At 59.2% G+C, this 114,152-nt stretch carries 101 protein-coding genes, 1 tRNA gene and 7 pseudogenes (2 of these 109 cut by a window edge); 56 read left to right on the top strand and 53 right to left on the bottom strand.

Annotation, left to right across the window (positions count from 1 at the left end):
- Both ACA058_RS19185 and ACA058_RS19180 read left to right on the top strand, forming a co-directional pair.
- Positions 1-638 carry the 3' portion of an epoxide hydrolase family protein gene (locus tag ACA058_RS19185; protein ID WP_497635437.1) on the top strand. 565 nt of this gene lie to the left of the window's left edge, so 638 of the gene's 1,203 nt are visible here — the last part of the coding sequence; its start codon lies off the left edge, out of view; the stop codon is at positions 636-638.
- A gap of 590 nt (positions 639-1,228) precedes the next feature.
- Positions 1,229-1,633 (top strand): DUF488 domain-containing protein, encoded by a 405-nt coding sequence (locus ACA058_RS19180; RefSeq protein ID WP_497635436.1) that lies wholly within the window; start codon positions 1,229-1,231, stop codon positions 1,631-1,633.
- On the opposite strand, the gene ACA058_RS19175 is transcribed toward ACA058_RS19180, so the two are convergent.
- The 5 genes from ACA058_RS19175 to ACA058_RS19155 all read right to left on the bottom strand — a co-directional run bounded on the left by ACA058_RS19175 (position 1,590) and on the right by ACA058_RS19155 (position 8,738).
- Positions 1,590-4,010, bottom strand: coding sequence for an efflux RND transporter permease subunit (locus ACA058_RS19175; protein WP_497635435.1), 2,421 nt, complete (start codon positions 4,008-4,010; stop codon positions 1,590-1,592). The two genes, ACA058_RS19180 and ACA058_RS19175, sit on opposite strands and share 44 nt — an antisense overlap.
- Positions 4,007-5,116 (bottom strand): YCF48-related protein, encoded by a 1,110-nt coding sequence (locus ACA058_RS19170; RefSeq protein WP_497635434.1) that lies wholly within the window; start codon positions 5,114-5,116, stop codon positions 4,007-4,009. Before ACA058_RS19170 ends, ACA058_RS19175 begins: the two co-directional genes overlap by 4 nt.
- A 64-nt stretch (positions 5,117-5,180) precedes the next feature.
- Complete coding sequence (locus tag ACA058_RS19165) at positions 5,181-6,530, bottom strand: DUF1329 domain-containing protein (RefSeq protein WP_497635433.1); 1,350 nt, start codon at positions 6,528-6,530, stop codon at positions 5,181-5,183.
- Positions 6,531-6,545: 15 nt separating this feature from the next.
- Complete coding sequence (locus ACA058_RS19160) at positions 6,546-8,417, bottom strand: DUF1302 domain-containing protein (protein ID WP_497635432.1); 1,872 nt, start codon at positions 8,415-8,417, stop codon at positions 6,546-6,548.
- A 123-nt stretch (positions 8,418-8,540) separates the two neighbouring features.
- Positions 8,541-8,738, bottom strand: a complete 198-nt coding sequence (locus ACA058_RS19155) for a hypothetical protein (RefSeq protein WP_497635431.1) — start codon at positions 8,736-8,738, stop codon at positions 8,541-8,543.
- Positions 8,739-8,889: 151 nt separating this feature from the next.
- Here ACA058_RS19155 and ACA058_RS19150 point away from each other — a divergent pair, with 151 nt between their 5' ends.
- From ACA058_RS19150 to ACA058_RS19135, 4 genes are all read left to right on the top strand, one after another.
- Positions 8,890-9,801 carry a LysR family transcriptional regulator gene (locus tag ACA058_RS19150; RefSeq protein WP_497635430.1) on the top strand — a complete coding sequence of 304 codons (912 nt, stop codon included), beginning with the start codon at positions 8,890-8,892 and terminating at the stop codon, positions 9,799-9,801.
- A gap of 110 nt (positions 9,802-9,911) precedes the next feature.
- Positions 9,912-11,459, top strand: a complete 1,548-nt coding sequence (locus ACA058_RS19145; RefSeq protein WP_497635429.1) for an AMP-binding protein — start codon at positions 9,912-9,914, stop codon at positions 11,457-11,459.
- Positions 11,460-11,480: 21 nt separating this feature from the next.
- The gene (locus ACA058_RS19140; protein WP_497635428.1) at positions 11,481-12,644 is read left to right on the top strand and encodes an acyl-CoA dehydrogenase family protein; all 1,164 of its coding nucleotides are present in this window, start codon (positions 11,481-11,483) and stop codon (positions 12,642-12,644) included.
- 66 nt (positions 12,645-12,710) lie between these two features.
- Positions 12,711-14,012 carry an MFS transporter gene (locus ACA058_RS19135; protein ID WP_497635427.1) on the top strand — a complete coding sequence of 434 codons (1,302 nt, stop codon included), beginning with the start codon at positions 12,711-12,713 and terminating at the stop codon, positions 14,010-14,012.
- Between the two features lie 6 nt (positions 14,013-14,018).
- Here the strand turns inward: ACA058_RS19135 and ACA058_RS19130 are convergent, their stop codons facing one another.
- Positions 14,019-14,960, bottom strand: a complete 942-nt coding sequence (locus ACA058_RS19130; protein WP_497635426.1) for a LysR family transcriptional regulator — start codon at positions 14,958-14,960, stop codon at positions 14,019-14,021.
- Positions 14,961-15,140: 180 nt separating this feature from the next.
- Between ACA058_RS19130 and ACA058_RS19125 the strand changes: the two genes are divergently transcribed.
- From ACA058_RS19125 to ACA058_RS19115, 3 genes are read left to right on the top strand one after another with little or no spacing between them, the layout of a single operon-like run.
- Entirely contained in the window at positions 15,141-15,521 is a 381-nt protein-coding gene (locus tag ACA058_RS19125; RefSeq protein ID WP_497635425.1) for a YidH family protein, read from the top strand.
- Positions 15,518-15,820 carry a DUF202 domain-containing protein gene (locus ACA058_RS19120; RefSeq protein ID WP_497635424.1) on the top strand — a complete coding sequence of 101 codons (303 nt, stop codon included), beginning with the start codon at positions 15,518-15,520 and terminating at the stop codon, positions 15,818-15,820. Before ACA058_RS19125 ends, ACA058_RS19120 begins: the two co-directional genes overlap by 4 nt.
- A gap of 27 nt (positions 15,821-15,847) precedes the next feature.
- Complete coding sequence (locus ACA058_RS19115) at positions 15,848-16,966, top strand: CaiB/BaiF CoA transferase family protein (RefSeq protein ID WP_497635423.1); 1,119 nt, start codon at positions 15,848-15,850, stop codon at positions 16,964-16,966.
- Between the two features lie 10 nt (positions 16,967-16,976).
- Here the strand turns inward: ACA058_RS19115 and ACA058_RS19110 are convergent.
- From ACA058_RS19110 to ACA058_RS19090, 5 genes and pseudogenes are all read right to left on the bottom strand, one after another.
- Positions 16,977-17,387, bottom strand: a pseudogene (locus ACA058_RS19110) (hypothetical protein); the annotation flags it as partial.
- A 162-nt stretch (positions 17,388-17,549) separates the two neighbouring features.
- Positions 17,550-19,106: an amino acid permease gene (locus ACA058_RS19105; protein ID WP_497639964.1), complete on the bottom strand. Its 1,557-nt coding sequence runs from the start codon at positions 19,104-19,106 to the stop codon at positions 17,550-17,552.
- Between the two features lie 269 nt (positions 19,107-19,375).
- Positions 19,376-20,539, bottom strand: coding sequence for an iron-containing alcohol dehydrogenase (locus tag ACA058_RS19100; RefSeq protein ID WP_497635422.1), 1,164 nt, complete (start codon positions 20,537-20,539; stop codon positions 19,376-19,378).
- Between the two features lie 3 nt (positions 20,540-20,542).
- Positions 20,543-21,934 carry an aldehyde dehydrogenase family protein gene (locus tag ACA058_RS19095; protein ID WP_497635421.1) on the bottom strand — a complete coding sequence of 464 codons (1,392 nt, stop codon included), beginning with the start codon at positions 21,932-21,934 and terminating at the stop codon, positions 20,543-20,545.
- Between the two features lie 7 nt (positions 21,935-21,941).
- Positions 21,942-23,315 carry a glutamine synthetase family protein gene (locus ACA058_RS19090; protein ID WP_497635420.1) on the bottom strand — a complete coding sequence of 458 codons (1,374 nt, stop codon included), beginning with the start codon at positions 23,313-23,315 and terminating at the stop codon, positions 21,942-21,944.
- Between the two features lie 216 nt (positions 23,316-23,531).
- On the opposite strand from ACA058_RS19090, the gene ACA058_RS19085 reads away from it, so the two are divergent.
- From ACA058_RS19085 to ACA058_RS19055, 7 genes are all read left to right on the top strand, one after another.
- Positions 23,532-23,918, top strand: a complete 387-nt coding sequence (locus ACA058_RS19085) for a GFA family protein (RefSeq protein WP_497635419.1) — start codon at positions 23,532-23,534, stop codon at positions 23,916-23,918.
- A 212-nt stretch (positions 23,919-24,130) separates the two neighbouring features.
- Complete coding sequence (locus ACA058_RS19080; protein ID WP_497635418.1) at positions 24,131-25,129, top strand: bile acid:sodium symporter family protein; 999 nt, start codon at positions 24,131-24,133, stop codon at positions 25,127-25,129.
- 121 nt (positions 25,130-25,250) lie between these two features.
- A tRNA-Gln gene (locus ACA058_RS19075) sits at positions 25,251-25,325 on the top strand.
- 327 nt (positions 25,326-25,652) lie between these two features.
- Entirely contained in the window at positions 25,653-27,329 is a 1,677-nt protein-coding gene (locus ACA058_RS19070) for an MFS transporter (protein ID WP_497635417.1), read from the top strand.
- A 989-nt stretch (positions 27,330-28,318) separates the two neighbouring features.
- Entirely contained in the window at positions 28,319-28,528 is a 210-nt protein-coding gene (locus ACA058_RS19065; protein WP_497635416.1) for a hypothetical protein, read from the top strand.
- A 48-nt stretch (positions 28,529-28,576) separates the two neighbouring features.
- Positions 28,577-29,959 carry an iron-containing redox enzyme family protein gene (locus tag ACA058_RS19060; protein ID WP_497635415.1) on the top strand — a complete coding sequence of 461 codons (1,383 nt, stop codon included), beginning with the start codon at positions 28,577-28,579 and terminating at the stop codon, positions 29,957-29,959.
- A gap of 17 nt (positions 29,960-29,976) precedes the next feature.
- Complete coding sequence (locus tag ACA058_RS19055) at positions 29,977-30,921, top strand: methyltransferase (protein WP_497635414.1); 945 nt, start codon at positions 29,977-29,979, stop codon at positions 30,919-30,921.
- A 12-nt stretch (positions 30,922-30,933) separates the two neighbouring features.
- On the opposite strand, the gene ACA058_RS19050 is transcribed toward ACA058_RS19055, so the two are convergent.
- Both ACA058_RS19050 and ACA058_RS19045 read right to left on the bottom strand, forming a co-directional pair.
- The gene (locus ACA058_RS19050; protein WP_497635413.1) at positions 30,934-31,089 is read right to left on the bottom strand and encodes a hypothetical protein; all 156 of its coding nucleotides are present in this window, start codon (positions 31,087-31,089) and stop codon (positions 30,934-30,936) included.
- Between the two features lie 81 nt (positions 31,090-31,170).
- The gene (locus tag ACA058_RS19045; protein WP_497635412.1) at positions 31,171-31,701 is read right to left on the bottom strand and encodes a cupin; all 531 of its coding nucleotides are present in this window, start codon (positions 31,699-31,701) and stop codon (positions 31,171-31,173) included.
- A 193-nt stretch (positions 31,702-31,894) separates the two neighbouring features.
- Between ACA058_RS19045 and ACA058_RS19040 the strand changes: the two genes are divergently transcribed.
- From ACA058_RS19040 to ACA058_RS19030, 3 genes are read left to right on the top strand one after another with little or no spacing between them, the layout of a single operon-like run.
- Positions 31,895-32,923: an acyl-CoA dehydrogenase family protein gene (locus tag ACA058_RS19040; protein ID WP_497635411.1), complete on the top strand. Its 1,029-nt coding sequence runs from the start codon at positions 31,895-31,897 to the stop codon at positions 32,921-32,923.
- Positions 32,920-33,693, top strand: coding sequence for a PIG-L deacetylase family protein (locus tag ACA058_RS19035; RefSeq protein ID WP_497635410.1), 774 nt, complete (start codon positions 32,920-32,922; stop codon positions 33,691-33,693). The genes ACA058_RS19040 and ACA058_RS19035 overlap by 4 nt, the downstream gene beginning before the upstream one ends.
- Positions 33,690-34,289, top strand: a complete 600-nt coding sequence (locus tag ACA058_RS19030; RefSeq protein ID WP_497635409.1) for a class I SAM-dependent methyltransferase — start codon at positions 33,690-33,692, stop codon at positions 34,287-34,289. Before ACA058_RS19035 ends, ACA058_RS19030 begins: the two co-directional genes overlap by 4 nt.
- Here the strand turns inward: ACA058_RS19030 and ACA058_RS19025 are convergent, their stop codons facing one another.
- Complete coding sequence (locus ACA058_RS19025) at positions 34,290-34,940, bottom strand: glycosyltransferase family 2 protein (RefSeq protein ID WP_497635408.1); 651 nt, start codon at positions 34,938-34,940, stop codon at positions 34,290-34,292.
- 192 nt (positions 34,941-35,132) lie between these two features.
- Here ACA058_RS19025 and ACA058_RS19020 point away from each other — a divergent pair, with 192 nt between their 5' ends.
- Positions 35,133-35,912, top strand: a complete 780-nt coding sequence (locus ACA058_RS19020; protein WP_497635407.1) for a DUF72 domain-containing protein — start codon at positions 35,133-35,135, stop codon at positions 35,910-35,912.
- Here ACA058_RS19020 and ACA058_RS19015 read toward each other — a convergent pair.
- Entirely contained in the window at positions 35,896-37,125 is a 1,230-nt protein-coding gene (locus tag ACA058_RS19015; protein ID WP_497635406.1) for an MFS transporter, read from the bottom strand. The two genes, ACA058_RS19020 and ACA058_RS19015, sit on opposite strands and share 17 nt — an antisense overlap.
- 101 nt (positions 37,126-37,226) lie before the next feature.
- Between ACA058_RS19015 and ACA058_RS19010 the strand changes: the two genes are divergently transcribed.
- Complete coding sequence (locus ACA058_RS19010; protein ID WP_497635405.1) at positions 37,227-38,048, top strand: AraC family transcriptional regulator; 822 nt, start codon at positions 37,227-37,229, stop codon at positions 38,046-38,048.
- 289 nt (positions 38,049-38,337) lie between these two features.
- On the opposite strand, the gene ACA058_RS19005 is transcribed toward ACA058_RS19010, so the two are convergent.
- From ACA058_RS19005 to purU, 6 genes are read right to left on the bottom strand one after another with little or no spacing between them, the layout of a single operon-like run.
- The gene (locus ACA058_RS19005; protein ID WP_497635404.1) at positions 38,338-38,895 is read right to left on the bottom strand and encodes a sarcosine oxidase subunit gamma; all 558 of its coding nucleotides are present in this window, start codon (positions 38,893-38,895) and stop codon (positions 38,338-38,340) included.
- A gap of 3 nt (positions 38,896-38,898) precedes the next feature.
- A complete protein-coding gene (locus ACA058_RS19000; RefSeq protein WP_497635403.1) occupies positions 38,899-41,796 on the bottom strand; it encodes a 2Fe-2S iron-sulfur cluster-binding protein in 2,898 nt (965 codons plus the stop codon).
- Positions 41,793-42,092 carry a sarcosine oxidase subunit delta gene (locus tag ACA058_RS18995; RefSeq protein WP_497635402.1) on the bottom strand — a complete coding sequence of 100 codons (300 nt, stop codon included), beginning with the start codon at positions 42,090-42,092 and terminating at the stop codon, positions 41,793-41,795. Before ACA058_RS18995 ends, ACA058_RS19000 begins: the two co-directional genes overlap by 4 nt.
- Before the next feature lie 13 nt (positions 42,093-42,105).
- Entirely contained in the window at positions 42,106-43,347 is a 1,242-nt protein-coding gene (locus tag ACA058_RS18990; RefSeq protein ID WP_497635401.1) for an FAD-dependent oxidoreductase, read from the bottom strand.
- Positions 43,329-44,225 (bottom strand): bifunctional methylenetetrahydrofolate dehydrogenase/methenyltetrahydrofolate cyclohydrolase FolD, encoded by an 897-nt coding sequence (gene folD, locus ACA058_RS18985; RefSeq protein WP_497635400.1) that lies wholly within the window; start codon positions 44,223-44,225, stop codon positions 43,329-43,331. Before folD ends, ACA058_RS18990 begins: the two co-directional genes overlap by 19 nt.
- A complete protein-coding gene (purU, locus tag ACA058_RS18980; protein WP_497635399.1) occupies positions 44,222-45,088 on the bottom strand; it encodes a formyltetrahydrofolate deformylase in 867 nt (288 codons plus the stop codon). Before purU ends, folD begins: the two co-directional genes overlap by 4 nt.
- Before the next feature lie 502 nt (positions 45,089-45,590).
- On the opposite strand from purU, the gene ACA058_RS18975 reads away from it, so the two are divergent.
- The 4 genes from ACA058_RS18975 to ACA058_RS18960 all read left to right on the top strand — a co-directional run bounded on the left by ACA058_RS18975 (position 45,591) and on the right by ACA058_RS18960 (position 49,407).
- Entirely contained in the window at positions 45,591-46,880 is a 1,290-nt protein-coding gene (locus ACA058_RS18975; protein WP_497635398.1) for an NAD(P)/FAD-dependent oxidoreductase, read from the top strand.
- A gap of 25 nt (positions 46,881-46,905) precedes the next feature.
- A complete protein-coding gene (locus tag ACA058_RS18970; RefSeq protein ID WP_497635397.1) occupies positions 46,906-47,460 on the top strand; it encodes a helix-turn-helix domain-containing protein in 555 nt (184 codons plus the stop codon).
- A gap of 23 nt (positions 47,461-47,483) precedes the next feature.
- Positions 47,484-48,830, top strand: a complete 1,347-nt coding sequence (locus tag ACA058_RS18965; protein WP_497635396.1) for a glutamine synthetase family protein — start codon at positions 47,484-47,486, stop codon at positions 48,828-48,830.
- 361 nt (positions 48,831-49,191) lie between these two features.
- Positions 49,192-49,407, top strand: a complete 216-nt coding sequence (locus ACA058_RS18960; protein WP_007904463.1) for a TOBE domain-containing protein — start codon at positions 49,192-49,194, stop codon at positions 49,405-49,407.
- Between the two features lie 104 nt (positions 49,408-49,511).
- On the opposite strand, the gene ltrA is transcribed toward ACA058_RS18960, so the two are convergent.
- From ltrA to ACA058_RS18940, 4 genes are all read right to left on the bottom strand, one after another.
- Positions 49,512-50,933, bottom strand: a complete 1,422-nt coding sequence (ltrA, locus tag ACA058_RS18955; protein WP_497635123.1) for a group II intron reverse transcriptase/maturase — start codon at positions 50,931-50,933, stop codon at positions 49,512-49,514.
- Between the two features lie 484 nt (positions 50,934-51,417).
- Positions 51,418-51,819: a hypothetical protein gene (locus ACA058_RS18950; protein WP_497635395.1), complete on the bottom strand. Its 402-nt coding sequence runs from the start codon at positions 51,817-51,819 to the stop codon at positions 51,418-51,420.
- A 123-nt stretch (positions 51,820-51,942) separates the two neighbouring features.
- Positions 51,943-52,575, bottom strand: a complete 633-nt coding sequence (locus ACA058_RS18945; protein WP_497635394.1) for a response regulator — start codon at positions 52,573-52,575, stop codon at positions 51,943-51,945.
- A 30-nt stretch (positions 52,576-52,605) separates the two neighbouring features.
- On the bottom strand, positions 52,606-53,973 hold the full coding sequence (locus ACA058_RS18940) for a cache domain-containing protein (RefSeq protein WP_497635393.1): 1,368 nt from the start codon (positions 53,971-53,973) through the stop codon (positions 52,606-52,608).
- Positions 53,974-54,346: 373 nt separating this feature from the next.
- Here ACA058_RS18940 and ACA058_RS18935 point away from each other — a divergent pair, with 373 nt between their 5' ends.
- From ACA058_RS18935 to ACA058_RS18905, 7 genes and pseudogenes are all read left to right on the top strand, one after another.
- Positions 54,347-56,416 carry a carbon starvation CstA family protein gene (locus ACA058_RS18935; protein WP_497635392.1) on the top strand — a complete coding sequence of 690 codons (2,070 nt, stop codon included), beginning with the start codon at positions 54,347-54,349 and terminating at the stop codon, positions 56,414-56,416.
- Entirely contained in the window at positions 56,406-56,603 is a 198-nt protein-coding gene (locus tag ACA058_RS18930) for a YbdD/YjiX family protein (RefSeq protein WP_008051268.1), read from the top strand. The genes ACA058_RS18935 and ACA058_RS18930 overlap by 11 nt, the downstream gene beginning before the upstream one ends.
- 169 nt (positions 56,604-56,772) lie before the next feature.
- Positions 56,773-57,843 carry a GGDEF domain-containing protein gene (locus ACA058_RS18925; protein ID WP_497635391.1) on the top strand — a complete coding sequence of 357 codons (1,071 nt, stop codon included), beginning with the start codon at positions 56,773-56,775 and terminating at the stop codon, positions 57,841-57,843.
- Positions 57,844-58,310: 467 nt separating this feature from the next.
- A complete protein-coding gene (locus tag ACA058_RS18920) occupies positions 58,311-58,841 on the top strand; it encodes a hypothetical protein (protein ID WP_497635390.1) in 531 nt (176 codons plus the stop codon).
- 299 nt (positions 58,842-59,140) lie between these two features.
- Positions 59,141-59,479 (top strand): hypothetical protein, encoded by a 339-nt coding sequence (locus ACA058_RS18915; RefSeq protein ID WP_497635389.1) that lies wholly within the window; start codon positions 59,141-59,143, stop codon positions 59,477-59,479.
- A gap of 230 nt (positions 59,480-59,709) precedes the next feature.
- Positions 59,710-60,837: pseudogene (locus ACA058_RS18910) on the top strand (PDC sensor domain-containing protein); the annotation flags it as partial.
- A 324-nt stretch (positions 60,838-61,161) separates the two neighbouring features.
- Positions 61,162-61,698: pseudogene (locus ACA058_RS18905) on the top strand (methyl-accepting chemotaxis protein); the annotation flags it as partial.
- Positions 61,699-61,785: 87 nt separating this feature from the next.
- Here the strand turns inward: ACA058_RS18905 and ACA058_RS18900 are convergent.
- Positions 61,786-62,817 carry a LacI family DNA-binding transcriptional regulator gene (locus ACA058_RS18900; protein WP_497635388.1) on the bottom strand — a complete coding sequence of 344 codons (1,032 nt, stop codon included), beginning with the start codon at positions 62,815-62,817 and terminating at the stop codon, positions 61,786-61,788.
- A 190-nt stretch (positions 62,818-63,007) separates the two neighbouring features.
- Here ACA058_RS18900 and ACA058_RS18895 point away from each other — a divergent pair, with 190 nt between their 5' ends.
- Genes ACA058_RS18895 through ACA058_RS18885 form a run of 3 tightly spaced genes read left to right on the top strand, consistent with a single transcriptional unit; the run spans position 63,008 to position 66,542 of the window.
- Positions 63,008-64,174, top strand: a complete 1,167-nt coding sequence (locus tag ACA058_RS18895; RefSeq protein WP_497635387.1) for a Gfo/Idh/MocA family protein — start codon at positions 63,008-63,010, stop codon at positions 64,172-64,174.
- Positions 64,175-64,212: 38 nt separating this feature from the next.
- On the top strand, positions 64,213-65,265 hold the full coding sequence (locus ACA058_RS18890; RefSeq protein WP_497639963.1) for a sugar phosphate isomerase/epimerase family protein: 1,053 nt from the start codon (positions 64,213-64,215) through the stop codon (positions 65,263-65,265).
- Positions 65,266-65,309: 44 nt separating this feature from the next.
- On the top strand, positions 65,310-66,542 hold the full coding sequence (locus ACA058_RS18885; protein ID WP_497635386.1) for a nucleoside permease: 1,233 nt from the start codon (positions 65,310-65,312) through the stop codon (positions 66,540-66,542).
- A 211-nt stretch (positions 66,543-66,753) separates the two neighbouring features.
- On the opposite strand, the gene ACA058_RS18880 is transcribed toward ACA058_RS18885, so the two are convergent.
- From ACA058_RS18880 to ACA058_RS18845, 8 genes are all read right to left on the bottom strand, one after another.
- Positions 66,754-67,254 carry an outer membrane beta-barrel protein gene (locus tag ACA058_RS18880; RefSeq protein ID WP_497635385.1) on the bottom strand — a complete coding sequence of 167 codons (501 nt, stop codon included), beginning with the start codon at positions 67,252-67,254 and terminating at the stop codon, positions 66,754-66,756.
- A 189-nt stretch (positions 67,255-67,443) separates the two neighbouring features.
- Positions 67,444-68,340, bottom strand: a complete 897-nt coding sequence (locus ACA058_RS18875) for an AraC family transcriptional regulator (protein WP_497635384.1) — start codon at positions 68,338-68,340, stop codon at positions 67,444-67,446.
- Positions 68,340-68,675 (bottom strand): hypothetical protein, encoded by a 336-nt coding sequence (locus ACA058_RS18870; RefSeq protein ID WP_497635383.1) that lies wholly within the window; start codon positions 68,673-68,675, stop codon positions 68,340-68,342. Before ACA058_RS18870 ends, ACA058_RS18875 begins: the two co-directional genes overlap by 1 nt.
- Positions 68,676-68,798: 123 nt before the next feature.
- Entirely contained in the window at positions 68,799-69,062 is a 264-nt protein-coding gene (locus ACA058_RS18865) for a hypothetical protein (RefSeq protein ID WP_497635382.1), read from the bottom strand.
- Between the two features lie 108 nt (positions 69,063-69,170).
- Positions 69,171-69,653, bottom strand: coding sequence for a hypothetical protein (locus ACA058_RS18860; RefSeq protein WP_497635381.1), 483 nt, complete (start codon positions 69,651-69,653; stop codon positions 69,171-69,173).
- A complete protein-coding gene (locus ACA058_RS18855; RefSeq protein ID WP_497635380.1) occupies positions 69,650-70,465 on the bottom strand; it encodes a winged helix-turn-helix domain-containing protein in 816 nt (271 codons plus the stop codon). Before ACA058_RS18855 ends, ACA058_RS18860 begins: the two co-directional genes overlap by 4 nt.
- Before the next feature lie 291 nt (positions 70,466-70,756).
- Positions 70,757-71,437, bottom strand: a complete 681-nt coding sequence (locus ACA058_RS18850; RefSeq protein WP_497635379.1) for a DUF3313 domain-containing protein — start codon at positions 71,435-71,437, stop codon at positions 70,757-70,759.
- A gap of 136 nt (positions 71,438-71,573) precedes the next feature.
- Entirely contained in the window at positions 71,574-72,110 is a 537-nt protein-coding gene (locus tag ACA058_RS18845; RefSeq protein WP_497635378.1) for a glyoxalase superfamily protein, read from the bottom strand.
- 383 nt (positions 72,111-72,493) lie between these two features.
- Between ACA058_RS18845 and ACA058_RS18840 the strand changes: the two genes are divergently transcribed.
- The 7 genes and pseudogenes from ACA058_RS18840 to ACA058_RS18810 all read left to right on the top strand — a co-directional run bounded on the left by ACA058_RS18840 (position 72,494) and on the right by ACA058_RS18810 (position 77,201).
- Positions 72,494-72,970: an HvfA family oxazolone/thioamide-modified RiPP metallophore gene (locus ACA058_RS18840; RefSeq protein ID WP_497635377.1), complete on the top strand. Its 477-nt coding sequence runs from the start codon at positions 72,494-72,496 to the stop codon at positions 72,968-72,970.
- Between the two features lie 632 nt (positions 72,971-73,602).
- A pseudogene (locus ACA058_RS18835) lies at positions 73,603-73,898 on the top strand (DUF6124 family protein).
- Positions 73,899-74,115: 217 nt separating this feature from the next.
- Positions 74,116-74,202, top strand: a pseudogene (locus tag ACA058_RS18830) (outer membrane lipoprotein carrier protein LolA); the annotation flags it as partial.
- Positions 74,203-74,453: 251 nt separating this feature from the next.
- Complete coding sequence (locus ACA058_RS18825) at positions 74,454-74,543, top strand: aldehyde dehydrogenase family protein (protein WP_497635376.1); 90 nt, start codon at positions 74,454-74,456, stop codon at positions 74,541-74,543.
- A pseudogene (locus tag ACA058_RS18820) lies at positions 74,528-75,028 on the top strand (aldehyde dehydrogenase family protein); the annotation flags it as partial. The gene ACA058_RS18825 and the pseudogene ACA058_RS18820, both read left to right, overlap by 16 nt.
- Positions 75,029-75,136: 108 nt before the next feature.
- On the top strand, positions 75,137-75,691 hold the full coding sequence (locus ACA058_RS18815; protein WP_497635375.1) for a nucleotidyltransferase family protein: 555 nt from the start codon (positions 75,137-75,139) through the stop codon (positions 75,689-75,691).
- Positions 75,692-75,896: 205 nt separating this feature from the next.
- Complete coding sequence (locus ACA058_RS18810; RefSeq protein ID WP_497639904.1) at positions 75,897-77,201, top strand: IS4 family transposase; 1,305 nt, start codon at positions 75,897-75,899, stop codon at positions 77,199-77,201.
- 305 nt (positions 77,202-77,506) lie between these two features.
- On the opposite strand, the pseudogene ACA058_RS18805 reads toward ACA058_RS18810, so the two are convergent.
- Positions 77,507-77,602: pseudogene (locus ACA058_RS18805) on the bottom strand (transposase); the annotation flags it as partial.
- Positions 77,603-77,909: 307 nt separating this feature from the next.
- On the opposite strand from ACA058_RS18805, the gene ACA058_RS18800 reads away from it, so the two are divergent.
- Positions 77,910-78,905 carry an IS110 family RNA-guided transposase gene (locus tag ACA058_RS18800; RefSeq protein ID WP_497634894.1) on the top strand — a complete coding sequence of 332 codons (996 nt, stop codon included), beginning with the start codon at positions 77,910-77,912 and terminating at the stop codon, positions 78,903-78,905.
- A 395-nt stretch (positions 78,906-79,300) separates the two neighbouring features.
- On the opposite strand, the gene ACA058_RS18795 is transcribed toward ACA058_RS18800, so the two are convergent.
- Together ACA058_RS18795 and ACA058_RS18790 are read right to left on the bottom strand one after the other, a co-directional pair.
- Positions 79,301-79,507, bottom strand: a complete 207-nt coding sequence (locus tag ACA058_RS18795; protein WP_497635374.1) for a hypothetical protein — start codon at positions 79,505-79,507, stop codon at positions 79,301-79,303.
- Between the two features lie 191 nt (positions 79,508-79,698).
- Positions 79,699-80,445, bottom strand: coding sequence for a hypothetical protein (locus ACA058_RS18790; RefSeq protein WP_497635373.1), 747 nt, complete (start codon positions 80,443-80,445; stop codon positions 79,699-79,701).
- Positions 80,446-80,716: 271 nt separating this feature from the next.
- Between ACA058_RS18790 and nspC the strand changes: the two genes are divergently transcribed.
- Both nspC and ACA058_RS18780 read left to right on the top strand, forming a co-directional pair.
- A complete protein-coding gene (gene nspC, locus ACA058_RS18785) occupies positions 80,717-81,814 on the top strand; it encodes a carboxynorspermidine decarboxylase (protein WP_497635372.1) in 1,098 nt (365 codons plus the stop codon).
- Between the two features lie 27 nt (positions 81,815-81,841).
- Positions 81,842-83,086: a saccharopine dehydrogenase family protein gene (locus ACA058_RS18780; RefSeq protein WP_497635371.1), complete on the top strand. Its 1,245-nt coding sequence runs from the start codon at positions 81,842-81,844 to the stop codon at positions 83,084-83,086.
- A gap of 156 nt (positions 83,087-83,242) precedes the next feature.
- Here the strand turns inward: ACA058_RS18780 and ACA058_RS18775 are convergent, their stop codons facing one another.
- A complete protein-coding gene (locus ACA058_RS18775; protein WP_497635370.1) occupies positions 83,243-84,634 on the bottom strand; it encodes an aldehyde dehydrogenase family protein in 1,392 nt (463 codons plus the stop codon).
- A gap of 100 nt (positions 84,635-84,734) precedes the next feature.
- Between ACA058_RS18775 and ptrR the strand changes: the two genes are divergently transcribed.
- Positions 84,735-85,616, top strand: a complete 882-nt coding sequence (gene ptrR / locus ACA058_RS18770) for a putrescine utilization regulator PtrR (protein WP_497635369.1) — start codon at positions 84,735-84,737, stop codon at positions 85,614-85,616.
- Here ptrR and ACA058_RS18765 read toward each other — a convergent pair.
- The gene (locus ACA058_RS18765) at positions 85,613-87,076 is read right to left on the bottom strand and encodes a sensor histidine kinase (protein WP_497635368.1); all 1,464 of its coding nucleotides are present in this window, start codon (positions 87,074-87,076) and stop codon (positions 85,613-85,615) included. The two genes, ptrR and ACA058_RS18765, sit on opposite strands and share 4 nt — an antisense overlap.
- A 324-nt stretch (positions 87,077-87,400) precedes the next feature.
- On the bottom strand, positions 87,401-89,608 hold the full coding sequence (locus ACA058_RS18760; RefSeq protein ID WP_497635367.1) for an ELM1/GtrOC1 family putative glycosyltransferase: 2,208 nt from the start codon (positions 89,606-89,608) through the stop codon (positions 87,401-87,403).
- A gap of 359 nt (positions 89,609-89,967) precedes the next feature.
- Between ACA058_RS18760 and ACA058_RS18755 the strand changes: the two genes are divergently transcribed.
- Positions 89,968-90,777 carry a phosphocholine cytidylyltransferase family protein gene (locus ACA058_RS18755; RefSeq protein WP_497635366.1) on the top strand — a complete coding sequence of 270 codons (810 nt, stop codon included), beginning with the start codon at positions 89,968-89,970 and terminating at the stop codon, positions 90,775-90,777.
- Here ACA058_RS18755 and ACA058_RS18750 read toward each other — a convergent pair.
- The 8 genes from ACA058_RS18750 to ACA058_RS18715 form a co-directional block, all read right to left on the bottom strand.
- Positions 90,753-91,601: a metallophosphoesterase family protein gene (locus tag ACA058_RS18750; RefSeq protein ID WP_497635365.1), complete on the bottom strand. Its 849-nt coding sequence runs from the start codon at positions 91,599-91,601 to the stop codon at positions 90,753-90,755. The two genes, ACA058_RS18755 and ACA058_RS18750, sit on opposite strands and share 25 nt — an antisense overlap.
- Positions 91,602-91,750: 149 nt before the next feature.
- Positions 91,751-92,644, bottom strand: coding sequence for a hypothetical protein (locus tag ACA058_RS18745; protein ID WP_497635364.1), 894 nt, complete (start codon positions 92,642-92,644; stop codon positions 91,751-91,753).
- An 87-nt stretch (positions 92,645-92,731) separates the two neighbouring features.
- The gene (locus tag ACA058_RS18740; protein ID WP_497635363.1) at positions 92,732-93,703 is read right to left on the bottom strand and encodes a diacylglycerol/lipid kinase family protein; all 972 of its coding nucleotides are present in this window, start codon (positions 93,701-93,703) and stop codon (positions 92,732-92,734) included.
- A complete protein-coding gene (locus ACA058_RS18735; protein WP_497635362.1) occupies positions 93,693-94,799 on the bottom strand; it encodes a CDP-alcohol phosphatidyltransferase family protein in 1,107 nt (368 codons plus the stop codon). The genes ACA058_RS18740 and ACA058_RS18735 overlap by 11 nt, the downstream gene beginning before the upstream one ends.
- A gap of 154 nt (positions 94,800-94,953) precedes the next feature.
- On the bottom strand, positions 94,954-96,036 hold the full coding sequence (gene lptG / locus ACA058_RS18730) for an LPS export ABC transporter permease LptG (protein WP_497635361.1): 1,083 nt from the start codon (positions 96,034-96,036) through the stop codon (positions 94,954-94,956).
- Positions 96,033-97,106 carry an LPS export ABC transporter permease LptF gene (gene lptF, locus ACA058_RS18725; protein ID WP_497635360.1) on the bottom strand — a complete coding sequence of 358 codons (1,074 nt, stop codon included), beginning with the start codon at positions 97,104-97,106 and terminating at the stop codon, positions 96,033-96,035. Before lptF ends, lptG begins: the two co-directional genes overlap by 4 nt.
- Before the next feature lie 72 nt (positions 97,107-97,178).
- The gene (locus ACA058_RS18720; protein WP_497635359.1) at positions 97,179-98,009 is read right to left on the bottom strand and encodes an NTP transferase domain-containing protein; all 831 of its coding nucleotides are present in this window, start codon (positions 98,007-98,009) and stop codon (positions 97,179-97,181) included.
- A complete protein-coding gene (locus ACA058_RS18715; protein ID WP_497635358.1) occupies positions 97,993-99,147 on the bottom strand; it encodes an N-acetyltransferase in 1,155 nt (384 codons plus the stop codon). Before ACA058_RS18715 ends, ACA058_RS18720 begins: the two co-directional genes overlap by 17 nt.
- A 406-nt stretch (positions 99,148-99,553) precedes the next feature.
- Between ACA058_RS18715 and ACA058_RS18710 the strand changes: the two genes are divergently transcribed.
- The 6 genes from ACA058_RS18710 to ACA058_RS18685 all read left to right on the top strand — a co-directional run bounded on the left by ACA058_RS18710 (position 99,554) and on the right by ACA058_RS18685 (position 106,702).
- The gene (locus ACA058_RS18710) at positions 99,554-101,278 is read left to right on the top strand and encodes a fatty acyl-AMP ligase (RefSeq protein ID WP_497635357.1); all 1,725 of its coding nucleotides are present in this window, start codon (positions 99,554-99,556) and stop codon (positions 101,276-101,278) included.
- Entirely contained in the window at positions 101,275-102,192 is a 918-nt protein-coding gene (locus ACA058_RS18705; protein ID WP_497635356.1) for an NAD-dependent epimerase/dehydratase family protein, read from the top strand. The genes ACA058_RS18710 and ACA058_RS18705 overlap by 4 nt, the downstream gene beginning before the upstream one ends.
- Positions 102,193-102,228: 36 nt before the next feature.
- Positions 102,229-102,489, top strand: coding sequence for an acyl carrier protein (locus ACA058_RS18700; RefSeq protein ID WP_497635355.1), 261 nt, complete (start codon positions 102,229-102,231; stop codon positions 102,487-102,489).
- Complete coding sequence (gene spt, locus ACA058_RS18695; RefSeq protein WP_497635354.1) at positions 102,476-103,678, top strand: serine palmitoyltransferase; 1,203 nt, start codon at positions 102,476-102,478, stop codon at positions 103,676-103,678. Before ACA058_RS18700 ends, spt begins: the two co-directional genes overlap by 14 nt.
- A gap of 58 nt (positions 103,679-103,736) precedes the next feature.
- Positions 103,737-105,464, top strand: coding sequence for an ABC transporter ATP-binding protein (locus ACA058_RS18690; protein WP_497635353.1), 1,728 nt, complete (start codon positions 103,737-103,739; stop codon positions 105,462-105,464).
- A 479-nt stretch (positions 105,465-105,943) separates the two neighbouring features.
- Positions 105,944-106,702 (top strand): zeta toxin family protein, encoded by a 759-nt coding sequence (locus tag ACA058_RS18685; RefSeq protein WP_497635352.1) that lies wholly within the window; start codon positions 105,944-105,946, stop codon positions 106,700-106,702.
- A gap of 289 nt (positions 106,703-106,991) precedes the next feature.
- On the opposite strand, the gene ACA058_RS18680 is transcribed toward ACA058_RS18685, so the two are convergent.
- Positions 106,992-107,276, bottom strand: a complete 285-nt coding sequence (locus ACA058_RS18680) for a hypothetical protein (protein WP_497635351.1) — start codon at positions 107,274-107,276, stop codon at positions 106,992-106,994.
- Positions 107,273-109,132: an ABC transporter ATP-binding protein gene (locus ACA058_RS18675; protein WP_497635350.1), complete on the bottom strand. Its 1,860-nt coding sequence runs from the start codon at positions 109,130-109,132 to the stop codon at positions 107,273-107,275. Before ACA058_RS18675 ends, ACA058_RS18680 begins: the two co-directional genes overlap by 4 nt.
- Positions 109,133-110,162: 1,030 nt before the next feature.
- Here ACA058_RS18675 and ACA058_RS18670 point away from each other — a divergent pair.
- Entirely contained in the window at positions 110,163-111,029 is an 867-nt protein-coding gene (locus ACA058_RS18670) for a hypothetical protein (protein ID WP_497635349.1), read from the top strand.
- 912 nt (positions 111,030-111,941) lie between these two features.
- Positions 111,942-112,184 carry a hypothetical protein gene (locus ACA058_RS18665; RefSeq protein ID WP_497635348.1) on the top strand — a complete coding sequence of 81 codons (243 nt, stop codon included), beginning with the start codon at positions 111,942-111,944 and terminating at the stop codon, positions 112,182-112,184.
- A gap of 134 nt (positions 112,185-112,318) precedes the next feature.
- Here ACA058_RS18665 and ACA058_RS18660 read toward each other — a convergent pair whose 3' ends face one another.
- The 3 genes from ACA058_RS18660 to ACA058_RS18650 all read right to left on the bottom strand — a co-directional run bounded on the left by ACA058_RS18660 (position 112,319) and on the right by ACA058_RS18650 (position 113,516).
- Positions 112,319-112,750 (bottom strand): hypothetical protein, encoded by a 432-nt coding sequence (locus tag ACA058_RS18660; RefSeq protein ID WP_497635347.1) that lies wholly within the window; start codon positions 112,748-112,750, stop codon positions 112,319-112,321.
- Complete coding sequence (locus ACA058_RS18655) at positions 112,747-112,995, bottom strand: DUF6998 domain-containing protein (protein WP_497639962.1); 249 nt, start codon at positions 112,993-112,995, stop codon at positions 112,747-112,749. Before ACA058_RS18655 ends, ACA058_RS18660 begins: the two co-directional genes overlap by 4 nt.
- Positions 112,996-113,252: 257 nt before the next feature.
- Entirely contained in the window at positions 113,253-113,516 is a 264-nt protein-coding gene (locus ACA058_RS18650; protein WP_497635346.1) for a hypothetical protein, read from the bottom strand.
- Positions 113,517-113,924: 408 nt separating this feature from the next.
- Between ACA058_RS18650 and ACA058_RS18645 the strand changes: the two genes are divergently transcribed.
- On the top strand, positions 113,925-114,152 hold the 5' portion of the coding sequence (locus ACA058_RS18645) for an NACHT domain-containing protein (RefSeq protein WP_497635345.1). The gene runs 4,902 nt beyond the window's last position; the window shows 228 of its 5,130 coding nt (coding positions 1-228); the start codon lies at positions 113,925-113,927; the stop codon falls past the right edge of the window.

Here is a 114,152-nt window from a genome sequence, read left to right as displayed (position 1 = left end):
GGGGTTCGATTGTCGTCGATCTGATGGCTGTAAAGGCGCCAGCTGGTTTGATCGGCATTCACTCGAACATGCCTGGGGTCATCCCGCCTGAAATCGATGCGGCGTTGTTTCGCGGCGAACCGGTACCCAGTGGTCTTTCCGAAGAGGAAAAGCGCGCGGCCGATCAACTCGCCTACACCTACAAGCACATCGGCTACGCAATCATGATGGGTGACAGGCCTCAGTCGCTGACAGGCCTCACGGATTCACCCGTCGGTTTGGCGGCCTTCATGCTCGATCACGATCCTAAAAGCTACGAGATGATCGCGCGTTCGATTGACGGACAACCGGAAGGCCTGACACCCGATGACGTCCTCGACAACATCACGCTGTTCTGGCTGACCAACACGGCCATTTCCTCCGCTCGGTTGTATTGGGAGAACAAGTCAACCTTCTTCGCGGTCAAGGGCGTCAAGATCCCGGTTGCGGTGAGCGTGTTTCCTGATGAACTGTATGCGGCGCCGAAAAGTTGGTCGCAGCAGGCCTATCCCAAGCTCGTGCATTACAACGAAGTGCCCAAAGGCGGGCACTTTGCTGCATGGGAGCAGCCGGCGCTTTTCTCACGGGAAGTCCGGGCCGGGTTCAAGTCGCTGAGGTAAGCGACGAGCCTGTAGGAGCAAGCTTGCTCGCGATGGAGGCCAACGATAACGCAGGAAACCTGACGCCCCGCGGTGCCCTCAGGTTCTTCGCGAGCAGGCTCGCTCCTACAGTAATCGCGGCAAACGCATTAATCGCGATCTTGTCCAGAACCCTGTAGGAGCTTGCTCGCGATGGAGGCCAACGAAAACGCGGAAAACCTGACACCCCGCGGTGCTCTCAGGTTCTTCGCGAGCAGGCTCGCTCCTACAGTAATCGCGGCGAACGCATTCATCGCGATCTTGCCCAAAACCCTGAACTGACACCCCGTGGCGTGCTCAGGTTTTTCGCGAGCGAGCTCGCTCCTACAGTAATCGCGGCAAACGCATCATCGCGATCTGCCCAGAACCCTGTAGGAGCAAGCTTGCTCGCGATGGAGGCCAACGATAACGCGGGAAACCTGACACCCCGCGGTGCTCTCAGGTTTTTCGCGAGCAGGCTCGCTCCACATCCGGTACAGGCGACGGCATGGAGATCGTACCCAACCAAAAGATACTAGCCTTCTCTGAATCCAGGCATCACTGAGCGACCTGGCAGCAAGGAACATACCCCCATGATTCAGTGCAAGGGTGCCTATACAGACGCCACTCAAGGAGATGGATGCCGTGTGCTGGTTGACCGCCTGTGGCCGCGCAATTGTCCAAAGGACAGTCTTCAATTGGCGGCATGGCTCCCCGATGTCGCCCCCTCCACGGGATCCCGCAAAGCCTTCAACAGCAAAAAAATCAGCTTTGCGCAGTTCACCGTTGCCTATCGCCGGGAGCTGGCGGCCAATCCACAGAGCTGGTGGCAATTGTTGCTGCTCGCCGAAAGAGGCACGCTTACGCTGATTTTTGCGGCCAGGGATCTGCAGGCAAATAATGCCATTATCCTGGCTCAATGGCTGGAAGACGAGTTGGATCGGCACGCGGAACCTAGCTCGCCAGTGTGTTATTTGGGCGATTTTCCTGATTATTAGACGGCGTAAAGGGTCGGGTAGCGGGGGTGGGATGCCTGACCCTCAGCAACGATACAAGTGCCGGCATGAGCACTAGCGCCCCCACCATGTTCCATACAAACAGCAGTACCAATAACAGCCCCATGTCCGCCTGGAACTTCAACGACGAGAACGCCCAGGTACTCACCCCCAATGCCAGGGTGATGCCAGTAAAGGCCACTGATGTCCCTGTGGTCTTCAGGGTTTCGAAGTAGGCCTGACGCAGTTCCATACCTTGTCGCAGAAAGCTTTCCATGCGGCTGAAAAGGTAAATGCCGTAGTCGACGCCGATGCCGACCCCCAGGGCAATCACGGGCAGGGTGGCGATCTTCACCCCCAGGCCCATCTTCGCCATCACCGCTTCGCACAGCACGGTCGAGAGATACAGTGGCGCCATCAGGGCGAAGGTGACCTTCAGCGATTTGAACTCCCACAGCACCACCAGCGAGATGATCACGAACACCAGTACCAGCATCAACTTTTCGGAGTGCTTGATGACGCTGTTGGTCGCGGCCTCGATGCCGGCATTACCGGCTGCCTGAAGCACCTCGAACTGGCCGCCGGCATAGTCTTGACTGAACTGTTCGACAGCGTCGCCGACTCGGCTGAGCGTCTGGGCCTTGTGGTCTCGCAGGTAGAGACTGATGGGCACCATGCTGCAGTCGCTGTCGACCTGTTCGGCAGGTACGCCGGAGCGGGCGTTGTTCATCACATACGGATCGCGAGACAGCTCTGCCCATTTCGGGTTGCCTTCGTTACGGGCGACGATATTGAAGCGCATGGTGTCGTACAGCGATTGCACCGACTCCACACCTTCGACTTCACGCAGCAGTTGTTCGAGCTGATTAGCAAGGTCGGCGGCAGCAAAGCGTGAACATTGCTCGGCCGCCGTCTTGAACATCAGCACATAGACATCCGTGCTGGTGGTGTAGTGGGCGAGCAGGTAGGCGTTGTCCTGGTTGTAGCGGGCCTGGGGCCGAAACTCCGGCGCTCCGCCGTCGAGGTCTCCGATCTTCAGGTCCTGGCGCGCCTGGTAACCCATGGTCAGCAGCACCAGGCAGGCCAGTACCAGTGGTACAGCGAGACGCGGTTCGACGACCGCGGCAAGGCGCCGGAACAGCGGCCAGGAGGCCTGCGCCCGAGCGTGCTGGCGTGCCGTGGCGCGGGGGCTGACGCCGACATAGGACATGAGCAATGGCAGCAGGAACATCTTGGTGAAGATGGCGACAAACACGCCGATGCTCGCGGTGATCGCCAGTTGTCTGATCACGCCGATATCGATCACCAGCAGGGTGATGAAACCCACAGCGTCGGCCAGCAGCGCCGTGGTGCCGGGGATGAACAACGCGCGGAAAGTGCGCCGCGAGGCTTCTACCGGTCCGTGGCCCTGGGCCGTTTCACTGACCATCAGGTTGATGTTCTGCACCGCATGGCTGATGCCGATGGCGAAAATCAGGAAGGGCACCAGGATCGAGTAGGGGTCCAGGCCGTAGCCCAGCAGGCTGAGGATACCCAGTTGACACACCACGGTGAGCAGGCAGGTGAAGACGGTGATTGCGGTGCTGCGCCAGCACCGGCAATAGGCATAGAGCAGGGCACTGATCAGCAGCACGGTGAGCGCGAAGAACAGCGCAATATTCGCCGCTGCCGCCAGCAAATCACCGATGATCTGGGCAAAGCCGATGACCCGAATGGTCACGCCCTTGGCCGAGAATTGCTCGCGAACCTGCTGGTCCAGGGCCTGGCTGAAAGCGCCATAGTCCAGGGCCTGGCCGGTTTGTGGATCGGCATCCAGGAGCGGCACGCGAATGATGGTCGAGCGCAGGTCATTGGCCACCAGGTTGCCAGGCATGTTGGCGCGCAGGATGTTCTGCCGCACCTGGGCCAGGGCCTTTGGGCTGCCATCGTAGTCGTCGGGAATGACCCGGCCGCTGCGCACGCCCTCGGTGGTAACCTCGGACCACACGGCATTGGGGGTCCACAATGACTTGAGCTTGCCGCGGTCAACCCCGGGAATATAAAAGACCCTGTCGGTGACCTCGCGCAGGGTTTCCAGAAACGCCGGGGTGAGGATTTCACCCTCGGGGTTTTCAACGATGATGCGCAGTACATTGCTTTGCGGGCGCAGTACATCCTCGAAGCGCAGGTAGTTCTGAATGTACGGGTGACTGGTTGGAATCATTCGCGTGAAACTGGCGTCCGCTTTGAGCGACAGAGCCTTGTAGCCCAGCAACAGCGAGACCAGCAGGAACAGTAGCAGCACGACGACGCGGTTGTGGAACAGGACCCGCTCCAGTGCGTTCATCAAGCGTGACTCGGGGATGTCCAGTTGTAGGCGGTGATTGGCTTGGGCGGTCATTGCAGGTACTCCTTGAACTCTTCTCGCCCGAGCAGGCGCAAGCCGCGGGTGCCGACCAGCGCCAGGGTCCCGTCGGATAACGTCGCCGCGCTCAGCCATGGGGCCTTGTTGCGGGATTGCAGAACGCGGAAATGCACCAGATCCTTGCTGTGCAGCAGGCCCGCCTGGCCGGTGAGCAGCACGCTGTTGTCAGCCAGTTGTTCGGCGCCATACAAGTTGGTTGCGCTCGGCAGCGTGGCGGCCCGCCAGTGCTGACCGTCGTCCTGGCTGCTGAACAGCGCGCCACCGAAACCCATGGCCAGAACCTGGCCTTCGCGCAATTGAATCAGTTTGTACAGCGAGGCTGGGGTCAGTACTTGCGCCGGTTGCCACTGGCCAGCGGATTGGCGATACACGCGTCCGCCTTCTCCGGCGATCAGCAAATCGCCATTGGCCAGGCCTACTATGGTGTTCAGGTGCAGGCGATCGGGATTGTCGAGGCTGGCAACATAAGCCCAGGTGCTGCCGCCATCGGCGGTGTGCAGCACGGTCCCGTAGGCGCCGACTACCCAACCTTCGCGGGCGTTGCGAAACCACACATCCAGCAAGGGGCGAGAGGGTCCGGCTTCGGCGCCGGCGCTGATGTCATCGAGGGTGAAGCGGGCGATATCCAGTGCTTGCTCGTCAGTCGAGGGCGCGGCCTGCAGACGCTCGACTTCACGCTGCGCCCATTCGAGCATCAGCGCATTGATGGCTCTGCCATCCAGTTGCCGGGTCCAGGAGGCGCCGCCATCGTCGCTGTGCAGCACCACACCGTCATGACCCACTGCCCAACCGTTTTGGTCGTCGACGAAATGCACAGCGGTCAGCAGCAGGTCAACCGGAACCCTGGCTTGGTCGATCCGACCATCTGCCGTGCGCACAAGGATATGACCATCGGCGCCGACCATGACCAGGCGATCCGCCAGCGCCTGCGCATCCAGCAAGGGTGCCTGCTGCGCCTTGGCAGTCAGGCGTGAGGGACGTTCGAGGCGGTCGGCCAGTGGCGTCGCCCAGGCGACGGTCGACTGCAGGCAGATACTCAGGCTCAAGGCCAGGCCACAGCGGGCAAAGGTAGACATTTTCATCGCACAGATCTCAAAAACGAGGAGAGGATGGCCACAAGGCCATCCTCTGGGCGCAGTGGTGGGTTCAGCGACCCGAGCGGCGCAGTGCCGACGGGCTGAAGTCAGTCAGCTTGGCGGTGAGACCGAAAGTGGCGCTGCGCTCTTCATTTTCCAGTCCATAGACCACATATCGGCGCGCCTGCAGGTCGTAGATCACTTCGCTGATATGGATCGCCGAAAGCACGTCGTAGCGTTGCAGGCTGTGAGCTTCCTGAACCCGCCACAGTTCGCCACGACCGTCATAGAGATCGGCAGCGAGGATGCTCCAGCTGTCCTCGTCGACGTAGAACACCCGTTTGGCATAGATGTGCCGTTCGCTCGGCTTCAAGGTCGCCTCGACTACCCAGACCCGGTGCATTTCGTAGCGCAGCAAATCCTGGTCGAGATGGTTGGGCTGGATGATGTCCTTGTACTTGAGGCTGCGGCTGGCCAGCTTGTAGGTGTTGTAGGGCACGAGCATTTCCTTCTTGCCTACCAGCTTCCAGTCGTACTTGTCGGTCGCACCGTTGTACATATCGATGGTGTCGTAGGTGCGCAGGCCGTCCGAGGTGCCCAGCGGCGAGTCATAGGCCGCTTCCGGCGCGCGCAGGACACGACGTTGCCCCGGGTTGTAGGTCCAGGCCAGGCGCGCTTCGCGGGTCTGGTCGATGGGTTCGTGGATCAGGGTCTGGCCGCCGGCCACGCTTTCCGGCGAAGTCACCTTGCCCAGGTAGTAGTAGAGCCGGTTGGGCTCCGGGTTACCCATTGCCGACGCCATGACGGCTTTGACCTCGCGGCGGATCGGGGTGAAGTTGCCGTTGCTTTGCACCACCATTTCGGTTGGGTAGTACTGGTAGCCACCGGTGCGATAGCGCACGAAATGATTGAACAGTACTTCCACGCCGGTCTTGGGAGCGGGGAAGGGCACGCTGCTTTTTTCATAACCGGCCAGCCCGTTGTTGTCAGCGGCGAGGCTGACCCCGGCCGCCTCCTTGCGGATCAGCGCGTACTCGCTCTGCGGCAGGGCCGCGGTGCGGTGGCTTTGGTACACGGGCATCGAGAAGTCCGGGTACTTCGCCAGCATGGCCTGGTAGCCATGGCTGAGGTGCGCCGCATATTGTTTGAAGTTGCTGGCATTGATCGTGTATAGGGCTTTCTCGCCGGCAAACGGGTCCACATAGCCCTGGCCGGGGGTGGAACCAGCCGGGGCCTGAGTCAGGCCACCGGTCCAGGCTGGAATGCTACCGTCGGCGTTGCCGGCTTTTTCGGCGCCGGTGGGGGTCAGGTCCTGGCCCAGGCGTGCGACCTCGGCGCTGTCCGTTTTGGCCAAGGCGCCAACACTGATAAGGCTCAGGAAGCTGCCCAGGGCGGCAGCGCGAAGCAGAGTGGTATTCATGGTAGACCTCACGTTTCAGAAACCCATGCGCAGGCTGAGGGAGACAAAATCCTTGTCGGTGGCGGCGAAGGGGGTGTTGCCGCTGCCCGACCAGGAAAGCTCTGCAGAGTATTTCTGCAGGTAATCGAATTTGGCGCCGACCGAGCCCTGCAGGCGATCCTCGGAAAACACGCCGTCGTATGACCAGCCTTTGATGTCCTGGCCGAAGGCGACATAGGGCGAGACGTTGATCCCGGCCAGCAGGCCCGGGTAGTTAAGCTGTGCGCGCAGGCGGTAACCCCAGGAAAACTTGCTGGTGTAGCCATCGCTGGAACAGCCGAGCTTGTGGTACTTGGCTTCGGGCACGCCCAGTGCACAGCCTCTTGCGTTGCCATTGGCCAGGTCCGAACCGTAGGTGTCGGCCTTGGCGTAACGGCGCTCGTCGAGGCCGGGCAGGTCGTGCATGTACTTCATGCCCACTTCGCCGATCAGGTTGAGGCTGTCGGCCCCCAGCACCTGTGGGATGGATTGGATCGCGCCGAGCGACAACTGCGAGATCTTGCGCCGGTCGTAACCGTTGTAGGCCGAGCCCGGCGTGGCATTGAGGGCATCCTGCCCAAGGGTGATGTTCTGGCCGATCAACTGGCTGAGTTGAGCGGGATTGCCGGCGAAGGCCGGTATCAAGTCACCGGTAGCCAGTTGCACGGGCTGGTTGGGCCGAAAGCTGTATTCGCCAAACACCGAAGTGCCCCACAGGTTGGTCGAGAAGCTCAGGCCGTAGATGCGGATGTCTTCCGGAAAGTCCGCAAAGTAACGGCCATTGGTGGCCTGCTGTCCGGGCAACCAGCCGGCCCCGGGCCCAGGGCGCAGATCGGTGATCAGGCTGGAGTAGGGCGTGCGCGAGTGAATGTTCATGGCGTAGGCACCGAACTCGGTGTCGATGCTGTCGGCGAAGTAGCGCAACGCCAGGCCGAACTGACCGGCGTTGGAGGGTTCGTTGTCGCCGGCACGCTGGATGATCAGGTCGTTGGCAAAACTGGCGGGGTCGTTGGCGCCACCCCGTGGCACACCGAAGCAGCCTTCGGGCATGAAGTCGTTGGTCGAGAAGTAGGTGCCGCAACCTTCCAGCACGGTGCGGCGCCACTGCAACTGGTAGAAAGCTTCCAGATTGAGATTGTCCGTCAGGCCCAGGTTGCCGTAGAGCATCGGCACCGGTAGCAGTGCCTCCTTGACCTGGGAACCCGGGCGGCGCAAAGCGGCGACGTCGATAGGGTTGATGGCATTGATGCCGTTCTGGAAGTACAGCCCCTCGCCCCAGTTGATCACCTGGTTACCGACCCGCGCATTGAGCGGATGGTCGGCGATGGTGAAGTCACCGAACACGTAGGCGTCGAGCAGGGCCAGCCCTTGGAACTTGGCCAATTCATCGAAGTGACTGTCGTCCAGTTTGCTGTCGGCCTTGTAGCCGTTGGACGAATGGCCAAAGTCCACTTCGCGGTTGCTCAAGGTGTAGTCGTACCAGGCTTTGCCGCGAATGAAGGCGCCGAAGTTGCGCCAGTTGAGTTCCATCTCGCCAAGCAGAGTGACGGGTGATGACACCAGGTTGCGCTTGCGGAAGTTCAGGCGTCCGTCATCGCCGGTGCGTCCGCCGCTGGCATTGAAGTCGCCGGGTTTACCGTAGCCAATGACATTGGCGTTGCCCTGAAAGATGTTGTCGGCGCCGGGTTTCTCTGCGCTCCACAAGCCGCCGATACTCAGGCTGCCGTTGAAGCGACCGCTGACTTCGCCAAGGTTGAATTCGGCGGCGCTGGCATAGCTACACAGGGCACAGGCCAAGGGCGTCAGCAGAAAAGTTGCCAATGGATGGCGGTGGAGTAGTTTCTTCTGGCGGGTTCGTTGGGAGCTCATGGCGGCTGCCTCTTGATTATTGTTATAGGAAGACCGGCAGCACCGGGCCCAGCATCGGCCAGGTGCTGTTGAATCGACAGGGGTAGGGGCGGCCGACCCGGTGGGTCGGCTTCGGGCGCCGCGCTACAGCACGGCTGGAAGCAGGGCGCTGGCCATGCTGTTGGAAGCGGCAGTGGTATCCGCCGCCTGGCGAGGGCTTACCGGTGCTGCCCCGGCGCTGGTCTCGGCGGCTGCCAGGCTCTGGCCACTGACAAGGGCCAGCAGCAGCGCAGGCCACAGGCGTTTGCAAGTAGATGAAGGTTCAGGGGTTGTGCAGCTCATTGTTGTTATCTCCTGGCAGTACAACTTGAGGGGAGCGCCTATCCCCTGCATCGCAGCTCAATAGCGAGCTGACATTGAACTCAGTCTGAGAGCGCGATATATCTATGCGCAATGCATCAACGGTTATAGATCCATAGCCAAGAGGAATGTCATGGACGTGCGTGACCTGGAATACATCATCGCGGTCCAGCAATGCGGGACGGTGGGCAAGGCAGCGGAACAGCTGGGTATTACTCAACCTTCGTTGACCAAGGCAGTGCGTCGTGTCGAGACCCAGTTGGGGGTCATGTTGTTCGAACGCACCTCCACCGGCATGCGCCTGACCCAGGCTGGAGAGTTGTTCCTGGCCCGCGCCCGGCGTTTGACCCGCGATTTCGACGATGCATTGGCCGAGATGCGCAGCATCCGCAGCGGCGAACAGGGTGGAGTTCGCCTGGGGTACTCGCCGTCGCTACCCGACGCGTTGGTGGTTGCCAGTTGCCGTCGGCTGTTGCGCGAACGCCCGGCGGCACGCTTGCGCATGCGCAGGCGCCTGGCCAGCGAGTTGCTGGAACTGCTGCGTAATGGCGAGATCGACGTGGCGGTGATGCCGATTTCGGCGGCCACCGAGGGCTTCGACACCCAGGTGCTGTATGAGGATTGCCTGGCGGTGGTAGCCGATGCCCAGCACCCGCTGGTGACCAGCAAGCGAGTGCAACTCAGTGACCTGCACGATCAGCAATGGCTGTTGCCGGAAGGCCACATCAGCATTCGCCAGGCCTTGGACAACGCTTTCATCAAGCAAGGCCTAGCGCCGCCGACCTTGCGCATCGAAGCCGATTTCAGCAGCGAAGCCCTGTTCGAGCTGATCGTCGGCACGCCGACCCTGACCCTTTCGCGCTGCGGACGGATGACCCAGGCTGCCGGCCTTGCGCCCTTGAATCTGGACCTGGGTGGCCTCGACCTGCGTCGGCGCATCGGCCTGATCACCCGGCCCGGTGGTTACCTGTCACCGGTGTGCAACCGGCTGATCGAACTGTTCAAGGACGAAGCCTGCGAGCGCAATATCCAGGAGTGGTTGTAGGCACCCGCCATCCCATTTTGTTATGGGGGACCGCTCAAGAGTTGTATTGGCGGGCTTTTTTTCTCCACTTGTAAGATCGGCGCACCCCGTTCTACTTCGGAGAATAAAAAGTGAACCTTGGAAAAATACTGAGCCGAAGTGCGCGTTACTGGCCGCATAACGAAGCAGTCGTCGACAGCCGCCAGCGGCTGACCTACGCGCAACTTGAAGCACGCAGCAACCGCCTGGCTTCCGGCTTGTTGAAACTTGGGCTGGAGCCTGGCGCCCATGTGGCGATCCTGGCGATGAATCGCGTCGAACTGGTCGAGGCGGAGGTGGCGTTCTACAAGGCCGCCATGGTCAAGGTGCCGATCAACGCACGCTTGTCGCCAGAAGAAATCGTGCGCGTGCTTGACGATTCACGCAGCGTCGCGGTCATTACCGGCAGTGCAGCGGCCAAGGCCCTGGCGGCCAACCGCGCGGCACTGCCGCACCTGAAATGGATCATCGTGCTAGCCGATGAGGGCGGTGATATTCCCTATCGTGAAGTGCTCGACATGGGCGATGAGCGCGCGTTCAACAGTGACCCGGACGATAAGGCACTGGCGGTGCTGCACTACACCTCTGGCAGCTCCGGGGTACTGAAAGCGGCAATGCTGACCTATGGCAATCGCAAGGCGCTGGTGCGCAAGAGCCTGGCCAGCCCCGTGCGCGGCGCCGGCCCTGACGATGTCATGGCCCATGTCGGGCCGATCACCCATGCCAGCGGAATGCAGATCATGCCGCTGCTGGCGGTGGGCGCCTGTAACCTGCTGATCGAGCGCTACGACGACGAACTGCTGCTGCGCACCATCGAGCAGGAGCGGGTTACGCGCTTGTTCCTGGTGCCGGCAATGGTCAATCGCCTGGTCAATGTCGAGGGCGTCGAACGCTTCGACCTGAGCAGCCTGCGCCTGGTGATGTACGGCGCCGCCCCCATGGCCCCGGCTCTGGTGGAGCGCGCCATCGAGGTGTTCGGGCCAATCCTGGCCCAGGGTTATGGCGCAGGTGAAACCTGCTCGCTGGTGACCGTGCTGACCGAGCAGGATCACCTGGTCAAAGATGGAGACGCACGCCTGTTGTCCTCTTGTGGGCGCTGCTATTTCGAGACTGACCTGCGGGTGGTCAACGAAGCGTTCGAGGACATCCAGCCTGGCGAGATCGGCGAGATCGTGGTCAAGGGCGACGACATCATGCAGGGGTATTGGCAGGCGCCGGAACTCACCGCGGAGGTCATGAAGGATGGTTACTACCTCACCGGTGACCTGGCCACGATCGATGAGCTGGGCTACGTGTTCATCGTCGACCGCAAGAAGGAAATGATCATTTCCGGCGGCTTCAATATTTATCCCACCGAAGTCGAACAAGTGCTCTATCGCCTGCCGGAAGTATTCGAGGCCGCCGTTGTCGGTGTACCGGACGAACAGTGGGGTGAGGCGGTGAAAGCCGTGGTGGTGCTCAAGCCAGGTGCGCACCTGACTGAGGCGCAAGTCATCGACTTCTGCGCCCAGAACCTGGCCGGCTTCAAAAAGCCGCGAAGCGTCGACTTCATCGATGAACTGCCGAAGAACCCCAACGGTAAAGTCGTGCGCCGGGTGGTTCGCGATGGTTACTGGAAAAACACTCAGCGCAAGATCTGACGCCGCAGGAGCAGAACCGAAATGATCGAACCAAGCGAAAAAGCCCAACGCATCATCAGCGACATGCAAACCTTCATCCGCGATGAAATCATCCCGCTGGAGAAGAAAGAGAATCTGCAATGGGGCGAAGCGCACCCACGGGCGATTCTCGCCGATGTCTGGAAACGTTCCTGCGAACTGGGTTTCTACAACGTCATGCTGCCGGAAAACCTCGGCGGTGCCGGCCTGAGTGTGGTCGACCTGTGCGCGGTCAAGGAGGCGGCGATTCTAACCGGCTCTATGCTTGCGCCTCATGTATTGGGCGAGCTCAGCGGCCCGTCGCGGATTGGCCATCTGTTCAAAGTGGCCAGCGAAGTGCAGGTCGAAAAGTTCTTGCAACCGGTGTGCCGGGCCGAGAAGGCCGTGTGTTTCGCCCTGACCGAAGCCGAAGCCGGCTCCGATGCCAGCGCGATCAAGACCAGCGCTCGGCGTGACGGCGATCACTACGTGCTTAATGGTGCCAAGCGCTACATCTCCGGCGCCCCCTACGCCGACTTCGCGGTGCTGTTGGCGGTGACGGGACCTGGACAGGGCGCGGGCGGCATCTCGGCCTTCTTCATCGACCTCAAGGGGCCAGGTGTGCAGATCGACGCTGATTACCAGGTGATGTCCGGCGGCGGCAGCCACGGCAATATCGAGCTCAAGGACGTGCGGGTACCGGTGCAAAACCGTATCGGCGAGGAGGGGGCAGGTTTCAAGCTGGCCATGGGACGAATCACCCTCAACCGCCTGCTGCATTGCCCGACCATGCTGGGCATGGCCGGCCTGGCACTGAACCTGTCGATTGACCATGCCCGCACCCGAACCCAGTTCGGCAAGCCGATCGCCATGTTCCAGGCGGTCAATCACATGATTGCCGACATGGCCACCGAGTTGCTGGCAGCGCGCAGCATGATGTACGCCACGGCGGCGCTTAACGATGCCGGCGGCGACATCCGCACCCAGGCGCCGATGTGCAAGCTGTATGCCTCGGAGGCGGCATTTCGCATCGTCGATCGCGCCGTGCAAGTGCATGGAGGCGCCGGTCTGATTCGCGGCAATCCGGTGGAGTGGATGTTCCGTGCCACTCGCATGATGCGTATTCTCACCGGCACCAGCGAGATTCAACGCAATACCATCGCCAAAGGCATCCTGATGCCGGGCTGAGCCCATGAACCTGCGCCCGCCTATAGGCGGGCGACTTCTACCTATAAAAATAACCAGAGGTATCCAATGCTCGGCATCGAATCCAGCTACCGCCCGAAAGCCGCATGGACCATTGCGGTGCTGTTGGCAGTAATGATGTTGGTGAACTTTCTCGACAAGGTGGTCATCGGCCTGGTCGCCGTACCGATGATGGCTGAACTGCAACTGAGCCCGGCAGAATTCGGCCTGATCGGTGGCGCCTTGCACTGGTTGTTCTCCATTTCGGCAGTGCTCGGTGGCTTTCTGGCCAACCGCAAACCCACCCGTACCCTGTTGCTCGGCATGGGCCTGTTCTGGGCGCTGGTGCAACTGCCGATGCTGTTTGCCACCTCACTGTGGACTATCGTTGCCTGCCGGGTCCTGCTCGGAGTCGGCGAAGGCCCGGCCTCGCCAGTGGCCACCCACGCTCTCTACAAATGGTTCCCGGATAACAAGCGCAGTCTGCCGGTGGCCTTGCTGCATTCGGGCAGCGCCATGGGGCTGCTGGTGGCCGGCCTGCTGATCCCGTGGATGAGCGTGCATTACGGCTGGCGCAGCAACTTCGGCGTGCTGGCAGTCATCGGCCTGGTCTGGTGCATGGCCTGGTATCGCCTGGGCAAGGAAGGGCAGCTGGACGACATTGCCCCGGCCAATGCCGAAACCGCCGCGGCGCAGACGCGCATCCCTTATCGGCGACTGCTCGGTGATCCGACGGTCATCGGCAACTACGTCGGTCACTTTGCCGCCAATTGGTCCTTGGCGCTGACCCTGACCTGGGTCCCGGCCTATCTGGAGAAATTTCTGGGCATGCCGTCGCTGAGCGCCGGGAGGATGTTCGTGGTGTTCGTGCTGGTGACTACGCCGCTCAGCCTGATCATGGCCTGGTGGTCGCAGCGCCTGTTGCGTCGCGGTTTGCCGTCACGGCTGGCCCGGGGCGTGTTCGTCTCTGTGTGCCTGATCCTCAGCGGCATACTCGCCGCCTCGCTGATGTTGCCGGGGCTGTCGGTCGCCGAACGCATGGGCTGCCTGACCTTCAGCGGTGGCTTGGCCCTGGTCATGTATTCCATTGGCCCGGCGATGCTGGCCGAAGTGGTGCCCAGCGGCCAGCGCGGCAGCATGCTCGCCATCGGCAATGCCTGCGGTTCCCTGGCAGGTCTGGCGGCACCGATAGTCACCGGGTTTTTGCTGCAGAATGCCCAAGGCATCAACGGTGACGGTTATGCCCACGGCTTCATGGTCTGTGGCGCGATCCTGATCAGTGCCGGCCTGATCGGCCTGCTGACCATGAATCCGCAGCGTTCGCGCAACCAGCTCCAGGTGCCAGTGCCGGCCATCGTCCTGCGCGGCTGAACGTCTTCAAGCGTCCAGCGGTTCGCGCTGGCGTTCGATCAACTCACCTTTCCAGCGCCCCGACTGCACCACTTCGATCAGTAACGTGCGCACCAGATCGCGCATGCACGAGGCGGCGAAGGTCAGGGGCTTGTGGGTCGAGTAGGCGATCGACAAGGTGCGTCGTACGTTCGGCTCGACAATCCGGCGGGCCATCTGCTGCGGATTCTCTTCCACCGCCGGCCAGTTGCCGATGGTTGCCGCCAGGCCACTGCGCACCAGGCTGCTGATGCCCTGTGCGGTCTGTTGCTCGTATTGCACCTTGAGTTCCAACCCGGCTTCGATAGCCGCCTGTTCAACCCGTCGACGCAGGTGTGAACTGGCCCGGGGCGCCATGACCAACGGGCCGCTGATCGCCTGGGCCAGTGTGATGCTGTCGTCGCCGCGGGCCGGTGCCTGCAGGCTCAACCAATACAGTTCTTCGGTAAAGATCGGCTCGGCATGCACATGCTCGAGCTCTTCGGCATTGGGTACCACACCGAAATCCACTTTGCCCAACTCGATGGCTTCACCACCTTCCTGGCTCAGGCCGTCGCGCACGGTCAGCTCGATGCCGGGAAATTTTTCGCCGGCGCGAACGATGATCAGCGGCAGCAGCAACGCCGAGGCGGTGACCGGTATGGCGATGGCCACCCGTCCCTTGGGGTTGCCCTTGGTCGATTCCAACTCGTCCTTGACCGAGTCGATGGTCTGCACCACCGAACGGGCGATCTCGTACAGGCGTCGACCGGCATCGGTGAGGTTGATGCCATCGTGCAGACGCTCGAGCAACTGCATCTCCAGCTCGTTTTCCAGGAGGTTGATTTGCCGACTCAGCGCCGGTTGCGCGATGTAGGCCCGGCGCGCCGCCGAGGAGAAACTCCCGGCTTCGGCAATCGCAATCAGATAACGCAGTTGTTTGAGTGTCATCGGGGTTTCCGCGGCCATGCCGGCGCGTTATGGGCTGTATTGAAAGACGATATTGGTCCAGCACGCAGCGCCTCACTAGGATGGCGCCATTACTTTTATATGACCTGTTTATCGGTCTGGTTGCAACGCCAGTGTGTTGATTTTCAATACCTTGTGGCCAGGCACTATGGAGTGCGTTGCATGAAGCCGACTGCGTTTTCCTCTGCCCTGAATCGGCTATTGCTGGGACAGGGGCAGGAGCCTGATCCCCGTTTTACCCTGGCCAACGAGCGCACTTTCCTGGCCTGGATTCGCACGGCACTGGCGCTGCTCGCCAGTGGCATTGCCATCGAAGCGTTCACCCAGGGTGTGTTCAGCCTCGGCCTCAAACGCTTGCTGGTGGTCGGTTTGCTGAGCCTGAGCCTGATTGTCAGCCTCAGCGCCTTCTGGCGCTGGTTGGGTGTCGAGCGCGCGCTGCGCCAGCAAGCTGCGCTGCCGGTGTCGCTGCTGACGCCGCTGCTGTCACTGGGTTGCGCTGTTCTCGTCGCCGGTGTGCTGGCGGCGTTCTGGGGGCAGGGATGAGCGATGCGGGGCTGCAGCCGGAGCGCACCACCCTGGCCTGGAGGCGCACGCACATCCTGCTGATGCTGGTGGCTTGCCTGGCCCTGCGTGGCCTGCAGCACCATCCGCGATTGAGCGCCGTGGTCGTCGCCCTGACCACGCTGCTGGCGTTGCTGATCCTGATCGAGCAGGGCCGTTGCTACCAGCGTGCACGTCTCGGCATCGCCGGACATGGCACGACTTGCAACCCGTTGCCGCTACTGATCCTCACGCTGTGCACGGCGCTGTTGGCGGCACTGGCGTTGATCGCCCAAGCCTGAATTCCCCCAGCGATAAGGAGTCGTAACATGAAGCCGGACTGGTCCTGCCTCAAGGATGTCAAGATCATCGATGTCAGCCAACTGCTACCCGGGCCCCACGCCACCTCGCTGTTGTTGCAGCTGGGTGCGGATGTGATCAAGGTCGAGCAACCCGGCACCGGCGACAGCTCGCGGATGCTGGGCGATGCCGTATTTGCCCAGTTCAACCGTGGCAAACGCTCCATCGCGTTGAACCTCAAGGATCCGACCGACAAAGCAGCCTTTCTTGAGCTGGTGCGCCATTGCGACGCCGTGGTCGAGGGCTTTCGCCCCGGTGTCATGCAGCGCCTGGGCCTGGGTTATGAAGACCTGGCGAAGGTCAACCCGGCGATCGTCCTGTGCTCGATTTCCGGTTTCGGCCAGAGCGGTCCCTATGCCGCCCATGCCGGCCACGACCTCAATTACCTGGCCATGGCCGGCTACTGGTCGATCCCGGTGCAGGTCGAGGACAAGATCGCCCGGCCGAAGGTGCGCCTGTCCGATTATGCCGCCTCGAGCTACGCTGCGCTGTCGCTGTCGGTGGCAATCATGAGTGCCCGCCAGCAGGGTAGCGGCCAGCACCTGGATGTGTCAGTGCACGACGCCATCTTATCCTGGACTGCCCACATGGCCTGGCTGGCACGCGGTTTCGAGGACAACCCCGTGGCATCGCCGACCGTCATGCCGGAGAACGATATCTTCCAGACCCGCGACGGCCGTTACCTGGCGTTGGGCATTCTCGAAAACAAATTCTGGGTGACCTTGTGCGATGTGCTGGGGCAGGAGTTCCCGACGCTCAGGCTTGAGCGCTTTGCCAATCGCATGAGTCGGTTTGGACACAAGCAGGAGCTTAATGCCGTGCTCAAGGAGGTGTTTCTCACTCGCGCATTGGAACAGTGGACCGAGGCGTTCGCCGGGCATGACCTGCCATTTTCGCCGCTGCTCACCGCCAGTGAGCTGTTCGACGATCCTCATGTGCAGGCGCGGGGCACCGTTCGCGTGCTGCCGGAAGAACGAGCGATCAGCGTCGGTTTTCCGGTAAAATTCTCCCATGGTTTACCGGACAGCGATACAGCGGTTCCAGTGTTGGGTGAGTACAGTGTCGAGGCGTTCAAGGCCGGTTTCTGATCCTCGGAAATCATAGCGGTTCGTTGCTGACAAAGGTCTGATCGACCAGGCCAATACTGTCTCGCCCGCCACGCCTGGATTGGTAGAGCGCCGCATCGCCTTGCTCGATCAGTGTCGCCAGGCTGGCCGGCGGATGGTCGAACAGGTTGGCGCCGATGCTCAGGGTCACCGCTTCGGGTGTGGCGAACGTCTGTGCGGCAGCGGGGTGAAACTGCTCACGCAACCCGCTACGAGCAGACGCGTTGCTCGCACTTCGAGGGCACGGCGGTTGTACAGGGCGGTCAACGGATCGCGCGCGGCCAAACGGGCTATGTGTTCTCCCATGGACCAGCAGCACATAGCGCAGTTGCACCGCCCCCACGCTCAACGACTTGCCATGGGGGCGCAGGAGGAAACTGGCCCTGAGTGTCAGCAGGGCCATCGCCGCACGAGACCCTGAAGGCGCGCGCCATGCCGCGCTCAATCACATCAACAATGCGGTCGAGCGGCTCAAGAGGATCTTCACTCGCAGCAATGAATATGTATCCCCGCAAGAAACTGGCCGCTGTTGCGCGACCAGTCTCAAGACGGTATCTACAGGACTTCAGCGTTTGTTCAACGCCGCCTCAGCCGCCGCGATTTCAGCCTGGCGCTTGACAATCATGTCGCCCATCGGTGGTCCCTGGAAGCGTCGCGCTTCAAAACCGAACCAGACGATGGCTGTCAACACCAGGAAGCCGATGGTGATGTACAAGGCCCAGTCGTTCGGTGGCTGGATGCCGATGACGAAAATGATCACCATCGACAGGACCGAGAGCAGGGCGAACACGGTGTACCAGAAGCGCCCCATGTTCCACGGCCCCATGGTCGGCCACTTCGAGGTGCCGTAGGCAAACAGGCCCAGCACGATGGGAATGACGAAGGAGAAGAACAGGAAGATCACCGTGCAGGAGACCACGATGGTGTAGACCGGTGTCTCGCCAATCGATATCACCGACGATCCCCAGACGAACAGCACCGCGAGTGTGGCACCGGTCCAGATGGCTGCCACCGGACTGCGAAAGGTCGGCGAAACCGAGGCCAGCGCTTTCGAGCAAGGCAGGCCGCCGTCGCGGGAAAACGCGAAGATCATGCGTGAAACCGAGGTCACGGTGGCCAGGCCACAGAGCACCTGCGAGATGAAAATCGCCACGTACAACCCGTCCTTGAGCAGCGGGTTCACCTGGGTATTCATGGCCCAGAAGAACACGCTCCAGCCTTGCTTGGCCGCTTCGTCCATGCTCGGGAGCATCAGCACGAATGCACTGAGCATCACCCAGCCGAACAACAGCGACCAGACCACCGACATGACCATGCCCCGCGGCACCGACATGGCGGCATTGCGCGTCTCCTCGGAGGTATGCGCGGAGGCGTCGTAGCCGGTGATGGTGTAGATCGGCAACAGCAGGCCGAGCATGAAGATCCAGCCGTTGGACACCTGTGGCCAGACGCTGCCGCCGGCCTCGCCGGAATAGTTGCCGAAGGTCACCAGCCGAGAGAACTCAAACGTGGGAGCCGAGATCAGGCAAACAACAGTCAGCGCCAGTGCGGTGGCGAAAATCAGATAACCGGAGAAGTCGGTGAGCCTGGCGGTCAGCCCGATCCCCAGGTGGTTACACAAGGCCTGGAGCCCGGTGAGGATGGCCAGGAAAATCACCCGGGTCGTGGTGGTGTCCTCCATGCCCATTGCCGGGCCGAAGGCACCGAAGAAAAAGTAGTAGGTGCCGACGTTGATCGCACCGAGCACCGTGACCAGCCCCAGCAGGTTGAACCAGGCCGTGAGCCAACCGGTGAAACGGTTGCCGAGAATCGAGCCCCAGTGATACAGGCCGCCAGCGGTGGGGTAGGCCGAGGAAATCTGCGCCATGGCCAGGGCGAATACCCCGGAAATCAGGCAACCGATCGGCCAGCCGATGCCGATCGCTGCACCGCCGGCGCCGGAGGTGCCCTGGGCGAGTGAGTTGATCCCACCGGAGAGGATGCAGATGATCGAAAAGGAAATCGCGAAGTTGGAGAAAACCCCCATTCGTCGCGAAAGCTGCTGGGCATAGCCCATGCTGTGCAGCACCTTGACGTCATCGTCGTGCGGCGCGTCGGTGCCGGGCTGGCTTGCTGGGTTCATCGTCGTGTGCCCCTTCAGGTTTTGATACGCAGCCATCCGGGTCTCCGGATGGGGTGGCTTTCAACCCCTTGTCGTACTGCTCCTGTTTCCCACTTGCCTGCTTTCTGTAGGAGCCGAGCTTGCTCGCGATGGACGTTAACGATAACGCGGGGTGTCAGGTTCCCCGCGTAATCGTTAACGTCCATCGCGAGCAGGCTCGCTCCCACAGATGACGCGGGGTGTCAGGTTCCCAGCGTTATCGTTGCCGTCCATCGCGAGCAGGTTCGCTCCTACAGAAGGCGGCCGTGAAACGCCGCTTCGAAAATTTCCGCCACGCCGGCCCGGGTCAACGGCACTGGGTTGCCACCGGCCGAGGGGTCGACAATCGCCATGTCGGCGATCAGGTCGGCTTGCTTTTCATCCACCCCCAGCTCGAACAGCGTATGCGGCACGGCAATGTCCTTGCGCAGTTTGAGGACGAAGGCCAGGAAACTGTCGAAGCCGGGGGAGGGCAGGTGCAGGTACGCGGCCAGGCGCGTGATGCGTTCCTCGATGGCCGGGCGATTGAACTTCAGCACGTAGGGCATCAAGGTGGCGTTGGTCATGCCGTGGTGGGTGTCGTACAGCGCGCCGATCGGATGCGCGAGGGCGTGCATCCCGCCCAGGCCTTTCTGGAAGGCGGTGGCGCCCATCGCCGCCGCCGCCAGCATTTGCCCTCGTGCATCGAGGTCCGAAGGGGTGTGTACGGCACGCACCAGGGCATTGCTCACCAGGCGCATGCCTTCGACCGCGATGCCATCGGCCATGGGGTGGAATCCGGGGGCGCAGTACGACTCCAGGCAGTGCGCCAATGCGTCCATGCCCGTGCCGGCGGTGACTTTGGCCGGCATGCCGACGGTCAGGGCCGGGTCGCTGATGACCACGCTCGGCATCATTTTCGGGTGGAAGATGATGCGCTTGGTGTGGGTGCGATCGTCGATGATCACCGCCGCACGCCCCACTTCAGAGCCCGTACCCGCGGTGGTCGGCACCGCAATGACCGGGGCGATGCGGCTTTCATCGGCGCGGGTCCAGTAGTCGCCGATGTCTTCGAAATCCCAGACCGGGCGGGTCTGGCCACTCATGAAGGCGATGAGCTTGCCCATGTCCAGACCGCTGCCACCGCCAAAGGCGACCACACCATCGTGGTTTCCCGCACGCCAGGCGTCGAGCCCACCTGCCAGGTTGGCTTCGACCGGGTTGGGCTTGAGGTCGCAGAACAGCGCGGCGCCCAGCCCTGCATCGCGTAACGCGTCCAGCGCAGCGGTGGTGATCGACGCTCGCCCCAGGCCACTGTCGGTGACCAGCAGCGGGCGCTGGATACCCTGGCTGCGACAGGTCTTGGCCAGTTCCGCGATGCGGCCGACACCAAAGCGGATGCTCGTGGGGTAGTTCCAGTTTCCAGTCAGGCTCATGGCTCAGATCTCGTGGCGCAGATGGAAGGATTTGGCGCGGGTCAGCTGTTCATAACCCAGGGCCGACAGTGTGACGCCGCGCCCACTGTTCTTCACCCCGGTCCAGGCCAGGGCCGGGTCCAGGTAATCGCAGCGATTCATGAACAGGGTGCCGGTGTCGATCTCGTCGCCCAGGCGTTCGGCGGCGGCCAGGTCCTGGGTCCAGATGGACGCGCTTAGCCCGAACTCACTGTCGTTCATCAAGGCCACGGCTTCGTCGTCGCTGGCCACCGGCATGATGCCGACCACCGGCCCGAAACTTTCATCGCGCATGACCGACATTTGATGGTTGACGTCGATCAACACTTGCGGGGCGAGGTAGGCGCTGCCCGGCACGTCGGCGGCAAATGCCCGTGGGTCGATCAGCGTCTTCGCGCCCTGGGCCTGCGCATCGGCAATCTGCCCGCGGACGAAATCCGCCGCGCGCGGATTCACCAGCGGGCCGAGGGTGGTGGCTTCGTCCAGCGGGTTGCCCAGCACGTACTGACGGGTCAATTCGGCGAAGCGTTCGACAAACGCCGGGTAGATTTTTTGATCGACGTAGATACGTTCCACGGCGCAGCAGCTCTGTCCGGAATTGAAGAAACTGCCGTCCACCAGATTTTCCACTGCGTGTTCAAGGTTGGCGTCTGCCCGGACATAGGCCGGGTCTTTGCCGCCGAGCTCCAGGCCGACGCGCAGGAAACCCTCGACCGCAGAGCGTTGCATTTCCAGGCCGGCCGCCACCGAGCCGGTGAAGTTCACCTGCTGCACCTGTCCGGAGCCGATGACCACCCCGGTATGAATGTGACTGAGCAGCAGATTCTGGAACAGCCCTTCAGGCAGGTTGGCGCGGCGCATGGCTTCGGCAAAGCGCTCGCCCACCAGCAGCGTTTGCGAAGCGTGTTTGAGGATCACGCTGTTGCCGGCCATCAGTGCCGGAATAATCGTGTTGACCGCTGTCAGGTAGGGGTAATTCCACGGCGCGACAACCAGTACGGTACCCATTGGCTCACGTTTGACATGCCGGCGAAAACCCGCGACCGGATCGGCTTCGAGCGCCGCCAGGGCTTGCGGCGCAATGGCGATCATGTGCCGGGCACGCTCTTCGAAACCGCGCAACTCGCCGGCGCCATAGCGCACCGGCCGGCCCATTTGCCAGGCCAGTTCCGGGACAATCTCGGCCTTCATGGCCAGCAACGCGTCCACTGCGGCGCTGCAAAACGCCGCGCGTTCGTTTAATGGCCGGCGCTTCCATTGCGCCTGGGCGCAGGTGGCCGCCGCCAGTGCCTGCTCGATTTGCACGATATCGGCGTACTGACGCTCGGCGTAGAGACGGCCATCGACCGGCGAGATGAGTTGAACAGTGTTTGTCATAGTGCTCTCAGTAGCGCTCGAAGCCGCGCTGCAGTTCCCAGTCGGTGATTCGCCGGTCGTACTCTTTCTGTTCCCATTCTGCGGTGTGCACGTAGTGGTCGATCACCTCGTCGCCGAAGGCCTCGCGCAACATGCTCGACTTCTGCAATGCGGCAGTGGCTTCACGCAAGGTCTTGGAGACCTCAGGCAAATGCTCGTCTACGTAGGCATCGCCCTCGAAGGGCGCGGCGAGCTCGAGCTTTTCATCGATGCCCGCCAGCCCCGCAGCGATCAGGGCGGCGAAGGCCAGGTAAGGGTTGAGATCGGCGCCGCCGATGCGGCATTCGATACGGATCGATTTGCTGGCCTCGGCGCACAAGCGAAAGCCTGCGGTGCGATTGTCCCGGCTCCACACCGATCGGGTCGGGGCGAAGGTGCCTGACTGGAAGCGTTTGTAGGAGTTGATGTAGGGGGCGAGAAAACAGGTGATGTCGTTGGCGTACTTGAGCTGTCCGGCCACCCAGGCGCGCATCAGTTTCGACATGCCGAACTCGGCCTTGGCATCGAAGAACAGCGGCTTCTTGGCGTTCTTGTCCCACAGCGAATTGTGGATGTGGCTGCTGGAACCGGCGGCGTCATAGCGCCACTTGGCCATGAAGGTGATCGCCTTGCCCTGGAGTTGGGCGATCTCCTTGCACGCGTGCTTGATGATGACGTGATGGTCGGCCATGGTCATGGCGTCGGCGTAGCGGATGTTGATTTCTTCCTGGCCCGGGCCCCATTCACCCTTGGAGTTTTCCACTGGAATGCCGCTGGCCTGCAGATGCTTGCGAATCGCCCGCAGCACCGGCTCTTCGCGGGTGGTCTGCAGGATGTTGTAATCCTCGATGTAGTGCCCGGCGGTTTTCGGCTTGTGGTAGTTGCGCGTGTGGATGGCCTCGTAGCTCTCGTCGAACAGGTAGAACTCCAGTTCCGAGGCAAACATGCCGGTGTAGCCGCGTTCACGCAGGCGCTCGACCTGTTTTTTCAGGATCGCCCGCGGGCTGTGGGGCAGATCCTGTCGATGGTGATGGTCCAGCACATCGCACAGCACCAGCGCCGTGCACTCAAGCCAGGGCACCTTGCGCAAGGTGCGCATGTCGGGTTTGAGCACAAAGTCGCCGTAACCTTTGCTCCAACTGGCGGCGGCATAGCCCGGCACCGGCTCCATGTCGATGTCGTCGGCCAGCAGGTAATTGCAGCAGTGGGTTTCTTCATGGCCGCTGTCGATGAAAAACTCGACCTGGAATCGCTTGCCAACCAAGCGTCCCTGCATGTCGACCATGCACACCAGTACGGTATCGATCTCGCCTGAGGCGGCAGCACGCTTGAGTTGGTCAAAACTGAGTAACGGCTCGGTCATCACGGCAATCCTGCGCAAATTGTTTGGGCCTGTCTGAGATAGCTGTTGCAGACGCTCTCCAGATAAAACCAAACACTGCCGCCGCGAGCATCGTGGGCAATAAGCTGAACGTAAGCTTAGCCTACTGTCGCTTTTCGCAAGTTTTTGCTGTGAAGGGTGTGTGAGCCTCTACAGTCGTTGAGTGGCTACTTTCAAATCCTTGAAGAGGAGGGTGACATGCAACGATTTACTGGCGGTTGCCTGTGCGGCAATGTCCGTCTTGTGGCGGCAGGGCTGCCTTACCGGGTTGGCCTTTGTCATTGCCTCGACTGCCGCAAGCACCACGGGGCGCTCTTTCACGCCTCGGCGATATTTCCGGAGGACGCGGTGACGATCGAGGGCGAAACGCGGGATTACGCCGGCCGGTATTTCTGTCCTCGCTGTGGCTCGTCGGTGTTTGCCCGCAACGACGACGAAATTGAAGTGAACCTGGGCTCACTTGATGCCCCTGACCAGCTGATGCCAACCTACGAAAGCTGGACCCTGCGGCGCGAGTCCTGGTTGCCGGCATTTCCGCTTGCACGGCGCTATGAGCGTGATCGTGAGGGTAACGGTCGTCTGTAGGAGCGAGCATGCTCGCGAAAAACCTGAGCACGCCACGGGGTGTCAGGCTTACAGCGTTATCGTTAACGACCATCGCGAGCATGCTCGCTCCTACAGTAAATCAGCGAGTTGTCTTGTCCGTTAGGCGGTATCTCCTGGCTCACTAGCGTTAGCCGGCAATTAGCGAGCGCGCTAGAGTGGTCGCAACGTTCCCGGTAGCCTGGATGACCCTGATGACCCGCCCACGTTTCTTGCCCGACAACTTCACCCTGACCCTGATCGGCGTGGTCCTTCTCGCCAGCCTGTTGCCCGCCAGTGGCCAGGTGGCCGTGGGCTTCGGCTGGTTGACCAACACCGCCATTGCGCTGCTGTTTTTTCTGCACGGGGCAAAACTGTCACGCGAGTCGATCATTGCCGGTGCCGGTCACTGGCGCCTGCACTTGCTGGTGTTCGGCCTGACCTTCGTGCTGTTCCCGCTGCTCGGCCTGGCGCTCAAGCCGTTGCTGTCACCGATGATCGGCGCTGACTTGTACATGGGCATGCTCTACCTCTGCGCGCTGCCGGCCACGGTGCAGTCGGCGATTGCCTTTACCTCGTTGGCGCGAGGCAACATTCCGGCGGCGATTTGCAGTGCGGCAGCGTCCAGTCTGTTCGGGATCTTTCTCACACCGTTGCTGGTGACCTTGCTGTTGGACGTGCACGGCGATGGTGGCTCGACCCTCGACGCGATCGTGAAGATCAGCGTGCAGTTGTTGCTGCCATTCATTGCCGGGCAGATCGCTCGCCGCTGGATCGGCGCCTGGGTGGCGCGCAATAAGAGCTGGCTGAGATTTGTCGATCAGGGCTCGATCCTGCTGGTGGTATACGGTGCTTTCAGCGAAGCGGTGATCGAAGGCATCTGGCAGCAGATTCCGTTGCGCGACCTGGCCGGGCTGGTGGTCGCCTGCTGCGTGGTGCTGGGGCTGGTGTTGCTGGCCTCCACCGTGCTGGGCAAGGCCTTGGGTTTCAACCAGCAAGACCGCATCACGATCCTCTTCTGTGGCTCGAAGAAAAGCCTGGCCACCGGCGTACCGATGGCCCAGGTGCTATTCGCCGGCAGCACCATCGGCGTGTTGATTCTGCCGCTGATGCTGTTCCACCAGATTCAGCTGATGGTCTGCGCGGTGCTTGCCCAGCGGTTCGCCAATCGCCCGGAATCGGTGCCCGAACTGATGGGGCAGGTCGACCCTTAATGGTAAGTCGCTGTTTTAAAATAAAATAATGATGCGCGGGGGTTCCCAGGCGGCGAGAAAGTTGATAAATTGCCGCCCATTCCTGCAGAGGGCCTTCCCTGGCTCTCCAGGCAGCAGCTACAGGGGCGTCGCCAAGCGGTAAGGCAGCAGGTTTTGATCCTGCCATGCGTTGGTTCGAATCCAGCCGCCCCTGCCATTTTCTTCAAGTCATCTGCAATTACTCGATCGGCAGGCGTTGCGCGAGTGCAGGTGATTGTCTTCTGCTTCACCCCCCCTCTCAAAAAAACATCTTCTCAGGGCTCAATGTCCCTTTACCTGCGCGTGTCCCGTTTGCGCGTGATGGCGAGTGGATATCTGCAAGAAGCCGATTATGCTTGAGGATACCTTGCAGCGATGCGAGGCCGTCAGCCTGTGTGCATGCTTTGCGCAATCCGTAATCCGATGACATCACCCCAGGGCCTGGGTGCGGCAAGAAGAGAGTGGGGCACTCCGGCCTATAACAAGAGAAAGACGGAGAAGACTCATGGCCGCAATCGACAACACAATCACGGGCAGCGCGCCCAACCACGGGGTCACCAAGGAGGAGCGCAAGGTCATTTTCGCCTCGTCCCTGGGCACCGTGTTCGAATGGTACGACTTCTACCTTTACGGCTCCCTCGCCGCGATTATCGCCAAGCACTTCTTCGCCGGCGTCAATGAGACAACGTCCTTCATCTTTGCATTGCTCGCGTTCGCCGCAGGCTTCGCCGTTCGCCCCTTCGGCGCGATCGTGTTCGGCCGACTGGGTGACATGATCGGGCGCAAGCACACCTTCCTGATCACCATTGTGATCATGGGTATCTCAACGGCCATCGTCGGCTTTCTGCCCGGTTACGCGACCATCGGCGTGGCCGCGCCGATCATCCTGATAACCCTGCGCCTGTTGCAAGGCCTGGCCCTGGGTGGCGAGTACGGCGGTGCGGCGACTTACGTGGCCGAACATGCACCCAAAGGCAAGCGCGGTTACTTCACCTCGTGGATCCAGACCACCGCCACCCTCGGCCTGTTCCTTTCGCTGCTGGTGATCCTCGCCTGCCGCACCATCCTCGGCACCGAAGCATTCGAAGCCTGGGGCTGGCGGATTCCCTTCCTGCTGTCGATCCTGCTGCTGATCATCTCGGTCTACATCCGCCTGCAGCTCAGCGAGTCGCCGGTGTTCTTGAAGATGAAGGCCGAAGGCAAGTCCTCCAAGGCGCCGCTGACCGAGTCCTTCGCCCGCTGGGACAACCTCAAGATAGTGATCATGGCGCTGCTCGGCGGTACCGCCGGCCAGGCCGTTGTTTGGTACACCGGGCAGTTCTACGCGTTGTTCTTCCTGCTGCAGACGCTCAAGATCGACCCGCAGACGGCCAACCTGCTGATTGCCGGTTCGCTGCTGATCGGCACGCCGTTCTTCGTCATCTTCGGCAGCCTGTCTGATCGCATCGGCCGCAAGGGCATCATCATGGCCGGCTGCATCCTCGCGGCGCTGACCTACTTCCCGATCTTCCATGCGTTGACCCAGTACGGTAATCCCGACGTGTTCATCGCGCAGGAGAAGAACCCGGTCACGGTGATCGCCGATCCCGACCAGTGTTCGTTCCAGTTCGACCCGGTGGGCAAGGCCAAATTCACCAGCTCCTGCGACCTGGCCAAGACCGTGTTGGCGAAAAGGGCCATCCCCTACAAGAACGAGAAGGTCGCCCCGGGCACTGTCGCGCAGGTGCGCATCGGCGACAAAGTGATCCCCAGCTTCGAAGGCACCGGCATGCCGGCCGCCGACTTCAAGACCCGCAACGACGCCTTCGTCGCTACCCTCGGCACCGCCCTCAGGGACGCCGGCTACCCCGAGAAGGCCGACCCGGCCAAGACCAACTACCCGATGGTGCTACTGCTGCTGACCATTCTGGTGATCTACGTGACCATGGTCTACGGTCCGATCGCCGCCTGGCTGGTGGAACTCTTCCCGGCGCGCATTCGCTACACCTCGATGTCACTGCCTTACCACATCGGCAACGGCTGGTTCGGCGGATTCCTGCCAACCGTGGCCTTCGCCATGGTCGCGGCCACCGGCGATATCTACTATGGGCTGTGGTACCCCATCGTCATCGCGGTGATGACGGCGATACTGGGCACCTTCTTCCTGCCGGAAACCAAGGACCGGGAGATTCATCACACCTGAAACCTGCACTCGCCCTTTCCCGCACGGGAAAGGGCGATCCCCGCCATTTCCAATCCGCGATGAACCTTCCTTCCTGACCCTATACTGTTCACTTAAGCATGGGGTTGTATAGGGTACATATCCATTGCTGCGGTAACGGCCGCCTATGGTTTCACCCTTACGGCGAGTCCCTTTTTCAAAGCCTGTACGGACCGGACACAAAGCCTAAAAGGAACCAAAAGGCTTTGCCCCTCCACTCGGTGCCTCGCTGTGGCTCGGCATGCCCTCTCTCCGGCATTGCTCCGTGGGTCGCCGCGATGGGCCATCCTTGGCCCAGCGCGGCTAAACCGGCGTCCTGCCGGTTTACCCACTACGCAATGCCTGCGTTCGGCCATCGTGGTTTAACGGGGCGCTCGCGATCAAAAGCAAAGCGAGGCGGCCTGACAGCCGACCTGATTTCAAGTGAACACGTTCCCCTGTAGGAGCGATGCTTGCTCGCGATGGACGTCAACGATAACGTTGGCTGTCTGGATGAACGCGTTGTCCGGACATTTTTCGCGAGCAAGCTCGCTCCTACAATGGGATCGCGGACAAGCCTGCAATCAGGTCGGCTGTCAGGCCGCCTCGCCTTGCTTTGGCTTTTGATTTTCTTGCCCCATCGAGAGGCCGAGTGGAGGTTCTGCGCAGTGGGCAACCCGGCATGGATGCCGGGTTAGTCGCGCTGGGCCAAGGATGGCCCATCGCGGCGGGCCCACGGAGCAGGACCGGAGCGAGGGCATGCCGAGCCACAGCGAGGCACCGAACGCCAGGGGCAAGAGCGTTTGGTTACTTTGCGCTTCTCAAAGTGACCCGCTGTAAGAGCGGAACCATAAGCCGCCGTTACCGCAGCAACGGATATACACCCAATCCAAACCGCGCATGCCACTCGTCAATTCGAATGCACGCTATCCCCTGGACACCTTCAAACCTGTACGGCCCGGAAATCCCGGCCCCAAGTTGTGAGGTGAGGTATGTCCAGCGAGTCGATTTCTCAGGACAACAGTCAAGACCCGGACAAGTCGCGGGGCTCTGTCAAACCCGCGCCGGACGATCCGGGTAAATACGATCCCCTGACTCAGCCCGACCTCGAAGAAGACGAGGACGCGCAGGATTGGAATGAGCGTGACAGGAAGCTTCCCGAGGCCGATGAACAAACACCTTTGTCCGACGACAGGCGATAAGTGCCGGCACCCGCTGATAGCCCGCTGCACTGCCCAGGAGAACAGCCAATGACACTCTTCACGCCCTTGTCGGGTTCGCCTTCGACGCTCACGGATGCCGAAGCGGATGGCCAGTACCGCGAACTCTACGCTTTGCTGTACAGCAACGACCCGCAAGCAGCAACGCGGGGCGAACAGTTCCTGCGCGAGCAACTGGCCGAGGCCGCCGAACTCCCCTGTGATCTGCCCGAAGCGCCAGGACAGTTGTCGTCATGGACGGAAGCACATTGCGCCGATGTGGCGCGCGACTATGCCCTTTATCTCGAAGCGCGCAAGCAGGGCGGGGCACGTCGATATTTCTCGAACAAGGCCCATGCCCTGTATTTCCTGCAACGGGTGGCACCGACCAAGGAAGTCGACGGCGCATGGCTGGCCGGTGTGCTCGAGCACTGGCAGGACCTGCGTTTTGACGGGTTGCTGAGCACCTATCTGGAAGAGTTGGGCAGCGGCGATCCCCGGCAGAATCACGTGGTGATCTACCGCAAGCTGCTGGCCGCGCACGATTGTGGCGATAGACAGGGACTGCTCGACGAACATTTTCGCCAAGGCGCGATTCAACTGGCATTGGGGCAGTGCAGCGCGATGTTCATGCCAGAGGTGATTGGCTACAACCTCGGCTACGAGCAACTGCCGCTGCACCTGCTGATCAGCGCCTACGAACTGCGTGAACTGGGGATCGATCCGTACTATTTCACCCTGCACGTCACCATCGATAACGTCAGCAGCGGTCACGGGCGCAAGGCGATTGAGTCGCTGCTCGAGCTGATGCCAATTGAGCAGGGGCGGGAAGAGTTCTATCGGCGTGTCGCCGTCGGCTATCGACTCAATGACCTGGGCCCGGGCTCGACGGCGGTGATTGCAGGCTTCGATCTGCAGCAGGAAGTGGTCGCCATGCTCGAGCGCAAACGTTGCTTTGGCCAGCACATGCATTCCGATTACTGCCAGGTCGAAGGCAAGACCGTCAATCAGTGGCTGGCGACGCCTGGCCGTATCGAAGAGTTTCTCGGCGCGCTGCAACGCAAGGGCTGGATCAAACGGCATGGCCCGCCCCGGGAGAGCCGCTTCTGGCAATTGATCGAGGGCAATACCGCGGCCATGTTCGGCGTGTTCAGTGGCTACGAAAAACAACTGCTGCACGACTGGATCGCCGGTGACTGGCAAGAGCCGCAACGGCGGGCAGCGATACGCCGGGCGCCAGCCGACGATGCCTTCGCCGATGAGGTCGGGGCCAACGACACCGAGCTCGTGGCGTTGCAAGACTCCCTGCATGACCAGTCACCGCGACAACAGCTGCAATTGCTGATCCCGTGGCTCTCGGCACAGCGCCATTGTCGTCCCGCCGGACTCTTCGCCACCCGGCGCTTTATCGAATGCGTGGCCCGCTTGCGCTGATTTCAGGAGTGTCATCGATGTCAGTACAACAGATCGCTGATCGGACTTTGTTGGAGCTGGGCAGGCGCCTGGCTGCCGAGGGCTACCGTTTCATCACCCCGACGCCCTTGACCCATGAACGGGTGTGCCAGCGCTTTACGCCGGCCTTGGCCAAGGATCTGCGTGATGTGTTCGGTTGGTCGATGCCCTTCGAACACACGCTGTTTTCACAGGAAGAACTGGCTGATCTGCAACAAGCGGCCATCGTCGAAAAGGAGGGCTCGCTGTGGCGTAGCACGGTGCGCTGGTCAAGCCTTGGACGATTGCTGATTGCACATTCAGCGTACCCGACCACGCAGACCGACGCGGTGTTTTTCGGGCCCGACAGCTACCGCTTTGCGCAATTGATTGAAGCTCACCTGCAGCATTGCTCCGACCCTGTTCGGCGGGTGGTGGACATTGGCTGCGGGGCCGGCATCGGTGCGTTGGTCGTCGCCCGTGCCCGCCCGGAGGCCAACGTGCTGGCGGTGGATATCAATCCACGGGCGTTGCGGTTGTCGGCGGTGAATGCCGAGCTGGCTGACGCCAGCAATGTCAGCGCTTACCACAGCGATGTGCTGGGCAGTGTCGAAGGGTTGTTCGACCTGCTCATCGCCAACCCGCCTTACATGAACGACAGCCAGCAACGCGCGTATCGCCATGGCGGTGGCGCGCTGGGCGAAGCCTTGTCACTGCGCATCGTCCGCGAATCGCTGCCGCGCCTGCAGAAGGCCGGTAGCTTGTTGCTGTACACCGGGGTGGCGATGGTGGCCGGGACGGACCCCTTTCTCGAATCCATCCAGCCACTGCTTGGCGACGACAGGTTCAGCTGGACCTATAAAGAGCTGGACCCTGACGTGTTCGGCGAGGAGCTGCTCAAGCCCGGTTATGAACGGGTAGAGCGCATCGCCGTGGTGGCGTTGACCGTGACCCGTCGACATTGATGCGACGCCGGTTCAATTGCCGTCCGCCACTTTGCGTTCTATCTCGGCAACTTTTTGTCTGAGGTCCTCGGCTTCCTCCTCGGTGGTTTCGGGGGGAGAGGGCGCAAGGGCCTCATCCTCCTCGGTGGGTGTGTTGTTGGCAGGGGTGATGCGGTCGTCGTTGTTCATGGCGCTTGCCTCCGGTGTGTTCACATTGGATCGGGGCCAGGGCTACGAGTTCTAAATACCTCGTGCAGACCGCACGCCTTTTCAAGACTGGCCTATGGACCAATAATCGCTCACCGCGCCGTGCGAACCTTGTACCGGGTCCTGATCGGGGAACGGCAGCGTGTCGATGTCCTGCAGTTGCGCCGCGCTCGGCGCATCACGGCAAATGTCGGCATGCTGGCCCGGCGGGTAGGCGCCGACCACCAGAAAGTCGTCGCTCGAGTCCAGGTTGCAATGACCGGTGCCGGCCGGCAACAGCAGCACATCCCCGGCACGGACTTCCAGCACATGGCCATCGGGGCCGCCCAGCATCAGGCGTGCATTCCCGCTGGCCACCCCAAGCACTTCATGGCCTTCGGTGTGGTAGTGGTGAAAATCATAAATGCCATAACGCCATTGCGGCGGCCAGCCGTTGGCACTGAAGGTTTGCTCGAACAGGGCCGCTGGATCGTCGTCCTGGACAGCGATGGCCTTGGGATAGATCAGCACCGGCAGGCGAGGGTTGTTCGGCACCCAGCCATTGCGTTCGAATAGCAGTTTTTGCGCGGGAGCACCCGCTTGCGACCTGGTCATCTGAGATCTCCGCCGTTGCCCATCGCTTTCAAGGTGAACTTTTGTAGTGACTATTGAAGAGAGACATTGCCTGGGCATGGGTGGTTCTAAAAACTCGCACCTGCAGGTGCACTGAACTCCTGCAGACTGCCTGCCTCTCAACTTCAAGCTCTGTACATCAAGAGCACTCAGTCGCGACCCGGGAGAATGGGCCATGAGCAACGCGGCAACCCTCGAAAGTCTGCTGCAACCGTTTGCCTGCCGGCCTGCGATACGCACCGCGGACGCTGCGCTGCAAGCGGTGATGCAGCAAATCATCAGGGCCGGGTTTACCGATCTGCCAATGCCCGGGCAAGGCCGTACGCTGGATCGTTGGCGCACCCTGGCCGCCGTCTCCGCCAGCGATCTGGCGCTGGCCAAGCTGTTCGAAGGTCATACCGATGCGCTGGCAATCATGGCCGAGCTCGAACCCGACGAGCCACCAGCCGCGGGCAGCTGGGGAACCTGGGCGGCCGAGCCGGCCTTTGCCCGGCTCGACATTGTCGACCGCCAGGCAGGAAACGTTTACTTGCAGGGTCGCAAGGCCTGGTGTTCCGGCGCAGCCGTGCTCGATCGGGCACTCGTGACGGCGTGGGATGAACAGCAGCGACCGCAGTTGGTGGCGGTCTCGTTGCAGCAACCCACGATCAGGCTACTCGACGATGGCTGGCAGGCGGTTGGCATGGGCAGTACGGCCAGCCTCGACGTGTTGTTCGAGGGTGCGCTTGGCCGTTGTGTCGGGTCCCCCGGGCAGTATGTCGACAGACCGGGCTTCTGGCACGGTGGCGCGGGGATTGGCGCGTGCTGGTACGGCGCCGCTTGCGCGATCGCCGGTTACCTTCGCCAACACTGTACACAGCCGTACCGCGACGTCCACGCCGAGGCGCATCTGGGGGCCGTCGATGCGGCGCTGTGCGCAACCCGGGCTGCGCTTCGGGAAACGGCCCTGTGGATCGATGACAACCCCCGACGCTCAGCGCAACTTCCGGTCCGGCGCTTGCGTGCCCAGGTAGAAGTTGCGGTCGACAGCGTGCTTGCACATGTCGGACGCGGGTTGGGTGCCACACCGTTCTGTCGTGACAGTCACTTCGCCAGGCTCGCTGCCGACCTGCCGGTATTCGTGCGCCAGAGCCATGCTGAAAAGGACCTGGCGCAGCTTGGGCAGCAGGTTGCCGCGCAGCCGCTTGAGGGGTGGCTGCTGTGATCGCCGAGCCGGCTTCTCAAGGGCAAAATCTCATCCAGAGCCCAGGGACAACGCTGGCCGAATGGCAGGCCAGTGACTGGTGGGCGCACGTGCCAGCCATCACCCACCGCCACTTGGTGCCTGCGGGACACCGCCTGGTGGTTGTCGCCCCGCATCCCGACGATGAAGTCCTCGGTTGCGCCGGCATCCTGGCAGGGATGAAGGGCAAAGAGGCCGACGTCTTGATGATCGCGGTCACCGATGGCGAAGCCAGCCATCCGCGGTCACGGCACTGGACACCGAGACGACTGCGACGGCAGCGCCCGGTGGAAAGCATTCGCGCGCTCGCCCGCATGGGGCTCGATGTCGATGCACTGGACTGGCAGCGCCTGGGTTTGCCCGACAGCGCTGTAGCGGGGCAGGAGGCCTTGTTGATCGAGCGGCTGGGGGCATTGATTCGCCCGGGAGATCGTGTGATCACCACCTGGCGCCTGGACGGACACTGCGATCACGAGGCGACCGGCCGGGCGACCGCCTGCGCCGTAGCGCAGCATCAGGCCTGCTTGATCGAAGTGCCGGTGTGGGCGTGGCATTGGGCGCGACCGCACGATGCCCGAGTCCCCTGGGCACGGGCGCACAAATACCTGCTGGACCCGCAGGTGTTGGCGCGCAAGCGCCAAGCCATCGCCGCCCACGCCTCGCAAGTCAGCCCTGAGGGACTGATACCCGCAGTGTTGAGTCGGGAAACCCTCGAACGATTGCTGCAGCCCTTTGAACTGGTATTTTTATGAGCCTGCCGCCCGACTACTTCGAGCAACTGTTCAGAGCCAGCGATGACCCTTGGTCCTTTCGTACGCGCTGGTACGAAAAGCGCAAGCGCGAGCTGACGCTGGCAAGCCTGCCGCGCCAGCGTTACCAACGTGTTTTCGAGCCAGCCTGCGCCAACGGTGAACTCAGTGCGCGGTTGGCCGAGCGCAGCGATGCGTTGCTGTGCCAGGACATGAACGCGAAGGCGGTGGGGCTGGCGCGCCAGCGCTTGAGTGCCCTGCACCATGTCCGCGTCGAGCAGGCCCGTATTCCGCAAGACTGGCCAGACGGTGACTTTGATCTCATCGTGCTCAGCGAAGTGGGCTACTTCCTCGATGCAGGCCAATGGCACCAGGTCATCGAGCACACCTTGCGCAGCCTGGGCCCGGCGGGCGGCGTGCTGGCCTGTCACTGGTTGCATCCGATCGAAGGCTGTTCGCAGGACGGTCGCGACGTCCACGCGGCGCTTGCCGAGGGCCTGCACCTGCATCGTCTGGTGCGCCATGAAGAAGCGGATTTCCTGCTCGAATACTGGAGCCGTACAGCGGCCTCGATCGATCTTGCCGAGACCTGCCAGTAGTTACCGGGCAAGTGACTTCAGGTAGTCACCAAAGCCTTCCCGGCACCGGCAGTGCTGGCGGGCGCTGGTCGTGACCCGGTTGCTGGCCGTCCACATGATGCGCGCGCCGCTGCGCTCAAGGTCGGCGATCAGCTGCACATCTTCGTGAGCGGGCAAGGCCTGGAATCCACCCGCCTTGCGGTAAGCCGCAGAAGAGACACCGAGGTTGGCGCCATGGATATGCCGATGACCCTCAACGGGGTGGTAACTGGCGTGGTAGCGCTCGCGCACCCGGTCCGAATGTTCGGACCAGTCGCTGACTTCGACCAGGCCGCAGACCGCATCCGCGTTGAACCTGATCTGCTCGACCAGCCATGAATCGGGAACGACGCTGTCGGCATCGGTGAAGGCCAGCCATCGAGCATCCACCGCCAGCAGGTGTTCGGCACCCTGCGCCCGGGTTTTTCCAACGTTGCGGTGGGTGCAGCTCAGCGTCCACACGTCGTAGGCCTCGGCGATGTCCAGGGAAGTGTCCGTGCAGTCGTCCAGGACGATCAGGATCCTGACTTCTTCACGGTCCAGATCCTGGTGAAAAGCCGCCGCCAGCAGCGACTCAATGCATTCTTCAAGGCGCTGCTCCTCGTTATGCACCGGGACAATCACTCCTATCATGGGCAGATCCCCTTGGTGCGTTCACCGTTACCTGGCTTTTCGATGTCGACCGGGGTTCATGACCATTGGTTGCAACTGTTTGTGCGCAAGGGCGATCACCCACGGCGGACAACCATTGATCAGGTGTCGTAGATGAAAAAGGAACCGCTGCTTCCGCACTACGCCCTTAGTCATAAGAAGTGGTAGAGGCAAATGGACGTGAACGATCAGGCGATTTTCACAGGGTGTGCCGGATGGAGCCTGGGCAGGGAATATTCGGCCGCCTTTACGGCTGAGGGTACCCACTTGCAGCGCTATGCGGCGCGACTGAACTGCGTTGAGATCAACAGCTCGTTTTATCGCCCGCATCGTCAGCAAACCTACCAGCGATGGGCAGCCTGCGTGCCGTCCGGCTTTCGTTTCAGCGTCAAGGTGCCCAAGCTGATCACGCACGTGCAGCGCCTGCAAGGCTGTGACCAGGCGCTTGATGAGTTTGTGCTGCAATGCTCCGGGTTGGGCGATCACCTGGGCTGCCTGCTGGTGCAGCTTCCGCCATCGTTGGCATTTGTCGAGCCGGATGCCGAGGCGTTTTTCATCAGCCTCAGGCGGCGTTTTCCCGGGCATGTGGTGCTTGAGCCCCGGCACGAGTCCTGGACGGTTGCCGAGAAGCTGCTAGTGCACTATCACATCGCGCAGGCCGCGGTGGATCCTTCGCGTATCAGCACCGACTCAACGCCACGGGGATGGCCGGGGCTCAAATACTGGCGGCTGCATGGGTCGCCACGCATCTACTACAGCCCCTACGACCTACTTCGCCTGGAACGGCTGGCGGCCGAGCTGCAGGCAACCACGGCCGAGGGGCTGGTAAGCTGGTGCATCTTCGACAACTCCGCCAGCGGCGCGGCACTGGGCAATGCCTTGACGCTGGGGCGATGCCTGGCCGAACGTCTCGAAAATACCGACGCCAAGACCTGCACTAAACCCCTTTGGTAGAGGGCAACAGGATCGTCAGGATGCCCAGCAGCGGCAGGAACGAGCACAGCGTGTACACGTATTCGATGCCGTGGACATCCGCCAGGTGCCCGAGCAGCGCCGCGCCGATGCCGCCAAAGCCGAACATCAGGCCGAAGAACACCCCGGCGATCATGCCGACGTTGCCGGGCACCAGTTCCTGGGCAAAGACCACGATGGCAGAGAAGGCCGAGGCGAGGATGAAGCCGATGATCATGCTCAACACGCCCGTCCAGAACAGGTCGACATAGGGCAGGGCGAGGGTGAAGGGCGAAGCCCCGAGGATCGAGAACCAGATCACCTGCTTGCGCCCGATCCGGTCACCAATCGGCCCACCGAAGAAGGTGCCGGCCGCCACGGCGCCGAGAAACAGGAACAGGTACAGCTGCGAGCTGGCCACCGACAGGTCGAACTTCTCGATCAGGTAGAAGGTGAAGTAGCTGGTGAAGCTGGCCATGTAGAAATACTTGGAGAACACCAGCAATGCCAGGACCACCAGGGCAAAACTCACCCGTTTCCTGGACAGGCCATGGGTGGCCTTGGTGCCTTGCTTGAGCTTGAACAGGTTCAGATGGTTGCGGTACCAGCGGCACAGACCGTATTGCACGAGGATGGCGAATACCGCGAACAGGCCGAACCAGGCGACGTTACCCTGGCCGTAGGGGATGACGATGGCCGCTGCCAGCAGCGGACCGAAGGCGCTGCCGGCGTTACCCCCTACCTGAAAGGTCGACTGGGCCAGGCCGTAGCGCCCGCCCGAGGCCAGGCGCGCGACGCGGGAAGTCTCCGGGTGGAAGGTCGACGAGCCAATGCCCACCAGTGCCGAGGCCACGAGAATCGCCCCGAAGCTGCCGACCATTGCCAGCATCAGGATGCCAATCAGGGTGCAGACCATACCGGCCGGCAACAGCCACGGCTTGGGGTGGCGGTCGGTGTAGTAACCGACCCAGGGTTGCAGTAGCGATGCGGTCAGTTGAAAGGTCAGGGTAATCAGGCCGACCTGGGTGAAGGTCAGGCCATACGTGGCCTTGAGCATCGGGTAGATCGACGGCAGCACGGCCTGGATCAGGTCGTTGATCAGGTGCGCCAGGGCACATGCACCAATGACGCGCATCACCAGCGGGCTGGCTTGGTTGGCCACCGAGGCGGTGGCCTTGGTAGAGGTGTTGGTGGAGGCGGTAGTACTGATGGACATGGGATCCTTCCAGAGAAAAAAATCGCAGGGCGGGGCGCTCGGTGCGAGGCTCAAAAGAACTAGCCATTTCAGGGTTCAGAGGTATCCTAAATACCGTCCGATTGCCTGTCTCGCGCAATTCGGGAATCGACTATCGCAAAAAGGGCGTCATGATCAAGTCGCTGGATGAATTCCTCAGAGAGATCGACGGGCGAGCTTGCGCCGTGAGCAGCAGCGCGACCGACTACCCGGAAAACTGGGTGATCGAACCACATTCCCATGAAGCCCACCAACTGATCTACGCCATCGAAGGCGTGATGGTGGTGCACTCGGGATTGAGCCAGTGGACGGTACCGCCCAGCCGTGGGATATGGATGCCGAGCAGGCACATTCACTCGATTCGCTGCGTCGGTCCGTTGAAAATGCGCAGCCTGTTCGTGCGTCCTGACCCGTTTGCGGACATGCCGCGCGAACCCAGGGCGGTCAGTATTTCGGCGTTGCTCAGTGAGCTGATCAAGGTCTCCGTGGATATCAGCGCCCCCTACGACGCGGACTCACGTGAAGGCCGGGTCATGCGCCTGATCCTCGATGAACTGAGGATCTTGCCCACCTTGCCGCTGCACCTGCCTCAGCCCTCGGATCCACGGATCAAGGTGGTGTGTTCAGCGTTGCAACGCGATCCCGGCGATGTCTCGACCCTGGCGCACTGGAGCGCACGCCTGGACCTCGATGAGAAAACCATCCAGCGCCTGTTCCGCAAGGAAACCGGGATGACCTTCGGCCAATGGCGCCAGCAAGCGCGTTTGCTGCTGGCCCTGGAGCGCATCGCCGTCGGCGAGAAGATCATCGACATTGCCGGGGAGCTGGGATACGACAGCCCCAGTGCGTTCACCAGCATGTTCAAGAAGCAGTTCGGCAAGACCCCCAGTCATTTCTTCAGGTAGGAGCGAGCCCGCTCTCGATAAAGGCCAACGATAACGCGGGCTACCTGACACCCTGCAGTCTTGTAGGAGCGAGCCTGCTCGCGATGGAGGCCAACGATAACGTGGGCTACCTGACACCCCGCAGTCTTGTAGGAGCAAGCTTGCTCGCGATGGAGGTCAACGATAACGCGGGCTACCTGACACCCCGCAGTACTTGTAGGAGCGAGCCTGCTCGCGATGGAGGCCAACGATAACGCGGGGTACCTGACACCCCGCGGTGCTCTCAGGTTTTTCGCGAGCAGGCTCGCTCCTACAGGGCATCCAGCAACGCCTCTTGAAAGTAAACCTTCGATGCCCGGTCGCAGAGGATGAACAACCTCGGCTGTTGCGCGGAGGTGGCGTTGATCACGATCACGTTGATGCGCGCTGCCGAGGTTTGCGCCACGGCACCGGGGCCGAACACCTGGGGGCTCAAGTCGACGCCGCAAAGTTTGGCCATGACCTCGGGCAGGTGCTGGCCACTGAGCTGGAACCAGGCATGGCTGTCCTGGCGAGGCAGCAGGTAATTGGCTTGATGGTCCAACGCCCAACGGGCCTCTTCTTCGGCAATGCGTTCGCCCTGATCCTGCGCACTGCCCAGCAGCAGGTATTCGGTCTGGGACAGACGCACTGCGCAGCTGCCGTCAACCTGGGTGACGGCGCGGTTGGGCGCGTCCGGCAGCACAAAGTGTCGACTCTGCAAGTAGTCTGCGCTGTCGGCACCGCGAAACCCGACCCGGGGCAGATCGGTCAGGTCGGTCAGCACACAGGTGGACAGGAGGGCAAGGGCCGGCTGCCCGGCGCTGTGTTGTTGTCTCAGGCTGGTCATGGCTCAAAGCTCCTGGCGCAGGTTGCTGGGGTCGAAAAAGGGTAACGGCACCACATCGGCATGAACCATGCGGCCACCTTCGACGCGGATCGCAATCCGTTGCCCGGGTGTGCTCTGGTCGATGCCGGCGTACGCCAGGCCGATGATTTTGCCCAGGCTCGCCGAGTACTCGCAGGACGTGACGTTGCCGCTGATGTCCGGGCCGTTGAGCACCAGATGACCTTCCAGCGGTTGCGGGCTGGCCTTGGGCAAGGTGAAGCCCACCAGTTTGCGTGTTTGCGGCTGGGCTTCGAGGATGTCCACCGAGCGTCGTCCGACGAAGAACGGCTTGTTGCGACTGACGGCCCAGCCCATGTCGACTTCCAGGGGATGGGTCATGCCATCGGTGTCCTGGCTGATGATCACATGGCCTTTTTCCAGGCGCAGCAAACGCTGGGTTTCCACGCCGAAAGGGCGGATGTCATGGGCCTTGCCGGCGTCCATCAGCGCGTCCCACAGCTTGAGACCATGGCGCGCCGGTACGTGGATTTCGTAACCCAGCTCGCCGACAAAACCGACTCGCAACAGCCGGGCCTTGATCCCGGCCACGGTGCCTTGACGCACGCCCAGGTAGGGGAACGCTTCAGCGCTCAGGTCGAGGTCGGTACAAACCTTCTCCAGCACTTTGCGCGAGTCGGGACCGGCGACATTGACCGCGCAGATCGCCGCCGTGACGTTGGCGACGTCCACGTCCAGGCGCCATTGTGCGTTCCACTTGAGCATCTGCTGGTAGATGCGATCCACGCCGCTGGTGGTGGCGGTGACGTAGAAGTGATTTTCGGCGAAACGCGCGCAGACGCCGTCGTCGATTACCACCCCGTGTTCATTGGTCATCAGCGCATACCGGGAGCGACCGACCGGCTGCTTGAGGAAGGCAAAGGTGTACATCCGGTTGAGCAGTTCGGCGGCGTCCGGGCCGCGCACATCCAGGCCGCCCAACGTCGAGACGTCGATGATCCCGACCTTGTTGCGCACATGCAGGGCTTCGGCTTGCATGCACGCCTCGCGGTCCCTGGCATTGCCGTAGTAGGCCGGACGCTGCCAGATGCCCGCCGGCATCATCTTCGCGCCGGCTTGCAGGTGCCGGGCATGCATGGGTGTTTGTCGATACGGATCGAACGCTCTCCCTGCGACGTGGGCCAGTTTCTCCGCGACAAAGGGCGGGCGCGCCGTGGTCACGCCGGTTTCGCTGATGTTGCGTTGGGTGGCCCAGGCGACCAGGCGCGCGGTCGGCAGCGCCGAGTGACGCCCTTGCGACGGGCCCATGCCCACGGTGGAATAGCGCTTGACCAGTTGCACGTCGCGATAGCCGATGCGCGTCGCATTGACGATGTCCGCCACTTGCAGGTCCTCGTCGAAATCGACGAAGTCCTTGCCCTTGGGGTGGGGGAAGATCGGCCAGTTGAAGTTGACACACACCTCGCTGCCCAGGGGTGCCCGTTGCCCGCTGACCGCAAGGCCCAGCGCAGAGGCCGCGTCGGCACCGGCATTGACGCCGTCGGCGATCACGTTGTCGAGGCGGTGACGGCCATTCACGTCGCCTGCGACCGCGAGGTTTTGCGGCAGCCCGCTGAGGGTGAATTCGGCGCGCTGATCGTCGTAGGCCAGCTTGCCGCCTGCCTGACAGAGCAGTTGATAGACCGGCATGTAACCGGCGGACATGCACAACAAGTCGCAGTCCAGGCGCTGCCCGCTCTCGGCGACCTGGCCCTGGGCGGTGATCTTGCGCACGTCCACACCGTTGACATGGCGCAGGCCTTTTTCGTGCAGGGCTTCATACACGGTGCTATTGCGCTGGCAGGGGATCTTGCGTTGCGCCAGCGCTCCGAGCAGGGCTTCATCGCCCGGACCATGGCGAAGGTCCACCACCGCGGCGACTTCCACGCCCTGATCAAACAAGTCCATGGCGGCGAGGTAACCGTCATCGTTGCCTGTCAGCACCACCGCGCGCTTGCCCGGCTTGACCGCGTACAACTTCATCAGGCGCTGCGCGGCGCTGGTCAGCATCACGCCGGGCAAGTCGTTGTTGCGAAACACCACTGGCTGGTCGAACGCACCGCTGCACACCAGGCACTGTCGGGCGCGCACCTTGTACATTCGGTTACCCTGGATCACCGGCAGGTAATTGTCGGTGAACCAGGCGTTGCAGGTCGCCTCGGTGAGGATGCGGATATTCGCGTGCTGCTGCACCGCCGCGAGCAATTCGCGGCGCAATGCGTCGGCGCGTTTGCCTGGGATATCGAAGCGGGCATAGGTCAGCGAGCCGCCGAGGACCGGCTGTTGCTCGATAAGCAACACCTTGGCCCCGGCATTGGCCGCGGTCAGTGCCGCGTGCAGGCCGGCGGGACCGGCGCCGATCACAGCCAGGTCGGTGAACAGGTAGGCCTTGTCGTAATATTCGGGCTGAAATTTCAGGTCCAGTACGCCCAGGCCGGCCTTCTTGCGAATGATCGGTTCCCAGACTTTCCACATGCCCTTGGGCTTGTAGAACGAGCGGTAGTAGAAGCCCACCGGCATGAACCTGGAGAACTTGCCCAGATAAGCGTCGCGGTCGTTGTCCAGCGAGCCGTTGACGTTCTGCGCCGTCACCTGCAAACCGGCTGCCAGCGCGTGTGCATCGGCCAGTACGTTGGGCTCCTGGGGCAATTGCACCAGGCTGTTGGCGTCCTGCCCGGCCATGGTCAACGGGCCACGCGGGCGATGGTATTTGAACGAGCGGGAAATCAGGAAACGGCCGTTGGCGAGCAGGGCGCTGGCGATGCTGTCGCCTTGCAAACCCTGGTAGGGTTGGCCATCGAAACTGAAATCGAGCGGCTGGTCACGGTCGATCAGCAGGCCCATCGGTGCGGGTAGGCGGTTCATCCGGCGATCTCCTTTGCGGCGTTGAAGTCGACGCGGGCGGTGAAAAGTTCTTTGGGGTCGAAAGTGCGCAGGATTTCGTCGGTCACGGTGTGTCGTTCCGCGAGAAACCAGTAGCTCGATGGCGTGTGCATCCACCATTCGCGCACCACACCGGTGAGGTTGTCGGTGTTGAACACGTAGTCGGCCCACTCGGCATCGGTACACGTCACCGGATCGGGCATGGGTTTGAATTCGCCGCCGTAGGTGAATTCGCTGATATTGCGTGGCCCGTTGAGCGGGCAATTGATGATTTTCATGGTCCGCTCTCCCTCAGTGACTGGCCGCCGTGGCGCCCATTTCGTTGACTTGCCGGAAGGTCGAGAAGCGCTCCAGGCTGAAGGGCTTGATCAGCTGCGGCACCTTGCCGCCGCTGGCCACCAGTTCGGCCATGGTCTTGCCGCAGATAGGTGTTGCCTTGAAGCCCCAGGTACCCCAGCCGGCGTCCAGGTAGTAATTCTTTACCGGCGACAGGCCCATGATCGGGCTGTAGTCCGGGGTCATGTCGGTGATCCCGGCCCACTGGCGCATCAGCTTGGCGTTGGCCAGGAACGGGAACATCTCGATGGCGTGGGCCAACAGGCTTTCCTTCAGATCGAGCGTGGAGCGGGTGTTGAACAGCGGGTAGGGGTCGGAGCCGCCGCCGAACACCACTTCGCCGCGGCTGGTCTGTTGCACGTAGCAATGCAGCGCCGACGAGCTCACCAGCGGATCGAGAAAGGGCTTGAATGGCTGGGTGACCATGGCTTGCAGCGGGAAGGTCTGGATCGGCGAACGAATCCCGGCCTTGGCCATCAGCAGCGAACTGTGCCCGGCAATCGCCTGCACCGCGCAGCCGCACTTGATGGTGCCGCGGTTGGTCTTCACGGCGGTGATTGCACCGTTCTCGATGATCAGGTCCTGCACTTCAGTGAGCTGATGGATTTCCACGCCGCGCTTGGCTGCCTGCTTGGCGTAGCCCCAGGCGACGGCGTCGTGGCGTGCGGTGGCGCCGTCGATGTGCCAGAGGCCGGCGATCACCGGCAGGTGGCCGGGGTCGAGGTTGAGGCTGGGCACCAGTTCGCGAATCTGCTGGCGGTCGATCATTTCGGTGCGACCGCCGAAGTGTTTGTTGACCTCGGCCCGCTGGCGGAACGAACGCACGGTGGCATCGGTGTGGGCCAGGGTCAGTTGGCCGCGCTCGGAGTACATGATGTTGAAGTCGAATTCGTTGGACAGACCCTGGAACATCCGCACCGATTCGGCATAGAAACGCACGCCTTCGCAGGTCAAGTAGTTGGAGCGGATCACCGCGGTGTTGCGCGCGGTATTGCCACCGCCCAGATAGGACTTCTCCAGCACCGCGATGTTAGTGATGCCGTGGTACCTGGCGAGGTAGTAAGCGGTGGCCAGGCCATGACCACCGGCACCGATGATCACCACGTCATAGCTTGATTTCAAATCACGCGGTGGCGGCAGATCCACTTCGACCGGGTACTCGGAACTCAGCCCGTACTTCAAGAGATTGAACGGCATACGGCCTCCGATTGGCTGTGGTGTTGCATAAGGGCCGCGGTCACGGTGTTTTTCATCAGGAAGGCAATGGTCATCGGTCCGACACCACCGGGTACCGGGGTGATCGCCGCGACTTGGGGCAGGGCGCTGTCGAAGTCGACATCGCCGACCAGGCGGCTGCGACCGGCGTCGTCGATGCGATTGATGCCGACGTCAATCACCACCGCACCGGCCTTGAGCCAACTGGCGTCGATCAAGCGGGGACGACCCACGGCGGCAATCACGATGTCTGCCTGACGGCACAGAGCCTGTGGATTCGGGCTGCGCGAATGCAACACCGTCACCGAGCAGTCGGCCTTGAGCAGCAGCGCCGCCATGGGTTTGCCGACGATGTTCGAGCGGCCGATCACCACCGCGTGCTTGCCGCGCAGATCGCCGCAGGTTTGCTCCAGCAAATACAGGCAGCCGCTGGGCGTGCAGGGCGCGAGCACAGTGCGCCCCTGACTGAGGCCACCGACGTTTTCACTGTGGAAACCGTCGACGTCTTTGCCTGGATTGATCGCTTGCAGTGCCCGCAGCTCATCGACATGAGCGGGTAACGGCAGTTGCAAGAGAATGCCGTGGATCGAGTGATCTGCATTCAGCCTGGCGATCAGATCGAGCAGCTGTTCGGTGCTGGTGTCTGTGGTCAGCCGATGTTCCAGGGAGCGGATGCCGACCTCTTCTGCGCGCAGAAACTTGTTGCGCACATAAACCTGGCTGGCCGGGTCGCTGCCGACCAGGATCACCGCCAGGGCCGGCTGGATGTCTCGCGCGCGCAGGCTGTCGACGTCCTTGCGGACCTCGATCAACACCCGGGCGGCGGCGGCTTTGCCGTCAATCAGTCGGGGTGTGTTCACCGGAAGATCACCGTTCTGTCCTGGTTGAGGAAAACCCGGTGTTCCAGGTGGTACTTGACCGCCTTGGACAGAGCCACGGTCTCGGTGTCACGGCCGGTGGCCACGAGGTCGTCCGGCAGATAGACGTGATCGACCCGCTGCACCTCCTGCTCGATGATCGGACCCTCATCGAGATCGCTGGTGACGTAGTGGGCGGTGGCACCGATCAGCTTCACGCCGCGCTGGTACGCCTGGTGATACGGCTTGGCGCCCTTGAAACCGGGCAGGAACGAATGGTGAATGTTGATCGCCCGACCAGAGAGTTGCCTGCACAGGTCGTCGGAGAGGATTTGCATGTAGCGCGCCAGTACCACCAGTTCGGTGCCGGTGTCGTCGACCACCTTCATCAGCTCGGCTTCCTGGCGGGCCTTGGTGTCCTTGGTGACCGGCAAGTAGATGAAGCGAATACCCTCGCGCTCGGCCATGGGCCGCAGGTCGAGGTGGTTGGAGACGATGGCGGTGATGGTCATGTCCATCTCGCCCTTGTGGTAGCGGTAGAGCAGGTCGGTCAGGCAGTGGTCGAACTTGCTCACCATCAGCAACACGCGCATGGGCTCACGGGTGTCATGCAGTTCCCAGTGCATGTCGAAAGCCTGGGCGACGTCGCTGAAACCGTCCTTGATCTGCTGGATATCCCCCGCGTGGCCCTCGTTGAAACGGAACACTGCGCGCATGAAAAAACGCCCGCTGAAATCGTCGTCGAATTGCGCCATCTCCCCGATGTAGCAAGCGTTGTCCGCCAGATAGGTGGTGACGGCAGCGACAATGCCGGACACCGCGGGACAGGTGATCTTGATGATGAAATGGTTCTTTTCGTGTTGCATGACACGTCCTCGGGATGATGGCGGCAGCTCATCGCATAGCGAAAAAATGTCAGCGGACAGCGATGCTCATTTCTTGAGCGTATTTTCTTGTTAGGAATAAAATATTCCTGTTTGTGGCTTTATAGGGGAATGCCAGCAGCGCGTCCAGGGGTTTTTGTGAAACTTTTTTAACTGGTGGGAATTTTATTGGGCGATCAACGCCCTGTAGGAGCCAGGCTTGCCGTCGAACGGCCATGGATGGTCGATCGCGGCCCTGTAGGAGCGAGCTTGCTCGCGATGGTCCTCAACCATGACGCTGGGCACCAGACACCCCACGGTGCTCTCAGGTGCATCGCGAGCAGGCTCGCTCCCACAGTAGATCGGGTACAGCCGTGGGAGATTGTTCGGCTGTCAGGCCGTCATCGCTGGCAAGTCAGCTCAACAAGGTCACCAACCTTGCGCACATGAAATTAAACATGTATTTTTTCATGAAATTACAACTATAAAATTTCATGGAGCCGGTATGTTTCAGCAATCCACCCAGCATGTCGCCAGCTACTACGCCCACACCTGCGCCAATCGCCTGGTCAATCGAGCGGCATTGGAGGGCGAGCAGGACACCGACGTGCTAATCATCGGTGCCGGCTTCAGCGGATTGCACACGGCGCTGCGCCTGGCCCTGGCCGGCAAACGCGTGACCTTGCTGGAGGCCAGCCGGGTAGCCTGGGCCGCGTCGGGACGTAATGGCGGCCAGGCCATTCTCGGTTGGTCCTGTGACATGCCGCCGCTGGAAGCCGCACTGGGTCATGAGCGCGCTCGGCGGTTATGGGACGGCATGCGCTGGGCAGCAAAAGAGTTGCGCGAATTGCCCTTGCGCCATGGTTTCGATTGCGACTACCGGCCCGGCCACCTCTGGACTTCGGTGATGCCACGGCGGGTCAGCCTGTTGACCGAATGGCAGCACGAGGCCAGCCACAAATGGGGTCATGACGGCTTGCGCTTCATCGAGCGCGCCCAGTTGCCCGAGTGGGTGGCCAGCGAGCGTTATCAGGCCGGCCTGTTCGACCCCGAAGGCGGGCATTTGAACCCGCTGAAGCTGGCGCTGGGACTGGCCTCCGCGATTGAGCAGGCCGGTGGCGTGATTCATGAACAAAGCAAAGCGTTGAATTATCGCGAGGACGCAAACGGCTACGTGGTAACCACTGAACGCGGACGCATCCGCGCCGATGTCCTGGTACTGGCCTGCAATGCCTACCTTGACCGGCTCGACCCGCAGCTATCGAGTTGCGTATTGCCCGTTGGCACGTATCAGGTGGCCACGGCACCGATGTCCGAGGCGCAAGCTACCGCGCTGCTGCCCAGCAATACATGCGTCACGGACAACCAGTTCGTGCTCGATTATTTCCGCCGCACGCCGGACAACCGGCTGCTGTTCGGCGGCGGCTGCACCTATCTGGGTGGCATGCCCAAAGACATTGTCGGCGCCACCCGGCCGTGCCTGGAAAGGGTGTTTCCCCAATTGAAAGGCATAGAATTGGAGTTCGCCTGGGGCGGTCACATCGACCTGACGCTCAAACGCACCCCCGACATCGGTCGACGCGGCGACCTGTACTGGTTGCAGGGCTATTCCGGGCATGGCGTGCTGCCGACCCTGGCCGGGGCACGGGCGGTGTCCGACGCCATTCTCGGCCTGCCGGAAGAGCTGGCGTTGTATCAGGGTTTGACCAACGCCAGCTTTCCCGGCGGCAAATACATGGCAGCGCCGCTGGAAGCCATCGGCAAAGCCTGGTACCGGCTGCGCGACAGCATTTGAATCGGCCATTTCTGGAAGCCTTTAGATGGACATGCAAGAAGAGATTTCGGCGCTGGCGATCCTGATCCAGGACCTGCGTAAACACAAGAAGTACACCTTGAAGGATCTGGCCGACAAGATCGGCCGCTCCGTGGGTTTTCTTTCCCAGGTCGAGCGCGGCCTGTCCCGCCCCACGGTGGCGGACTTGACCGCCATCAGCGAGACCCTCGGTGTGCCGACCACCTATTTCTACAGCCTGCCCAAACCCATGGCTTTGCCCTGGGTGACCCGACCGGATGAGCGCCGCACGTTGTATTACGCCGATGGCATCACCGACATCATGGTCTCGCCAAAAATGCGCGCGTCCTTTTCCATGCTCGAAAGCCAGCTGGAGCCCGGTGCCAGCAGCGGCGACCGGCACATGAAGGACAGCTCGGAGCAGGGCGGCTATGTCCTGGAAGGGGAGCTGACCCTGTGGCTGGATCACGACCAACCGGTGACCCTGCGCGCCGGCGACAGCTTTCAACTGGCCAGCCATGCCCACTGCCGCTACGGCAACCTCTCGAACCAACTGACCCGCGTGCTTTGGGTTTACACCTGATGAAAACAACAAGGAACAAAACGATGGATGCTGTGTGCTCTGATCTGTTGGCCGAAGTGCGTGGGTTTCGTCAGCGCTACCCCGATGTGCGCTACGTCGACCTGATTTCCCTGGACATACCGGGGCATTTCTACGGCAAGCGCTACCCGATCGAAATGCTCGAAAAAGTCGCCGCTGGCAGCGCCCTCAAGTTGCCGCAAAACTGCGTGTTGCTCGGCACCCAGGGCGGGCTGTTCAAGATCGGCGACTACTGCTTCAACGATGGCGATCCGGATGCGCTGCGGCGCCTGGTGCCGGGCACGCTCAAGTTGGTGAGTTGGGAGAAGCAACCGCTGGGGCAAATGCTGATTACCTCCGACGGCACGGAAAAACCGATCGTTTTCGAACCGCGTGAAGTCCTGGCGCAGGTGTTGGCGCGGCTTGGCCGCAAAGGCATTTTTCCGGTGGTGGCGTTCGAGCTGGAGTTCTATCTGTTCGATAGCCAGTTGCGCGATGGATTACCGCAGTTTGCCCGCGACCCGCTGACCGGCGATGCGGATGATCAGCCGAACATGCACATCGAACGACTCTCGCGATTTGCCCCGGTACTCGACGAAATGGTCGAGACCGCGCGTGCGCAAGGCATCGATGCCACGGTGATCACCGCCGAATTGGGTCCCGGTCAGTTCGAGATCAATTTCGGTCATCTGGACGATGGCCTGCGCGCCGCCGACTGGGCCGCCTTGTTCTGCCGCAGCACGCGAGGCGTGGCACTCAAGCACGACTACCGCGCCAGCTTCATGGCCAAGCCTTACTTGCAGCACCCCGGCAGCGGCATGCATGTGCACGTGAGCCTTTACGACGAGGCGGGCAACAACCTGCTGGCGGCGAACGGGCAACGAGCGTTGCGCCATGCGGTGGCCGGTTGCCTGGATGTGTTGCCGCACTGCATGCCGATCTTCGCGCCGAACCACAACGCGTTGCGTCGCTTGAGCGCCACGGTCAACGTCGCCTCGCGCGCCAGTTGGGGTTTTGAGGATCGAGATGCCTGCCTGCGGGTGCCGGAGTCGGACGCCAGGAACCTGCGGGTCGAACATCGCCTCGCCGGTGCCGATGCCAACCCGTATCTGGTGCTCGCCGCGATCCTGGTGGGGCTGGAGCAAGGCATTGAACAGGAGCGCGAACCGATCGCCCCGCTCAACGAAGACCGCAACAGTGGCATCGACTTCCCGCTGGAAATGCTCGAGGCCGTGCAAGCCATGCAAGGCAATCAAAAACTGCGTGAAGGTTTGGGCGCGGAATTCGTCGATGTTTATTGCGAGAACAAGCGTCAGGACCACTTGGCATTCCTGAATGACATCAGTGCGCGGGAGTACCGCTGGTTCCTGTAGTTAAGGTGGTTTCGAGATTAACCGCAAAAAAAGTCTGGATATATAACAAGTTAGAGATTTTAGTAACTGAACGGTTAACTAAATTATCTTGTTACAGGGCGAAACATTGCGTAATATTCGCCCCGCGTTCACCACCACGGTTTATGCATTTTTAAGTCCCGGGCGTCCATCAGCTGCCCGGGATTTTTTTTGCCTGAAATTCAGTGTCAATTCCTGAAGCGAACCTTGGCAGGCGGGCTGTATATTCAAAAATGATATAAATAGATGATTATATATTCCTTTTAATGTAGCCAAACGCAGTGCACCTTGGAGGCCTGCCCCTTCATTCGCAAGGGCAAGACATCAGACAGGAAGCCTCATCATGACCATCAAAGCGATCAACGTCCGCAACCAGTTCAAGGGCGTCATCAAGGAAATACTGGAAGGCGAAGTGGTTTCCGAAATCGACGTGCAAACGGCGTCCGGCATTGTCACCTCGGTGATTACCACCCGTTCGGTGCGCGACCTTGAATTGAAGGTCGGGAGCGAAGTGATTGCCTTCGTGAAATCCACCGAAGTCTCGATTGCCAAACTTTGAGTCCAGGTTCAACGCCTGACGAATTATCGCGGGATCGAGTAGGAGGCGGTTTCACAACCGCCGTCCTCTCACGCCACCGTACGTACGGTTCCGTATACGGCGGCTCAAGTTATGCGGCTAAGCCGGTTTATCGTATCCAGTATCGAGACCAGCCCTAGCTGATCCCACAGCTTCTTCGGTAACGCCTGATTCATATGTGACGCCCCCGAGTTCCACCATGGTCCGCGACCATTGAAGGCTGATTTGCAGGCGCGCGCTTCGCTAAGCCCCAAGCGCATCAAGTTGCGCGCCCTCGTAGAGGGCTGCTTCCATTGGCGCCAGATGACGCAGCGAAGTTTATGCCGCACCCACCCGTCCAGCTCCTCAAGGGGGCGCTTGCTCTGACTGAGCTTGAAGTAGCCCGCCCAACCGCGCAGTACGGGGTTAATCCGCTCGATGACGTTCGCCATCTTGTGGCCCCGTGCGCCGCGCAGCAGGTTTCTGAGTCGGTCGCGTAAGCGACCCAGACTCATCGTCGCTACTCTTAACCTCGGTTGTTGATGCCAGCTCATCCCGTAGCCCAAGTAATCACACATCCACGACCCGGCTACTCGGCTCTTTTCCCGATTCAGCGTCAGTTTCAGACGCTGATTCAGGAAACGCTCAACACCAGCCATCACTCGCGCGCCAGCACGAGGACTGCGCACATAAATGTTCGCATCGTCGGCATAGCGCACGAAGCGATGGCCCCGCCGTGTCAGCTCTTGGTCGAGTTCGTTGAGCAGGATGTTCGACAGCAACGGCGAGAGCGGGCCGCCTTGCGGCGTCCCTTCCTGCCGTCGGCTGGCGATCCCGCCCGACATCACGCCGGCCTCTAGATAACGACGGATCAGCCTGAGCACCCGCTTGTCTTCAACCTGACGCTGCACATGGGCCATCAATACATCGTGGTTGACCCGATCGAAGAACTTCTCCAGATCGAGTTCCACACACCAGCGGTGGCCCGCCGCCACATGGGCACGGGCTGTTTCGATGGCTTGGTGGGCGCTTCTGCCCGGACGGAAGCCGTAGCTATAGTCCGAGAACAGCGGGTCAAAGATCGGCGTGAGCTGTTGCAGCAGTGCCTGTTGGATCAGGCGATCCACGACGCTGGGGATACCCAGCTGTCTTGTCCCGCCTTTGGGTTTGGGGATTTCGACGGCGCGTACACCTTGCGGGTGATACTCACCGGCCAGCAACCTGGCCTTGAGGGTTGGCCAATACTGTTCCACGTAGCCCGCCAATTCGTCGACCGTCATGCCATCGGCACCCGGCGCCCCCTCGTTGCTGACCACGCGGTGATACGCACGCTTGAGGTTGGCCGATGCAAGCACCCGCGCCATCAGCGTGTCCGGCTCCGCGTTCGTCCACATCACAGACGTCGCCGATGCCTGCGCACTGCCAGCCGTCGCCCGCGGATTCTGTCCGGAACTAGGGGTCACAGTTCTCCCTCGGAGAAATTTCTGCTTTTCGACATTCGACGAGACTCTGACGCCTACTGGCGGCATAACCTGTTCGGCCCTTGGTGGCAGGGTTATTTGCCACTTACTACGGCCTCGGCTGACTTCTGCACGTTCATCCCGTCGCCTCTCGACGCTCGGTAGCACAGTGGCAAACGTGCAGATCTCCCAGGGTAATTCGCGCGACCTTCCTGCTTATGCCTGTCGGATCTACGTCACAGCGTTCCGTGCAAGTATTGGGCTTTGGCAATTATGGCTACCTTACCCCGCTGCACCGCCTAATCCGCTTCCTGTTCGTCAGGCCAGCATTTTGCCCCGGGCTTCCTTCAGATTCGCAGTCGCCTGCGACACCCTTGCCTTCGGCTAACACTTCCCCTTGCCGGGTGTGTAGAGGACTTTCACCTCCAAGTCACCAGCGTGACCACCACAGCCAAACTGGTTGCGCTTGCGCGCAACGCGCCATGCCTGGCGCACCACAAAAAAGCCCGGCTGATCAGGCCGGGCTTGTTTTTGGCACGGTGAAGCGATGGGTTCAGGCGATGCTGTTGCCTTGCAGGCGGTCGGAGCCATCGGCGGCGACGGTGTTGCCTTGCAGGCGGTCAGAGCCATCGGCGGCGACGGTGTTGCCTTGCAGGCGGTCGGAGCCATCGGCGGCGACGGTGTTGCCTTGCAGGCGGTCGGAACCATCGGCAGCCACGGTGTTGCCTTGCAAACGATCCGAACCATCGGCAGCAACGCGATTTTCAATCAGGCGATCAGAACCGCCTTCAGCTACACGATTCTCGATCAGACGATCCGAACCACCTTCAGCCACTCGGCTTTCAATCAGACGATCCGAGCCGCCTTCAGCGACTACAGGTTGAGCAGCAGTAGCGGCGAAAGCGTTAACTGCGAAAACCGAGAAAGCGATGCTGAGGAGGGTTTGGCGTTTCATGATCATGTGCTCCGGGTGTTGTTGGTTGGTATGGAGCTGATGTTACGCCGTGGAATTTTTAAGAGAACTTCATTGAGTTAATGGTGACTATTGACGCAGTCAATGGTTGGATGGGAGCGGGCGCTAGCGCGAAATGAGCCCGTGATCGATCGCATACTTGACCAGCGCCGCAGGCTTGTCGATGTTGAGCTTGCGCCTGATGCTCAAGCGGTGTGTCTCCACCGTGCGCACGCTGATATCCAGTTCCCGCGCCATTTCCTTGTTGTTCAGCCCTTGGGCCATCTTCGACAGCACCTGGCTTTCACGGGGGGTCAGCTCGTTGTCGGTGTTTTTGTCGGCGATGAGCCGCTGGGCGATTTCGGCGCTGTAAAAGGTCCCGCCACTGGAGATGGCTTCGATGGCGGCGATGATTTCCCGTGACGGGGCATTCTTCAGCACATAGCCGCTGGCGCCCGAGCGCAGCGATTCACTCACGTACTCATAGTTATCGTACATGCTCAGCACCAACACCTTGAGCGACGGGTACTGGCTGCGCAACACGCGGGTCAGTTCCAGGCCGTTCATGTCCCGCAGGCTGATGTCGACCAGCAGCAGGTCCGGCTGGCAGCGCCCGACCATTTCGATCGCCTCGGTGCCGCTTTCTGCTTCGCCCACCACTTCCAGGGGCGCCATGACGGACAGCAGCGCCTTTATTCCGTCGCGGACCAGGGAGTGATCGTCGACCAGGGCGACGCGGATCGGGGAGGGCAGGATCATTGAGCTTCTCTCTCTTGTTTTTTGCGGACATCAGCGTTTGCTGGCGGGCAGTGTCATCGGCAGCAGAACATCCAGCTCACTGCGCCCGGGTGTCGAGATCAGTTCGAAGCGGCCACCAAAATGTTCGACTCGTTCACGAATGTTACGCAAGCCAATGCCGACGTGACGACGTTCGACCTGGGCGACGTTGAAACCGACACCGTCGTCGACCACGGTCAGCCGCACCGATTGCTCGCAGCCGCGCAGGGTAATGGATACATGCCTGGCCTGGGCGTGGCGTTCGATATTGGTCAGGCCTTCCTGGACGATGCGAAACAACGAAACAGCTGCACCGTCGACCAGTTGGCAGTCGAATTCATTGTCGTCATAGGTCACGGTGAGGCCGCTGCGTTGTTGGAACTCAGCGGCCAGTTGACCGATTGCCGCCGAAAGGCCGAGGGTGTCGAGCAACGATGAGCGCAAGTCGTGGGAAAGGCTGCGCACTTCGCCAATGGCATCACCCAGGCGCGCGGTGGCATCTCTCAACGTGCCCAGGCCCTTGTCGTGGTTTTGTCCGCTTTCCAGCAAGTGGCTGGCCAGTTCGAACTGAAACTTGATCGAGACCAGCACCTGGCTGATGCCATCGTGCAGCTCACGGGACACCCGCGAGCGCTCTTCCTCCTGCAGGCTGACAATACGCTGGGTCAGGCGCTGCAGTTTCTTGTCGGCCAGGCGATGCTCGCTGACGTTGAGGGTCATGCCGGTGGCGAACACGAACAGCACCGCGACGAGGGCGACCACGGCGATGGCCATCATGGTCTTGCGGATGCCCATGGCCACTTCGGCACGAGCCTGCTGGGTGGCGCGTTCGACATCCTCAAGGTAGATACCGGTACCGAGCATCCAGCCCCAGCGATCGAGCATCACCACGTAGGCCAGTTTGTCGGTCACCTGGCCGGAGGAGGGTTTGTTCCAGGCGTAGCGTTGAAAACCTTCGCCCGATTGCGCACTTTTGAGCAGCGCCTGGATCACCGGCAGGCCGTGCGGGTCTTTCATGTCCCAGAGGTACTTGCCCACCAGTTCCGACTGGCGCGCGTGCATCAGGCTGCGGCCTTCATGGTCGTAGACGAAGAAATAGCCGTTGATGCCAAAGCTGAGCTTGCGCAGTTCTTCCAGCACTTGTTGCTGGGCGCGTGCGTCTCCCTGACCGTTGTCGTACAGCGGCTCGATCAGGCTTTTCGCCATTTCGACGTAGTTTTTCAGTTCCGCGCGCTTGCTCATCAGGATGCTGTCTTCGATCAGCTGTGCCTGTTGATCACCCAGTTGGCGGTTGAGGGAAATCACCAGGGCGCAAATGACGGCAATGGCCAACACCAGCGGCAAAATGCCGAGCGCGACGATCTTGTGTTTGAGCTGCATGTTTACTCCTGCCCGCGCGAACGGTCGGCATCATATGCCAAAGATACGCCTTGCTTGTAGCGCAGCGGGACGGAATGTCAGGCGGCTGGAATGCGAAACCCCTGTGGGAGCGAGCCTGCTCGCGAAGGCGATCTGTCATTCAACAGGGATGTCGTCTGATGCACCGCCTTCGCGAGCAGGCTCGCTCCCACAGGGTTATGTGTTTCGACAGACAGATCAGCGCTATCTACGTAGAACTACGTAGACGCTGCGTACGTAGTAACGCGGATTTATTTGTGGACGACATGCGCGGATATTGGGCCAGCTCCGCACAGCGGACACAATTATAAAAATTACCGCCGCAGTCCACTGGCTGTCGGCAGGAGACCCCACTATGCCCCGTCTGGCTAAACACCTCGCCTGGTTTGCCGTGGCTGTCCTGGGAGCGATTGCGCTGAGTGTCGTGGCCCTGCGCCGCGGCGAAGCGATCAACGCCCTGTGGATCGTCGTCGCAGCCGTCGCCATCTACCTCGTTGCCTACCGCTACTACAGCCTGTTCATCGCCAACAAAGTGATGCAGCTGGACCCCAATCGAGCCACTCCCGCAGTGCTCAACAACGATGGTCTGGACTTCGTGCCGACCAACAAACACGTACTCTTCGGTCACCACTTCGCAGCCATCGCCGGCGCGGGGCCGCTGGTCGGTCCGGTACTGGCGGCGCAAATGGGCTACCTGCCCGGCACGCTGTGGCTGATTGCCGGCGTGGTACTGGCCGGTGCCGTGCAGGACTTCATGGTCCTGTTCATGTCCACCCGCCGCAACGGCCGCTCCCTGGGCGACATGGTCCGTGAAGAAATGGGCCGCATCCCCGGCACCATCGCGCTGTTCGGCTGCTTCCTGATCATGATCATCATCCTCGCGGTGCTGGCGCTGATCGTGGTCAAGGCCCTGGCCGAGAGCCCGTGGGGCATGTTCACGGTCATGGCGACGATCCCGATCGCGATGTTCATGGGCATCTACATGCGCTACATCCGCCCGGGTCGCATCGGTGAGATCTCGATCATCGGCGTGTTCCTGCTGCTGGGGTCGATCTGGCTGGGTGGGCAGATTGCCGCTGACCCGGTGTGGGCCAAGGCGTTCACCTTCACTGGTGTGCAGATCACCTGGATGCTGATCGGTTACGGTTTCGTGGCTGCCGTTCTTCCGGTGTGGCTGATTCTGGCACCGCGTGACTACCTCTCTACCTTCCTCAAGATCGGAACCATCGTCGCCTTGGCGATCGGCATTCTGGTGACCATGCCCGAGCTGAAAATGCCGGCACTGACCCAGTTCATCGATGGTACTGGCCCGGTGTGGAAGGGCGGAATGTTCCCGTTCCTGTTCATCACCATTGCCTGTGGCGCGGTATCGGGTTTCCACTCGCTGATCGCTTCTGGCACCACGCCGAAATTGCTGGCCAGCGAAGGTCATGCCCGTTACATCGGTTACGGTGGCATGCTGATGGAATCGTTCGTGGCGATCATGGCCATGGTCGCTGCCTCGGTGATCGATCCGGGCGTGTACTTCGCCATGAACAGTCCTGCGGCCATTGTGGGTTCCGATGCTGTTTCGGTTGCTCAGACTGTCAGCAGCTGGGGCTTTGCGATTACCCCGGAGGCGCTGCAAGCAGTGGCCAAGGACATCGGTGAAACCACCATCCTGGCCCGTGCCGGCGGTGCGCCGACCCTGGCTGTCGGCATCGCGCAGATCCTGCACCAGCTGCTGCCAGGTGAAAACACCATGGCGTTCTGGTACCACTTCGCGATCCTGTTCGAAGCGCTGTTCATCCTGACGGCGGTGGATGCCGGTACCCGTGCCGGACGTTTCATGCTGCAAGACCTGCTCGGCTCCTTCGTGCCGGCGCTGAAGCGTACCGAGTCCTGGACCGCCAACCTGATTGCAACCGCCGGTTGCGTGGCCATGTGGGGTTATCTGCTGTACCAGGGCGTAATCGATCCGCTGGGTGGCATCAATACCTTGTGGCCATTGTTCGGCATCTCCAACCAGATGCTGGCCGGTATCGCGCTGATGCTCGGCACCGTGGTGCTGATCAAGATGAAACGCCAACGCTACGTCTGGGTTACCTTGCTGCCCGCCGTGTGGTTGCTGATCTGCACTACCACTGCCGGCTTCATCAAGCTGTTCGACGCCAACCCGGCCATTGGCTTCCTGGCGCTGGCGAAGAAGTACAGCGATGCGTTGGCCAATGGTCAGGTGCTGGCGCCGGCCAAGAGCATTGACCAGATGCAGCACGTGATCTTCAACGCCTACACCAACGCCACGTTGACCGCGCTGTTCCTGTTCGTGGTGTTCAGCATTCTGTTCTTTGCGCTCAAGGTCGGTATCGCCGCCTGGGGCATCAAGGAACGTACGGACAAGGAAGCGCCGTTCCACGCGCTGCCGATGCCTGATCATGTTCAATGACCTGAGTCGCCTCGGCAAATACCTCGGTCAGGCCGCGCGCCTGATGGTGGGGATGCCCGATTACGACAACTACGTCGAGCACATGCAAAGCAAGCACCCGGACAAACCGGTGATGGACTACGAGGCGTTCTTTCGCGAGCGCCAGGAGGCCCGTTACGGCAGCAAGGCCGGGCCGAAGTGTTGTTGATCTTGTAGGAGCGAGCTTGCTCGCGATGGACGTTAACGATAACGCGGGCTTCCTGAATGCCCGCGTTATCGTTAACGTCCATCGCGAGCAGGGGATAGCCGTTTGTCAGGCGTATCGGTATGCTCAGCGCACAGTCCGAATGCCAATGATAAAAAACCACAGTGACGCTATGAGCCCATCAGAAACGCGTGCGAATATCCTAGCGCTGTATCCGGAAGACTCCCGCGAAGCGGCGGCCCTGCTCAAGCAAGCCGTGCCGCTGATGGTTCGCCATAACATCCCGCCCAATCCCGTGCACTATGCACTCTGGTACACCTACAGCAAGGGCCAGGACCCGGAGCTCAATCGCCACCTCGACCGGGTGGTCAGAGACTTCGATGGTTGCCCGCCAGAGTCTGCGACCCGGCTGTTTCGCCAGTACATCATTCGTGAAGAACTGGAGGATGCCCGCGCAGAGCAGCATCAGGTCATCAGCCTGGTCGATGGCATGGAGCGCGACGTCTCGATCAGTGTTAAGGGCAGTCTCAATTTCCAGAACCGTCTCGGGCAGTGCCTGGAAATGCTCGACGAACCGGCCAGTGATCGCCTGCCGGGCATCTTGAGCGAGCTGCAGCAGAGCACCCGGTTGATGCAGAGCCAGCAGGAGCACTTCCTCGCGCAGCTGCACTCGGCACAGGACGAAATCAAGACCCTGCGCGACAAACTGCAGCGCGCCCAACTGGCCGCGACCCTCGATGGCTTGACCGAACTGCTCAACCGCACGGCGTTCACCCGCCTGCTGGAACAGGCGCTGGGCAAGGCTTCCCGCGGGGTGGCCCTGTTGATCCTGGATATCGACCACTTCAAGCAATTCAATGATCAGTACGGTCACCCGCTGGGCGACAGGGTCTTGCAACATGTCGCGCAGGTGCTGCGTGGCGCGTTGCCAGCCAATGCTTTCGCGGCGCGTTACGGCGGCGAAGAGTTCTGTGTGGTCTTGCCCGATTGCGCCGACCTGGGCAGTGCCTGCGCCTTCGCCGAGCATCTGCGCCTGAAGGTCCAGTCCTTGCGAATCAAGGCGCGCGGCACCGACACCGTGCTGGACACCGTTACCGCGTCTTTCGGTGTCGCCCTCGCACAGCCCGCTGACAACCTGGAAAGTCTGCTGACGCGCGCCGATGACGGACTGTACCAGGCCAAGCGCAACGGGCGTAACCAGGTGCACGCCCTGCAAAAAGGGGCGGCGACCACCTTATCCTGACCTGACCCTGATTACCTGTGGGGGCGGGCTTGCTCGGGTAAAATTCGGGGGCATGAGGGTAGGGGCGTGAGTGCCGTATTTCGGGCTTTGTGACAAGCCAGCAATCGAACTGAAGGTGGCAGTTTTATAGCGACACGCAAGGCGCAAGAAGATGTTCAGATTCGTTGCCCGTCCTCAGACCAAAATTACTGTGTCCTAGTCCATATCCTACAATTTTGTGGGATCTCGCCGACTTGTCGTAGTTGTCTTGCTCCTGTAATTTTATAGCTCATTAAATGGGTCCATTCTTCATGGCTGGCTTAGCTATTAGTGACTTTTGAATAAGCCTTTGTGTTGAACAATGGGGTCTAAATATCAGATTGGAAAGTGGCTATTTTAGTGAGTTTATCTGCTTTCTGATTTGAGGCGATATTTACTACGCAAGCAGCAACCATAACCGTGTATTGATAATAAAAATAAGGAGCGTTATGTATCTCGTCGAGAAACAGGTTTTTATGCTCGACATTTTGCGTGGTACACCACTCTGGGTTTACGCAGTTTTTTTTATCGTGACATATTACGGCGTCATTGCCTGCTTCAAGAATCATGAAACGAAAAAGTCGTTACTACTGACACCGACAATATTCGTCGCTATTTCCGTGGCCTCGCTGAAAATCTCCCAAGGATTCGTGGTTCCGCTTTCGGTTTATGCGCTTGGGGTGCTGGTTGGGTGGTTGCTGGCCTTGCGCTTTTACTCGTATCACAACGTGCAACATGAGGGTGAGAGACTTGTGCTGGATGGCACGATCAGAGTGTTGATTGTGTATTGGTGCTTCTTCGCCTGGCGTTACTACAGCGGTTACCAGGAGGCGGTGCATCCGGAACTGACCAATGAAGTTTCGTTAGTGGCCTGGTCGTCACTAGGGGCTGGGGTTATCAATGGTTTGATCGTTGGACGGAGTCTCAGGTTATTGCGTTTTTTCAAGTCCGATAATGTGCCAGCGGTATCTTCCAAATGACAGCTTATCTGCAAATGTGCCCCCGCTAAGTGAGTTGGAACTCCGCCCGGACCAAGCTCGCTCCCACAGGGATTGCGGTGTTCACAGATCTTATGTGCACCATCGAACCATGTGGAGCGGACTTGCCCGAAGGTGCGGCCCGGGTGGCAAGCGGTTGGGCGACGGCATCGAGATTGTCGGCGATGCGCGTCTTTTACTATTCGTTGCACTGATAGTGATCATCATCCATCACAAGTTCTGTTGCTGCCGGCAAACAAGGAACATGGCGTGAATTGAAAAAGCCTTTGCGGAACCCTGTGATGAAGATGTTGACTCGACTGGCGCTGGTCGCCCCCTTGCTGCTGTCGGGGTGTGCCTCTGCACCCAATGACCCGACGCTGACACTGCAAACGAAAAAGGCACCGGCGGACTACGCTCAGTGTGTCTTGCCGAAACTGCAGGAAGACGCGCTGAGCGCAACGATCTCGCAAACCCAGCGCAGCTATCGAATCGTCGTTTCGAGCAAAGTCGCCGCCGACGATGTGCTCGAAGCGTACAAGGCCTCGAACGGCGGCAAGGTGTTCCTGTACGAACGCACGTTGCTGGCCTCGACGTTCGGGCCATCGCGCCTCGAACGTGCGGCCCAGGATTGCCTTTAAACAAGCCCCTGCACCCGGCCTGTTTCCCCCCGCATCGGTGCGCTGCAACAGCGCGCCGGGGCTGTCTGGCATCGCGTTTTCCCCGCGCTTTTTTTCCAACTGATCGAACGTTCAATTGTGTTGCATCTGGCACGTTCGCCTCGATATAGTGGCTAAATAATATCAACTATAAATAACCCGCCAGCAGAGCTGTGGCACGTTGTGCTGGCTGACGTATCGCTCATTCGAGAATGCTCATGCCTAATCGCTCCCTGCACTTCAAGCTGTTCTGGACCGCGTTGATCGGCACCGTCGTCGTCATGGCGCTGCTCCTGGGTTCCATCGCCTATATCGCCTATGGCTCCTCCGTCAAGGAAACCGCAGCCCTGGTCGAGACCATCGTCAAGGCCAATGCCAAGGAAGTGGAAGTCGAACTCGGTGCCGGGTTTACCGTGGCCGAGTCGCTGGCCAGTGTCGCCACGGCGATGCAGCAGCAACAGGTCGACCGCAAGACCGCCGATGCCCTGACCCGGCAACTGTTCGAAGCCAACCCCAGGCTGGCAGGACTTGGCCAGTACTGGGAAGCCAATGCCTTCGACGGCAGGGACAGTGAGTTTGCCAACCAGCCGCACCACGACGCCACGGGCCGTTACCTGATCTATTGGAACCGTGTCGGTGGCTCGGTAAAAGCCGAGGCATTGAGCGGTTACGCCCCGGAAAACGCCGACAACCAGTATTACTACCGGCCGCTGCACACGCGTCAGCCCTGGGCCTCCGAACCCTTTGCCTACAGCAGCGGCAGCGGTCAATCGGTGATGATGGTGTCGATCATGGTGCCGCTGTTGCAGGGCGGCAAAGCGCTGGGTGTGGCAGGGGTGGATATCCCGTTGGAAAGCATCAACCGCCAGCTCTCGACCATCGATGCCTTCAAGGGCTATGGCGCCATGGTTTCCAGCGATGGCCTGTATGCCAGTCATCCCGACGCCAAGCGACTGAGCCGGCCGGCCGACGACCTGCCAAGCGCCGCCAAGGAGGCGATCAAGGCGGGCCGCTCCTACAGTTTCCAGCGCGATGGCTGGGGCTATGTGCTGCAACCGGTGCGTATCGGCAAGGCGCCGAACAACTGGGGGTTGATGGTTGCCTATCCGCTGGCCGAAGCCATGGCGGGCATCAATCACTTCCTCTACACCGCGGTGGTCATCGGTCTTGTGGCGTTGCTGGTGCTGGCCATTGTGCTGTGGCATTTACTGGCGTGGCAGATTCGTCCGTTATCGGGCCTGACGGTCGGCATCCAGGCCTGGGGCGGCGAGCTGGGCTTGCGTTTCGAACAGCGTAGCGGCGATGAAACCGGCAAGCTGGCGGGGGCGTTCAACCAGTTCATCCAGCGCCTGGGGGACCTGGTGGGATCGATCCGCCACAGCAGCACCACGTTGATGCAGATTTCCAATCACCTGGGCGATACCACCCAGGCCGTTGCCGAACGGGCGACCTCGCAACACACCGCCACCGAGGAGATGGCCAGCGGCGTCACGGCGTTGGCGCACTCGGTGACCGAGATGTCCCAGCAAGCCGAAGACGTGGAGCAACTGGCACGCAACACCGAAGTACTGACCACCAACATTTCCGGGGAGATGAGCCAGACCCTGGCCGGCATTACCCACATCGACCAGACCATGGACGTGGTGGCCGGCGCGGTGGGCGACCTGGAAAAACGCTCGCAACAGATTGCCGGGATCATCGCGGTGATTCGCAGCATCGCCGACCAGACCAACCTGCTGGCCCTGAACGCGGCGATTGAAGCGGCGCGGGCAGGGGAGCAGGGGCGTGGGTTCGCCGTGGTGGCCGACGAAGTGCGGCAACTGGCGGAGCGTACCAGCCGCTCGACCGGTGAAATCGGCGAGATGATCGGCGCCATCGGTTCGGACGTGCGCAACACCGTGGCCAATGTGCAGCAGGTCGGCGAAGCGGTGCGCCAGGGCGTGGTGCAACTGACCACCTCGGCCCAGGGTGTCGACCAGATCCGCCAGCATGCCCAGGACATTCTCACGCGCATCAGCGAAGTGGCGCGCCAGACCCAAAGCCAGGCGGCGACGGGTGAGCAACTGTCCGTGGCGATCCAGGGCGTCAGCCGGATCTCCGAGCAAAACGACCACGCGATCCGCAGCCTGCTCGAACAATCGGTGCAACTGCGCGATCAGGCCGGGTCCTTGAGCCAGCAACTGACGCAATTCAGGGACTGAAACACAGACCTGTAACCTGACGCCCTGTAGGAGCAATGCTTGCTCGCGATGGAGGTCCGAACGACGCGATCATTCAGACAGGGCGCGTTATCGTTCACGACCATCGCGAGCAGGCACGCTCCCACAGGGGACCGCCGTGCTGCTGCGCAGCGTCAGCTCGAACGGCAACACCACATGCCGCTGTACCAGCGGTTTTTTCTCGATCAGCGCAATCAACATCTCGACGGCTTTCTGGCCGAAGACTTCGGCGGGTTGCGCGATGGTTGTCAGCGGTGGGTCGCAGTACGCCGCGAAGGGAATGTCGTCAAAACCTACCAGCGAAATGTCCTCGGGTACCCGCAAACCCTGTTGCTTGATACGTTTCAACGCGCCGATGGCCATTTCATCGTTTTCGCAAAACAGTGCACTGGGACGCTCGGGCAGGTCCAGCATCGCGGCTGCGCCGTCATCACCGGCCTTCAGACTGAAATCACCGTGACAGATGAGCGCCGGGTCGCAATCAATGCCGGCCTGCAGCAAGGCATCCTGATAACCGGCCACGCGATCGCGGGTCAGCGGGCTGCTTTTCGGGCCTTTGATCAGGCCGATCCGGCGGTGGCCCAGTTCGATCAGGTGTTCGGTCATGGCCTTGGCGGCCGCGCGATTGTCCAGGCTGATGGTCGGATGGCGGCCGCCATGAATCACCTCGCACGCGTTGACGATGGGCGGCAACTCGGCGTTGGGGAAGGGTGCCTCGAACGGGTCGTAGGCGCGCAATTGAATCACGCCGTCGGCCTGATGGTTGTACACCAGTTCGGCGAACTCCCGTTCGATCTCTTCGCGGCCCTGGGTGTCGCACAGCAGCAGCCGATAGTTGGCAGCCTGAGCCGCCTGTTGCGCGCCGCTGATGACCCGGGCGAAAAAAGTGTTGGCGATGGCCGGCACCAGAATCACCAGGTTACCGGTGCGGCGCGAGCGAAACTGCACCGCCATCAGGTTCGGCCTGTAGCCGGCCTGCTCCACGGCCGCATTGACCTTGTCCCGCGTCTCGGGGAGCACACGTTCAGGCGATTTCAGGGTTCTGGACACCGTGGCCACCGAGACGCCGGCCAGCCTGGCTACTTCACGGATATTGGACAAAATCACCTCGTTATCGAACCGCGCGGCCGGCGAGCTTAACGCAGTTGGCCATGGGCTGAAATATTCATGGATTCTAATTCCTGGTTTGACAGGCACCAAAACTGAGCCTAAATTTCTGCAACGATGTAACCGGTTACATCATAGCCGGGATTCAAGTCTGAAAAGCCCGCTTCAAGCAGAGAAAATTACGATGAACGCTGCAGTGCCAAAAATAAGAATGGGCTTTGTCGGGGGCGGCGAGGGCGCATTCATCGCTCAAGCTCACCGTCAGGCCGCCGGGCTCGATGGCCGTTTTGAGCTGGTGTGCGGCGCTTTCAGCCGCGACCCGCAGAACAACCAGACCACCGGCGCGGCATTGGGCTTGCCGGCCTCGCGCTGCTACAGCGATTGGCAGCAGATGATCGAGGCCGAGCGTGCGTTGCCCGCCGAGCAGCGCATGGAGTTGCTGGTGATCGTCACTCCCAACCACTTGCACGCTCCGGTTGCCAGCCAAGCGCTGAGCGCGGGCTTTCACGTGTTCAGCGAAAAACCCGCAGCGCTGAACCTGGCCGAATTGCTCGCACTGAAGGACGTGGTCGAGGGCAGCGGCCGCCTCTACGGCCTGGCCCATACTTACCTGGGTTACCCCATGGTCTGGCAAGCACGGGAAATGGTGCGCACCGGCGTGATCGGTGCGGTGCGCAAGGTCATTGTCGAGTACCCCCAGGGCTGGCTCAGCCAGGATGTGGCCGGGCAGGGCAACAAGCAGGCGCAATGGCGTGATCGACCTGAGCAGTCCGGTTTGGGCGGCTGCATCGGTGACATCGGCACCCATGCCTTTTCCCTGGCCGAGTTTGTCGCGGATCAACCGATCCAGCACCTGTGCGCGATGTTGGGCGTGCACATCGCGGGCCGTCAGCTGGACGATGACGCCTCGATGCTGTTCAGAATGGCTGACGGCGCCAGCGGCGTGTTGATCGCCAGCCAGGTCTGCGCAGGCGAGGAAAACCCGCTGAAAATCCGCGTCTATGGCGACAAGGGTGGACTGGAATGGCGTCAGGAGGAGCCCGCGAGCCTGATCCACCGCTCCCTCGATCAACCCATGCGCATCTTGCGGTCCGGTGTCGGCCAGCCATGGCTGTGCGCAGCCGCCAGCCGGCGCATGCGTTTGCCGGCCGGGCATCCCGAAGGCTATCTCGAGGCCATGGCCAATCTCTACGGCGATTTTGCCCGCGCCATCCGTGGCGAGGTGGCGGGCCACGATGCTCCTGGCGTACCCGGGATCGACATCGGCCTGCGCGGCATGGCGTTCATCGAAACTGTGATCGCCAACCATCGTGGCGAGGCCAAGTGGACCGAACTGGTCTGCACCCCATGACTGTGGAGACTGCCGTGACTGACACTACCCCAACCGGCATGCGTGGCCCGGGGATTTTCCTCGCGCAATTCATGTCCGCCGAAGCGCCCTTCGACACCCTGGCCAACATCGCCCAATGGGCGGCATCCCAGGGTTACAAAGCCATTCAATTGCCGACGCTGGGCACACAATTCATTGACCTTGCGCGCGCCGCCGAAGACCAGGACTACTGCGACGAATTGAAAGCGGTCTGCGCCCAGGCAGGCATCGAAATCAGTGAGCTCTCGACGCATCTGCAAGGCCAACTGGTGGCGGTGCATCCGGCGTTCGACACCCTGTTCGATGACTTCGCACCGGCACATTTGCGCGGCCAACCCCAGGCACGCACCGACTGGGCCATCGAGCAATTGAAGCTGGCGGCACGCGCCAGTCAGCGTCTGGGCCTGAAAGCCCACGCGACCTTTTCCGGTGCGCTGCTCTGGCCCTACATCTACCCATGGCCGCAGCGGCCGAGTGGTCTGGTCGAGCAAGGTTTTGCCGAACTGGCCAAGCGCTGGTTGCCAATTCTCGATTGTTTCGAAGAGGCCGGCGTCGACCTTTGCTACGAGATTCACCCCGGCGAAGACCTGCACGACGGCGCTTCATTCGAGCGCTTCCTGGAGGCGGTCGATCACCATCCCCGTGCGGCGATTCTGTATGACCCGAGCCACCTGTTGCTGCAGCAAATGGATTACCTGGGCTTCATCGACCGCTACCACGAGCGCATTCGCATGTTCCACGTCAAGGACGCCGAGTTCCGGCCCGACGCCCGTTCGGGTGTCTACGGCGGTTATCAGGGCTGGGTCGAGCGGCCGGGGCGTTTCCGTTCATTGGGCGATGGGCAGATCGACTTCAAATCGATCTTCAGCAAACTGACCCAATACGACTTCGCCGGGTGGGCGGTGCTGGAGTGGGAATGCTGCCTGAAGGATTCCGCCCAGGGCGCCGCAGAAGGGGCGGCGTTCATCGAGCGACACATGATCAGCAAGACCCGGAAGGCCTTCGATGATTTCGCCAGCGTGTCGTCCGACGAGGCTTTCAATCGACGACTGTTGGGGCTGCCTGACGCCTGAACCCATTTCTCTCGCACAAAAACAACAATAAGACGGTGACTGTCATGACCACGATGACCGCGCGGCTAAGCGCAATGATGTTCCTGCAGTTCTTTATCTGGGGTGGCTGGTTCGTCACCCTCGGGACTTTTCTCGCCAGCAATCTGGGCGCCACAGGCGGGCAGATCGGCATGGCATTTTCGACCCAGTCATGGGGGGCGATCATCGCGCCGTTCGTGATCGGTTTGATCGCCGACCGCTTCTTCAACGCCGAGCGCATTCTTGCAGTGTTGCATCTGCTGGGCGCGGTGTTGCTGTATCAACTGTATCGAGCGCCGGATTTCAGCACGTTCTATCCGTTCGTGCTGGCCTACATGATGATCTACATGCCGACCCTGGCCTTGGTCAATTCCGTCGCGTTCCGCCAGATGAGCGATCCGGCGCTGGAGTTTTCGCGCATCCGCGTGTGGGGCACCATCGGCTGGATCGTGGCCGGCGTGGTGATCAGTTTTGTATTTGCCTGGGACTCACAAGCGGCGATTTCGTCAGGCGGGTTGCGCAACACCTTTCTGATGTCGGCGATTGCGTCACTGCTGCTGGGTCTCTACAGCTTCACCTTGCCGCGCACCGCACCGCTCAAAGGTGAAACCACCGGCGGCCTCAAGCAGATGCTCGGGCTGGATGCCCTGGGTTTGCTCAAGGATCGCAGCTATCTGGTATTTTTCATCGCCTCCATCCTGATCTGCATTCCGCTGGCGTTTTACTACCAGAATGCCAACCCGTTCCTGGCGGAGATCGGCGTGACCAACCCCACGGCGAAAATGGCCATCGGTCAGGTCTCCGAAGTCCTGTTCATGCTGCTTCTGCCGCTGTTCATTCATCGCTTCGGCATCAAGATTGCGCTGCTGGTGGGGATGCTGGCGTGGGCCTTGCGCTATCTGTTGTTCGCCTACGGCAACAACGGCGACCTGGCTTTCATGCTGTTCACCGGCATCGCCTTGCACGGCATCTGCTATGACTTCTTCTTCGTTTCCGGACAGATCTACACCGACGCCAAGGCATCGGAACGCTTCAGGAGTTCTGCCCAAGGGTTGATTACCCTGGCGACCTACGGCCTGGGCATGCTGATCGGTTTCTGGGTGGCGGGGCAGGTGACCGACCACTACGCCGCGACGGCGGGCGGCCATGACTGGAAAAACATCTGGCTGTTCCCGGCCGGGTTTGCCCTGGCGATCTTTTTCTGTTTTGCCCTGGCGTTCAAGGGACGACAGGCGGGGGCGGTGCAAACCACGGTCTGACCCTTGTAGGAGCGAGTTTGCTCCTACGACAAACAAACGCCGAGCCGTCTTTAGCGGTTACTCCGGCAACCCGGCCAGCCGGTACCCGGACCCCTGTCGTCGTGGCGTGGCGTGGCGTGGCGCAGCAAGCGCAAGACCCCTCAACGCCATGTCATGGCCCTAGCTGGTTTCAGGTTGAGCGACCAACATGGTCGCTCAATTCAAGTGGCTGTTACCAGAGAACAAAAGCAGATGCCGTTGTTTGATTCAGGTTGATGTTGCCAACTTCCAGTACTTCATATTCAGCGCGGATACCGATGTTGCGAAATACATCAAGTTCAACGCCGGCGCCGTAGGTCAGGTTGACTCCCGTATCATCATCGGCGGCATTGCCGTCCGCATCCCAGGCATGAGCACCGACACTACCGAAGATTCGCACCCGGTCACCCAGCGGAAAACCTACATGGGCACTGGCCTGAACAGATTTACCGTCGAAATCCAGATCCTTGTCCTTGAACTGGCCGAGATCCACGAAGGCGCCCTCAAAGGCCAGATAGCCGTTGAGACGATAACCTGCAAACACCTTATAACTGGAGTCTTCATCGCTCAAATGGGTTTTGTCGGTTTCAATGTTGCTGACGCCAGCGCCAATGTATAAACCTTTGTCATCAGCGAAGGCCTGAAAAGACAGCAACGAAAGCAGCGAAACGAAGCCAATGTTTCGAAGTAGCATGTGAGGTGGGTCCTTGTACAGTTTGTTGATTGTGAGGTGTAGGGCGTTAATAAGCGTCAATAATCCAGGCTAACGCGACACCACATAAGTAGGCGGCAAGGCACAGGATGATTTTCTGTTTGAGTGGCAGCGTACTTAATCGATAGCGCATGCTTATCCCCTTGAGTAGACATAAACAATCCTGGCAATTCAGCGGGTGGGCTGAAAATCATTGATTGTTATTTTTTTGGCCGCTGCCAGTTTTGTACGGTTGCGCCTGGACGTTTCCGAGGGCGTCTCACCATAAGCTTCCTGATACGCCTTGGAGAATCGGCTCAGATGGTGAAAATGCCAATACATTGCGGTTTCGGTGACCGTAGGCCAGGTGTTGCGGATCAAGTCTCGGCGGACATGGGCGAGTCTGAGGTTTCTAATGTAGGCGATCGGCGAAGTCCCGAATGTTTCAACGAAACCATGATGCAAGCTGCGAGTTGTGGTTTTCAGTTGTTTTACCAGCACCTTCACGTTGAGTGGCTTGTTGGTATTTTGATGAATGTACTCTATTGCCTCTGTGGCGATTTTCCTTCTTGTCGGGGGCTTGAACGCGGAGCGGCCAACGGGAGTCAGGGCCCGTAATAGAAAAATCAGTAATGCACTTTCAGCGGCTGACTGTTCATGGCCGTTGCGCTGTTTCAAAGGAGGCTCATTGACGTCGATCAAATAAGTGTTGAGGACTGCAATGGCAGATTGCACCAGTTTGAAATTTGCTACCTGAAAGCGATGCGCCTTTCGATTTGCCAGTACGTCGATCAATGAATGATTTTCGACGCATTGTGCGTAATGCTCTAACGTTGTGGTCAGTGTAAAAAGAGTTTCATTCGGCTCGCAGGTATAGCGCACGGGCTCGCCGCTATACAGCACGATGATTTCGTTAGGTCGCAATTCATGGTTATTGACGGTAGGTCGAGCAACGGTAGTCTGGGAAATGGCCAAGGTTACACAGCCATGAGGAGCAAAGCCGATCAGAGTGACGGCTGAATCAAATTCCAGCCGACTGCATTGGCGCGTATAAATGCTTGCTTCGTGCTTTGAGGGGGCGAGGCTCATCACGTCGATGGCTCCGGCATGATCTCCAATGACACTGCAAAAACGTACGCATCGCTATTGGTTAACTCCACCAGGCTCTGAAGTTTGCACGGCGCTATTTTCGAGCCAAAGATGGCCGTCTGGTTTACCGGGCCGAGGGCTGCAGCATCAAAAACAAAAAAATCATCAACGCGATAGTCTGTGCAAATCTTGTAACTGGATTGTTCATCACTCAGCGTGTTTTTGTTGCTTTCAATGCGCGTCAGGTCGGCGCTGTAAAGTTCCTTGTCATCCGCCAAGGCCTTGAGAGAAAGCAATACACCAAAGGATACGCTTGCGAGGTTTTTAAGCAGCATTGAGGTGCTTTCCTTGTTGATGATTTTTCAGGCAGTGCAGTGTGTCTGCCGTATCACTGTCACGGCGTGGCCTTCGGATAGTCCTGTGCTCACGAGGCTTGTTAAAGTCAAAAATTCATATTTTCAAACTGCAGTCAGCGAAAGTTCATTGCTCTCACCATTAATGTTTTGTGATGGGGGAGGCAAGGCGTTATCAAGCGTCCCTTCACCTTCATTGCGTTCATTCTCGGAATAGATTTTCAGGTGTTTCAGTTTGATTTTTTCGTTCGGGCTCAGTTCTATTTCGTAGAACTCGATTTCCGTGCTGCCGATGGCGTATTCATTGTGCGCCATTGAATGAAAAGGTATTGCGGCCAGGAATAGAACTGCCAGGATCTTGGTCATCATGATTTGACGGCTCGCGAACACTATAAAGGCGGAATCTTGATGTGGGAGGGTGCTTGATTCAAATCAGTAATTATTATTTTTATTGTTACGTGATTTGCTGTAGATTTCTCAGTGATTCATGCAGCGCAAACGGTCAACATCGTGCACATAAAAACATACGGTGTTCTTGTCGGCGGTAGGGAGTAATTCGTAGTTTAGAATGGTCCCTTCCTGTAGAACGAATTGACGTCTGAAAAACAGATCCGGAGTCTTTTCGATGGCGAATAATTCGTTATCCTGGCTCAGTTTGACGCTGTTGATTTTTATCTGGACATGATGATTGCTTTCCCGGGTAATTTGCGCCGAAATGGTAGCGTTACGGATTTTTCCGTTCAGGCTTTCCAGGGTGGTTTGTGTCAGTCGACCGTGCCCAATGGTCAGATACTCTTCAGTGTTGAGCTGGTTCGAGTCCTCCAGCCATTGTCGGGTAATAGTTTGATAACTGATATTTTCCATATAGTAAGATGGCGAATACATCAAGGAAAAGATACAGGCGGCGTTGATGATTGCAAGCGCAACCCAGTGGGCAGTTGAAGATGTCATTGGCTTCATAGGGTGGCTTCCAGACATTGCCGGATCATCAGTGCGAGGTCTTTTTGCTCGCTGTTCAATTGCAGGTTTGCAGTACTGAGATCCGGACGAATGCACGAAACCGAGTAGTTTGTTTTAAACAGGTTCAGCCAAACATCGCCTTTTAAATTGGGCGGAAGTTGTTGAGCCTGTGTAACCGAAAGATCCCTCAGCGCTTCGGCCTCAGCGACGCTGTGACCTACGGCATGGATGACCAGTTCATTGTGTTTCACGCTGGAAACTTCTATTTTCGGTGTGTCGAAGCCAGAGCGGAAACCGGTGAAGGCGCACACTCCCAAGGTCAATACATAGCCGATCAACTGGGCTTTTGTAATGTAAGTTGATGTTCTGGTTTTTTCTGCAGGCACTGGCAGAACATCGTTGCCCTGTAACGCCACCTCTTCAATGGCGGGGACAGGTACGGGTTCATCTGAGGGCGTCGGCAAGTCTGCCTGTACATCCACTACATATTGACGGTTGAAGCAATAGCCTCTTCGCGGAACCGTCATCACTATTTCGTGATCACGACTGTCGTTGAGCAGGTTTCTAAGAGAGAAAACGGCCTGGTTCAAACTGCCGGAGGCAACGACGCGATCGTTCCAGGTGTAGTCGATGATTTCCTCGCGGCTTTTAGTCTGGCCGGGCTCCATGAGCAGCAGGTCCAGTAGACGCGATTCGGCTCTACCTATCGTAGTGCTTTGAACTTCTCCATGGGTTGTGGTGATGGTAAGCAAGGCGGTATCTGCATCGAAAAGGGCCATGGCATTATTTTTCAATTTGAAGGCGTAGCGCATGGGTATCCTCCGTTCAGGGGGTTCTGGCTGAGTATAGAGACGGTTTTGACCGGCCGGATTTGACCTGGTGCATGCTTGTCGGGAGTGAACGGCTAAAAGCGGGGGCGGTGATGATGCTCGGATCGAGCGGTCTGCGCTATCCGAAAACTGCAAGGCAGGGTTGTGGAGGCCGGTTACTGCTCGTTAAATGGCATTGCGTTCTGTAACCCCACGCTCATGTGCATTGCGATGCAAGTCCATGACAGTGGCTGGCAGGCAATTCGACGTTTGCAATGGGGTATTGCTCGGTGGTTACTGGCTGGACAGCAGTGCTTGCACGTCGTTCGTCATGTCTTTGAAGGCGGCCTTGAAGTCATTGGCGACAATAGGCTGGCTGGCGTTTTTTACTGTCTCGCCAAACACCTTGCGTACCACCTTGGCGACCGGCAAACCGGTTTTGGCATCGACCAGGTCGGCCTCCAGATACAGTTCGGCCGTCTGATCGCGATGGCCGGTGGCTGCTTGTGTCGCCCCGACAATGGCGGCGATCGGTACGGCCTCATACCAATGCATGCCTTCGTTGTTGGCGCTGACGTGGGTGATCGCCGTTTGCAGGATCAACGTCCTTGAATCGGCCGGTGCCTGCGGCACCTTGGAGGCGATAGTGTAGTAGCGGGCCAAGGCAGTACTGACACTGTTGCTGGCCATGGCCTGTATGTCTTGCAGGGTTTGCAGGTTGACGCGCTCGGTCGGTTCAGGCGCGGGATACAGCTCTACCTGCTTGAATACAACAGTGGAGTAGGCGTGTGGATCAAACCCTGGCGCCATCCAGCGCAGTACCTTCTGTTCACTCGGCGTAGTCTGCTCCTGCAGCCCCTGGTAATTGGCGAGAAAACCCGAATATTGATCTTGCTGCGCCACCTTCGAGACACAACCGACCTGGAATACGCAGCTCAAGGCAATACCCGCAATCCATCCATTCGACATGCTCATGTGTTCTGTTCTCAAGTGATGAAAGTTATTGATCAGGTTGCCCGCCGTGGCCGGATAATCCGAATCAATAACTCTCAACAACTATTAAACTCGACCGCCAATGGCTATCCGCTCGCCGGTCTCAGGACTGAGCCGATCAGCTCTGGCAGAAGCGGATCCGGTTGCCGAACGGATCATGGACTTCCAGGACTTGCCCCCAGCCCTGCTGGACAATATCCGGACGTCCGTAGCCGTAGCGCTTGGCAAGTAACTCATCGCGCAGCCGTTCGATATTGTTCATCGGGACGAAAACCGTCGAACCCGGGCTGGCGTCGCCATGATGTTCGGAAAGGTGCAGTTGCAGACCGTTGCGGCAGATGCCCAGGTACAACGGCAGGTCGGCTTCGAACCGGTGCTCGAATTCAACGCTGAAGCCCAGGAAATCGAGATAGAACTCACGCGCCTTGGCTTCGTCGAACATCCGCAGTATGGGAATGGGCTTGTCGAATGTAACTGTGGATACGGGCTGGGGGGCTGTCGGGGGAAGCATCGCAGACGCGGTGTTCCAGTCCTTGTAGCCCAGTTGCTGCGCGACCAATTCCAGCGCGGTGGAGTGAGACAGGCTCTGATTGCGTTCCTCCAGCGAGGCGCGCAACGTTTTGGCCATCTGCTTGGCTTGCTCGATTGAAATCATCGTTGCTCCTGTAGCCGAGATGCTTTGGTGCTCGCGTTGCCAAACCTCGACCGTCAAGAGATACGACAGGGTTCGTATGAGGAAGCGATGCTTTCACCTTTCCCATCGGGAGCGAGCGGCAGGCAGCATCGGCCCGATGCCGATATTACATAGCCGCTACTGTGTCGGGAAGACCTGCGGGGCATATGTATCGCTGTGTATCCAGGCCCGTCGTACGCAGACTGGCTTACAAATGCGCCTCCAACCGGATACATCCGGGATACACGGTTGCAGTCAAATAGCCCTGCCTTAGCGAGAAAGCAAACGCTCCTCGCACCACGGCTTTTCGCCCTTGTGGCAAAGACCCACGCGGCTTGGCCGCACACAGTTTCCGGAGAATCACCATGTCCCGTATGTCGAACAAATCCCGTATTGGCCTGATCGCTGTTGCACTGGCCGGCAGCCTCAACCTCGCTTCGACCGCCTTTGCCGCAGACGCACTGCCTCAGGGCTACCAACTGGCCTCGGCGGAAAAAACCAGTGAAGGCAAGTGCGGCGAAGGCAAGTGTGGCGAAGGCAAGTGTGGCGCTGGAGAAACCGGCGCCAAAGTGACCAAGGCCGGCGAAGGCAAGTGCGGTGAAGGCAAGTGCGGCGATGCTTCGTTCGCCCGTACCGACACCGACCACGACGGCAGCGTTTCGCTCAAGGAACTGCTGACCGTGGCACCGCAGGGCGGTGAAGAGTTCAAGGCGATGGACACCAACAACGACGGTTTCCTCTCCGAAGGCGAGGTCTACAAGTTCCGCACCAACCAGTTCACCTCCAATGGCAAGAAAGTGCCTACCGAGTTGTTTACTCAGATGAGCAAGGCGAAGAGCTGATTACGCGATGCAGCGGTAAATAACCTCCCTGGGATTTTCTTGGGGAGGTTATTTTTGTGTACATATCCATTGCTGCGGTAACGGCCACCTACGGTTTCGCCCATCCGGTGAGTGAAACCTTGTGAGCGAGCCTGTTCGCGAAAAACGTCCAGACAACGCGATCATCCAGACAGGGCGCGTTATCGTTGACGTCCATCGCGAGCAAGCATCGCTCCTACAGTGAAACGTGTTCATTTGAAATCAGGTCGGCTGTCAGGCCGGCCTGATCGGAAGTTCGTACGCACTGATCGTTCCCACGCGGGAGCGTGGGAACGATCAATAACCGGGGGAGGTCATCGGGCTGTTTGTGGCGGGTTTTCTGGCCGCTTCGTAGGGGAACTTGCGTTAAAGACCTCGCCTCGTTAACCTTCCTCCGTCGCTGCCAATTCAGCGAACGGGTGTGGTAGCCCGGTTAATTCATAGACCCAGAACGCCTCAGGGCGTTTTTTTATTCTGGCTGCTTTGTGGCGGCTGTGCATGGGAGGCTTCGGCCTGCCGGGTTTCTATGACCGGTCTACCACCCTGTGTACAGCCGTCTCCCTATTTTGCGTGGTAGCGGATGGGGAGGTGCTCACTTTCATAGGAGCTTCGCAATGTTCAAACCAACGCCAAATCCCCCGGATGCAGATTGCCAGATAGAAACCGATCCCGAGTCGTCGTCCCGCAACCGCCGCCCCAATCCCATCTTCACCATCCGACCAACGTAAACAATGAAACCCTCCTGGTCCACGCCTGTGAAACTCTTGCCTCGGCCAGTGTCATGGCCAGCGAGCTGGCGTTTATTCTCAATGGCCCGAAATGCAATTTGGCCTTGGGGATTCAGCAGATGATTGCTTTGGCGGAGTTGTCGGTGAACCGGGTGTTGGATCATGTAGATCCGCAGGAGTAGGTCAGGACGGCGGGGTTGTTGCAGATGCGTACGGCTCCCGATCAGGCCGGCCGGTAGGCCGCCTCGCTTTAGCTTTTGCTCTGCTTTAGCTTTTGATTTTCTTGCCCCATCGAGAGGCTTCGTTCCGGTTCTGCGCAGTGGGTAAACCGGCATGGATGCCGGTTTAGCCGCGCTGGGCCAAGGATGGCCCATCGCGGCGGGCCCTGTAGGAGCGAGCATGCTCGCGATGGTCGTCAACGATGACGCTGGGCGCCAGACACCCCGCGGTGCTCTCAGGTTCATCGCGAGCAGGCTCGCTCCTACAGGGCTTTTCCAAGTGACCCGCTGTAAGAGCGGAACCTTAAGTGGCCGTTACCGCAGGCGCGAACCTCGGTCGAAGGCGCTACGGGGCAGGCCGGCGAAGGCCTTGCCGCCACGGGATCGGTGAGCAAGCCTTGCTGGGACGCGAGCAGGCGCACCGCTTCGAGCATCGCTTCGGTCGGCGCGCCATAGGCATCGCCGCGTTGGCTGCCATCCACGCGAATCGAGGCGTCGGCAAGCGTGGTGGACCGGTCAATGCTGATCGCCGAACTGTTCAAGGAAGCCGGGTTGCCGGACGGTGTGTTCAATGTGGTGCAAGGCGATAGGCCGCCGAAATGGGCCTGATCGTTTCGCAAGTGGCGCACCAACGCATCACCGGCTACATCGAACAAGGCATCGCTGAAGGCGCCGAGATGCTGGTCGACGGCCGTGACTTTGATGGCTCACAGGCCGGTGCCGATTGCGCCGGGGGCTTCTGGCTCGGTGGCACGGTGTTCGACAATGTCACCCCCGAGATGAAGATCTGCAAGGAGGAAATCTTCGGTCCGGTGCTGGTATGCATGCGGGTCAAGGATTTTGCCGAGGCGGTGGATCTGGTCAATGCCCATGAATTCGGCAACGGCACCGCGTGCTACACCCGGGACGGGTACATCGCCCGTGAGTTCGCGACCCGCATCCAGGTGGGCATGGTCGGCATCAATGTGCCGATTCCGGTGCCGATGGCGTGGCACGATTTCGGTGGCTGGAAGCGCTCGCTGTTCGGTGACATGCACGCCTATGGCGAAGAGGGCGTGCGTTGGTTCGGGAGCTGCCGGCCGCGGCGTTGGTAAAGCTGCTCGTGGCCGAGATGAAATCCTGAGTGGATGCCGAGTGCAGTCTTGGCATGGTTTTGTTGTAACGTAGGTGACAGGACTGAACCGGTTTCCAAGGGATGAACCATGACATTGACGGCCGAAAGGTTGGTTGGCATCGCAATGACCAACCCCATCAACGCTGAATTGACCTCACGCTTGCCTGCGCTCGGCCTGGATCAATGCATGCTCACGGCAGGTTGCCTCTTCCAGACGGTATGGAATCAAAAAGCGCAACGGGATCCTGGCTGGGGCATCAAGGATTACGACGTTTTTTACTTTGACACCGACCTGTCCTGGGAGGCCGAGAACGAGGTCATCCATCGGGCTCAACGTCTCTTCCAGGACCTTGGGGTCAACGTCGAGCTCAAGAATCAGGCACGCGTGCACCTTTGGTACAGTCAACGCTTTGGCGGGACTTACCCCATGCTTGAATCGGCCAGGGACGGGATTGATCGCTACCTGGTGGCGGGCACTTGTATCGGCCTGGATGTCGCCACCGGCGAGGTCTATGCCCCCTACGGCCTGGCGGATGTAGAGCAGGGCGTGCTGCGTATCAATCCGCAAAACCCCAGGCCTGACCTGTTTGAGCAGAAAGCGAAAAGCTATCAGGTTCGCTGGCCTTGGTTGAGGATTGTGTAAGGCGAGTCCTCTGACCCATGGGGCGGTGGGATTTTGTTGACCGAGTACATATCCATTGCTGCGGTAACGGCCACCTATGGTTTCGCCCTTACGGCCATCCCTTTCAAGGTCTTTGTTAAAATCCTCCAAAAACTCCGGTCAGGAAGACGAGACGATGTGGGCAGAGGTTTTAGCGCGGTTCGAGAAAAAAGCACCGGCCAGTGTCATGGCCAAATTGGTGTTGGAGCAGGCCATTGCAGCTGAGTGGGTCGATCAGGTGTTCGAAGAACACCGTCAACGCCAGTACCCGCGTGAGCTTTTGTTTTCGACCATCGTTGAGCTGATGTCCCTTGTTTCACTGGGGTTGCGGCCTTCGCTGCATGCCGCTGCACGGCAGATGGATGATCTGCCCGTCAGCTTGGCGGCGCTTTACGACAAGGTCAGCCGCACAGAGCCCGCGCTGCTGCGCGCCTTGGTGAGCGGCAGTGCGCAGCGCCTGACTCCGACGATTGAGGAGTTGGGCTGTTCTGCCATTTTGCCCGGCTGGCAACTGCGGGTCGTTGACGGCAACCACCTGCCTTCCAGTGAAAAACGTCTGGGTGCTTTGCGCCGTGAACGAGGTGCCGCCCGGCCTGGTTTTTCGGTCGTGGTTTACGACCCTGATCTGGACCAGGTCGTCGATCTCCAACCCTGTGAAGATGCTTATGCCAGTGAGCGCGTCGGTGTGCTGCCGTTGCTGGAAAACGCCAGTGCGGGCCAGTTGTGGATGGCGGATCGACTCTACTGCACGCTCCCGGTCATGGAGGCCTGTGAAGACGCCGGGGCTGCATTCATTGTTCGTGAGCCGAGTAAGCATCCGCGCCTGCTTCAGGAAGGCGACTGGCAGGAACCTGTCGCGGTCGCGACGGGAAGCGTGCGTGAGCAAATCATCGAAGTGAAAGGTGGACGTCAGTGGCGGCGTGTCGAGCTGAACCTGCAAAAAGCTACCGAATCAGGCGACACCACGTTGTTGTTCTGGAGCAACTTGCCTGAGACCATCAGCGCTGAGCAAATAGCCGACTTGTACCGTCGTCGCTGGAGTATCGAAGGGATGTTCCAACGCCTGGAATCGGTGCTGGACAGTGAAATCGCAACCTTGAGCAACCCCAAGGCGGCCCTGCTCGGGTTTGCTTCGGCGGTGTTGGCCTACAACGTGTTGTCAGTGCTTAAGCGCAGCGTTGAGCAGGCTCATCGCCAAACGCAGCCAGAGGGATGGGAGGCTTCGATCTTCCACCTGACCGTGCAAGTGCGTAGCGGTTATGAGGGCATGCAGATCGCGTTGCCTTCAGATTACTTATCACTTCAATCGACCTCAGAAACTCCGGCACAGCGCCTGTTGGCGCTGGCCAGGAATATCAAACCCAAACAGGTCGCCAAAAGCATACGTGGCCCAAAGGTGCCCAAGCCCAAGGAGTGGCTTGAAGGTAAGGCAGTGCATGCCCATGTGTCGACGGATCGGGTGCTCAAGGCCGCAAAAGTCAAAAGACCTTGAAAGGGATGGCCCTTACGGCGAGTCACTTGGAAGAGCCTGTAGGAGCGAGCATGCTCGCGATGGAGGTCAACGATGACGCGGGGAGCCTGACACCCCGCGGTGCTCTCAGGTTTTTCGCGAGCATGCTCGCTCCTACAGAGCCCGCCGCGATGGGCCATCCTTGGCCCAGAGTGTGTAAAAACAGATGAAAACATCGTCGGCACGTAGTGCCGACCGGTGTTGGCCAGCTTATTAAAACCTGAAGCGCTCTTGTAGCTCCAAGCGAACTGCAGGGTGGTAAGCCGGTCGGCCCGTTTCAGCGGGGACAGCGCTTCGTTGCGCTGCGCCTCGCGCTCAAGGCGCCGGCTCGACTGGATGCGGTTGAGATAGCCGTAGATGTAGATCTTCAGCATCCAGACAGGGCGCGTTATCGTTGACGTCCATCGCGAGCAAGCTCGCTCCTTGTATGTTGACCTTGATTCCATGAGAGAGGTTACGCTCAAGGATTCATTCAACAGCAAGTACGTTTCTGGGGGAGGCCGATCGCTCCTGAAGGCAGGATTTGCTCCTGACCTTGTCTGTAGAGAGGCCCCCCCGCCTCATTGCCCACCACGAAGAGTATCGAGAAGCCGACAAGTCGGACTTCGCATTACAAGGTTGCAGTGGCATGAAGTTCGAGGTCGGGGGAACCAGGTGCAATCTTACCTAAAGCCAAGGAAGTGAAAAGCAATGAATGCGCATGTCGGCATAGATATCAGTGCTCGCAGTTCAGCCATGGGATGGCGGCAGAACGGCAAAGCAGCAGGCAATGGAGACATTCTGCACACGCCCAAAGGTCGCAAGGCCGCTGTGGAAAAGCTGCTACGTCTCAAGCCGCTGAGCGTTGTCATGGAGGCTACCGGTATTTACTACCTGGATCTTGCGATGGAATTGCACGCCGCCGGCTTGCCGGTCTCGGTGATCAACCCCAAAAGCTTCCACAACTTTGCCAAGCTGATGTTGCAAAACAGCAAGACTGACCAGATCGATGCCCAACTGCTGGCCGAATACGGCGAGCGTATGGGGCCTAGGCTGTGGGTCCCGCCCACTGCGGAACAGATGATGCTGCGTGCGATTGGTCGCCACATCAACCGACTGATTGGCCATCGGACGCGAGCCAAGAACGAGCTGCATGCGCTACAAGCGACAGAAACGAGCATCGCACTGCTGATCGAGGATGAGAAAGACGCGATAAGCGCGTTGGACGCTCGAATCGATCGATTAAAACAGGCTGCGCGCGACGCCATCGCCAAATGCCCTGATCTGAGCCTGCAATTTCGCTGCATGATGGCGGCGCCCGGCGTTGGAGAGGCCTCGGCCATCGCCGCACTGGCTGAGCTGACGACCCTTCCAGTGACGCTTAAATCGGCACAGGTAAGCCGCTATGCAGGCCTGGATGTCAGACTGACCCAGTCAGGCACCAGCGTGAACCGGCCAGGACGAATGTCCAAGTGCGGTAATGCTTACTTGCGTGCAGCGATGTTCATGCCGGCGATGACGGCAATCCGTTGTGATGAGAATGTGAAGGCCTTCTACGAGGCACTGGTAGCGCGCGGCAAGAAGAAAATGCAGGCCATCGGCGCGGTCATGCGCAAATACCTAACCGGGTTATGGGCATGCATGCGCTCTGGAGAAGAATTTAATACGGCCAAGCTTTTTAGCAAAAAACATCTCGCGAAAGCTTGACCGTGAACAGAGTATCTACAGGGGAACGTGCTCACTTGAAATCAGGTCGGCTGTCAGGCCGCCTCGCTTTGGCTTTAGATTTGGGCGCCCCGTTGAACCACGATGGCCGAACGCAGGCATTGCGCAGTGGCTAAACCGGCAGGACGCCGGTTTAGCCGCGATGGGCCAAGGATGGCCCATCGCGGCGACCCACGGAGCAATGCCTTCGTTACGGCATGCCGAGCCTAGGCGAGGCACCGAGTGGTGGGGCAAAGCCTTTTGCTTACTTTTCGGCGTTTGGAAAAGTGAGTCGCCGTAAGGGCGAAACCATAGGTGGCCGTTACCGCAGCAATGGATATGTACGCCAAAAGAATCCAGCAAAAATGGCCGTGGGTGGTTTCTGCCGTCGAGTGCACTCAGGCGACGAAGGCCGATACCTGAGCGAGGTTGTTGTCCTGGGCTGCGGCAACCAGATGCAGAGGGACATGCGGTTGCTCGACGGGGGTGGGAATTTCGAAGCTTCCTACAATATGCAGTTGTCGCTCGCTCAGTCCGGTCGACTCTTGTTCCTTTGCCTTAGCCATTCTCGCGTGGTTCGCTGCGATTTCGTTGAGAGTTGACACGTTACATCTCCGGTGACTGACCAAGCGTATTGCTGGAGTCCTTTAGTGTTGATTGGATGGCCGTCGCGTCAGTTTTATGTCGTTCGCGACGGCTAACGCGGGCCGGTGCAATCCCCACGCCAGAGAAGGTCGGGATTTACCCGAAGCGATTTCATTTGCGACGAAAGGTAATGGGCAAGACCTGGGTCGGCTTAAAACACGATGCCAAGCTTTACGCCGTACTCGTCTCTGGTCTGTTTGTCGAATCCGGTAAACTGAAACTGACCGTCCAGCTCATACTCGTAACGGTTGAAATAAAGGCTGGCAATCAAGGGAATCGACCCTTGCTGGTTGAACAGCCAGCTCAGTTCGACGTAAGGATTGGTGGTGTCCTTAAGGTCCAGCTCCTGGCTGCCCAAGTCGTGGATTTCCAACTGCGAGTCGCCGTCGATAACCTGGCGAACCCCTGCTTCCAGGCGCAAGGTTGAACTGCTGAATGCGTGGTTGTAGCCGGCTGCCACTTTTGCGAAGGGAGTGCGATTGGTGAGATTGATGTCGTACCGGTTAAAATCCGGGTCATAACGGTTCCACTTGTAGCCTGCTCCGATCAAAACGTCTAAAAAATTATCGGCATCCAGGGCCATCCTCCAGCCAAGGTCGAGGTCGGCCTGGCCATCGGTGACGCGCTGATGTTTTTCTTCGGAGTACTGCCCGGTGATCTCTGCCTGATACACGAGGCCGGCCCGGGCAGTCATCTTGTTGCCGAAGTTCAGGAACACGCCCGCTTCGGGGATATGCTCTGTGCTGGTGGGGCTACGGCCTGTGAACTCCAGCTCGCTATAACTTCCCAACAAGCCGACGGCAAAAACAGGGTCTTCGGAAGGCGCTGCGCAAGTGATTGGGGGGGCGACGCCCGCGAGGAGGGAAGTGACAACAGCAGCAAGACTGGTCCTATTCATGAGAACTCCATCAGCGCACTGACGGTCCGTGACGGACCTGTCACTAACAACAATAGTCGGTTTTGGTACGGTGTTAGACCGGTCGTCGGCAAGAACGCAAAAAAGATGGCATTTGGCCTTGGCGTCATCTTTTTGTCGCCTGTCAGTGCGACTTTTCGGGGTTGCCGCGCGGATCCCTGTCCGACGAACTGCACTTCTGCTCTTTCGATATGTGGCCAGTGCGGGCACAATGCGCATCCTTTTTTTGGCTGGCCTTGCCGGAGGCCTCGAAATGATCAAAACGCCGTACTACCTCATCGATAAGCAAAAGCTGCTGGGCAACATGGAAAAGATTGCCTACGTGCGTGAGCAGTCCGGGGCCAAGGCCCTGCTGGCACTCAAGTGCTTCGCCACCTGGTCGGTGTTCGACCTGATGCAGCAGTACATGGATGGCACCACGTCATCGTCGCTCTACGAGCTCAAGCTTGGTCGGCAGAAGTTCGCTGGCGAGACTCACGCCTATAGCGTTGCATGGGCCGATGACGAAATCGAGGAGATGCTCGACAACTGCGACAAGATCATCTTCAACTCCATCGGCCAATTGCAGCGCTACACTGAAGCTTCTGCAGGCAAGGTCTGTGGTCTGCGCGTCAACCCGCAGGTGAGCAGCTCCGATTACCTGCTGGCCGACCCGGCACGGCCGTTCAGCCGCCTGGGCGAGTGGGACCCGGTGAAGATCGAGCAGGTCATCGAGCAGATCACAGGCTTCATGTTCCACAACAACTGCGAGAACGGCGACTTCGGCCTGTTCGACGAAATGCTATGCACCATCGAAGAGCGTTTCGGCCATCTGCTGCACAAGGTCAAGTGGGTCAGCCTCGGTGGCGGCATTCACTTCACCGGTGAAGGCTACGCGCTGGATGAGTTCTGCGCGCGCCTCAAGGCCTTCTCGCAGAAGTACGGTGTGCAGGTTTACCTGGAACCAGGCGAAGCGGCCATCACCCAGAGTGCGTCGCTGGAAGTCACCGTGCTTGACACCCTCTATAACGGCAAGCACCTGGCGGTCGTGGACAGCTCCATCGAAGCCCACATGCTCGACCTGCTGATCTACCGCCTGAACGCCAAGCTGGCCCCGAGCGAGGGTGAGCACACCTACATGGTGTGCGGAAAATCCTGCCTGGCCGGAGACATTTTCGGTGAGTACCAGTTCGATCGTCCGCTGGCCATCGGCGACCGCCTGTCGTTCGTCGACGCAGCGGGCTACACCATGGTCAAGAAGAACTGGTTCAACGGCCTTAAAATGCCGTCCATCGTAGTGAAACAACTCGACGGTAGTGTCGAGGTGGTTCGTGAGTTCGGTTACAACGACTATATGTCCAGCCTCTCGTAAGCTGGCTGAGAAGGAGAGAGAGAAAAATTGAAGAAGAACGTACTTATCATTGGTGCAGGAGGTGTCGCCAAGGTGGTGGCCCACAAGTGCGCGCAGCACAACGACGAACTCGGTCGTATTGCTATCGCGTCGCGCAACATCTCCAAATGCCAGGCCATCATCGACAGCGTCAAGGCCAAGGGCAGCCTCAAACAGCCCGCTGAAATCAAGGCATTCACCCTCAATGCCCTGGACGTCGAGGCGACCAAGACGCTGATTCGCGAAACCGAATCGCAGATCGTCATCAACGTCGGTTCCGCCTTCCTCAACATGTCGGTGCTGCGTGCCTGCATCGATACTGGCGCGGCCTACCTGGATACCGCCATTCACGAAGAGCCGGGCAAGATCTGCGAAACGCCGCCCTGGTATGGCAACTACGAGTGGAAGCACCTCGAGGAATGCCAGCAGAAGAACGTCACCGCCATCCTCGGCGTGGGCTTCGACCCGGGTGTGGTCAATGCCTATGCGGCACTGGCCAAACAACAGTATTTCGACAACATTGATTCGATCGACATTCTCGACGTCAATGCCGGTTCCCATGGCAAATATTTCGCCACCAATTTCGATCCGGAAATCAATTTCCGCGAGTTCACCGGGCAGGTGTGGAGCTGGCAGGACAGCCAGTGGACCAGCAATACAATGTTCGAAGTCAAGCGTACGGACGACCTGCCGGTAGTCGGTTCGCAGAACCTGTACCTGACCGGTCACGATGAAGTGCACTCGCTGTCGAAGAACCTCGGCGTGCCCAACGTACGTTTCTGGATGAGCTTCGGCGAGCACTACATCAATGTGTTCACCGTCCTCAAGAACCTCGGCCTGCTCTCCGAGCAACCGGTCAAGACCGCCGAAGGCCTGGAAGTCGTGCCGCTCAAAGTGGTCAAGGCGGTGCTGCCCGATCCGAGCTCGCTGGCCCCTGGCTACACCGGCAAGACCTGCATCGGTGACCTGGTCAAGGGCACCAAGGATGGCCAGCCGCGGGAAGTGTTCATCTACAACGTTGCGGACCACGAGGAAGCCTTTGCCGAAACCGACAGCCAGGGCATTTCCTATACCGCCGGTGTACCACCGGTGGCTGCAGCCCTGCTGGTAGCCCGCGGCGAGTGGGACGTGCAGCGTATGGTCAACGTCGAGGAGCTGCCAGCAGAGCCGTTCCTCAAGGCGCTGGACGTGATGGGCCTGCCAACCCGCGTCAAGGACGAGCACGGCGACCGTGCCTGGGACTGCAACGCCTGAGGCTAGTACTTAGTAGGAGCGAGCCTTGTGGCGAGGGGATTTATCCCCGTTGGACTGCGCAGCAGTCCCATTTTCTGGGTCGCTTCGCGACCCAACGGGGATAAATCCCCTCACCACAAGGCTCGCTCCCACATTGGATTAATTGCGCAGATTCGATCAGTGGCGATCCAGCCACACCGTCTGTGCATTGCAGAATTCGCGAACACCGAAATGCGACAGCTCACGACCGAATCCGCTTTTCTTCACGCCGCCGAACGTCACGCGCGGGTCGCTTGCGCAGTAGCCATTGATGAAGACCCCGCCGGTTTCCAGTTCACTGGCCATCTGCTGGGCCTGCTCGACATTGCCGGTGTAGACGGTGGCAGCCAGACCGAATTCACTGTCGTTCGCCAGTTCCAGCGCATGCTCTGCATCGCGAGCGGTAATGATCGAAGCGACTGGGCCAAACAGCTCCTGTTTGAATGAAGTCATCTGGTCAGTGACACCGGCCAGGACCGTAGGCTCATAGAAGTTGCCCGAGCCTTGGGCTTTCTTGCCGCCGAGCAACAAGGTCGCGCCTTCCTCCAGGGTGTCGCGCACCTGTTGATCCAGTTCATCGCGCAGATCAAAGCGGGCCATCGGGCCGATGTACGTCTCGACGGACAGTGGATCGCCGACCACCAGTTTGCGCGTGGCGTCGACAAACCGCCGAGTGAATTCCAGGGCAATGCCTTGCTCGACGATCAACCGCTTGGCCGCCGCACAGACTTGCCCGGTGTTCTGATAACGACCGATCACGGCCGCTTTGACGGCGTCGTCGAGGTTGGCATCATTGAGCACAATGAACGGATCGGAACCGCCCAGTTCCAGGACGCACTTCTTCAGCGCCGCGCCGGCCTGAGCGCCGATGGCCATGCCGGCTCGCACACTGCCGGTCAGGGTGACAGCGGCGATGCGTGGGTCGGCGATCGCCGTGGAAACACCGTCCGGCGTGACGTTGATGACCTCGAAGACGCCTTCGGCAAAGCCCGCCTGCTTGAAGGTATCCAGCAGCAGGTAGGCGCTACCCATTACATTTGGCGCGTGCTTGAGCACGAAGGTATTGCCGGCAAGCAGCGTCGGGACCGCACCGCGCAGTACTTGCCAGATCGGGAAGTTCCACGGCATGACCGCGAGAATCGGGCCCAGCGGGCGATATTCGATGCGCGCCTTGCCGCCTTCGACCAGAGTGGGTTCAGCGCTCAACATGGCCGGACCGTGGTCGGCATACCACGCGCAGAGCTGCGCACATTTTTCAATTTCACCGTGGGCCTGAGCGATCGGCTTGCCCATTTCAAGGGTGATCATGGTAGCCATGGCTTCTGCGTTGTCGCGCAATGCCTGGCCAAGGGCAATCAAGCGCTGCGCGCGTCGTGCGACCGGTTCGCGGCGCCAGGCACGGAACCCGCTGGCGGAACGCGACAGGGCAGCCTGCAATGCCGCTGCGGATTCGAAAGGGTAGTGGCCGATCTGTTCACCGGTCGCCGGGTTGATCGAAATGGCGTGGGTAAGGCTGGAAACGTTGGTCATGGCACCGTCCTGCGGGGTAGGAATGCGCTCAGGTTACGGTGCTGTATGTTTTCTTGAAACTGAATAATAATGAGCGTCTTGTTCACGTTTGGAAAATGAATTGGACTTGGTACAGCTCGAGATTTTCAAGGCTGTCGCCGAGCACGGCAGCATCAGCGTGGCCGCGCAGCACATCCATCGGGTGCCCTCGAACCTGACCACGCGGATCAAGCAACTGGAGCAGGATCTGGGCGTCGACCTGTTCATCCGAGAAAAAAGCCGCCTGCGCTTGTCGCCGGCCGGCTGGAGTTTCCTCGACTACGCCCGACGGATTCTCGACCTTGTCCAGGAGGCCCGCGCCACGGTGGCGGGTGAAGAACCCCAGGGCACATTTCCCTTGGGGTCGCTGGAGAGCACCGCAGCGGTGCGGATTCCCCAGCTGTTGGCGGCCTATAACCAGCAGTACGCCAAGGTCGAGCTGGACCTGTCCACCGGACCTTCCGGGACCATGATCGACGGGGTTTTGGCAGGCCGCCTGACCGCCGCTTTTGTCGATGGCACGGTGCTGCACCCGGCGCTGGAGGGCGTACCGGCATTCGAAGAAGAAATGGTGCTTATTGCACCGCTCAACCACAGCCCGATCCATCGCGCGCAGGACGTGAACGGCGAAAACATCTATGCCTTCCGCTCCAATTGCTCCTACCGCCACCACTTCGAAAGCTGGTTCGCCAAGGACTCGGCAGTGCCGGGCAAGATCTTCGAAATGGAGTCCTATCACGGCATGCTCGCCTGCGTCAGCGCCGGCGCCGGCCTGGCCCTGATGCCGCGCAGCATGCTGCAGAGCATGCCCGGATGCAGCACGGTCAGCGTCTGGCCGTTGTCGGAGTCCTTCCGCTATCTGCGCACCTGGCTGGTATGGCGCAGGGGGACGGTGTCGCAGAGTTTGACCATGTTTGTGCGATTGCTGGAGGAGCGGTGTGCAGTGACAAGAGCAACCGTCTAGGGCAGTGCGTTGGCTCTCCTGTCCTGAACCCTGAATCTCAAGTGCATGGAGGTTCCCTGTTTTTCATGAATTGTCAGACTCGCTTCGCCGCCGAAGCTTTCCATGATCTGCTTCACCATGATAAATCCAATCCCCAGCCTGCCTTGTCTGGTGGTGTAGAAAGATTTGCAGGCCATCATTTCCTGTTGCCGTGAAGATCCACCGCCGGTGTCGCCAATGGTGAGATTCAGCCACTGATGGGCTTCATCCACGCTAGCCTGGATGTTCAGTTTTCCTGCGGTCGGCATCGCCTCTATGGCATTGGCAATGACGCTTCTTAAAATCTGCGAGAGCAAAAGCGGATTGCTGATTATCCGAGGCGTGGGTTCATTTTTGAACTCGACCTGGATTTTTGATTGACTCAGTTGCGCGCTGAAGCTGTTGAGGGTGGCCTGTACTATCTCCATCGGATCCACCCGTTCTGCCTCTCCGCGGATCGGGCCCAGACACAGGAGCAATTCCTGCACCCATCGCGACATCCGATCCACCTGACCGACAATATCGTCGATCTGCTTCTTTGCAGGCTGGCCCTCCATGTCATTTGCCAATTCTGCGCTTGAACGGATACAGGCAAGTGGGTTGCGAAGGCTATGGGCGACGGCAGTGGATATTTCGCCCAAGCCAACGTAGGTCTTGTTGGCAACGACTTGAGCCTCTCGTGACGCCAACTGAATCGATGTTCGTCGAGCAATCCAGTAAATCCCGAAATAAACAAGCAGACCGCCCATGGTGGACAGCCAGATTATCCAGTGCCCGTGGTCGAGGCGTTCAATCAGGTCGACTGGCTCCCTGTAGATTTCAACCACCGCCAGAATGTTTCCCTGGTCATCGACAAGAGGGATGTAACTTTCGATGAAGAACTTTTTCGGCGGGTGCAAGAATTTCTGCTCGCTGCGGTCTGCATCGACATTGCTGTACTTAGTGGATATCCGTTCTTTGGAACTGAATGCCTCTTCAAGCTCGTCATTGAAAAAAAATTGACCAACCAACTTCCCATTGGTTGACCAGACCACTGTTCCAAGTGGGGAATAGATGTTGATCAAGAGCGAGTTTGGGAGATGCGCAAGATAGTCCAGGAATCCCGAGCCGACAGGCTGTCCGCCCTGCTTTTTGTCTTCTGGCATCGTCTCATGTTGAGCGAATGCCAGTACCTCCCCGATCTGCTTTCCTGCCAGTCCGTGATGACGTATCTCACTTTTTGCTATGGTCTGGATGAACTGTGCTGACATCAGTGCATCGCGTTCAAGGCTTTCCGCGACTAAAAATCTTGTCGACCAAGAGCCCACCCCGAAAGCTATCACACTGATAAGAAGGAAGCTGACGATCGAAAACCACCGCAGGAGATTGAATTGTTTAGTGGGTGCAATCGAATCAACCCTTCCAGGGTGAAAGCGTTTATACAACACGTCGATTGCAAGCATAGGAAATACTCCTGGGTATGCTGCGTATCCAAGTTCCAGTAGTTTCAACTACTCAACTAAGCCCTGGATGAAGAGCATCATCCATGCCAAAAATCTGATGTCTGGGCGACGTGTCCAATAGCTACGCAATGCCGCGCTTGGGCGGTGCACCTTGCAACCATTTCGTCAGGAAAACGCTAAGCACGAAGCGGGTATTACAGCCCATATATGGGGGTTTTCCCCTGAGTGTGGGATAGCAAGCCGGCTTGCGGCATTACAGTCTCAGCGTTTTTTGGGCATGACGGGCAACAGGGATGTGAGGGACACACCTTTCAGTGTGACCAGCTACAGCGGGTGGTCGCCGATTATCAAGCCGCGAATGGCGTTAATGGCTCGTTCGCGGGCGCTTTTCAGCAATTGTGGAGAAAGCATTGGCGGCTGCATAAGCCCTTGTGATAAAGGCATGACGCCAAGTGCGATATGCGCCTGCTCGAATTGTCGTTCCCGCCTTATCAATCCGCCCGACACGAGTTTGAAATAGAGTCTGCTGAAGCGCTCCTGCTGCTTGGGCGTGCCACGTACCCCCGTTGTCCGGTCAATTACCCCCAGTCGTTGCTCCAGTGCGTGGCGAAGCCGGGCTTTGCCCTTGCGTTGGATGGGCAACGGAAATACCGCAACCGGACGCCCGGTCATGCAGGCCTCTGTCAGCATTGAAAGGCTGTCGCCGGTGACGATAAATCCATCCGCCAGCGCGAGAAATGCAGGATAAGGATTGTCTTGCGTCTCACCGAATCGATACGACCAGCATGGAATGTCAATGGCAGACAGCAACGCATCGGTGGTCGTTGCAGATGAGCGCGGACTGGTCGATAACAGAATAGAGCCACCCAGGGCTTTGACCGCAGCATTGGCTTCACGGCCGAGTCGAACCTCTGCATCCGAGTCCATACAATAGGGTGAAGCGCTTGCTCCCACGAGGACGGCAATCCAGGGGCGAGGCAGTGAAGTGAAGCGCTGTCGCCATAGCTCCAGTTGCGCCTGATCCAGCGTGCGCGGGTTCATATACGGGGCAGGGAGGTCCACTACGTTGTCCGCCAGGGCAAGCCCATATTGCGGCGTCGACAAGACCAGGTCGAAGCGCCACAACGGGACCTGGGCACGTCCCACATGCGCCAGTTGCGTCGTGCCCTTGGAGCGATGCTTGATCCATTGGGCAACCTGGGCGCAACGCCGTCCCGCACTCAAGACCATGTCTGGCCAGGGCGCGCTCAGGCCCGGTACTGGCCGTCTGGGCAACCTGGTGCCCAGCAGGGCGTCGAGCAGATAAGGACGGGGGGGTGTGGTTATAGGTTTGCATTCGTAAGGCCAGCCCAACGCGTCGGCCATGGCAATCAGCTGTGCATTGTCGCCTGCATGATTGCTCAGCAGCACCCAGACCCTGGGGCTATCGACCGTCTTGAGCCGCAACGCATAGTCAGCGACGAAGCGCTGCGTGCGACCCTTTTCATCCTCGCAATCGAGCTGCCAACAACGATCCGGATAGCGCCGCGCGATGCGCCGCAGGAGTCGGCGCCAGCCGCTGACAGAGCTGATCATCGAACCATCGCCGTTGAGCCTTGCCTGAATATAAAGCAATCGGGTGGCCAGACTGAACAGGCGATCCATGACCCAGGGCAGGTCTTCCGGAGCCAGCTTTTCAAGGCCATGGGCCGCGATGAAATCCTGAGGGGGTAAATCGACTTGGCGAAGCTGGTCAATATCGAACTGCCTGACCGCCGGGCCGTGTGCTTCCGTTTGTTGCCATGGTCCGATCAGCCCGAGCTTCGCACTCTGTAGCTTACGACTGAGCAGCTTGACATCTTCCGGGATGAGCGCCGGTTTCGTGGTGACTTCCCGACTGGAGTGGACGAATCGAGGACTGGGCTGAGCTGCCGAGTAGAGCTCATACCCGGCAGCGTCTGCCGCCTCCTCAAGGCTGAGAAAAATTTCGGCGTAGGGATGGATCTGATAGCTGTAGTGCGCGGGCAGCGGTCTCCAGGGCTGTAGATGTAGCGTCGTGTAATGCAACAACCGGGACTCGCCGTGTTTGTATTCCAGATCCCGGGCGTGCCAGATGGCATCCAGTATCCCGAAGCAACCGGGTATTTCGGCTGCAAGCGCATGCAGCTTTTTTTTGCTGGTCGTGGTGGCTGCTTTCATATTCCAGCAGCGGTGCATCCGCTCGCAGTCGATGAGCATGACGGCCGTCTCTCTGGGAGAGAGCGCCAAATAGCCGTGCTCGCCCATCGGTTGGTCAAACAGCGCGGCCGGGTCGGCGGTGTAGAGTTGATCGACGTCGTTATATATCGCGCGACCGTGGCGCCCCGCCAGGTCCGGGATAGCGAAGCGATAATTGGTGAAGCCGGTACGCCAGCCCGCCTGGGCGAATCCGGGCAGGCCTGTCATCCGGTAAATCTCATAACGGCGATCCGGGTTTCGCACCTGCTCCAGCGCAAAGACAAACATACGCTCGGCGCGGTGTTGCGCAGGTTCGGTACCCAGAAATATGCGCACGGCGGGTGCCTGCGGTGCCCCGGCTCGGGCTACCAAAACTATCGGCTCGATGCGGGGTATCGCGATTTGTTCCCCTATGTCCCCTGAGGCGACGGAGTCGCAGGTATCGATGCTTGAGGATGACTGTGCTGAACCCTCCAAGCGCATGAGCGTTTCCTCGGAAAATCAATCTCCAAAGCATAGAGCGAAATACGAGGAGTCGAGGATAAAGTTTGCGTGGGGTGCTTTTTTGAATCGAGGCGATGGGCGGGTGTCGAAAGGTTTAACTGAGCGAATGGATTGTTCTAGTCTACCAAGCAAGTCTTTAAATGATCGCAGGGTCTTGCTAGTTCAAATCCTTAAATAGGAGCCCGGGAGAAATGGGTCTATTCGAACAACGCACCCGTACAGCTGCAATCTTATTGAGCGCCGGGCAAGGACGACGGCTTCTTCCCTATACGACGAACACCCCCAAGTGCCTGATCGAGGTGGGTGGGCAGCGGGTCATAGAATGGCAGATTGATGCTCTAATGGCCGCCGGGATAAACCGGATCACCGCGGTGATCGGCTATGGTGCAGAGCAGGTCGAACGGGTGTTGAACGACCGTTACGGGCCAGGCGTCATTTCTACGATTTACAACCCGTTCTTTGAGGTTGCCGATAATCTGGCCAGTTGCTGGATGGCTCGCCAAATCATGCATGACGATTTCATCCTGCTAAATGGCGATACGTTATTCGACCAGCCAGTTCTGGAGCGACTACTTGATGCTCCTGCCAGGGCGATTACACTCGCGGTCGACAGGAAACTGGCTTACGACAGCGACGATATGAAAGTCCAACTCATCGGTGATCGAATTAGCGCCATCAGTAAACTGATTCCGCTCGATTATGTCGACGGGGAGTCTATTGGCATGATGCATTTTCAAACAGGAGGAGGACCGCTGTTTCGAAGTGCGCTGGAAGAAAGCATGCGCCGCCCTGAAGCCTTGCAAATGTGGTACTTGAGCATCATCGATTACCTTGCAGGGACTACTGGACAGGTTTTCGCACAGTCAATTGAAGGGTTGGGCTGGGTTGAGTTGGACTTTCCTGCCGACCTTAGGGCAGCGCAGGCACTGGTCAGGCCTTGGGCAGGTCGCAAGCATGCCACGCAAATCTCCCTTGCTCAGGGCGAGAAGCCGCAGTCCTGACGTGGTAACGCAGCCAGCGAACAGTCACAATGAGATTCGACGCTGCGCTCAAAGGCGCTGCGGGAGAAAGAATACTCCCAGCGTTCGATGGTGACTTGCCTTGTTCGTTTGTCCAGATAGATCCGATTGAACGAATTGGGGGCATTGCCGCGTATACGTGACGAGAAGGTCGTTCCCGCCTGCACACCCCAGATTTCCTTGGACAATCCGGCATATTGCGTGCTGAGTGCCTGCACATAGGGAAGATGTATGTGTCCCCCCATTACCAGATCGAGCCCTGACGAGGCCCAGCGCTCCAGTGCAGTCCTTGCACCGATCTGCAGATTGCGTCGGTCGGAAGCGACAATTGAACCGAACGGTTGATGAGCGACGACGATGCGCAGCTTTTGCGGATCGCACTTCTGTAACCGCTCAGCCACTTCCTCGACTTGCCGGGCAGTGACCTTGCCTGCTTTGTGGCGTGTAGGGTGTGTTGTGTTCAAGCCGATGATCAATGCATCGTCATTCTCGAAAATGGGTGCAAGATTGCTGTCGATGTACCTGTGGTAATTGCCGTAGGGTGAAAATACGCGCGCGAACAGGTTGTACAGGGGGATATCGTGATTGCCGGGTATCGTCAGGACTTGCGGCACTCCGTAGCCCTTGATGCGGTTGATGAATGCCTGCGCCGAGGCGAACTGTTCACGTCTGGCGCGCTGCGTGATGTCCCCTGAAAAAAGTACCAGATCGGCGCCATGAGCCTTGACGTGCGTTTCGAAGGCTTGCATGACGGGGGGCTGTTCTGTGCCGAAATGCGTATCGGAAATATGCAGAAGACTGGTCATCGTTGCTGGAAATCCTCTATACGCTTGATGTTCCACAAACCTGGCGCCACGCTGGGGCGATGCTTACGCTTTGGTGGTCGGGGCGGACGCGTTCTTTGCCACTTTTCATGGGTTTCCTCTGTTGTTCGCGTTGGCGAGGAGCAACTTCTTCAGCGCAGCCGGCGGCTTTTTAGCAGACGCCAGAGTAATGGCCAGCCGAAGACCAGTGGAAAACGACGCAAGCGATGGGTCACGACGATAGGCTCACCCAAGTGGCGTTCCAGCTTCCAGATGAGGTAGTCGACACCGTTTTCGAAGGTGAAAAAAGATTTGACCAACCGTGCCACGTTCAAGGTTCTTCCCTGAACCCGCCTCAATTTCCACAGTAGTTCATTACGTCGGCGCGTTGCCGTCGGGCAAAGGTTGCGATAACTATCTTCTTCGGCCGCACAGGCCACCATTTGCTTCACCGCAGGCGAGGCTGCCTGGGTGATGCGCGAATAATAGTTCATGTCATGCCTGACGAGCTGACTGGGCCGATCGGCTGATTCGGGGCGCAGCTCGGCCCGGTATGTCAGCGACAGTGATCTCTCCCATAGGGTAAAGCTGTCGAATCGATCCGGTAGATTGGCGACGCAGCGACCCATCAGCGTCATGACGGCTTGAGCCAGTGCGCAATGGATACGCTTGCGCGTATCCTCGTCCTTGAAGTAAACGAGCCGGCAGGGCTGGGCGAAACGGGCCCAGAGGTAGCTTTGAAACCACGAACCGGTACCCGCCTCGAAGTCTTGCAGCGACAGGATGGCGCATTTGGCATGGAGTATTTGTCCATCGGGCGCAGGCGTCCTGACGAGGATTACTGTGGGTGGAAGCCATGCATTGGCGAGCTGCTGCAAGCGCGTGTGATGAGCGTGAGCGTAGCTATCGACTAACGCATACAAGTCGACCATGCCATCGGTGAGATCGCCATTGCGCAGGCATGAACCGTAGGCCAGCAGCGCCACCAATGCATCGCCCAGGCGTGTGTGCAATGCCTGGACAATGCCCTCCAGCTCGCCGGGCATCGGCTGCGTGCATTGCTCCCTGACCTGTTCAAGCAGGTCCGCGGGGGGCGGCATGGAATCAGAGGCTCGCATCGGATCTCAATTGTCCTAAAAGGTCATGAAGCGGATCGGATCGGTGGCGGTTAGCGTGATCGTGCCCTGTGCTGCAAAAATTTCACCGTCCAGCACGTACTCGTCAGCACCACCGAGATCCATCCGGGTGAAATTGTGGCTGAAGTAACCATCCTGCTCTTTGATCATCGAGAAGGCCCGCCCCCAGAGCAGGAACGGCAGGATGAGGGCCAGTCGCCTGGGCCGATGCGCGATGGCGGTTAAATGAATGGGCTGTTGTTCGGTGCCCCAATAAGGTCTGCTCCCGGCCAGGAGCCTGTTCAGGGTCGTGGCAAACACCACCAGCCAGTCGCCTTCCCAGACTCCGCGATGGGTGCCCAGGCGAGCAGGCAATGCCGGGAACAGATCGTGTGGCAAGTTGTGCAGCGCGCAAAGCAGCATTCGGCCGAAGGCCAGCGACGGTCCCAGCGCCCCGGGTACGCGCTTGGGGCGCAGCTCCCGATGGTAGTAGCGCACGCCGTTCACAACAGCACCAATGCCGAAGAACATCCCGAATCGCGGCCCTTGGTACAGCGGGCCATCAACCCGAAGCGCCGCGCGCGATACGAGTTTTGGCGTTGCGGTATTCCCGGCGAGCCAGGCGGATAAGCTCGTCAAGGCCTTTTCGGCGCTCAGGCGCGCGCCCAGATCGATCGCGCTCATGTTAGTGGTGCCCCCCGGAATAACCAGAACGGTGGGTAGGCTTGAGGGCTCGCGGCTCAGCAGAATGGAGAGGGCGGCTTGCAGCGTTCCGTCGCCGCCCAGGATGACCAGCAGGTCACTTTCCCTGAGCTGGAAGTGGCACACGGCGTGGGCGATCTCCTGGGGCGTGGTCGCTTCGAGCACAGCCGCGCCGGGTACGTTGCGAGCGAGCAGGCGGAACTTGGGCAAGGCGCGTCGCAGGGTGCCGCTGCAAGGATTGAGCACAATCGCGACTTTCTCTGGCCGCGGGCAGGCATCAAGCATCATTGAGGCCCGAGCGGGGCGCGAACATCCGCACGATCAAGCGGTCGCGTTCGGCGGCCATGTCGATTCGGCTAAGCCAGGGCTGTGGCGGGTGACCTTGGTGCTTCAAGACAATGGCGGATATCGTGCGAACCCCCAGGACCAGCGTCGAGACGCAGGTCCAGACGGCCACCCAAATCAACCCCGTGTCATGGGCATCCACCGCCCATAAGCAGGTCAGTATGAGCAAATTTGGATTACGCCGCGCGGTGACCAGCCTGTTGAGTGAGTCGAAGGGGCGCCAGAGAAACAGCGAAAAAGGCGCGGCGAACCTGAACGCAACTTCGCACAGCCGGCCTGCGACATAGCCCAGGAAAATGGCCCAGAGCACAGGGCTGAGGGGTATATCCGAGTCCCACGTCGCCTCATATCCCATTCCCCACGCGATATACCAGAGCGGCGGGTGAATCAGGTCCAGGCCATGGTCGAAAATGTTTCCGAAGCGAGTGGAGGTCACGGTGACGCGTGCCAGCTTGCCATCCACCGTATCCAGGAACGTCATCAACCAGCCGGCCAGCAGGCCCGCGCCAAATAACCCATGCCAGAACAGAATGCCTGCCGCGATGGCCAGGACATAGCTTGCTGCAGTGACCTGATTGGGACTGAGCCCGAGCCGCACGCACCAGACTGTGGCCCAGCGAGCCGGAACTGGCCAGATAGCTCGGGTGATAAAGTCGGTGACACCTTTGTAGGAACCGTTGAATAGAGACTTCTCAAGATGCGCCTGATTGGCGGCGGTGATTTGCGCGACCCACGGCGGATCGAATTTGCGCAGTTGTGTCTGCATCGCTGTGGCCACGGTGCCGGGAACCACTTTGCGCAAGCCGGCCACTGCTGCACTGTCCAGACTGGGCAAGTGCGCGAGCCGATCGACACTGGCATGCGCCGCGACGATGGTGCCGGTTCGGGGATCCTGTAGCGCGACCTCAGGCGTTTCCATCAGCCCGCGGAGTACGCGCTCATCGTAAAGGTAGTCTTCGCGCAGCAGGACGACCTCGCCTTGTGCCGGCAACGGATCGCCTGCACTGCAGAGATGGGCGTTGGGAAGCTTTGCGAGCATACGGCCCACTCGCTCCCTGGAAGTCAGGCCCCACAGTCGCACCGAGCTGCTACAGATCAGGTATACGGAAGTCTTCATTGTTCCGCCTGCGCCGAATCACGTTGATTGAAGGAGCGGGCGGCAACGCCCTGTCCATTGAACAGCATGACCGGTTTCAACGACTGCCCCGGTCCAGGTATCCCACCATCACAATAGCCACTGCGAGCAAGACCAGTGTCGGCCCCAAAGTTGTGATCAGGGTGTTCATCTTCAGCAGTAGACCGAGGTTTACGATGATCTGATTACTTACATAGACCATTAACCCGACCAGTGCACCCAAAGCCAGCCGCGCACCCAGGTTGGGCGAGCGCGGTTGTGCAAAGGCAAACGGGATGGCGAACAGGATCATCGCCAGGGTCAGGATCGGTCGCCCGAGCTTTTGCCACATCGCCATTTCGTATTGTGCCGAGGGCTGGCCCGAGCCTTTGAGGTACGCGATGTAACGATAGAGCTGGCGAGCAGACAGGCTTTCGGTCGGCAGCGTGATGTCGCCCAATCGTGCTCCGCCAAAAATCGAGTGCCAAGGCATATGATCGAGTTGTTGCGTCGTTTCAGCGCCCTGGTCCCACTGTTTCACCTGGACATTGTTCAAACGCCATTGGCCTGCGTCCTGTATGTCCGCCGTCTCTGCAAAGATGTAGGAAACCAGTGAGCGGTCATTGTCGAACCTGAAAATTTCAATATTGACCGGCAACCGTTTGTGCGCAAGATTACCAATACGTACGATCTGATCGTCCTGTCGAGCCCATACACTTCCTTGATCGTTGCTGGCCTGCGCACCGGCGGCCATTGCTTCGTTGCGCAGTTCCAGGCCATTTTGCTGCAGGGGAGAGGCCACCCATTCATCCAGCGCCGCCCATGACAGCGCCAGCGCGAGCCCGGCCATCGTCGCGGTGAACCCGATCCGGGCAATCGACAACCCGGTGGCGCGCATGACCGTCAGTTCCCGGGTGGCTGACAGTTGACCCAGCGCGGCAATGCCGCCAAGCAGGGCGATAAAGGGGCCAAGCTCGACAACACGGCGTGGCAGCGTCAGGAATACGACTTCGATGGCCTGGCTCAACCGGTACCCGCCGGGCGCCACGTCGTCAAGTTCACCCACCAGGTCGAGGGTGGTGAACAGCGGTAGCAGCAGCGCTGCCGCCGCCGCGAAACCGAAGAACACATGACGGGTAATGTAGCGATCAAGGATTTTCATCGGTAGCCGAACCGAAAGTTAGTCAGATCGCGCGCCAGGAAAATCAGCAGAGCCAGGCTCATCAGCAGCGGCACTGTCCACAAACCCGGATACAAGGGCAGGGTGTTGTTTCCCACCATCGTCTTGCAGATGTCCGCTGCGTAGTAGATCAAGGCGAAGACGGCGGTCACGGGCAGCAGGGTCGCGAATCGTCCCTGCCTGGGCCGGGTGCGGCTCAACGGAATGGCGAGCAATGCAAGTACCGTAGCGCTTACGCCCCGCGTCTGTCGCCATTGCAATTCGGCCTTGTCCAAGGGCGCGCTGGAAGCCTTCAACACTTCGTTGGGAGCAGCCTTGCGCTTACCCTCGGCGGCCCGTTCGATGGGTAGCAAGTGCAGCCGCATATGCTCAAACTTTTCCGAGATGTCCCGTGAAGTACTGTGCTTGAGCAAATAGGAATGACCCTGCGTCAGCTCCACGATCGGATCGTCTGGATCCGGATCCAGGATACGGGCTTGCTCGGAGCGAAACATACGGGTTTTCGAGTCACCCGGATCATAGATCAGCACATCATGGAGCCGGCCATCAGTCCGGTCGATCCGTTCTGCCAGAATCATCCTGCCGTTGTCGTTGTTCAGGTTGAACCGTTGCGCTTGCAGATGATTGACGTCCAGGTCCGTTCGGGATTGCTGTTCCAGTACATAGGCCTGTGTATAAGCCCAGGGGCGCCCGTAGAGCGAAAGCATTGCCACCGCCAGCGAGATCGGTATTGCCAGCAGCAGGACCGCCCGATAGATCCGCAGCGGGCTTGCACCCGAGGCCGCTATCGCAATGATTTCGCAATCGTGGCAGAGGCGTCCAACCGCAAGGGTCACCGAGGCATATAATGCCACCGGCACCAGCATTTCGAGGGCAATCAGTACCTTGTAGAACACCATCTCCAGCACGGCTTGCAACGCGAGAGTTCCCTCGACGGCGTCAGAGAGATACCGCTCTGCGGAATAACTGGCAAAGATGAACACAAGAATGCTGACCATCACCATCACCGGCCGGCGGATCTCGGCGATCACGTAGCGTTCGATCAGGAACATGTCCCGGATCCTGACCTATCGCCATGCCCGCACCGCGCTCCCGCGATCGGGCATTCTTGCCGTCGAAATCCATCAGGTATCGCTCGGTATCGATTGAATTCTCTGGGCATGAAACCGCTCCACCATTTGATAATCCAGCGGCGAATCGACATCGATAGCGGCCTCCGCGAAGGGCATGATCACCGCGCCGATACTCACCCCCAACCTGTCGGAAAGCTGTTGCAGCGCTTGTTCCAGGGTTAACCGACCCAACAGATATCGCAGCACTCCCCCAAAGCCCAGGGCGCCGGCGATGACCCGCCCGGGATGCTTGCGATCGTGTTCGACCCGTTGCCAGAAGCTGGCGAGGCGTCGGGCATCCTCGGTCATGAAGGCGAACAGGTTGCTGCCGCAATACGGGCCGCCGCGAAGCCGAATGCCGGTGCGGCGAGTACCTGGAAAACGAGCCAGAACCGTGTCCAGCGGTGTTACCGCGACCACAAGGTCATAATCACCGGAAGTCGCTTGCTGAAGAAAATAGTCGATGATCTCCCGGCACAGCAGTGCATGATCGGCCGTAGTCACCAGTACGGGCCAGTCTGCGGGCTGGGCCGCCAATGCCAGCGCCGCGCTGGCGCTGGGAGAGCCGGCGGGTTCCAACCAACTGATCCTGTCGGTCTCCAGCAGTTGTGCCATTGAGGCATCCTGCGCCAGTAAACCCCTTGCAGGGCCCACAAGTACGATTCGCCTGATCCGGTCACTGGCCTCCAGCGCTTCGACTACGTGACGAATCATGGGTACCCCAGCCACCGGCGCCAGTGCCTTGCAGCTTGTCCCGGCCACGGCGGCGACGGGGTCGGCCGCGGCCCTGTCAGCGGCCAGGACCAGTGCGGTGAACCGTGGCGCCTCAAATTCGCTTTTCATAAATCCGGTAGCGCTTGTAGGAGGTGGCACCGATCTGGTCGAGGATCTTGCGCATGACCGCATTCGATTCCAGGATCCAGGACATTTCCAGAGCTTCTATACCGCGTTTGACGAAGGGCGGCTTGAGCGCTTCGATCAATAGCAAGGCGAGTGTAGGTCCCAACCGGCTGAACTGGTAAATCTGCTTGACGCCCATCAAGGGCACGCGTGCAGTCCGCGGGCCCTTGACATACAACCCCCACAGCAGACGCAGCCAGCCAAAGGGCAGTAAATGCCCGTTGAGGGAGGCGATCGCCTCGTTGATGTTAGGTATGGCCACGATAAAAGCGCAGGGTTCGCCGTCGACTTCGGCGATGTACAACAGGTCTTTGGGGACCAACAGCCTCAATTGGCTGCCAAGCTCGAAGAATTCAGATTCGGTGAAGGGTACGAAGCCCCAGTTGCGGCTCCAGGCGTCATTGAATATTTCTCGCAGAATTCGCATGTCCCGCCGGAACTGACGGGTGTCCAGGGGCCTGATCACCACGCGTTTTCGCTCGCGCGCCATCATCGCCGACAAGGCTGGCGGGAAGTGCAATTGATCGGTGCGCATCCAGTAGGCGAGCAGATCCTTGGCTTGCCGGTAGCCCAGGGCAGCGAGCCTTTGGTCATAAAAACGCTGTCCGTGTCCCATCATGGCGGATGGGGGATGATCGAACCCCTCCACCAGCAGTCCGCTTTCCTGGTTGATGGTCAGGTTGAATGGCCCTGTGATGCGTGCAGCGCCACGTTCGCGCAGCCAGGCCTCTGCCGCCGCGAACAGGCTGTCGAATACGGCGGGATCGTCCACGGCTTCAAGCATCCCGAAGTGACCCGAATCATGGCCGTGCAATTGCCGGTGAAGGGTGTCGATCTGTGCGGTGATACGCCCCACGACTTCAGTTCCCGACCAGGCCAGCCACGCCTGCCATGTCAGATGAGGGGACGCCGGATTCTTTTCGGAAAGGAGTTCATGGCGCTCGTAATGGATCGGCTCGATCCAGCAAGGATCGCTGCGATACAGGGTGCCGGGGAAACTGATGAATGTCTTGAGATCCAAAGGTGTGAGGACTGGTCGCGTAATGATTGGCAACTTCTTAGTGATCATCGTTGGCCACAAAAGTCCGTAGCAGTTGAACTAGCATCTCTTTCTCAGTACCTCAGAGAGCGTAGCTGAACTATTGGCGCAGGGCGCGCGTGCTGTAAACATTGGTGCCAGTGCCCTAGTACGCGCTAATAAACCGTGCACTTTGCGACAGGCGTCGCGATTGAGAACAAGGTGCTATTGCGACATTCGAAGCCCGCCGGTCGTCGCTCACCCGGGAAAAAATTTGCGCTCACCCAGATGCCGATTAGTATTGCGTTAGGCTTTGTAAATATTGAAAAGGCTGAGCCGGATATCTTGGGGCCAAGACTCCATGAGAACGGATTTGAGGGCAGTAAAACGGCACGTGTTTTACTGGCGCAGGTGACCAACCCGCTATTTGACTTAACCTTGCCAGGGCTAAATGGATGGGTGTTTTTTTATGTCTGCGACCATTACAAACCAGGCACTCACCCAACGTCTAGCCGACTTTTCCACGCTAGTGGAAGCACTCGATTATGCCGCTTCAGGTCAGACCGGCATGAACTTTTTCGACAGGCATTGCCACTTGAGTACTGCGGTTGAATACGCGACGCTCAGAAGTAATGCTGTCGCGATTGCTCAGCGGCTACTTGGGCTCAAGTTGAAGAAAGGCGACCGGGTTGCGCTCATCGCCGATACGCACCCAAGCTTTGTCGAGTGCTTTTTCGCCTGCCAATACGCCGGCCTGGTCGCCGTTCCTCTTCTGGTTCCTTCCAGCCTGGGAGGCCATCGTTCTTACGTGGACAAGTTGAAAGGGCTGCTCGCCAACTGCGCACCGGCGGCCGTTTTAGGGTTGGAGGAATGGCTTCCCTATATCCGCGAAGCGCTGGGGGACACCCGGCACGTGTTCGTCGGGACTGTTGAGAAGTTGGGCGAATTGCCCGCGGTGCAGACGCTTCCCACCGTCTTGCCGGAGGACATCGCCTACTTGCAATACACTTCCGGCAGTACCCGCTTTCCTCGGGGCGTGATCATTACCCAGCGTGCGGTGATGGCCAACGTCAGAGGCATCGTCGTGGACGGTGTCGGCGTTCGGCCAGGGGACCGGTGCGCCTCCTGGTTGCCCTTTTATCATGACATGGGGCTGGTGGGTTTTGTCCTGGCGCCTATGGCGGCGCAACTGACGGTCGACTACTTGCACACCCGGGATTTCGCCTCTCGGCCCGGCCAATGGCTCAGGCTTATCAGCCAGAATCGGGTGACCGTTTCGGTATCTCCGCCGTTTGGCTATGACCTTTGTACCCGGCGAGTCCGGGACCCGGAAAAAGCTTCGCTGGATCTCTCCTGCTGGCGTGTCGCGGGGATCGGGGCAGAACCGATTCGGGCATCGGTGTTAAGCCGTTTCGCCGATTGTTTTCTCGACACCGGATTCGATCCGGCCGCATTCACGCCTTGCTACGGTCTGGCGGAAAGCACACTTGCCGTCAGCTTCGCCCGCCGCGGGGTGTTGGTGGATCATGTCGCTCGCCAGGTATTGGAGCATCAGCTCAGGGCGCAGAAGTGCGCCGCCGATGATCCGGGTAGCTGTGCCTTTACCAATTGTGGCGTACCTTTGCCCGGCCATCGCGTCGAAGTCCGAAACGCTGCGGGGCAGGTGGTTGCGGAGCGCGAGGTAGGGCAGATATTCGTGCAGGGGCCCAGCGTAATGTCAGGTTATTTCAATGACCCGCAGAGCACCCAGGCAGCGTTGAAAGATGGCTGGCTGGACACCGGTGACCTGGGCTATCTGTCCCGAGGCGAACTCCATATCACCGGTCGGAGCAAGGATTTGCTCATAGTCCGCGGTCGAAACATCTGGCCGCAGGATATTGAATACCTGGTGGAGTCCGAACCCGAACTGAGGCCCGGCGATGCCATCGTGTTTGTCGTTCCCGGCGATGATGAGCCTCAGGTCGTGGTCCAGATTCAATGCCGCATCCGTGAGCCGGAACGTCGCGAGCACCTGGTCCGTACCCTGGTCGCGAAGATCATCAGTGAGTTCGGTCTCGCTGCTGACGTGCACCTTGTACCTCCTCACTCGCTGCCTCGAACCTCTTCGGGCAAGCCTTCCCGTGCCGAAGCCCTTGAACGATTCATGGCCCAGGCGAAAAACGATCTTCCTTCTCCAGCAGTGGAGGAGACGTGAGCGCTCGCGTTGTTTCGCTCACTGGCGCGACGGGCTTCATAGGCAGTGTCCTACGCGAACGGCTCGTCGCCCGTGGCGTGGAGGTCCGTGCCTTGGCTCGCTCCAGGAGCGGAACGGCAGAGGATGGAACAAAGTGGATCAGGGGAACACTGGAAGATGAGCAGGCCCTCGCCGAACTCACCAGGGGGGCGGATGCAGTCATTCACTGCGCAGGCAAGGTCAGGGGCAGGAACGCCCGAGACTTCGACGCGGTCAATGTGCAGGGCAGCAAGCGCTTGATGGAGGCGGCGAGGCTGAGTGGCAGTTGCGAGCGTTTTCTGCTGATCTCGTCCCTTGCCGCCAGGCATCCGACGTTGTCCTGGTACGCCGCTTCCAAATTCGAAGGTGAACGGCAGGTCAGGGCCGCTGCCGGGGCGATACCCGTGTGTATTTTCAGGCCGACGGCCGTGTATGGACCGGGCGATCGCGAGTTGCGTCCGGTGTTCGAGTGGCTTTTGCGCGGCTGGCTGGTGACCCTCGATCGAGACGATTCACAGTTTAGCTTTCTCCATGTGGACGATTTGGTCAGTGCCGTCATGCAGTGGCTGGATGCACCTGTCGTGCAATCGCAGACCTTTGAGTTATGTGACGGCCAGGTGCAGGGGTACGACTGGGCAAGCCTGGCCAGCATCGCCTCAGACATCCGCAATGCACCGGTACGGCAAGCGGTTGTGCCTGCGGCGGTGTTGAAAGCAATCGCACGAGCGAACCTGGTGCTGTCTCGTTTCACCCGGCAGGCGCCCATGCTGACCCCCGGTAAAGTCAATGAACTGATGCATCCTGACTGGACTTGCAGCAATGCCCGCATTAGCGCGACATTGGGCTGGGAGCCCCGGATTCTCTTACGGCAAGCGTTGCGCAATCACATGTTCTGAGCGGGCAAAGTGCCACTGAACTCAAGGAGACCCACGATGATCACACAAGAAGCGATACTTGAAAGGGTGATGATGCTCATCGTGCGGCTCGCACCTCCTGGAACGCCGATCAACCCGAATACCGACCTGGCCCAGGACCTGGGGATGGAATCGATAAAGGTGATGGACATGCTGATGGAACTGGAAGACGAATTCGACATCTCGATCCATCTCAATATTTTAATGGATGTGCGCACACCTGCGCAGTTGGCTCACGCCATTCTTAACCTGATGGAGCATGCCGATGGGACTGTTTGACAAGTTCGGCAAGCTGGCAGCCGAGCGTGCCAGTCTCTGTGACTCACAGATCCATCCTTTTGGAATTCGCATCGATGAGATGTATTCCCCAACCGAGGGCCTTATTCAGGGTAAGAGGGTGATTCTTGCCGGCACGAATAATTATCTCGGGCTGACCTTCGATCCCGCCAGCATCAAGGCGGCGCAGCGCTCACTGGAGCTTGAAGGAACCGGCACCACTGGCTCTCGCATGGCCAATGGCAGTTACGCCGGGCATAGCGCGCTGGAGGAGGAATTGGTTGATTTTCTGGGGCGGCGTTCCGTCATTGTGTTCTCGACAGGATATGTCGCCAATCTGGCCGTCATCGGAACATTGGCGGGGTCGCGCGAGGTGGTGTTGCTTGACGCCGACTGCCACGCGAGCATCTACGACGCTTGCAAGCTGGGAGGTGCAGAGGTTATCCGTTTTCGCCATAACGATGCCGCTGACCTGGAACGTCGCATGGTTCGGCTCGGCGACCGCGCCCGAGAAGCCATCATACTGGTGGAAGGGATCTACAGCATGTTGGGTGACCAGGCTCCGCTCAAAGAAATAGTCGACGTCAAGCGCCGCCTCGGGGGTTACCTGTTGGTTGACGAGGCTCATTCCTTTGGCGTCCTGGGGGCTAACGGTCGGGGGCTGGCCGAGGAGTTGGGCGTGGATTCAGAGGTGGACATCCTGTTGGGCACGTTCAGCAAGAGTTTGGGCGCCGTGGGTGGATTTGCCGCCTGTCACGACGCGCAAATGGACCTGCTTCGCTACGCGAGCAGACCTTACATTTTTACCGCTTCGCCATCTCCCTCTGCGATCGCCTCGGTAAGGTCGGCGCTGATGGCGATTAGAAATCGCCCCGAACTGCGGTGTCAGCTGTGGTCAAACGCACGGCGGCTTTATCAGGGTTTGCTAGAGTCAGGTTACCAGGTGGGACCACAAGTCAGCCCAGTGATTGCCGTCATGCTGAAGTCGCCTCAGGAGGGCCTCGCACTCTGGCGGGCACTGATGGAGAAAGGCGTCTATGTCAATCTGGTCCTACCTCCGGCGACACCCGGCGCAATCACCCTGGTGCGTTGCAGCGTCAGTGCGGCCCATACACTGGGGCAAATAGACCATATCATCGAGGCCTTCGCTTCGTTGCGTGACCCGACGGGCCCCGTCGCAGTAGGCGCTTGATCAGTGTCGCAGGATCTCGGTGAGCTGATCTTTACCCACGTCATAGCGAACGACAGTCATGCGGATTATTTTTGCCTTTGGCCGCTCCTATCCGGCCCGCACCGTCCTGATGCTCCTGAGTCTGCTGTTGGCAGGGGTGGTTGAAAGCGTCAGCTTGAGCACGATGCTTCCCCTGATATCGGCCATGCTTGAAGACCAGCCCCATTCAAAACTGGCGGTCCATGTCTTCGCACTAATGGACTCGATAGGCCTGAAGCCGACGATCCCGAACATGCTGGTGGTCATTGTCGTGGGCATGACGCTAAGCAACCTGCTGATACTGCTGGGCAATCGACAGGTCGGCTATACCGTGGCGCATGTGGCAACCGACCTGCGTGTCAGCCTCATCAAAGCATTGCTGGGTAGTCGCTGGGAATATTACCTGCGCCAACCCTCCGGAGCACTGGCCAATGCCGTGGCAACCGAAGCCTACCGCGCTTCTACGGCCTATGAGCACGCGGCCAATATGCTGGCGCTTGGTATTCAGGCAGTAGCCTATGCGTTCATCGCGTTTTTTGTTTCCTGGCAGGCAGCGATCATGTCGCTGTTGATCGGCTTTGTCCTGCTGGCTGCCGTGAGGGGGCTGGTAAAGACATCGCGGCGGTCGGGGAAAAGCCAAACCCGCCTGATGCGCGAGCTGCTGGTCCACCTGACGGACACGCTTGGCTCGGTGAAACCGCTCAAAGCCATGGCCCGAGATGACATCGCCGATTCTTTGCTGCGTCGTCACGCCAGCGAGCTCAATATTGCATTGGAGCGCGAAGTGATGAGCCGCGAAACGCTGAGGGCCTTGCAGGAACCCATGCTTGCGATCCTTGCCGCGGCGGGCCTCTACGCGGGGCTTGTCATCGGCGGACTGCCGCTGTCCTCGGTGATGGTGCTGATATTCGTGGTGGTGCGCATGTTGGGGCTGCTGCACAAGGCGCAGCAGCGCTATCACCGGATGGCCGCGCAAGAGAGCGCCTACTGGGCCATTAACGAGGCGATCGACAACGCTATTGCCGATGCCGAGCCCGTCGGAGGGGCTTGCGCTCCTGCCTTGAAGCAGCAAATCGTTTTCGAAAATATCAACTTCGGCTACGGCGGGCGGCAGGTTCTTGATAACGTGGCGATGAGCTTTCCGGTTGGTTCATTCACCACCATGATCGGTCCTTCAGGTGCAGGCAAGACCACCGTGCTCGACTTGATCTGTTCGCTGCTCGTGCCACAGTCCGGACGCATCAGGGTAGACGACTGTGACTTGCATGACCTGGACAGGAGGGCCTGGCGCCGAATGATCGGCTACGTCACACAGGAAACCTTACTGCTGCACGATAGCATCCTGGCGAACGTCACCTTGGGAGACAGGGCGTTAAATGCCGCCGACGCAGAGCGCGCGCTCCGTCAGGCCGGTGCATGGCAGTTTGTGCAGGAGTGTCCTGGCGGGCTGCAATCGATCGTAGGCGAGCGAGGTGCCAAACTATCTGGCGGTCAAAGGCAGCGTATCATCATCGCGCGTGCCCTGGCCCATCGCCCCAAACTCCTGATCCTGGACGAAGCCACCAGCGCGCTCGATCCGGAATCGGAGACCGAAATATGCCAGGTGCTAAAGAATCTGATCCCTGGCATCACCGTCATCGCGGTGTCCCATCGCCCTGCCATGATCCGTATTGCAGACCAGATTCTCGAGGTGCGAGATGGCAAGGTGTTGGCCATCCACAATGCCTTCGATCCTGACGGCACTCGGACTGACGAGGCGAAAGCCTGAAGTCCGTAGTTTGGTTCAGATGGGCCTCTTCGCACAACCGATGCTCTGAGCGAATACCGTAGCAGGTTTTCAACAGGATCGAACCGGTGAAGCTCTTCGCAGATCACCGCTCCCGAACGATCACACTCATGCCTGATCCATCGCCTCAGCCACCCCCTGATCCTCACCCAGGAAGCCACCACTTTGATGCTGCCAGAGCCGCGCGGGGACCGTGCTCCCCGCGCTTGGTTTACTTCTTCTGTTGTCGGAAAAAATCCGTTACCGCCGCTCTCGATGATGGTGTTCGATTGCTGTCACTCGGTTTATTGCGATTGTTTAGCTTAAGCAGCAGGGAAGGGAGCGAATCTGAGTTTGGCATCGCGAATCCTCGGTTGTGAGGACAGCGCAGCATCGCGTTACAAGAAGGTTTTTTAACGGCAGGCAGGAAGTGGCTTCGCTATCAATCAGATGCTAGGGTTGGGAAAATTGGCAAGAGCGTCATGATGACTCTAGAAGAACAGGCAATTGAAGAGGCTGCTATTGCATTCGCGAAGGCTCATCGTGCCTCTATCGCCCGAAAAATTGCTGACACCGACATTTTTATTCCTGAAAAATCGCCGATAACTGTTTTCATGGCTGGGTCGCCAGGCGCGGGTAAGACCGAGGTCTCCAAAGCTATGGTGGAGGCTTTTGAAGGTGGGGACTTGGGCTTTGCTAAGCAACGTGTGCTTCGTATCGATCCTGATGATTTTCGAAGCTTGTTTCCTGGGTACACAGGATGTAACTCATATTTGTTCCAACGGGCAGTAACAAAAGTCCTCGAAAGGGTTTTGGATCGTGCATTTGAAAAGCGTTTATCGTTCATTCTCGATGGAACGATGGCTAATATCGTGGTGGCGAAACGGAATATTGATAGGGTATTGAGGTGTGGCGGCGTCGCACAAATTATGTATGTCTATCAGCGGCCGGAGTTGGCTTGGGAGTTTGTAAAAGCTCGGGAGATAACCGAGGGGCGAAACATTCCAATGGATGAGTTTGTTCGCCAATACCTGGCAGTGCGGACGAACATCGTCGAGCTAAGCCTGTCCTACAACGAGAATGTCTATATTGATCTGCTTATTAAAAATACTGATGGCACAGACGAGTCATACGAAGAAGGCGTTTCGGCGGAGCAGATTGACGCTTTGCTCCCTGAAACCTATGATCAGATTGAGCTCATCAAGTTCCTAACCGAGGCCGACAGAAATGACTGCAGCTAAGACCGGAAAATCCAGTCCTATGGCTGAATTTTTCTGCAATGCGTCCGCAGAGACGAAGCGGGACGTGTTCAATAATGTGATCAGCAAGGCTATTGCTTCTCAACGCGATGTTGTCGAGAGGGCAGAGGCCATCAAGAAAGCACACAAAACTGAGATGAGGTCAGCCTAGGACGGATCGTGCGACTGACGAAAAAGCCCAGCCCAGTGTTGTAATGCTGTTCACTTAAGCATTTGAGTCTCAGCAAAGCTTCCCCGAAAATCCGATGCCAGACCTTTGGCATCGGATTTTTTACGTCTGTTCAACAGGGACCGGCTCGAACTCGGCGACCTTTTCAACTTCTGCGACCTGAGCGCTTTCGACCAAAACATCCCCATTTAGTGGGTAGCGTCTGAGCTTAAAGCCAACTCGCTCTGCAGCTTTTAACTTCAGGGTTCGCTTCATCTCAACCTGCCAGGTTGAACCCGTCGAACCCGTTTCCTCATCATTGGCTACGACCGAGTCGTGCCTGACACCCATGTGGATCAAGCGGTGGTGATGCAGCAACAAGCACCGCTCCCGGCCGTTCATGCTCATGCCTGATCCATCGCCTCAGCCACCCCCCGATCCTCACCCAGGAAGCCACCACTTTGATGCTGCCAGAGCCGCGCGTAGATGCCGTTTCTTCCCAGCAATTGAGCGTGGGTACCTTGTTCGATGATGCGTCCCTCATCCATGACAATGAGCCGGTCCATGGCCGCAATCGTCGACAGCCGATGGGCGATGGCGATGACGGTCTTGCCCTGCATCATTTCATCGAGGCTTTCCTGGATGGCGACCTCGACTTCCGAATCCAGGGCACTGGTGGCCTCGTCAAGTAACAGGATCGGGGCGTTCTTGAGCATCACCCGGGCGATGGCTATGCGTTGGCGCTGGCCGCCCGAGAGCTTGATGCCGCGCTCACCCACCAGGGTGTCATAGCCGCAATGGCCTTGCCGATCGCTCAGCTGGCTTATGAAACTGTCGGCTTGGGCATTAGCCGCGGCGCTGCGGACCTGCGCGTCGGTCGCGTCAGGGCGGCCGTAGGCGATGTTGTCGCGAATGGAGCGGTGCAGCAGGGAAGTATCCTGAGTGACCATGCCGATAGCGCTGCGCAGACTGTCTTGTGTCACCTGGGCGATGTTTTGCCCGTCGATGCGAATCTCACCGCTGTCTACGTCATAGAAACGCAGCAGCAGATTAATCAGGGTCGACTTGCCTGCACCGGAACGACCCACCAGGCCGATTTTTTCACCTGGGCGGATGTTCAGGCTCAATCCGTCGAGCACTTGGCGTTCACCGTTGTAGTTGAAGCTCACCTTGTCAAAGGTCACCGCGCCGCCAGAGGGCACCAGCACGCCGGCGTTCGGCGCATCCTGCACCTTGGGGCCACGGGTCAGGGTTGCCATGCCATCCTGCACGGTGCCGATGTTTTCGAACAGCGAAGCCATTTGCCACATGATCCAATGCGACATGCCATTGATACGCAACGCCATGGCAGTAATCGCCGCCACGGCCCCCGTGCCGATTTCGCCTTGGTGCCACAGCCACAGGGCATAGCCGCCTGCTCCAAGGATCAGCGCAACCACCAGTGCCTGATTGACGATCTCAAACTGGCTGACCAGGCGCATCTGGCGAAAACCGGTGTGCTTGAAATCCTCCATCGCTGCGCGCGCGAAGTGCGCTTCACGATTGGAGTGCGAGAACAGTTTCACTGTGGTGATGTTGGTATAGGCGTCTGAAATACGCCCCGTCATCGACGATCGCGCATGGGCCTGTTCCTGCCCGACTTGCCCCAGGCGTGGCACAAAGTACAGCATGGCCAGTCCGAACAACGCGACCCAGGCAATAAAAGGCAGCATGAGTTTCAGGGCGAAGCCGCCGGCCAGTGCGATGATCGCAATGAAGTAAACGCCGATTCCGGGAGCGATTTCGATGAGGGTGAACAGGACTTCGCGTACGGCCAATGCAGTCTGCATCACCTTGGTCGTGACCCGGCCGGAGAACTCATCGGAAAAGAATGAAAGGCTTTGACGCAGCATCAGCCGATGGAAGTCCCAGCGCAGCCGCAGCGGCAGATTAATCGCCAATATCTGGTGCTGCACCATGGTGCGCAGCGCCACCAGCCCAATGCTGGTGAACAACACTATCGCGATACCCCACAACACTCGACTTTCTTGCCCGTTCGCATCGCCACCGGCCTGCCATGTCGAGAGCAGATCCACGACCTGCCCAAGAAATGAAAACAACCAGGCTTCGTAGATCGACACACTGGCACTCAGCAGCGCAAGCACAAGGATATAGCCGCGGGCTCCTCGCGTGCAGGCCCACAGGAACCGCATCAGGCCGACAGGCGGTGGTGGTGCTTCGTCGGGGGGGAATGGGTCGAGCCTTCGTTCAAACACGCGAAGCATTGTGGTCTCCGAAATGATCAAGATGAGGGGACTCTGCCCTGGTGGAACTTTTACAGATGTAAAGGTGTGAAGGGTGTAAAGGAGTGTAAAGGGAGGTAAAGGGGACGAGTGTGAAGGGGACGGATTTAATTACTTTTAAACCCACCGACTTTAAGGAGGGCGCGCTCGGCTAGGCGATACTCAGATGCACCCAGCGTGGTCGTAGTATGAATTCAGGAGTCAGGGTTGCATGCATGGGAACGATTCGCGCAGTGGCGGCAGAGAAAGCGAAACCCCAGAAACGACAAAGCCCTGAATAATCAGGGCTTTGTCGTATAAAGATGGCGGAGGCGATGGGATTCGAACTCATGGACCTGTTACAGTCGACGGTTTTCAAGTCCGAAGATTAATCCTTATATTTCAATGTCTTAAATTGTATTCGTTTCCGCTAGGCAGTATTCATTAATGCTTTGGAGGCCTCTGAAATCAAGGGGGGGACACTTATTTGCGGAAACGAATTTAGCGGTTATTTGGCGTTCTGGGTAGGCTCATGATCGCCCTAAACTTCATAGCAGCGATCGAGAGACTGCGCTTGATGGAAAGCGACTTTCATCTGAAGTGAGATTTTTGCAGCCAACCTGGTCAGTCGTGACAGGCAGGACACGGCCAAAAGCAGTCGCTCACGGCAGGCAACTGTCGACCCAGGCGGACACTAGGAGTGGGTCGATATCGTTCCGAGCGGCACCAAACGTCCTACCGCCGTGATTAGCGTAGGAAAGCCCATTTACTAATGACGACGAAAAGAAGCTGGCCGAAAACGGTCTTTACGATTGCCCTCGCAGCTATGATCAATCGTAGAACGGTGCCACACTGGCAGCATCCGACTCAAGTTTATATATCGTATCATGAGAGAATTAGAATTGACTTTTGACTGATTTTGAAAAATTCTTGACTTTGTAAGGGCGCAAAAAAGCCAAAACGTAATTATCTTAAGTGGCTTAATAGTTTGCATGCAGATTTAATAGATTGGTCAGCGAGTTCAATAGGCTTTATGGAAGAGCTATATGAGATAAAACGTAAATTTAGCAAAAGACAACTTAGGCTGCATGAAAAGCTAAAAGCAGTGATCGGTGATTTGCCATCTATAGCGCTAATTAGTTTGCAGGGTGAGAGTCAAACCTCCCAGAAGGAAATGGAGGTCATTGCTGAGCTGGTAAAGCAATTTATTCCTTTGAAATTGGAGAAATATGTAGAGTTGCCACGGAAATTAATACTTTCTGGCGAGGGTGCCAAGAAACATTCTGTATTAATAAGCCCGCAATTTAAGATTAAAAATTCTAATCCTAAAGCTCCTTCTTGGTCCGTCGATCTAGTAATAGAGCTATTTCGATCCGTTGGAGTGGAGAGTATAAAAATTGGCGCGCTAGGGATTGAGTATGATGGGCATCCTTCGCACTATGTAGAAACCGGTGTTCAAAAGGCATACAAGAGGGATATGCACATAGCGGCAACAGAAGGCATACAGCTAATAAGGATATCGCCTTCTGATTGGGACGACAACCCTGGCCAATACTCTAAAGCGATTAAGAAATATTTTGATAGAAAAATATTCGACGCTGAAAACATCCAGAAGGCTACTGTAAGGTTAATTCAGAATTTCCTGCCTCCGACAGGCGGGGAACTTGTGGGATGCCCAGTATGTGAAGGATTGTGCAGTCTGGCTGGGGATTTCTGCCCATTTTGTAAAGGTGTAGGCAGTGTGAAACGGATGGCGGCCGAAAATGTCAGGATCGAAGATTTTCATAGCTTAGAGTGCCACAAGTGCTCGTTGAGTAGTTCCAAATGTAAACTCTGTTTAGGTTCTGGTTCAGTCAGTTTGGCGAGGGCGATTGACAAGCAAAAAAATGAAGAACAATAAACTTGGCATCAGTTAGACGATCCTTCTGATCGAGGTTTTCTCCTTCGTTGTTGAGCACGAACCAGCGAGCAAGCATCCAAGATGCCAGTTGGTATGAGATTCTTGCCGAGAGAAAGGGGAATGATCGCGATGACGAAATGCGTGTCGACAAGGCTTTTGTAGTTTCGTCTCCGTATAAGCAAAAGATTCTATCCGATGCATTTATAACCATTCCCACTGACAGCTTTTGGCCGAGGCTGTGTAAAAACGTTTTCGAGCGCGACAGGTACTCACCACCGGACTGGAGATCGCGCATCTGCGCGAAATCCACATCTGCTGACGTGCCGATAAATTTCAGGTTAAACGTAGAGCCGCGCACTTCAATTTTGACCAAGCGTTTTTACACACACTGGGCCGAAAGCTGCCTCAGAAATAGTCCAGCCCCGCGCAGGGCTTTTTTAATATGCCAATCATAGATCCTCGCGGAGCGCACCACAGACTCTTGCCCGTTCGGACATCTTGAAGCACTCTTCTGCCCCTGATGTTTTGAATGGGAAATTGATATGAACCAAACCTATTTGCAGGGGCGCTGGGGGGTGTTCAAGAACCCCGCAGCGCAAGAGCCGATTGGGATTCTGATCGATGGAACTGGGGTGCCTATCGCTCCAGGAGGGCCGATTTTCAGGTTGGCGGGCGATCACTTGGTAGACCCGCAAGGGGTGAGGGGACCGCTCGCACCATTCCGGACAGTGGAATGGATAGTTAACCATGGTCAGAATGACCAGACCTATGTACTGAAGCAGATTGGTTAGTTAGCCCGTACAAACCCATCCGCGCGCTGGGTTTTTTGCCTTTGGCGCTAGCGGCTCTGTGTTCGGGCTGTTACGTTGATGGCTTCTCGGCAGTGGCCGGCAGACATAAGGAGCATCATCAATGAAGGTGAAGGATCTCATCGAGCAGTTACAAAAGCTGAATCCGAATCTGCAGGTCCTTGCTGCTTGCGAGGATGAAGGCGTGGTAGTACCGGGCTACTTCGTGCGCCCCTTTGAAGTCACTGAAGTCTCTTCAGTCAGCGTCGAAATAAACTCGGACGACGAAGGTCGTCGCACCATGTGTGCAGTCCCAGTCGAGGATGGTCAGAAGTTTGCGGTCATCGAGATCACATCCGTTTTCTGATCCCGGACCTATGCAACTGAACCCACTGATGTGGGTTTAGTTGTTTCTAGTGGGCATGAAAAAACATTGCCTGTGATTTGCTGCTTGCGCGTGCATGCCAAACGCGTGCGCTTCCAAGCCCGGACCCCTTTTTATCAAGGCCAGGATTTGCCTTGAGCTATAGGTGACGGAGGCGCCGGCACGCTTTCCGTGAGCGCCTTCACACTCTGGATGATTAAGCTACCCAGTTGCCTGGTGTTGAATGGGTTACCGTTTGAATTGACAAGCGAGATGTTGAGATTTATCGCCATTTCTCTGAGGGTTGGTTTTGTCGGTTGTATCGGTTGGCCGTCCCGGAATACAGCAATGGTGCCGGTCTCAAGCTCTCGTATGACATATCCGTAGTAGCTAACCTGGTTGACTGTCACCAGCTCGCTCTGAGGTTTCGACCGTTTCAAAAGGCGGCTCAACGGGATTGAGCGTTTTCCCTGGGGATCTGGGCCCATCATCAACAGTGCATCCTGAAGAGATGCGTCGAGCAGCGTTTCAACCTCCATGTCATCCGTATTGATTCGCAGAATAATCACCCTGTCCACCTCGGAAAGTGACCGCGGGTTGAAGGATATGTGACCTGTATGATCCATCTTTGCAGTCTTTTAACGGACACCTTTTCGCCCTGAGCACTGACCACGTCATAACCTTTCTGGTTAACAGATACAGCCATTTGGCCACTTGTAATTAGCGCTGCATACAGCTCGCCGATGCGACCGCAAAGATGTCTAATCTCTGTCGGTGGTACTCCCCACTGACGCTCCCGTTCAAACCAGGCCATAGCTTCACCCAGTGACTGAATAATCTGCATTTGGGTAAGGGCCATCACAAACTCCATGGTGAATTAACAATCGGCCTGGGGAAGTATCCGATCAATTTGAGCTTTTGCGCTAACGGCCTACAGCGTTTCGTCGCATTGAAAATTGGAAAGTATGTAGCAACCGTATAGGCTCAACATCTTAATCCCTACCCGCAAGCCAAGATCTGCGTGCACGAGTTTTTGAATCTGGCAGGCAGGAAAAAGCCCGGTGTGCCGGGCTAGTCTAGGGTTGCTTCAAGCTGCTGCTGATCGAACATCTCGCTCAGTATCCTGGCGTGCTTAGGCTGCGTGACGGAGTAGAACATTTTCCGGTCTAGAAGGATCCTCTCCATGCTACGAGCTGAAATAAGATGCTTCGTCGAGACTGAGATTTCTACAGTCGTGCCATCGCGGGTGTCGGCCACTTCCAGATGGTAGTACTCAATCAAGTCACCCCGCTTGTTGTGGCCGAGGCATTTGAAGCTAAGGGTGGGTTCTGACACGCTGATCTCCTAGGTTGGAACGCTGAATTCGGCATACACAAAGCCCCATTCTATACCGTATAGAATGGGGCTTTGTGTATGGGGCAGAGATGAAAAGCTGGGTGAGACGCAGAGTTGCAAATTAGCATCAAACGGGCAGACCTCTCTAAGCGCAAAGCCAAGCGAGCCCCAGTTGTAGTAGGAACCTTTGAGCGTCCGCGATTGGCCGCTATCCGCCCTTACAGAGTGAAGATTTGAGTGGAGAGTCGTCATTCGTTTGTCTCCTGAAGCCGACTTTCGGCTTCGCGCCTTTCCAGCCGTTCGCAGACATTCTTGGTAGCCCCAGAAGCTGACGTCCATTCAGGTGAGTTTGTACATAGGGTATGCTTGCAGCATCAGCAGGACGACCATTCGCACGACGGATCGATGATGGAAGTGGAGATCAGATCAGAATTGGAGTGCGGTTCCAGCCCGGCCTCGCGCGGACCGGCCGGCGCTTATATCGAAGGCGAACTTGGTGCTCTCTATCTGCTCGCCCTACTGACGGGCAATCGGGCGCCGGGCATGCCAGACACCCGGGTCGTCAGCGTCCGATTTCAAGGCACAGAGCAAGGATTCAAGCTGGATGACCTGATCGTTTCGGGCGTGGGGCAGGCT

It is taken from the genome of Pseudomonas sp. LBUM1649 (assembly GCF_059716155.1).
This window is presented reverse-complemented; position numbering and strand designations above follow the sequence as displayed.

Excerpts from the sequence above, each read along its gene's own strand:
- ACA058_RS19180 (WP_497635436.1), top strand. The coding sequence starts at position 1,229 with ATGATTCAGTGCAAGGGTGCCTATACAGACGCCACTCAAGGAGATGGA.
- ACA058_RS19175 (WP_497635435.1), bottom strand. The coding sequence starts at position 4,010 with ATGACCGCCCAAGCCAATCACCGCCTACAACTGGACATCCCCGAGTCA.
- ACA058_RS19170 (WP_497635434.1), bottom strand. The coding sequence starts at position 5,116 with ATGAAAATGTCTACCTTTGCCCGCTGTGGCCTGGCCTTGAGCCTGAGT.
- ACA058_RS19165 (WP_497635433.1), bottom strand. The coding sequence starts at position 6,530 with ATGAATACCACTCTGCTTCGCGCTGCCGCCCTGGGCAGCTTCCTGAGC.
- ACA058_RS19160 (WP_497635432.1), bottom strand. The coding sequence starts at position 8,417 with ATGAGCTCCCAACGAACCCGCCAGAAGAAACTACTCCACCGCCATCCA.
- ACA058_RS19155 (WP_497635431.1), bottom strand. The coding sequence starts at position 8,738 with ATGAGCTGCACAACCCCTGAACCTTCATCTACTTGCAAACGCCTGTGG.
- ACA058_RS19150 (WP_497635430.1), top strand. The coding sequence starts at position 8,890 with ATGGACGTGCGTGACCTGGAATACATCATCGCGGTCCAGCAATGCGGG.
- ACA058_RS19140 (WP_497635428.1), top strand. The coding sequence starts at position 11,481 with ATGATCGAACCAAGCGAAAAAGCCCAACGCATCATCAGCGACATGCAA.
- ACA058_RS19135 (WP_497635427.1), top strand. The coding sequence starts at position 12,711 with ATGCTCGGCATCGAATCCAGCTACCGCCCGAAAGCCGCATGGACCATT.
- ACA058_RS19130 (WP_497635426.1), bottom strand. The coding sequence starts at position 14,960 with ATGACACTCAAACAACTGCGTTATCTGATTGCGATTGCCGAAGCCGGG.
- ACA058_RS19125 (WP_497635425.1), top strand. The coding sequence starts at position 15,141 with ATGAAGCCGACTGCGTTTTCCTCTGCCCTGAATCGGCTATTGCTGGGA.
- ACA058_RS19120 (WP_497635424.1), top strand. The coding sequence starts at position 15,518 with ATGAGCGATGCGGGGCTGCAGCCGGAGCGCACCACCCTGGCCTGGAGG.
- ACA058_RS19115 (WP_497635423.1), top strand. The coding sequence starts at position 15,848 with ATGAAGCCGGACTGGTCCTGCCTCAAGGATGTCAAGATCATCGATGTC.
- ACA058_RS19105 (WP_497639964.1), bottom strand. The coding sequence starts at position 19,106 with ATGAACCCAGCAAGCCAGCCCGGCACCGACGCGCCGCACGACGATGAC.
- ACA058_RS19100 (WP_497635422.1), bottom strand. The coding sequence starts at position 20,539 with ATGAGCCTGACTGGAAACTGGAACTACCCCACGAGCATCCGCTTTGGT.
- ACA058_RS19095 (WP_497635421.1), bottom strand. The coding sequence starts at position 21,934 with ATGACAAACACTGTTCAACTCATCTCGCCGGTCGATGGCCGTCTCTAC.
- ACA058_RS19090 (WP_497635420.1), bottom strand. The coding sequence starts at position 23,315 with ATGACCGAGCCGTTACTCAGTTTTGACCAACTCAAGCGTGCTGCCGCC.
- ACA058_RS19085 (WP_497635419.1), top strand. The coding sequence starts at position 23,532 with ATGCAACGATTTACTGGCGGTTGCCTGTGCGGCAATGTCCGTCTTGTG.
- ACA058_RS19080 (WP_497635418.1), top strand. The coding sequence starts at position 24,131 with ATGACCCGCCCACGTTTCTTGCCCGACAACTTCACCCTGACCCTGATC.
- ACA058_RS19070 (WP_497635417.1), top strand. The coding sequence starts at position 25,653 with ATGGCCGCAATCGACAACACAATCACGGGCAGCGCGCCCAACCACGGG.
- ACA058_RS19065 (WP_497635416.1), top strand. The coding sequence starts at position 28,319 with ATGTCCAGCGAGTCGATTTCTCAGGACAACAGTCAAGACCCGGACAAG.
- ACA058_RS19060 (WP_497635415.1), top strand. The coding sequence starts at position 28,577 with ATGACACTCTTCACGCCCTTGTCGGGTTCGCCTTCGACGCTCACGGAT.
- ACA058_RS19055 (WP_497635414.1), top strand. The coding sequence starts at position 29,977 with ATGTCAGTACAACAGATCGCTGATCGGACTTTGTTGGAGCTGGGCAGG.
- ACA058_RS19050 (WP_497635413.1), bottom strand. The coding sequence starts at position 31,089 with ATGAACAACGACGACCGCATCACCCCTGCCAACAACACACCCACCGAG.
- ACA058_RS19045 (WP_497635412.1), bottom strand. The coding sequence starts at position 31,701 with ATGACCAGGTCGCAAGCGGGTGCTCCCGCGCAAAAACTGCTATTCGAA.
- ACA058_RS19040 (WP_497635411.1), top strand. The coding sequence starts at position 31,895 with ATGAGCAACGCGGCAACCCTCGAAAGTCTGCTGCAACCGTTTGCCTGC.
- ACA058_RS19030 (WP_497635409.1), top strand. The coding sequence starts at position 33,690 with ATGAGCCTGCCGCCCGACTACTTCGAGCAACTGTTCAGAGCCAGCGAT.
- ACA058_RS19025 (WP_497635408.1), bottom strand. The coding sequence starts at position 34,940 with ATGATAGGAGTGATTGTCCCGGTGCATAACGAGGAGCAGCGCCTTGAA.
- ACA058_RS19020 (WP_497635407.1), top strand. The coding sequence starts at position 35,133 with ATGGACGTGAACGATCAGGCGATTTTCACAGGGTGTGCCGGATGGAGC.
- ACA058_RS19015 (WP_497635406.1), bottom strand. The coding sequence starts at position 37,125 with ATGTCCATCAGTACTACCGCCTCCACCAACACCTCTACCAAGGCCACC.
- ACA058_RS19005 (WP_497635404.1), bottom strand. The coding sequence starts at position 38,895 with ATGACCAGCCTGAGACAACAACACAGCGCCGGGCAGCCGGCCCTTGCC.
- ACA058_RS19000 (WP_497635403.1), bottom strand. The coding sequence starts at position 41,796 with ATGAACCGCCTACCCGCACCGATGGGCCTGCTGATCGACCGTGACCAG.
- ACA058_RS18995 (WP_497635402.1), bottom strand. The coding sequence starts at position 42,092 with ATGAAAATCATCAATTGCCCGCTCAACGGGCCACGCAATATCAGCGAA.
- ACA058_RS18990 (WP_497635401.1), bottom strand. The coding sequence starts at position 43,347 with ATGCCGTTCAATCTCTTGAAGTACGGGCTGAGTTCCGAGTACCCGGTC.
- purU (WP_497635399.1), bottom strand. The coding sequence starts at position 45,088 with ATGCAACACGAAAAGAACCATTTCATCATCAAGATCACCTGTCCCGCG.
- ACA058_RS18975 (WP_497635398.1), top strand. The coding sequence starts at position 45,591 with ATGTTTCAGCAATCCACCCAGCATGTCGCCAGCTACTACGCCCACACC.
- ACA058_RS18970 (WP_497635397.1), top strand. The coding sequence starts at position 46,906 with ATGGACATGCAAGAAGAGATTTCGGCGCTGGCGATCCTGATCCAGGAC.
- ACA058_RS18965 (WP_497635396.1), top strand. The coding sequence starts at position 47,484 with ATGGATGCTGTGTGCTCTGATCTGTTGGCCGAAGTGCGTGGGTTTCGT.
- ACA058_RS18960 (WP_007904463.1), top strand. The coding sequence starts at position 49,192 with ATGACCATCAAAGCGATCAACGTCCGCAACCAGTTCAAGGGCGTCATC.
- ltrA (WP_497635123.1), bottom strand. The coding sequence starts at position 50,933 with ATGCCGCCAGTAGGCGTCAGAGTCTCGTCGAATGTCGAAAAGCAGAAA.
- ACA058_RS18950 (WP_497635395.1), bottom strand. The coding sequence starts at position 51,819 with ATGAAACGCCAAACCCTCCTCAGCATCGCTTTCTCGGTTTTCGCAGTT.
- ACA058_RS18945 (WP_497635394.1), bottom strand. The coding sequence starts at position 52,575 with ATGATCCTGCCCTCCCCGATCCGCGTCGCCCTGGTCGACGATCACTCC.
- ACA058_RS18940 (WP_497635393.1), bottom strand. The coding sequence starts at position 53,973 with ATGCAGCTCAAACACAAGATCGTCGCGCTCGGCATTTTGCCGCTGGTG.
- ACA058_RS18935 (WP_497635392.1), top strand. The coding sequence starts at position 54,347 with ATGCCCCGTCTGGCTAAACACCTCGCCTGGTTTGCCGTGGCTGTCCTG.
- ACA058_RS18930 (WP_008051268.1), top strand. The coding sequence starts at position 56,406 with ATGTTCAATGACCTGAGTCGCCTCGGCAAATACCTCGGTCAGGCCGCG.
- ACA058_RS18925 (WP_497635391.1), top strand. The coding sequence starts at position 56,773 with ATGAGCCCATCAGAAACGCGTGCGAATATCCTAGCGCTGTATCCGGAA.
- ACA058_RS18920 (WP_497635390.1), top strand. The coding sequence starts at position 58,311 with ATGTATCTCGTCGAGAAACAGGTTTTTATGCTCGACATTTTGCGTGGT.
- ACA058_RS18915 (WP_497635389.1), top strand. The coding sequence starts at position 59,141 with ATGAAGATGTTGACTCGACTGGCGCTGGTCGCCCCCTTGCTGCTGTCG.
- ACA058_RS18895 (WP_497635387.1), top strand. The coding sequence starts at position 63,008 with ATGAACGCTGCAGTGCCAAAAATAAGAATGGGCTTTGTCGGGGGCGGC.
- ACA058_RS18890 (WP_497639963.1), top strand. The coding sequence starts at position 64,213 with ATGCGTGGCCCGGGGATTTTCCTCGCGCAATTCATGTCCGCCGAAGCG.
- ACA058_RS18885 (WP_497635386.1), top strand. The coding sequence starts at position 65,310 with ATGACCACGATGACCGCGCGGCTAAGCGCAATGATGTTCCTGCAGTTC.
- ACA058_RS18880 (WP_497635385.1), bottom strand. The coding sequence starts at position 67,254 with ATGCTACTTCGAAACATTGGCTTCGTTTCGCTGCTTTCGTTGCTGTCT.
- ACA058_RS18875 (WP_497635384.1), bottom strand. The coding sequence starts at position 68,340 with ATGAGCCTCGCCCCCTCAAAGCACGAAGCAAGCATTTATACGCGCCAA.
- ACA058_RS18870 (WP_497635383.1), bottom strand. The coding sequence starts at position 68,675 with ATGCTGCTTAAAAACCTCGCAAGCGTATCCTTTGGTGTATTGCTTTCT.
- ACA058_RS18865 (WP_497635382.1), bottom strand. The coding sequence starts at position 69,062 with ATGATGACCAAGATCCTGGCAGTTCTATTCCTGGCCGCAATACCTTTT.
- ACA058_RS18860 (WP_497635381.1), bottom strand. The coding sequence starts at position 69,653 with ATGAAGCCAATGACATCTTCAACTGCCCACTGGGTTGCGCTTGCAATC.
- ACA058_RS18855 (WP_497635380.1), bottom strand. The coding sequence starts at position 70,465 with ATGCGCTACGCCTTCAAATTGAAAAATAATGCCATGGCCCTTTTCGAT.
- ACA058_RS18850 (WP_497635379.1), bottom strand. The coding sequence starts at position 71,437 with ATGAGCATGTCGAATGGATGGATTGCGGGTATTGCCTTGAGCTGCGTA.
- ACA058_RS18845 (WP_497635378.1), bottom strand. The coding sequence starts at position 72,110 with ATGATTTCAATCGAGCAAGCCAAGCAGATGGCCAAAACGTTGCGCGCC.
- ACA058_RS18840 (WP_497635377.1), top strand. The coding sequence starts at position 72,494 with ATGTCCCGTATGTCGAACAAATCCCGTATTGGCCTGATCGCTGTTGCA.
- ACA058_RS18825 (WP_497635376.1), top strand. The coding sequence starts at position 74,454 with ATGCTGATCGCCGAACTGTTCAAGGAAGCCGGGTTGCCGGACGGTGTG.
- ACA058_RS18815 (WP_497635375.1), top strand. The coding sequence starts at position 75,137 with ATGACATTGACGGCCGAAAGGTTGGTTGGCATCGCAATGACCAACCCC.
- ACA058_RS18810 (WP_497639904.1), top strand. The coding sequence starts at position 75,897 with ATGGCCAAATTGGTGTTGGAGCAGGCCATTGCAGCTGAGTGGGTCGAT.
- ACA058_RS18800 (WP_497634894.1), top strand. The coding sequence starts at position 77,910 with ATGAATGCGCATGTCGGCATAGATATCAGTGCTCGCAGTTCAGCCATG.
- ACA058_RS18790 (WP_497635373.1), bottom strand. The coding sequence starts at position 80,445 with ATGAATAGGACCAGTCTTGCTGCTGTTGTCACTTCCCTCCTCGCGGGC.
- nspC (WP_497635372.1), top strand. The coding sequence starts at position 80,717 with ATGATCAAAACGCCGTACTACCTCATCGATAAGCAAAAGCTGCTGGGC.
- ACA058_RS18775 (WP_497635370.1), bottom strand. The coding sequence starts at position 84,634 with ATGACCAACGTTTCCAGCCTTACCCACGCCATTTCGATCAACCCGGCG.
- ACA058_RS18765 (WP_497635368.1), bottom strand. The coding sequence starts at position 87,076 with ATGCTTGCAATCGACGTGTTGTATAAACGCTTTCACCCTGGAAGGGTT.
- ACA058_RS18755 (WP_497635366.1), top strand. The coding sequence starts at position 89,968 with ATGGGTCTATTCGAACAACGCACCCGTACAGCTGCAATCTTATTGAGC.
- ACA058_RS18750 (WP_497635365.1), bottom strand. The coding sequence starts at position 91,601 with ATGACCAGTCTTCTGCATATTTCCGATACGCATTTCGGCACAGAACAG.
- ACA058_RS18745 (WP_497635364.1), bottom strand. The coding sequence starts at position 92,644 with ATGCCCGGCGAGCTGGAGGGCATTGTCCAGGCATTGCACACACGCCTG.
- ACA058_RS18740 (WP_497635363.1), bottom strand. The coding sequence starts at position 93,703 with ATGATGCTTGATGCCTGCCCGCGGCCAGAGAAAGTCGCGATTGTGCTC.
- ACA058_RS18735 (WP_497635362.1), bottom strand. The coding sequence starts at position 94,799 with ATGCTCGCAAAGCTTCCCAACGCCCATCTCTGCAGTGCAGGCGATCCG.
- lptG (WP_497635361.1), bottom strand. The coding sequence starts at position 96,036 with ATGAAAATCCTTGATCGCTACATTACCCGTCATGTGTTCTTCGGTTTC.
- lptF (WP_497635360.1), bottom strand. The coding sequence starts at position 97,106 with ATGTTCCTGATCGAACGCTACGTGATCGCCGAGATCCGCCGGCCGGTG.
- ACA058_RS18720 (WP_497635359.1), bottom strand. The coding sequence starts at position 98,009 with ATGAAAAGCGAATTTGAGGCGCCACGGTTCACCGCACTGGTCCTGGCC.
- ACA058_RS18710 (WP_497635357.1), top strand. The coding sequence starts at position 99,554 with ATGTCTGCGACCATTACAAACCAGGCACTCACCCAACGTCTAGCCGAC.
- ACA058_RS18700 (WP_497635355.1), top strand. The coding sequence starts at position 102,229 with ATGATCACACAAGAAGCGATACTTGAAAGGGTGATGATGCTCATCGTG.
- spt (WP_497635354.1), top strand. The coding sequence starts at position 102,476 with ATGGGACTGTTTGACAAGTTCGGCAAGCTGGCAGCCGAGCGTGCCAGT.
- ACA058_RS18690 (WP_497635353.1), top strand. The coding sequence starts at position 103,737 with ATGCGGATTATTTTTGCCTTTGGCCGCTCCTATCCGGCCCGCACCGTC.
- ACA058_RS18685 (WP_497635352.1), top strand. The coding sequence starts at position 105,944 with ATGATGACTCTAGAAGAACAGGCAATTGAAGAGGCTGCTATTGCATTC.
- ACA058_RS18680 (WP_497635351.1), bottom strand. The coding sequence starts at position 107,276 with ATGAGCATGAACGGCCGGGAGCGGTGCTTGTTGCTGCATCACCACCGC.
- ACA058_RS18675 (WP_497635350.1), bottom strand. The coding sequence starts at position 109,132 with ATGCTTCGCGTGTTTGAACGAAGGCTCGACCCATTCCCCCCCGACGAA.
- ACA058_RS18670 (WP_497635349.1), top strand. The coding sequence starts at position 110,163 with ATGGAAGAGCTATATGAGATAAAACGTAAATTTAGCAAAAGACAACTT.
- ACA058_RS18665 (WP_497635348.1), top strand. The coding sequence starts at position 111,942 with ATGAAGGTGAAGGATCTCATCGAGCAGTTACAAAAGCTGAATCCGAAT.
- ACA058_RS18655 (WP_497639962.1), bottom strand. The coding sequence starts at position 112,995 with ATGGCCTGGTTTGAACGGGAGCGTCAGTGGGGAGTACCACCGACAGAG.